108 protein-coding genes and 2 tRNA genes (2 of these 110 only partly in view) are annotated in these 113,214 nt (G+C 61.0%); 30 read left to right on the top strand and 80 right to left on the bottom strand.

Annotation, left to right across the window (positions count from 1 at the left end; translation table 11 throughout):
* The 4 genes from QA637_RS01880 to QA637_RS01865 form a co-directional block, all read left to right on the top strand.
* A protein-coding gene (locus QA637_RS01880) for an inorganic phosphate transporter (RefSeq protein ID WP_184108439.1) crosses the window boundary here: on the top strand, positions 1-885 show its 3' portion. Its footprint begins 612 nt before the window's first position; the window shows 885 of its 1,497 coding nt (coding positions 613-1,497); its start codon lies off the left edge, out of view; its stop codon occupies positions 883-885.
* 11 nt (positions 886-896) lie between these two features.
* The gene (locus tag QA637_RS01875; protein ID WP_153438262.1) at positions 897-1,634 is read left to right on the top strand and encodes a 16S rRNA (uracil(1498)-N(3))-methyltransferase; all 738 of its coding nucleotides are present in this window, start codon (positions 897-899) and stop codon (positions 1,632-1,634) included.
* A 244-nt stretch (positions 1,635-1,878) separates the two neighbouring features.
* Complete coding sequence (locus QA637_RS01870; protein WP_153438264.1) at positions 1,879-3,252, top strand: glutamate--cysteine ligase; 1,374 nt, start codon at positions 1,879-1,881, stop codon at positions 3,250-3,252.
* 98 nt (positions 3,253-3,350) lie between these two features.
* Positions 3,351-4,169: a DUF937 domain-containing protein gene (locus QA637_RS01865; RefSeq protein WP_153438266.1), complete on the top strand. Its 819-nt coding sequence runs from the start codon at positions 3,351-3,353 to the stop codon at positions 4,167-4,169.
* A gap of 247 nt (positions 4,170-4,416) precedes the next feature.
* Here the strand turns inward: QA637_RS01865 and QA637_RS01860 are convergent, their stop codons facing one another.
* Positions 4,417-4,713: a DUF1127 domain-containing protein gene (locus QA637_RS01860; RefSeq protein ID WP_153438268.1), complete on the bottom strand. Its 297-nt coding sequence runs from the start codon at positions 4,711-4,713 to the stop codon at positions 4,417-4,419.
* A 207-nt stretch (positions 4,714-4,920) separates the two neighbouring features.
* Between QA637_RS01860 and QA637_RS01855 the strand changes: the two genes are divergently transcribed.
* Complete coding sequence (locus tag QA637_RS01855; RefSeq protein WP_283063084.1) at positions 4,921-5,871, top strand: LysR substrate-binding domain-containing protein; 951 nt, start codon at positions 4,921-4,923, stop codon at positions 5,869-5,871.
* Positions 5,872-5,944: 73 nt separating this feature from the next.
* Here the strand turns inward: QA637_RS01855 and QA637_RS01850 are convergent, their stop codons facing one another.
* The 3 genes from QA637_RS01850 to QA637_RS01840 form a co-directional block, all read right to left on the bottom strand.
* Positions 5,945-6,820: a dienelactone hydrolase family protein gene (locus QA637_RS01850; RefSeq protein ID WP_153438270.1), complete on the bottom strand. Its 876-nt coding sequence runs from the start codon at positions 6,818-6,820 to the stop codon at positions 5,945-5,947.
* A gap of 200 nt (positions 6,821-7,020) precedes the next feature.
* Positions 7,021-8,523, bottom strand: coding sequence for an IMP dehydrogenase (gene guaB, locus QA637_RS01845; RefSeq protein WP_153438272.1), 1,503 nt, complete (start codon positions 8,521-8,523; stop codon positions 7,021-7,023).
* A gap of 188 nt (positions 8,524-8,711) precedes the next feature.
* Positions 8,712-9,695 (bottom strand): MBL fold metallo-hydrolase, encoded by a 984-nt coding sequence (locus tag QA637_RS01840; protein WP_153438274.1) that lies wholly within the window; start codon positions 9,693-9,695, stop codon positions 8,712-8,714.
* A gap of 282 nt (positions 9,696-9,977) precedes the next feature.
* Here QA637_RS01840 and QA637_RS01835 point away from each other — a divergent pair, with 282 nt between their 5' ends.
* Complete coding sequence (locus tag QA637_RS01835; RefSeq protein ID WP_153438276.1) at positions 9,978-11,387, top strand: DHA2 family efflux MFS transporter permease subunit; 1,410 nt, start codon at positions 9,978-9,980, stop codon at positions 11,385-11,387.
* Between the two features lie 122 nt (positions 11,388-11,509).
* Here QA637_RS01835 and QA637_RS01830 read toward each other — a convergent pair whose 3' ends face one another.
* The 3 genes from QA637_RS01830 to QA637_RS01820 are packed head-to-tail and all read right to left on the bottom strand — an operon-like array spanning position 11,510 to position 14,247.
* A complete protein-coding gene (locus QA637_RS01830; protein WP_153438280.1) occupies positions 11,510-11,893 on the bottom strand; it encodes a VOC family protein in 384 nt (127 codons plus the stop codon).
* Between the two features lie 3 nt (positions 11,894-11,896).
* The gene (locus QA637_RS01825; RefSeq protein WP_153438282.1) at positions 11,897-12,634 is read right to left on the bottom strand and encodes an RlmE family RNA methyltransferase; all 738 of its coding nucleotides are present in this window, start codon (positions 12,632-12,634) and stop codon (positions 11,897-11,899) included.
* Positions 12,631-14,247, bottom strand: coding sequence for a Ppx/GppA phosphatase family protein (locus QA637_RS01820; protein ID WP_184108452.1), 1,617 nt, complete (start codon positions 14,245-14,247; stop codon positions 12,631-12,633). Before QA637_RS01820 ends, QA637_RS01825 begins: the two co-directional genes overlap by 4 nt.
* 433 nt (positions 14,248-14,680) lie before the next feature.
* Between QA637_RS01820 and QA637_RS01815 the strand changes: the two genes are divergently transcribed.
* Positions 14,681-14,754 (top strand) — tRNA-Gln (locus tag QA637_RS01815).
* 71 nt (positions 14,755-14,825) lie between these two features.
* Here QA637_RS01815 and QA637_RS01810 read toward each other — a convergent pair.
* The gene (locus tag QA637_RS01810; RefSeq protein ID WP_153438286.1) at positions 14,826-15,191 is read right to left on the bottom strand and encodes a hypothetical protein; all 366 of its coding nucleotides are present in this window, start codon (positions 15,189-15,191) and stop codon (positions 14,826-14,828) included.
* Positions 15,192-15,690: 499 nt separating this feature from the next.
* Here QA637_RS01810 and QA637_RS01805 point away from each other — a divergent pair, with 499 nt between their 5' ends.
* Entirely contained in the window at positions 15,691-16,008 is a 318-nt protein-coding gene (locus QA637_RS01805; protein WP_184108451.1) for a hypothetical protein, read from the top strand.
* A 142-nt stretch (positions 16,009-16,150) separates the two neighbouring features.
* The gene (locus QA637_RS01800) at positions 16,151-16,672 is read left to right on the top strand and encodes an MgtC/SapB family protein (protein ID WP_153438290.1); all 522 of its coding nucleotides are present in this window, start codon (positions 16,151-16,153) and stop codon (positions 16,670-16,672) included.
* Between the two features lie 112 nt (positions 16,673-16,784).
* On the opposite strand, the gene QA637_RS01795 is transcribed toward QA637_RS01800, so the two are convergent.
* The 4 genes from QA637_RS01795 to QA637_RS01780 form a co-directional block, all read right to left on the bottom strand.
* Positions 16,785-17,069: a hypothetical protein gene (locus QA637_RS01795; protein WP_234886833.1), complete on the bottom strand. Its 285-nt coding sequence runs from the start codon at positions 17,067-17,069 to the stop codon at positions 16,785-16,787.
* Between the two features lie 315 nt (positions 17,070-17,384).
* Entirely contained in the window at positions 17,385-18,638 is a 1,254-nt protein-coding gene (locus QA637_RS01790) for an NAD(P)/FAD-dependent oxidoreductase (RefSeq protein ID WP_153438292.1), read from the bottom strand.
* A 68-nt stretch (positions 18,639-18,706) separates the two neighbouring features.
* Positions 18,707-19,207, bottom strand: a complete 501-nt coding sequence (locus QA637_RS01785; protein ID WP_153438294.1) for a TIGR00645 family protein — start codon at positions 19,205-19,207, stop codon at positions 18,707-18,709.
* Between the two features lie 152 nt (positions 19,208-19,359).
* Positions 19,360-19,524 carry a DUF1328 domain-containing protein gene (locus QA637_RS01780; RefSeq protein ID WP_153438296.1) on the bottom strand — a complete coding sequence of 55 codons (165 nt, stop codon included), beginning with the start codon at positions 19,522-19,524 and terminating at the stop codon, positions 19,360-19,362.
* Between the two features lie 230 nt (positions 19,525-19,754).
* On the opposite strand from QA637_RS01780, the gene QA637_RS01775 reads away from it, so the two are divergent.
* On the top strand, positions 19,755-19,946 hold the full coding sequence (locus QA637_RS01775) for a hypothetical protein (protein ID WP_184108438.1): 192 nt from the start codon (positions 19,755-19,757) through the stop codon (positions 19,944-19,946).
* Positions 19,947-20,112: 166 nt separating this feature from the next.
* On the opposite strand, the gene QA637_RS01770 is transcribed toward QA637_RS01775, so the two are convergent.
* Together QA637_RS01770 and QA637_RS01765 are read right to left on the bottom strand one after the other, a co-directional pair.
* Positions 20,113-20,310 carry a CsbD family protein gene (locus tag QA637_RS01770; RefSeq protein ID WP_153438298.1) on the bottom strand — a complete coding sequence of 66 codons (198 nt, stop codon included), beginning with the start codon at positions 20,308-20,310 and terminating at the stop codon, positions 20,113-20,115.
* Positions 20,311-20,343: 33 nt separating this feature from the next.
* Entirely contained in the window at positions 20,344-20,664 is a 321-nt protein-coding gene (locus tag QA637_RS01765) for a hypothetical protein (RefSeq protein WP_153438300.1), read from the bottom strand.
* Positions 20,665-21,062: 398 nt separating this feature from the next.
* Here QA637_RS01765 and QA637_RS01760 point away from each other — a divergent pair, with 398 nt between their 5' ends.
* Positions 21,063-21,311 carry a YMGG-like glycine zipper-containing protein gene (locus QA637_RS01760; RefSeq protein ID WP_153438302.1) on the top strand — a complete coding sequence of 83 codons (249 nt, stop codon included), beginning with the start codon at positions 21,063-21,065 and terminating at the stop codon, positions 21,309-21,311.
* Between the two features lie 231 nt (positions 21,312-21,542).
* Here the strand turns inward: QA637_RS01760 and QA637_RS01755 are convergent, their stop codons facing one another.
* Positions 21,543-21,680: a NepR family anti-sigma factor gene (locus QA637_RS01755; RefSeq protein WP_167528197.1), complete on the bottom strand. Its 138-nt coding sequence runs from the start codon at positions 21,678-21,680 to the stop codon at positions 21,543-21,545.
* 233 nt (positions 21,681-21,913) lie between these two features.
* Between QA637_RS01755 and QA637_RS01750 the strand changes: the two genes are divergently transcribed.
* A complete protein-coding gene (locus tag QA637_RS01750; RefSeq protein ID WP_153438305.1) occupies positions 21,914-22,711 on the top strand; it encodes a response regulator in 798 nt (265 codons plus the stop codon).
* A gap of 145 nt (positions 22,712-22,856) precedes the next feature.
* Here QA637_RS01750 and QA637_RS01745 read toward each other — a convergent pair whose 3' ends face one another.
* From QA637_RS01745 to QA637_RS01710, 8 genes are all read right to left on the bottom strand, one after another.
* Positions 22,857-23,975, bottom strand: a complete 1,119-nt coding sequence (locus QA637_RS01745) for an AI-2E family transporter (RefSeq protein WP_153438306.1) — start codon at positions 23,973-23,975, stop codon at positions 22,857-22,859.
* An 84-nt stretch (positions 23,976-24,059) separates the two neighbouring features.
* The gene (locus QA637_RS01740; RefSeq protein ID WP_167528198.1) at positions 24,060-24,230 is read right to left on the bottom strand and encodes a hypothetical protein; all 171 of its coding nucleotides are present in this window, start codon (positions 24,228-24,230) and stop codon (positions 24,060-24,062) included.
* A gap of 245 nt (positions 24,231-24,475) precedes the next feature.
* On the bottom strand, positions 24,476-24,820 hold the full coding sequence (locus QA637_RS01735) for a RidA family protein (RefSeq protein ID WP_153438308.1): 345 nt from the start codon (positions 24,818-24,820) through the stop codon (positions 24,476-24,478).
* Between the two features lie 190 nt (positions 24,821-25,010).
* A complete protein-coding gene (locus QA637_RS01730; protein ID WP_153438311.1) occupies positions 25,011-25,835 on the bottom strand; it encodes an ABC transporter ATP-binding protein in 825 nt (274 codons plus the stop codon).
* A complete protein-coding gene (locus QA637_RS01725; RefSeq protein WP_153438313.1) occupies positions 25,832-26,686 on the bottom strand; it encodes an ABC transporter ATP-binding protein in 855 nt (284 codons plus the stop codon). The genes QA637_RS01730 and QA637_RS01725 overlap by 4 nt, the downstream gene beginning before the upstream one ends.
* Before the next feature lies 1 nt (position 26,687).
* Positions 26,688-27,596 carry an ABC transporter permease subunit gene (locus tag QA637_RS01720; protein ID WP_153438315.1) on the bottom strand — a complete coding sequence of 303 codons (909 nt, stop codon included), beginning with the start codon at positions 27,594-27,596 and terminating at the stop codon, positions 26,688-26,690.
* A gap of 10 nt (positions 27,597-27,606) precedes the next feature.
* Positions 27,607-28,611 carry an ABC transporter permease subunit gene (locus QA637_RS01715; RefSeq protein ID WP_153438317.1) on the bottom strand — a complete coding sequence of 335 codons (1,005 nt, stop codon included), beginning with the start codon at positions 28,609-28,611 and terminating at the stop codon, positions 27,607-27,609.
* A gap of 110 nt (positions 28,612-28,721) precedes the next feature.
* Positions 28,722-30,317 (bottom strand): ABC transporter substrate-binding protein, encoded by a 1,596-nt coding sequence (locus tag QA637_RS01710; protein WP_153438319.1) that lies wholly within the window; start codon positions 30,315-30,317, stop codon positions 28,722-28,724.
* A 523-nt stretch (positions 30,318-30,840) separates the two neighbouring features.
* Here QA637_RS01710 and QA637_RS01705 point away from each other — a divergent pair.
* Positions 30,841-31,551: a helix-turn-helix transcriptional regulator gene (locus tag QA637_RS01705; RefSeq protein WP_153438321.1), complete on the top strand. Its 711-nt coding sequence runs from the start codon at positions 30,841-30,843 to the stop codon at positions 31,549-31,551.
* A gap of 81 nt (positions 31,552-31,632) precedes the next feature.
* Entirely contained in the window at positions 31,633-32,022 is a 390-nt protein-coding gene (locus QA637_RS01700; RefSeq protein WP_283063071.1) for a response regulator, read from the top strand.
* Between the two features lie 40 nt (positions 32,023-32,062).
* Here the strand turns inward: QA637_RS01700 and rirA are convergent, their stop codons facing one another.
* Complete coding sequence (gene rirA, locus QA637_RS01695; protein WP_153438325.1) at positions 32,063-32,527, bottom strand: iron-responsive transcriptional regulator RirA; 465 nt, start codon at positions 32,525-32,527, stop codon at positions 32,063-32,065.
* A gap of 209 nt (positions 32,528-32,736) precedes the next feature.
* Here rirA and QA637_RS01690 point away from each other — a divergent pair, with 209 nt between their 5' ends.
* On the top strand, positions 32,737-33,762 hold the full coding sequence (locus tag QA637_RS01690; RefSeq protein ID WP_428843138.1) for a Fe(3+) ABC transporter substrate-binding protein: 1,026 nt from the start codon (positions 32,737-32,739) through the stop codon (positions 33,760-33,762).
* 65 nt (positions 33,763-33,827) lie between these two features.
* Here QA637_RS01690 and QA637_RS01685 read toward each other — a convergent pair whose 3' ends face one another.
* The 3 genes from QA637_RS01685 to QA637_RS01675 all read right to left on the bottom strand — a co-directional run bounded on the left by QA637_RS01685 (position 33,828) and on the right by QA637_RS01675 (position 37,716).
* Positions 33,828-34,886 (bottom strand): M48 family metallopeptidase, encoded by a 1,059-nt coding sequence (locus tag QA637_RS01685; protein ID WP_283063066.1) that lies wholly within the window; start codon positions 34,884-34,886, stop codon positions 33,828-33,830.
* Positions 34,876-35,976: a YjgN family protein gene (locus QA637_RS01680; protein ID WP_380785569.1), complete on the bottom strand. Its 1,101-nt coding sequence runs from the start codon at positions 35,974-35,976 to the stop codon at positions 34,876-34,878. The genes QA637_RS01685 and QA637_RS01680 overlap by 11 nt, the downstream gene beginning before the upstream one ends.
* A gap of 243 nt (positions 35,977-36,219) precedes the next feature.
* Entirely contained in the window at positions 36,220-37,716 is a 1,497-nt protein-coding gene (locus tag QA637_RS01675) for a CoA-acylating methylmalonate-semialdehyde dehydrogenase (RefSeq protein WP_153438333.1), read from the bottom strand.
* Between the two features lie 114 nt (positions 37,717-37,830).
* On the opposite strand from QA637_RS01675, the gene QA637_RS01670 reads away from it, so the two are divergent.
* Positions 37,831-38,712: a LysR family transcriptional regulator gene (locus tag QA637_RS01670; protein WP_184108437.1), complete on the top strand. Its 882-nt coding sequence runs from the start codon at positions 37,831-37,833 to the stop codon at positions 38,710-38,712.
* Between the two features lie 84 nt (positions 38,713-38,796).
* Here the strand turns inward: QA637_RS01670 and QA637_RS01665 are convergent.
* Positions 38,797-38,873: transfer RNA gene (locus tag QA637_RS01665), tRNA-His, on the bottom strand.
* Positions 38,874-39,022: 149 nt separating this feature from the next.
* Positions 39,023-39,472, bottom strand: coding sequence for a phasin (locus QA637_RS01660; protein ID WP_153438335.1), 450 nt, complete (start codon positions 39,470-39,472; stop codon positions 39,023-39,025).
* Between the two features lie 230 nt (positions 39,473-39,702).
* Between QA637_RS01660 and QA637_RS01655 the strand changes: the two genes are divergently transcribed.
* Together QA637_RS01655 and QA637_RS01650 are read left to right on the top strand one after the other, a co-directional pair.
* Positions 39,703-43,101 carry an ATP-binding protein gene (locus QA637_RS01655; protein WP_153438337.1) on the top strand — a complete coding sequence of 1,133 codons (3,399 nt, stop codon included), beginning with the start codon at positions 39,703-39,705 and terminating at the stop codon, positions 43,099-43,101.
* Positions 43,102-43,193: 92 nt separating this feature from the next.
* A complete protein-coding gene (locus tag QA637_RS01650; protein ID WP_153438339.1) occupies positions 43,194-44,876 on the top strand; it encodes an ABC transporter permease in 1,683 nt (560 codons plus the stop codon).
* Between the two features lie 355 nt (positions 44,877-45,231).
* Here the strand turns inward: QA637_RS01650 and QA637_RS01645 are convergent, their stop codons facing one another.
* Positions 45,232-47,184 (bottom strand): acetoacetate--CoA ligase, encoded by a 1,953-nt coding sequence (locus QA637_RS01645; RefSeq protein ID WP_153438341.1) that lies wholly within the window; start codon positions 47,182-47,184, stop codon positions 45,232-45,234.
* A gap of 175 nt (positions 47,185-47,359) precedes the next feature.
* Here QA637_RS01645 and QA637_RS01640 point away from each other — a divergent pair, with 175 nt between their 5' ends.
* Positions 47,360-49,183 carry an AsmA family protein gene (locus QA637_RS01640; protein WP_283063061.1) on the top strand — a complete coding sequence of 608 codons (1,824 nt, stop codon included), beginning with the start codon at positions 47,360-47,362 and terminating at the stop codon, positions 49,181-49,183.
* Between the two features lie 139 nt (positions 49,184-49,322).
* Here the strand turns inward: QA637_RS01640 and QA637_RS01635 are convergent, their stop codons facing one another.
* The 4 genes from QA637_RS01635 to QA637_RS01620 form a co-directional block, all read right to left on the bottom strand.
* A complete protein-coding gene (locus tag QA637_RS01635) occupies positions 49,323-50,144 on the bottom strand; it encodes an ABC transporter permease subunit (RefSeq protein WP_153438344.1) in 822 nt (273 codons plus the stop codon).
* Between the two features lie 3 nt (positions 50,145-50,147).
* The gene (locus QA637_RS01630; RefSeq protein ID WP_153438346.1) at positions 50,148-51,059 is read right to left on the bottom strand and encodes an ABC transporter permease subunit; all 912 of its coding nucleotides are present in this window, start codon (positions 51,057-51,059) and stop codon (positions 50,148-50,150) included.
* Positions 51,060-51,063: 4 nt separating this feature from the next.
* Positions 51,064-52,206 (bottom strand): ABC transporter ATP-binding protein, encoded by a 1,143-nt coding sequence (locus QA637_RS01625; protein ID WP_153438348.1) that lies wholly within the window; start codon positions 52,204-52,206, stop codon positions 51,064-51,066.
* A gap of 239 nt (positions 52,207-52,445) precedes the next feature.
* Positions 52,446-53,540, bottom strand: a complete 1,095-nt coding sequence (locus tag QA637_RS01620; RefSeq protein ID WP_153438350.1) for a polyamine ABC transporter substrate-binding protein — start codon at positions 53,538-53,540, stop codon at positions 52,446-52,448.
* 339 nt (positions 53,541-53,879) lie between these two features.
* On the opposite strand from QA637_RS01620, the gene QA637_RS01615 reads away from it, so the two are divergent.
* Complete coding sequence (locus QA637_RS01615; RefSeq protein WP_153438352.1) at positions 53,880-54,833, top strand: fatty acid desaturase family protein; 954 nt, start codon at positions 53,880-53,882, stop codon at positions 54,831-54,833.
* Between the two features lie 7 nt (positions 54,834-54,840).
* Here the strand turns inward: QA637_RS01615 and QA637_RS01610 are convergent, their stop codons facing one another.
* On the bottom strand, positions 54,841-56,250 hold the full coding sequence (locus QA637_RS01610; RefSeq protein WP_153438354.1) for a helix-turn-helix domain-containing protein: 1,410 nt from the start codon (positions 56,248-56,250) through the stop codon (positions 54,841-54,843).
* 229 nt (positions 56,251-56,479) lie between these two features.
* Between QA637_RS01610 and aceA the strand changes: the two genes are divergently transcribed.
* Positions 56,480-57,769 carry an isocitrate lyase gene (gene aceA, locus QA637_RS01605; protein WP_283063058.1) on the top strand — a complete coding sequence of 430 codons (1,290 nt, stop codon included), beginning with the start codon at positions 56,480-56,482 and terminating at the stop codon, positions 57,767-57,769.
* 121 nt (positions 57,770-57,890) lie between these two features.
* Positions 57,891-58,130 carry an SMc00767 family acetate metabolism repressor gene (locus QA637_RS01600; protein WP_136506038.1) on the top strand — a complete coding sequence of 80 codons (240 nt, stop codon included), beginning with the start codon at positions 57,891-57,893 and terminating at the stop codon, positions 58,128-58,130.
* Positions 58,131-58,308: 178 nt separating this feature from the next.
* On the opposite strand, the gene QA637_RS01595 is transcribed toward QA637_RS01600, so the two are convergent.
* The 4 genes from QA637_RS01595 to QA637_RS01580 form a co-directional block, all read right to left on the bottom strand.
* Positions 58,309-59,190 (bottom strand): LysR family transcriptional regulator, encoded by an 882-nt coding sequence (locus QA637_RS01595; RefSeq protein ID WP_153438358.1) that lies wholly within the window; start codon positions 59,188-59,190, stop codon positions 58,309-58,311.
* 377 nt (positions 59,191-59,567) lie between these two features.
* Complete coding sequence (locus tag QA637_RS01590) at positions 59,568-62,093, bottom strand: methyl-accepting chemotaxis protein (RefSeq protein WP_283063055.1); 2,526 nt, start codon at positions 62,091-62,093, stop codon at positions 59,568-59,570.
* 503 nt (positions 62,094-62,596) lie between these two features.
* On the bottom strand, positions 62,597-62,737 hold the full coding sequence (locus QA637_RS01585; protein ID WP_167528199.1) for a hypothetical protein: 141 nt from the start codon (positions 62,735-62,737) through the stop codon (positions 62,597-62,599).
* A gap of 266 nt (positions 62,738-63,003) precedes the next feature.
* Positions 63,004-64,188 (bottom strand): BaiN/RdsA family NAD(P)/FAD-dependent oxidoreductase, encoded by a 1,185-nt coding sequence (locus tag QA637_RS01580; protein ID WP_184108436.1) that lies wholly within the window; start codon positions 64,186-64,188, stop codon positions 63,004-63,006.
* Between the two features lie 135 nt (positions 64,189-64,323).
* On the opposite strand from QA637_RS01580, the gene QA637_RS01575 reads away from it, so the two are divergent.
* The 5 genes from QA637_RS01575 (at position 64,324) to edd (ending at position 71,402) form a co-directional block, all read left to right on the top strand.
* Positions 64,324-65,760: a glutamine synthetase family protein gene (locus tag QA637_RS01575; protein WP_153438362.1), complete on the top strand. Its 1,437-nt coding sequence runs from the start codon at positions 64,324-64,326 to the stop codon at positions 65,758-65,760.
* A gap of 15 nt (positions 65,761-65,775) precedes the next feature.
* Positions 65,776-67,062, top strand: coding sequence for an NAD(P)/FAD-dependent oxidoreductase (locus QA637_RS01570; protein ID WP_153438364.1), 1,287 nt, complete (start codon positions 65,776-65,778; stop codon positions 67,060-67,062).
* 98 nt (positions 67,063-67,160) lie between these two features.
* Positions 67,161-68,636 carry a glucose-6-phosphate dehydrogenase gene (zwf, locus tag QA637_RS01565; protein WP_153438366.1) on the top strand — a complete coding sequence of 492 codons (1,476 nt, stop codon included), beginning with the start codon at positions 67,161-67,163 and terminating at the stop codon, positions 68,634-68,636.
* Positions 68,637-68,645: 9 nt separating this feature from the next.
* Positions 68,646-69,344 (top strand): 6-phosphogluconolactonase, encoded by a 699-nt coding sequence (pgl, locus tag QA637_RS01560; protein ID WP_153438367.1) that lies wholly within the window; start codon positions 68,646-68,648, stop codon positions 69,342-69,344.
* Between the two features lie 240 nt (positions 69,345-69,584).
* Positions 69,585-71,402 carry a phosphogluconate dehydratase gene (edd, locus tag QA637_RS01555; RefSeq protein WP_153438369.1) on the top strand — a complete coding sequence of 606 codons (1,818 nt, stop codon included), beginning with the start codon at positions 69,585-69,587 and terminating at the stop codon, positions 71,400-71,402.
* A gap of 246 nt (positions 71,403-71,648) precedes the next feature.
* On the opposite strand, the gene QA637_RS01550 is transcribed toward edd, so the two are convergent.
* The 7 genes from QA637_RS01550 to QA637_RS01520 all read right to left on the bottom strand — a co-directional run bounded on the left by QA637_RS01550 (position 71,649) and on the right by QA637_RS01520 (position 79,305).
* Entirely contained in the window at positions 71,649-72,014 is a 366-nt protein-coding gene (locus tag QA637_RS01550) for a GFA family protein (RefSeq protein WP_283063054.1), read from the bottom strand.
* 118 nt (positions 72,015-72,132) lie between these two features.
* On the bottom strand, positions 72,133-72,549 hold the full coding sequence (locus QA637_RS01545) for a hypothetical protein (RefSeq protein WP_380785571.1): 417 nt from the start codon (positions 72,547-72,549) through the stop codon (positions 72,133-72,135).
* Between the two features lie 227 nt (positions 72,550-72,776).
* Positions 72,777-73,865 carry an ABC transporter ATP-binding protein gene (locus QA637_RS01540; RefSeq protein WP_153438372.1) on the bottom strand — a complete coding sequence of 363 codons (1,089 nt, stop codon included), beginning with the start codon at positions 73,863-73,865 and terminating at the stop codon, positions 72,777-72,779.
* Between the two features lie 74 nt (positions 73,866-73,939).
* A complete protein-coding gene (bglA, locus tag QA637_RS01535) occupies positions 73,940-75,595 on the bottom strand; it encodes a beta-galactosidase BglA (RefSeq protein ID WP_153438373.1) in 1,656 nt (551 codons plus the stop codon).
* A gap of 30 nt (positions 75,596-75,625) precedes the next feature.
* Positions 75,626-76,771 carry a carbohydrate ABC transporter permease gene (locus tag QA637_RS01530; RefSeq protein ID WP_153438374.1) on the bottom strand — a complete coding sequence of 382 codons (1,146 nt, stop codon included), beginning with the start codon at positions 76,769-76,771 and terminating at the stop codon, positions 75,626-75,628.
* Position 76,772: 1 nt separating this feature from the next.
* Positions 76,773-77,783 (bottom strand): carbohydrate ABC transporter permease, encoded by a 1,011-nt coding sequence (locus tag QA637_RS01525; protein WP_153438376.1) that lies wholly within the window; start codon positions 77,781-77,783, stop codon positions 76,773-76,775.
* A gap of 163 nt (positions 77,784-77,946) precedes the next feature.
* Positions 77,947-79,305: an ABC transporter substrate-binding protein gene (locus QA637_RS01520; RefSeq protein WP_184108435.1), complete on the bottom strand. Its 1,359-nt coding sequence runs from the start codon at positions 79,303-79,305 to the stop codon at positions 77,947-77,949.
* A gap of 289 nt (positions 79,306-79,594) precedes the next feature.
* Here QA637_RS01520 and QA637_RS01515 point away from each other — a divergent pair, with 289 nt between their 5' ends.
* The gene (locus tag QA637_RS01515; protein WP_153438379.1) at positions 79,595-80,626 is read left to right on the top strand and encodes a substrate-binding domain-containing protein; all 1,032 of its coding nucleotides are present in this window, start codon (positions 79,595-79,597) and stop codon (positions 80,624-80,626) included.
* Between the two features lie 84 nt (positions 80,627-80,710).
* Here the strand turns inward: QA637_RS01515 and folD are convergent, their stop codons facing one another.
* Both folD and QA637_RS01505 read right to left on the bottom strand, forming a co-directional pair.
* Positions 80,711-81,610 (bottom strand): bifunctional methylenetetrahydrofolate dehydrogenase/methenyltetrahydrofolate cyclohydrolase FolD, encoded by a 900-nt coding sequence (gene folD / locus QA637_RS01510; RefSeq protein WP_184108434.1) that lies wholly within the window; start codon positions 81,608-81,610, stop codon positions 80,711-80,713.
* A gap of 260 nt (positions 81,611-81,870) precedes the next feature.
* The gene (locus tag QA637_RS01505) at positions 81,871-82,542 is read right to left on the bottom strand and encodes a WecB/TagA/CpsF family glycosyltransferase (RefSeq protein ID WP_167528200.1); all 672 of its coding nucleotides are present in this window, start codon (positions 82,540-82,542) and stop codon (positions 81,871-81,873) included.
* 283 nt (positions 82,543-82,825) lie between these two features.
* Here QA637_RS01505 and QA637_RS01500 point away from each other — a divergent pair, with 283 nt between their 5' ends.
* Positions 82,826-83,812 (top strand): glycosyltransferase family 2 protein, encoded by a 987-nt coding sequence (locus tag QA637_RS01500; protein WP_153438382.1) that lies wholly within the window; start codon positions 82,826-82,828, stop codon positions 83,810-83,812.
* A 149-nt stretch (positions 83,813-83,961) separates the two neighbouring features.
* Here the strand turns inward: QA637_RS01500 and QA637_RS01495 are convergent, their stop codons facing one another.
* The 22 genes from QA637_RS01495 to QA637_RS01390 form a co-directional block, all read right to left on the bottom strand.
* Positions 83,962-84,531, bottom strand: a complete 570-nt coding sequence (locus QA637_RS01495) for a hypothetical protein (RefSeq protein ID WP_153438383.1) — start codon at positions 84,529-84,531, stop codon at positions 83,962-83,964.
* Positions 84,531-84,899, bottom strand: coding sequence for a hypothetical protein (locus QA637_RS01490; protein WP_153438385.1), 369 nt, complete (start codon positions 84,897-84,899; stop codon positions 84,531-84,533). The genes QA637_RS01495 and QA637_RS01490 overlap by 1 nt, the downstream gene beginning before the upstream one ends.
* Before the next feature lie 168 nt (positions 84,900-85,067).
* Positions 85,068-85,619 carry a rod-binding protein gene (locus QA637_RS01485; protein WP_153438387.1) on the bottom strand — a complete coding sequence of 184 codons (552 nt, stop codon included), beginning with the start codon at positions 85,617-85,619 and terminating at the stop codon, positions 85,068-85,070.
* A gap of 96 nt (positions 85,620-85,715) precedes the next feature.
* The gene (locus QA637_RS01480; protein ID WP_184108433.1) at positions 85,716-86,123 is read right to left on the bottom strand and encodes a hypothetical protein; all 408 of its coding nucleotides are present in this window, start codon (positions 86,121-86,123) and stop codon (positions 85,716-85,718) included.
* A gap of 2 nt (positions 86,124-86,125) precedes the next feature.
* A complete protein-coding gene (gene fliR, locus QA637_RS01475) occupies positions 86,126-86,878 on the bottom strand; it encodes a flagellar biosynthetic protein FliR (protein WP_283063049.1) in 753 nt (250 codons plus the stop codon).
* Positions 86,875-88,962, bottom strand: coding sequence for a flagellar biosynthesis protein FlhA (gene flhA, locus QA637_RS01470; protein ID WP_153438391.1), 2,088 nt, complete (start codon positions 88,960-88,962; stop codon positions 86,875-86,877). Before flhA ends, fliR begins: the two co-directional genes overlap by 4 nt.
* Before the next feature lie 231 nt (positions 88,963-89,193).
* A complete protein-coding gene (gene fliQ, locus QA637_RS01465) occupies positions 89,194-89,460 on the bottom strand; it encodes a flagellar biosynthesis protein FliQ (protein WP_136506065.1) in 267 nt (88 codons plus the stop codon).
* A 7-nt stretch (positions 89,461-89,467) separates the two neighbouring features.
* Positions 89,468-89,884 carry a flagellar hook assembly protein FlgD gene (gene flgD / locus QA637_RS01460; RefSeq protein WP_153438393.1) on the bottom strand — a complete coding sequence of 139 codons (417 nt, stop codon included), beginning with the start codon at positions 89,882-89,884 and terminating at the stop codon, positions 89,468-89,470.
* A complete protein-coding gene (flbT, locus tag QA637_RS01455) occupies positions 89,875-90,324 on the bottom strand; it encodes a flagellar biosynthesis repressor FlbT (protein ID WP_153438395.1) in 450 nt (149 codons plus the stop codon). Before flbT ends, flgD begins: the two co-directional genes overlap by 10 nt.
* Entirely contained in the window at positions 90,321-90,668 is a 348-nt protein-coding gene (gene flaF, locus QA637_RS01450; RefSeq protein ID WP_153438396.1) for a flagellar biosynthesis regulator FlaF, read from the bottom strand. The genes flbT and flaF overlap by 4 nt, the downstream gene beginning before the upstream one ends.
* Positions 90,669-90,703: 35 nt before the next feature.
* Entirely contained in the window at positions 90,704-91,762 is a 1,059-nt protein-coding gene (locus tag QA637_RS01445) for a flagellar hook-associated family protein (protein WP_153438398.1), read from the bottom strand.
* Positions 91,763-91,764: 2 nt separating this feature from the next.
* Positions 91,765-93,222, bottom strand: a complete 1,458-nt coding sequence (gene flgK / locus QA637_RS01440) for a flagellar hook-associated protein FlgK (protein ID WP_153438400.1) — start codon at positions 93,220-93,222, stop codon at positions 91,765-91,767.
* A gap of 24 nt (positions 93,223-93,246) precedes the next feature.
* A complete protein-coding gene (locus tag QA637_RS01435) occupies positions 93,247-94,476 on the bottom strand; it encodes a flagellar hook protein FlgE (RefSeq protein WP_153438402.1) in 1,230 nt (409 codons plus the stop codon).
* A gap of 87 nt (positions 94,477-94,563) precedes the next feature.
* Positions 94,564-95,235, bottom strand: coding sequence for a transcriptional activator Rem (rem, locus tag QA637_RS01430; protein WP_136506072.1), 672 nt, complete (start codon positions 95,233-95,235; stop codon positions 94,564-94,566).
* Between the two features lie 272 nt (positions 95,236-95,507).
* Positions 95,508-96,074, bottom strand: a complete 567-nt coding sequence (locus QA637_RS01425; RefSeq protein WP_380784988.1) for a transglycosylase SLT domain-containing protein — start codon at positions 96,072-96,074, stop codon at positions 95,508-95,510.
* Positions 96,010-97,185, bottom strand: coding sequence for a flagellar hook-length control protein FliK (gene fliK / locus QA637_RS01420; RefSeq protein ID WP_380784990.1), 1,176 nt, complete (start codon positions 97,183-97,185; stop codon positions 96,010-96,012). The genes QA637_RS01425 and fliK overlap by 65 nt, the downstream gene beginning before the upstream one ends.
* Positions 97,186-97,514: 329 nt before the next feature.
* Positions 97,515-98,819 (bottom strand): chemotaxis protein MotC, encoded by a 1,305-nt coding sequence (gene motC, locus QA637_RS01415; RefSeq protein WP_153438406.1) that lies wholly within the window; start codon positions 98,817-98,819, stop codon positions 97,515-97,517.
* A gap of 4 nt (positions 98,820-98,823) precedes the next feature.
* Positions 98,824-100,032 (bottom strand): MotB family protein, encoded by a 1,209-nt coding sequence (locus QA637_RS01410; protein ID WP_153438408.1) that lies wholly within the window; start codon positions 100,030-100,032, stop codon positions 98,824-98,826.
* Complete coding sequence (locus QA637_RS01405; protein WP_153438410.1) at positions 100,029-100,682, bottom strand: hypothetical protein; 654 nt, start codon at positions 100,680-100,682, stop codon at positions 100,029-100,031. The genes QA637_RS01410 and QA637_RS01405 overlap by 4 nt, the downstream gene beginning before the upstream one ends.
* A gap of 432 nt (positions 100,683-101,114) precedes the next feature.
* Complete coding sequence (locus tag QA637_RS01400) at positions 101,115-102,086, bottom strand: flagellin N-terminal helical domain-containing protein (RefSeq protein WP_153438411.1); 972 nt, start codon at positions 102,084-102,086, stop codon at positions 101,115-101,117.
* A gap of 357 nt (positions 102,087-102,443) precedes the next feature.
* Complete coding sequence (locus QA637_RS01395) at positions 102,444-103,388, bottom strand: flagellin N-terminal helical domain-containing protein (protein WP_153438412.1); 945 nt, start codon at positions 103,386-103,388, stop codon at positions 102,444-102,446.
* Positions 103,389-103,669: 281 nt separating this feature from the next.
* Positions 103,670-104,614: a flagellin N-terminal helical domain-containing protein gene (locus tag QA637_RS01390; RefSeq protein ID WP_153438414.1), complete on the bottom strand. Its 945-nt coding sequence runs from the start codon at positions 104,612-104,614 to the stop codon at positions 103,670-103,672.
* Between the two features lie 335 nt (positions 104,615-104,949).
* Between QA637_RS01390 and QA637_RS01385 the strand changes: the two genes are divergently transcribed.
* Complete coding sequence (locus QA637_RS01385; protein WP_283063026.1) at positions 104,950-106,929, top strand: O-linked N-acetylglucosamine transferase, SPINDLY family protein; 1,980 nt, start codon at positions 104,950-104,952, stop codon at positions 106,927-106,929.
* Positions 106,930-107,092: 163 nt separating this feature from the next.
* Here QA637_RS01385 and fliP read toward each other — a convergent pair whose 3' ends face one another.
* The 10 genes from fliP to flgB all read right to left on the bottom strand — a co-directional run.
* On the bottom strand, positions 107,093-107,830 hold the full coding sequence (gene fliP, locus QA637_RS01380; RefSeq protein WP_153438418.1) for a flagellar type III secretion system pore protein FliP: 738 nt from the start codon (positions 107,828-107,830) through the stop codon (positions 107,093-107,095).
* Between the two features lie 48 nt (positions 107,831-107,878).
* Positions 107,879-108,370 (bottom strand): flagellar basal body-associated FliL family protein, encoded by a 492-nt coding sequence (locus QA637_RS01375; protein ID WP_153438420.1) that lies wholly within the window; start codon positions 108,368-108,370, stop codon positions 107,879-107,881.
* A gap of 90 nt (positions 108,371-108,460) precedes the next feature.
* Entirely contained in the window at positions 108,461-109,171 is a 711-nt protein-coding gene (gene flgH / locus QA637_RS01370; RefSeq protein WP_153438422.1) for a flagellar basal body L-ring protein FlgH, read from the bottom strand.
* The gene (locus QA637_RS01365; RefSeq protein WP_153438424.1) at positions 109,168-109,707 is read right to left on the bottom strand and encodes a MotE family protein; all 540 of its coding nucleotides are present in this window, start codon (positions 109,705-109,707) and stop codon (positions 109,168-109,170) included. The genes flgH and QA637_RS01365 overlap by 4 nt, the downstream gene beginning before the upstream one ends.
* A complete protein-coding gene (locus tag QA637_RS01360) occupies positions 109,704-110,819 on the bottom strand; it encodes a flagellar basal body P-ring protein FlgI (RefSeq protein WP_153438425.1) in 1,116 nt (371 codons plus the stop codon). The genes QA637_RS01365 and QA637_RS01360 overlap by 4 nt, the downstream gene beginning before the upstream one ends.
* Positions 110,816-111,322: a flagellar basal body P-ring formation chaperone FlgA gene (flgA, locus tag QA637_RS01355; RefSeq protein WP_153438427.1), complete on the bottom strand. Its 507-nt coding sequence runs from the start codon at positions 111,320-111,322 to the stop codon at positions 110,816-110,818. The genes QA637_RS01360 and flgA overlap by 4 nt, the downstream gene beginning before the upstream one ends.
* A gap of 18 nt (positions 111,323-111,340) precedes the next feature.
* On the bottom strand, positions 111,341-112,129 hold the full coding sequence (gene flgG / locus QA637_RS01350) for a flagellar basal-body rod protein FlgG (protein WP_136506087.1): 789 nt from the start codon (positions 112,127-112,129) through the stop codon (positions 111,341-111,343).
* 11 nt (positions 112,130-112,140) lie between these two features.
* On the bottom strand, positions 112,141-112,476 hold the full coding sequence (fliE, locus tag QA637_RS01345) for a flagellar hook-basal body complex protein FliE (protein ID WP_153438429.1): 336 nt from the start codon (positions 112,474-112,476) through the stop codon (positions 112,141-112,143).
* A complete protein-coding gene (gene flgC, locus QA637_RS01340; RefSeq protein WP_153438431.1) occupies positions 112,476-112,895 on the bottom strand; it encodes a flagellar basal body rod protein FlgC in 420 nt (139 codons plus the stop codon). Before flgC ends, fliE begins: the two co-directional genes overlap by 1 nt.
* Positions 112,896-112,900: 5 nt before the next feature.
* Positions 112,901-113,214 carry the 3' portion of a flagellar basal body rod protein FlgB gene (gene flgB, locus QA637_RS01335; protein ID WP_136506090.1) on the bottom strand. 67 nt of this gene lie beyond the right edge of the window, so 314 of the gene's 381 nt are visible here — the last part of the coding sequence; its start codon lies off the right edge, out of view — the gene reads right to left on this strand; its stop codon occupies positions 112,901-112,903.

Raw genomic sequence — 113,214 nt, 5'->3', positions numbered from 1 at the left:
GGCGCCATCGCAGCGATCTTCCTGGCCGTTCTCAAGGAATTCATCATCTATCGCGAGGACAAGATCGAGGCCGCGCGGCGCTGGATGCCGATCGTCCTGGCTGTGACGGCGGGCGCCTTCACCGCCTATGTGGCGGTTTTTGCGCTCGTTCATGTGGCCATCATTTCCCCTTCGACCGGTCTCCTGGTCGGCCTGTTCATGGGCATCGTCTGTTATGTGGCGAGCAAGCCGTGGATCCACCGCCAGTCGGAGGGGCTCGACAACCGCAACCAGTCGCTGCGCAAGCTGTTCCGCATGCCGCTGATATTCTCAGCGGCGCTGCTTTCCTTTGCCCACGGTGCAAATGACGTTTCCAATGCGATTGGTCCACTGTCGGCGATCGTTTCCGCAGTCAATGGCGCCGTATCGACGGAAAGCGCGAGGGCACCGTTCTGGGTGCTGCTGATCGGCGCGCTCGGCATCTCCATCGGCCTGCTGCTTTACGGGCCGCTCCTGATCCGGGTCGTCGGTGAAGAGATCACGCGCCTCAATCCCATGCGCGCCTTCTGCGTTGCACTTGCGACGGCAGTCACCGTGCTGCTTGCCTCCGCGCTTGGTCTGCCGATCAGTTCCACGCACACGGCGGTCGGTGCGGTCTTCGGCGTCGGCTTCTTCCGCGAATGGTACACGCGCCACTCCAGGCGCCGGCTGGAATATGTGCGCCGAAAGACCGGGCAGGAAGATTTCATGAGCAAGGCGGAAGCCAATTTTGCCGAGGTGCGTCGACGCCGGCTGGTGCGCCGCTCCCATTTCCTGACGATCGTTGCGGCCTGGGTCATCACCGTGCCGGCGTCTGCCCTGCTCTCGGCGTTCGTCTATCTCATCCTTTCCGGCCTTTTCCTCTGAAGGTGACCGAATTGCGTGCCAATTTCCGTATGCAGCGCCTGTTTTTGGAAAGCCCGCTTCATGCTGGGTCGACACACGAGGCCAGCAAGGAGCACTACAATTATCTCGTCAACGTGCTGCGCCTCGACGAGGGTGCGTCGCTGCTGGTCTTCAACGGCCGCGACGGCGAGTGGCGGGCGGAACTCTCGCTTCCGTCCAGGAAACGCCTCCTTCTCACCGCGGTCGAACGGACGCGTCCGCAACCTGCACCGTCAGACCTCGTCTACCTCTTCGCGCCGCTCAAGGTGGGCCGCCTCGATTATCTCGTCCAGAAGGCCGTCGAAATGGGGGCCGGACGACTGCAACCGGTAATTACACAGCATGTTCAGGGCAAGATCGGCAGCCTCGACCGGGTGCGCGCGAATGTGATCGAAGCGGCCGAACAATGCGGCGTGCTCGGCATTCCTCCCGTAGACACCCCGAGAAAACTCGAAGACCTTCTTCAGAGCTGGCCGCGGGACCGCCGTATCATCTTCTGCGACGAGGGCAACGAAAGCCAGAATCCGCTGCCGATCCTGCAAGCAATTGCCGAGCGCAAGCTCGCCCTGCTGATCGGCCCCGAAGGCGGCTTTTCGGAAGCCGAGCGAACGCTGCTGCGCGGCCTGGACTTTGTGACCGCGATCCCGCTCGGACCCCGGATCCTGCGCGCGGATACGGCGGCGGTCGCGGCGATGGCGGTCATCCAGGCGGCAATTGGCGACTGGCGATGATCCGTCGCGCTCGCAAGCGCCCTTGAATGTCCCGCGCCGTATCTGACGCTCAAAGATCGCTGTAGCGCGTTGAATTGCTGCACGATTCGCCCTTAAGTCGGCACTGATTTAGGGAATCCTGGAGCCCGGAGTTTTTTTGAGGAGATCTTGAAAGAAATTCACTTGCACCGCACGTAATTACGGTTCAAGCACCCATCATCGCTCCTGCTGCCCGGCGGGCGCCGCTCAAACAAAGAAGACGCATATGGCCCGAGATACCACCGACCAGACGCCGGTTACCTCTGTCGCTGACCTGACCGCCTATCTGGAGTCGGGATCGAAGCCGAAGGAGAAGTTTCGTATCGGGACGGAGCATGAGAAATTCGCCTTCTTTAAGGCGGACAACAGTCCCGTGCCCTATTTCGGCGAAGCCAGCATTCAGGCGCTTCTGAACGGGATGGCCGAGAAAAGCGGCTGGGAACCGATTCTCGACGAGGGCAATATCATCGGGCTCGCCGAGCATTCCGGCAATGGCGCGATTTCACTGGAGCCGGGCGGACAGTTCGAGCTCTCCGGCGCGCCGCTCGAAAACCTGCATCAGACCTGCAAGGAGTCCAACCAGCACCTGGCCGTTCTTCGGGAAATTGCCGAACCGCTCGGCATTCGTTTCCTCGGCATCGGCGGCAGTCCGAAATGGACATTTTCCGAGACACCGCGCATGCCGAAGTCGCGATACGGCATCATGACGCGCTACATGCCGAAGGTTGGCACCCAAGGCCTCGACATGATGTATCGCACCTGCACCATCCAGGTGAATCTCGACTTTTCCTCCGAAGAGGATATGCGGCGCAAGATGCAGGTGTCGATGAAATTGCAGCCGCTCGCCACCGCTCTCTTCGCAAGCTCTCCCTTTACCGATGGCAAGCCCAATGGACTGCTTTCCTGGCGGGGCGACATCTGGCGCGATACCGATAATCAGCGCGCCGGTCTGCTGCCGGCTGCGTTCAAGCCGGAATTCGGCTTTGCCGATTATGTCGAATGGGCGCTCGATGTGCCGATGTATTTCGTCGTGCGCGATGGGCATTACCATGACTGTACGCATGTCACATTCCGGCAATTCATGGCCGGTGCGCTCAAGGGCGAGATCGCCGAATGGCAGCCCAACATGGGCGACTGGGCCAATCACCTGTCGACGCTCTTTCCCGATGTCCGGCTGAAGCGTTTCCTCGAGATGCGCGGCGCCGATGGCGGCCCCTGGCGCCGGATCTGCGCACTGCCGGCCTTCTGGGTCGGCCTGCTCTACGATGACGAGGCGCTCGCGGCAGCCGAGGCGCTGACCCGCGACTGGAGCTACGAGGCCGTGCAGGCGCTGCGCGATGCGGTGCCCGCCCAGGCACTTTCCGCAAAGCTCGGCACGACGTCGCTCTTTGACATCGCGCGCGAAGTTCTGACTATTTCACGCGCAGGCCTGAAGCGGCGCGATCGACTGAACGGCGATGGCGTGGACGAAAGCCAGTTCCTGGCACCGCTCGACGAAGTGCTGGCGAAGAAGGCGACGCTCGCCGAGGACCTGCTGGCGCTCTACAACGGCCGCTGGAACGGTTCTGTCGAGCCGGTCTTCGCCGAATACCAGTATTAAGCGGCGAGACATTCGCTCGCTTAAAAAGGCGGTTTGCAGTCCCCCAATTCCCGTTATAGTGCAGCGAGATGCGTCGTTCGTCCGGGAAGGAAATGGGGATGGCACCGCTTTTTGATATGTTCGCGCAGGCGCAGAACGGCAAGGCCATCGAGTTGATGGCAAAGCAATTCGGCCTCGCCCAGGAACAGATGACGAAGGCGACGGCGGCGCTTTTGCCCGCCTTCTCAACGGCCTTCAAACGCAACACCGCCAATCCCTATGATTTCGGTGCGTTGCTGGGAGCGCTTTCGACCGGCAACTACGCAAAGTATTTCGAGGACATGAGCCAGGCCTTCACGCCGCAGGGCATGGCCGATGGCAACGGTATCCTCGGTCAGCTCTTCGGCTCCAAGGAGATGTCGCGCGCAATCGCCGCACAGGCCGCGCAGATGACGGGCATTGGCCAGGAGATCTACAAGCAAATGCTGCCGGTCATGGCGAGCACGCTGATGGGGGGTCTCTTCAAACAAACGACCGGCCCGTCCGGAGATGCCTTCGCCAACAATCCCATGATGGCGATGATGCAGCAATGGATGGAGGCGACGGGGCTCGCCAAAAGGCCCGAACCCGCCCCGACCACCTTCGACAATCCCTTCGTTCAGGCGATGCAGGGATTCTTCGGCATGACAAAGACGGAAGAGACGCCGAAGACGCCGGATATCTTCGCCGACAATCCCTTCTTCAAGGCGTTTCAGGACATGATGCAGCGAGGTGCGAGCACACCCGAAAAGGCGCCCGCAGCGAACCGGGCCTTCAAGCAATTTACCGAAATGATGAACACGATGTTCGACAGCGGGCTCGAGATGCAGAAGGAATACCAGAAGAACATCGACGCCCTGTTCGACAGCTACAAGAAAAGTTCGGGCGACAAGGCCTAACCATCGCTTTCAAACGGATTCATCCGACGACAGCACCTTGCAGAAACTGCACATAAAAAAGCCCGGTGCATGTCTTGGTCATGCACCGGGCAAGCGGCAGGGTCTATTGGCTCATACCCTGCGGGGAACGTTTCAGTGCGGGTCGGCGCACCGTGAACCGGATTTCGACGGCATGATCCGCGAAGGCGGCAACCGATCGCGGATCATGCCGTATGGCGCATCCAAGGCGGCGGGATGCGCCAAGGGCTTAGTCGTGGCGAATCCCCCGGTAGAAGAGGTTCGCCCGGTTTCTGGACGCGCGCGTCAGATAGCTGCCCGGATTGTCGAAGAACGAGGAGGTCAAAGCCTCGTGCAGGTCTTCGCGTTTCAATCCCATGTCGAGCAATTGCCGATCATCAAGATCTTGCAGGCGCGCGATCTGGCAGCGGTTGCGGAACAGGCGCCAGACAGCCGTCAGCACGCCGGTCACGCCTGCGGTACGGGATGCAACCGTCTGCTTTCCCGCAACGAGGTCGATATCGAAGGCCTGTTGGGTCGTGCGCATGGCGTTACTCCTTTTTCAGGCACGAAGAAGCCCACACCCTGCGGGGAGGTCATACGCAGGGGCAGGCAGTAATTTTTCGAGGTCAGCGACGAATTTCGCGGACAGGACTTGATGTGAATTGCAGGCTATTAGTCGCAAATGCTTATTGATCAGTCCAACGAATGTTTTTAATGATATTCATCAAACAATCTTATGGGTATTACGGCCATGTCAGCACCGCTCGATATTGACCAGTTGCAAACATTCGTTGCCATCGCAGACACGGGCAGCTTCACCAAGGCCGCCGATCGTGTATTCAAGACCCAGTCCGCTGTCTCGATGCAGATGCGGCGTCTGGAAGAGCGCATCGGCAAGCCGCTTTTCATGAAAGACGGGCGCGGCAACCGGCTGACGGTCGAAGGCGACAGGCTTCTGAATTTCGCCCGCCGGATGATCCGCCTCAACAATGAGGCGATTGCATCCTTCGACGACAACCGCCTTGAGGGCACGCTCAGGATCGGCACGCCGGACGATTACGCCGATCGCTACATGCCGGAAATCATCGTCCGTTTCGCCAAGACCCACCCGAACGTCGAGCTCTACATCGTCTGCGAACCCTCGGTCGACCTTGCCGAGAAGATGGCAAAGGGCGACCTGGACATCGCGCTCGTCACGCACAATCCAAGGGCGCGGGCCTCCGACGTTGTGCGGACGGAGCCGCTTTGCTGGGTGAGCTCGATCAACCATCCGCTGCCGGAAAACGCGCCGATTCCGCTTGCCGTCGGCCGGCGGGATTGTCAGTGGCGGCAGGCCGCCTGCGCGGCGCTCGATGCGACGGGCAAGGAATATCAGATCCTGTTCACAAGCTGGTCGTCGACCGTCGTTGCCGCCGCCGTGCTCGCCGGCATGGCGGTTTCAGTGCTGCCGGAATCGGCGCTGAGACCTGGCATGACGGTGCTGACGCTGGCCGACGGCTTCCCGGCGCTGGCGCCGGTGCAGATCGGCATCATGAAGCGCCCCGGCCTTTCGCCGTCGCTCTCGAACGCGATCACCAACCATATCACGGCCTGCCTCGACAACATCACGCCGATCACGGTCAACGACGACCTCGACGGAGACTTGAAGGGGTATCCGCGTTACCCGCGGCTGAGGCAGAGCCACATGCTGCCCGGCTGGTAAAACACGGGTCAATTCATCGAAGAGAAGGCCACGCTTCCAGACGGAGGCGTGGCCTTCTCGATTGATGCGGTTGTCAGGCGAGCTTCGCCTTCAGGAACTCGACCGTCCGACCCCAGGCGAGATCGGCGGCCGCCTTGTCGTAGCGGGCGGCAGACGTGTCATTGTTGAAGGCGTGGTTGACGCCGTCGTAGACGTAGATCGTGAAGTCCTTGCCGTTGGCGGTCAGCGCCTTGCGATAGTCTTCGATGCCGGCATTGATACGCTCGTCGAGGCCGGCATAGTGCAGCAACATTGCGGCCTTGATCTTCGGAACGTCCTCGGCCTTCGGTTGAGCACCGTAATAGGCGACCCCTGCCTTGAGGTCCGGAGAGTTAACGGCGAGGCGATTGACGAGCCCGCCGCCCCAGCAAAATCCGATGGCACCGACGTTGCCAGTGCTTTCTTCGTGACCCTTCAGGAAGGTGACGGTCGCAACCGCGTTGTCAGCGGTCGCGCCGGCATCAAGCGCACCGATCATCTCGCGGGCCTTGTCCTCGTCGCTCGGCGTTCCGCCGTCGGGAGAAAGGAAATCGGGCGCAAGGGCGACAAAACCCTCCAGCGCCATACGGCGCGCGACGTCGCGAATATGCGGATTGAGACCGCGGTTTTCATGGATGACAATCACCGCAGGCAGCTTGCCGGAGGCATTGGCAGGCCTGACGAGATATCCTTTCATGTCGCCGTCGGCGCCCGGATAGGTGATGTCCTCGCCCTTGATGCGCGAATCGGTATCGGCAATCATCTCCGCCTTGGCGCTGTTTGCGGCCAGCATCGGGGCGATTGCCGCAGCGGCCGCGGCGGAACCGGCCAGCGTCGTCAGCGTCTCCATGAAACGGCGGCGATCCAGGGTCAGATGCGTATACTCGTCATAGGCATCGATCATCGCTTGGGTGATGACGGGTTCGTTCATGGCGCCCTCCTTCGGCTGTCCTCTCCGTAGGCGGTACCGGAAGGAAAGCCGCCCGGAGACAAGATAGGTCAACCGGCGCGCGCATGCGTACAAAACTGCGTTACCGGCAGAACTGGATCGGGCGGCGCGGAGCGAAGAACCGCCCCGCCCCGTTTCACTGCCTAGTCTAGCCGTTGAGATCGATGACGCAGGCGAGGCCGTCAGACGGCGCCTGGATAGTTCGGGCTCTCGCGGGTGATCGTCACGTCGTGCGCGTGGCTCTCGCGCAGGCCGGCACCAGAGATGCGCACGAAGGTCGCGCGTTCCTGATACTCCTTGATCGTCGCGCCGCCGACATAGCCCATGGAGGCCTTGAGGCCACCGGCGAGCTGATGCAGCACGCCCGCGACCGGCCCCTTGTAGGGGACCTGACCCTCGATGCCTTCCGGAACGAGTTTCAGCGTGTCGCGCACTTCCGCCTGGAAGTAGCGATCAGCCGAGCCGCGCGCCATGGCGCCGACGGACCCCATGCCGCGATAGGCCTTGAAGGAACGGCCTTGATAAAGGAACACTTCACCCGGGCTCTCGTCGGTACCGGCCAGCAGCGAGCCGATCATGACAGCGGAGGCGCCGGCCGCGATGGCCTTCGCCATGTCACCGGAAAATTTGATGCCGCCGTCGGCGATCACCGGGATCCCTGACGCCTGGGCCGCCTCGACAGCCGCCATGATCGCCGCAAGCTGCGGCACGCCGACGCCGGCGACGATACGTGTCGTGCAGATCGAGCCGGGACCGATGCCGACCTTGACGGCATCGGCGCCAGCATCGATCAGCGCCTTGGTGCCATCGGCAGTAGCCACGTTGCCCGCCATGATGCGAACGGAGTTCGTCAGTTTCTTGATCCGCCCGACCGCATCAAGCACGCGCTGCGAATGGCCGTGCGCGGTGTCGACGACGATCAGGTCGACGCCGGCGTCGATCAGCCGCTCGGCGCGCTCGAAACCGTCGTCACCGACGCTGACGGCGGCGGCGGCGCGAAGCCGGCCCTGCGCGTCCTTCGACGCGTTGGGATTGAGCTGCGACTTCTCGATGTCCTTGACCGTAATCAGGCCGACGCAGCGGCCGTCCGGGTCCACCACCAGGAGCTTCTCGATCCGGTGCTTATGGAGGAGACGCTTGGCTTCCTGCTGGTCGACGTTTTCCTTGACCGTGATCAGGTTTTCCCGGGTCATCAGTTCGTAGATCTTTTGAGCCGGGTCGGAGGCAAAGCGTACGTCGCGATTGGTGAGGATGCCGACAAGGCGTCCCTGCTTCTGCCCGCCGGCGCCACCGTTTTCAACGACCGGGATACCGGAAATGCCATGCACCTTCATCAGGCTCAGCGCATCGGCGAGCGTCGCATCCGGACCGATCGTGACCGGGTTGACGACCATGCCGCTCTCGAACTTCTTGACCTGGCGAACCTCTTCGGCCTGTTCGGCCGGGGTCAGGTTGCGGTGAATGACGCCGATGCCGCCGGCCTGAGCCATGGCGATCGCCAGGCGGCCTTCGGTGACGGTATCCATTGCGGAAGACAAAATGGGAAGGTTGAGATCGATATCCTGCGCGATGCGGGTCGAGATGTTGGTCTGGCCCGGCATGACCTCGGAATGTCCCGGCTGAAGCAGAACGTCGTCGAAGGTCAAAGCCTCCAGACCGGTTGCCGTTTCGATGATACGCGCCATGGCCAGTTCCTCTTCAATAAACGAAAATCCCCGGGGACGGTCAGCGATTTGTCCACCGGGTGACTTCAAAGCTTGTCTTGGAAGTTGGCGAGGGCTCGTAACACGGATATGTCGGAATGGGAATAGTCAGGGCCCGGAAATCTCCCGGACCCAGGAAATTGTTGTTGCACAGCAACATTTCTCTGCGCTCAAATATCGAACTGGTAGGTCGCCGGCACGAAGCGGTAGCCGAGATCGCTGCGTTCGACGAAACCGACCGCCGGGAACGGCATGTGATAACCGATGAACGGCAGGCGATCCGTGGCGATCATGTCGAAGACCTTGCGGCGCGTGGCGATCGCAGCCACCTTGTCCATGTCGAAGCGAACCTCCCAATCTGGCCGTTGCAGCGACAGGACATAATGATTGGCCGTGTCGGCCGTCAGCATCAGCGCCTTGTTGCCGGAATCAAGCCGGAACACCATGTGTCCCGGAGAATGGCCGAAGGCCGCGAGCGCCGTGATCCCCGGCACAACTTCGGCGCCATCGGCGATGAAAGTGGTCTTTTCGGCAAGTGGAACGACCTTTTCGAGCACGGCCTTGTGGCCGTTTTCGGCCGGCGTGCCGACTCTCGCCTCGTCCTTCCAGAAGTCGTACTCGACCTGGCCGGCAACATAGCGCGCATTCGAAAAGGTCGGCTTTCCGGCGGTCATGAGACCGCCGATATGGTCGCCATGCATGTGGGTGATCACCACCACCGAGACCTGATCGGGCGTGTAGCCGGCGGCTTGCAGCCCATCGACAAGCTTGCCGGTTCCCATTTCCCGGCCGGCCTCGCCAAAGCCGGTATCGAAAAGTACGACATCGTTTCCGGTGTCGACCAGGGCCGGTGAGAAGCCGTTGACGAAGCCGCCGGCGGGCAGGAAGTTATCCGTCAGCAGCTTCGAAACCGCATCGGCCGGCTGATTGAGCCCGTAGATCTCGTGCGGGTTTCCCATCATGCGCGTGCCGTCGCTGATCACCGTGATCTTGGCTGCGCCGAGTTTGAGCGTTTTGAAAGTCGTGCCGTTCGTCATTCCATGTGGTTCCGTCGCGTCTTGAGCGCTGGCGAAGTCCGTCAACAAAGCCGGAGCCGCCAAGGCGCCCGCTGCTCCCGTTCCGAACAGAGTTCGGCGCGTCAGCGAAAATGCCATTTCCGTCCCTCCTCCACTGCAAGCAAGCCGGCGTCACCGCAAGCGATGAGAGGCAGGAGTTAGGGCTCCGAAGGGAAAGGACAGGCGGGATCACAGGCTTTTGATCTGCAATCGCTGGTTTGGTTTGCGCTTCGACGACTTTCGTGTTTTTAGACGCCCAAAAGTTTGCGGTAGCACTTAGCCGACTCGTGATTCCTGAAATCGAGTCCGCTTTTACGCGAACTATGCTATAGGCCATCACCGTCGCGCCGCCCGCGCCACTCACGCCCAGGGCATTTCAGCATGAATCGTATCGTCCCGTTGATCCTTGCCATAGCTCTCTTCATGGAGCAGATGGATTCCACGGTTATTTCGACTTCACTGCCAGCAATCGCCCACGACATCGGTGTCGGGCCGATCACCCTGAAACTGGCGCTGACGTCCTATATGGTGGCGCTCGCGATCTTCATACCGCTGAGCGGCTGGATGGCCGACCGCTTCGGCGCAAAGCGCATTTTTCGCGCGGCGATCCTCGTCTTCATCGTCGGCTCGGTGCTCTGCGCCATCTCGAACAGCCTCATTGCCTTCGTCCTCTCGCGCTTCCTGCAGGGTATGGGCGGCGCAATGATGACGCCGGTCGCGCGCCTCGTTCTCGTCCGCGGCGCGCCGCGCAGCGAGCTCGTCTCGGCCATGGCGTTGCTGACCATTCCGGCGCTCGTCGGACCGCTCGCCGGCCCGCCGCTCGGCGGCTTCATCACCACCTATTTCTCCTGGCACTGGATCTTCCTGATCAACGTGCCGGTCGGCATTGCCGGTTACGTGCTTTCCGGCATCTACCTGCCCGAGATGGAGCGGCGAAACCCGCCGCCGGTCGACATTCTCGGCTTCCTGCTTGGCGGCATCGCCGCCTCGGGCATCGTCTTCGGCCTGTCGGTCATCAGCCTGCCAGCGCTGCCGACGTCGGTCGGCATTGCATCCGTTTCAGCCGGCATCGCCGCGACGTTCCTCTATATCGTCCATGCCCGGCGGCATCCGGCACCGGTGCTCGATCTGAAGCTATTCAGAAATAGCGCCTTCCGCGCGGCCACGATCGGCGGCACGATCTTCCGCATCTCGGTCGGCGCGATCCCCTTCCTGATGCCGCTGATGCTGCAGATCGGGTTCGGCCTCAATCCGTTCGAGTCCGGCCTCATCACCTTCGTCGGCGCGATTGGGGCGATCACCACGAAATTCCTCGCGCGCCGCGTTCTCGCCTTTGCCGGCTTTCGCACTACGCTGATCGCAGCGGCCGTCGTCGGCGGGGTGATGACCTTCGCCAATAGCTTCTTCACGCCAGCGACCCCCTACCTGTTGATGATCTCCATCCTGCTGATTGCAGGCTTCGCCCGGTCTTTCTTCTTCACCAGCATCAACGCTCTTTCCTTCGCCGAGATCGACGATGCGGACGCCAGCAAGGCGACCTCGATGAGCGCCGTGCTGCAGCAGATCAGCCTCGCGCTTGGGGTTGCCGTCGCCGGCGCTATCCTCGAAATCCAAACGTCGATCAGCGGCGGCCCGCTGAATCTGGAAGACTTCCACATCGCCTTCATGATCATTGCCGGCGCCAACCTGCTGGCAGCGATCCCCTTCCTGACGATGGCGAAGAATGCCGGCGCTTCCGTTTCCGGTCACCGCCTGCAGATGCGCGAAGTCGAAACGACGGCTGGCAAGTAAGGAGGGCCCTGCAGCGCCGCGCGTCTTATCAGACGCGCAAAGGACGCTGTAGTACTTTGAATTGCTGCATGTTTTTATCCTTAGATCGGATACGATTTAAGGAAACATGCAGTAGAGCCCGTTTATTCCGGCCGCTCGCAGACGGCCGACAGCTTGTTGCCGTCCGGATCGCGGACGTAAGCCGCATAGAAATTCGGATGGAACGGCCTTAGGCCGGGTGCGCCCTCGTCCGTGCCGCCATTGGCGAGAGCGGCAGCGTAGAAGGCGTCGACGGCAGCACGGTTTTCGGCCTCGAGCGCGACCATCGAACCGTTACCGATCGTCGCCGCCTTGCGGTTGAAGGGCGTAACCACCCAGAGGCGGCAGCGGACATCGCTTTCGGCGCCGTAGCCGATCTCGACTTCGTCCTGCTTGCGGCGCTTCAGCCCAAGCGTCGCGAGCGTCCTGTCATAAAAGATGCCTGCGCGATCGAGGTCGTTCGTGCCGAGCGTCACGTAAAGCAGCATGTTCTACTCCGTTGCGGCGTCTTCCGCCGGCGCTCCTGGCTCTGTCGCCCGCCGTCCCTTGAAGCCCTTGGCGAGCAGGAACATCTCGACCGATTCGGCGCGAGACGAGGCCGGCTTGACATGGATCACCTGGCGGAAATTCTGCTTCAGCATGTTGAGGAGCTCACGTTCCGTGCCGCCCTGGAACGTCTTTGCCAGGAAATGGCCGCCCTCGGCGAGCACATCGACGGCAAAGTGAGCCGCGACCTCGCAAAGATGCATCGTGCGCAGATGGTCGGTCTGGCGATGGCCGGTCGTCGGCGCCGCCATGTCGGAGATCACGAGATCGGGCGTTCCACCGATCGCTTCCTTCAGCCTGTCGGGCGCCTCAGGATCGAGAAAATCCATCTGCAGGAAGCGGACGCCGGGGATCGGGTCCATCTCAAGAAAGTCGATTGCGGCCACACGCGGGTCGGCATCGGTCGAATTCGTCACCTTGGCGGCGATCTGCGACCAGCTTCCGGGCGCGGCGCCAAGGTCGATGATGCGCCGGGCACCGGCAAGGATCTTGTGCTTTTCGTCGATTTCGAGAAGTTTGAAGGCCGCGCGGGCGCGATAGCCCTCAAGCTGAGCCCGCTGGACGTAGGGATCGTTGATGTGGCGCTCCAGCCAGCGGCGCGAAGAAGCCTTGAGCTTGCCCTTCTTCACCTTCTGGCCGAGCTTACGGCCGCTGCGGTTGCCGCCGATCGGCGATTTCGTCATATCTTGTTCCCCTCGTGGGCCTTGTTCCCCTCGTGGGTCCTGTTCCCTTCGTGGGCCTTGTTTCCTTCCAGGTTCGCCGATCCGCCATTGAAGCTGCGCTGGTGCCGGCGCGGGCGCGCACGGCGCCAGGCGCCGTCGTCAGCCATCATATCGGTCAACAGGCCCTCGCGCAGGCCGCGGTCGGCCACGCGCATGCGCGTCGACGGCCAGCGACGGCGGATCGCCTCGAGGATCGCGCAGCCGGCGAGCACCAGATCGGCGCGGTCCGGACCGATGCAGGGATTTGCGGCGCGAGCCGCGAAATCCCAGGAAAGCAGGCGAGATTGCATCGCCGAAACTTCGTCGTCGGACAGCCACAACCCATCGACCTTGCGCCGGTCGTAACGCGGCAGATCGAGATGGACGCCGGCAAGCGTCGTCACCGTTCCCGAGGTTCCGATCAGGTGAAAGCCGTCGCCGCCATTCGCAAGGGCTTCGACCGGAGGGCTGTCGAAGCGGGCAAGCATGCCCTCGACCTCGCGCACCATCGCCTCGAAGCTCTGTGGCGTCACGTGCTCGCCGCCATGGCGTTCCGAAAGGGTGACGACCCCGACGGGGAGCGACGTCCAATGGGTGATGTGGTTGGCAAGCCGGCTCGACCGGTTGTCGCCGATGCGGATGATGGCGATCTCGGACGAGCCGCCGCCTATATCGAAGAGGACGACGGATCTCGTCTCGCGATCGACCAGCGACGAGCAGCCGGAAACCGCCAGCCGCGCCTCGGTCTCGCGATCGATGATCTCGAGCTCCAGCCCGGTTTCCTCCGCCACGCGCTTCAGAAAGGTTTCGCCGTTGGCGGCCGAACGCGCCGCCTCCGTCGCGATCAGCCGGCGGCGGCGGATCGAACGGGCATTGAGTTTCGCGGCACAAATCTTGAGTGCCTCGACGGACCGCTCCATCGCGTCGTCGGACAGGCGCCCGCTCGCGCCGAGCCCCTCGCCGAGCCGAACGATGCGCGAGAACGCGTCGACCACGCGAAACTGGCCTGGCCGGGTCGGCTGCGCAACCAAGAGGCGGCAATTGTTGGTGCCGAGGTCGAGCGCCGCATAAAGCGGTGCCGGTGCCTCGCTCGCCGCAACAAAGGGTGCGCGCAGATTTTGCGGCCGAGGTGCCTGTGCCGGCTGCGCAGCCGCGGCGGCTTCGGCCCCGCGTGGATCGCCCGGCCGGTCGGCAGCATGCGATTTGCCGTTCGACGCAAGCGGCCGTCCCTGAAGCCCGCGCCGATGGCGCGCCTTCTTGCTGCGTTTGTGGCCCTTCTTGTCGGTGATCGCCGCTTCGAAAAGCTCGACGTTTCCGCCGGAAACGGCGGCTACGACCTGGCCCTGCGGTTTGGCTACTTTCGTGCGCCGGCGCCGTTTGCGCTTGCGCGCTGGCTCCGCCACATCTACTCCTGCGGGACGCCCTGCTTCTCCGGCCTGGCCGAATTGGCTGGCAACTGCAGACGGCGAGCCGGACGGTCTGCGCCGCCTCCGCTTGCCCTTTCCGCCGCGCGGCACGACCTTGCGCGCCTCGCCACGACCTGCTGCCGACGCCCCGGATTCAGACGGCTTTTCGCCGTGATCGGGGTCTCTCACTTGTCTCAACCATGGCGCCGCGCGAAGCCTGACGGCCGCTCAAGGCGCTCTCTCGATTTTGCGTTGGCGCGACTGTACCAGCGCCGCCCCTTTTCGCCAAACTTTTTTTGACGTCGCGGCTGCTGCATGGCTCGTTCAATCGAAATCGCCTTAAGGATAAAAACATGCAGCGATTTCAAGTGCTACGGCGTCCTTTGCGCGACTGATGAGAAGCACGGCGCTGTGGGCCGGCGAGCCGAGCCACTACCAGGCTTACCGGCGGACAGCTCACCGCCGGTTCCCTTTTTCGCCTCCTGCCCGTCGTCGGCGCGTCGAAAAGAGTGGCTGGCCACAGGCCAGTCGCATTTTTTTGCCAAAAGGTATTTGCATCGGCCGTTCTTTTGTTTATAAGCCCGCCACACCGACGCGGCGGCCACGCTCCGCCAGCGAGCCTTGGGGAATAGGTTAACGGTAGACCAGCGGACTCTGACTCCGTTAGTCCTGGTTCGAATCCAGGTTCCCCAGCCAATCTCCAAGATCACCGTTTGACGACAATCTGCAACTCACAACGCAGTTTGCGGCATTGCGTGACAGCCCCGCTACTCCGCCGACCTGAACTGCAGCGTGAACACGTTCCCGGCGATCTCGTCGGCGAGTGCCTTTGAAAACTCCAGCGGCATGCAGCCCTGCAGCGCCTCGGTCGCTGCTGCCACGAAGGCTTTGCGTTGCGTTTCATCTCCGGTGACGCGGATCGCGGTCGGTTGCGGGGGGCCCATCAGCGTTCCGTTGCCCTTGAAGCCGAACTTCAAGGTGACGAAGGAATCCTTGATGCCGGATGGCGGGGTCCAGCATTTGCCAAGCGCGTTGCCCACATCCTCGACGGTCTGCAGCGGCTCCGCCCAGGACGGACCCCTCGCGGTGACGAGGAATAAGCTCGCCAGAATCCACACGGCAGCGACTTTCATTGCGATCCCAACCCCACTTCGAACGAACCGATCATTCGGCACGCGCAAGATTGCGCGTAACCGGGCGCTCACGCAAGCCGCCCGGCATCTTCGCAAACAGCGAATGTTTTCCGTGCCTCCAGCAATCTGCGTTTCGACAGATTGCTGATCAGCGCCGTTGTGTGGAATGCCATGGCGGGCATTCGATTGATATGCAGCAGCCACTTCCCAGCTCCCGATGCATGCAGCGTTTTCGCGGCATTCAAACGAGCCTTTCGCAGTTACACCACGTATCGGTAAAGCACCTTTGCGAGGCAAATTGTAGCTCTGGCCGCCGGTATCGGAACTTAGCAAGATCTGGAACGTTTTAATATTTTACCGTGGCTCTGACCGGCCGAGGCGAAGTCGCGATTATACTTGCGATGGTACGGAGTCACTCCTTAGGTCTCTGCAGATTTAGGGAGCACATGCCTGCAACTGCTTTGCTTGGCGCCGGCAATGAATGACGTCCAGAAAGGATGTGAATGCGATGAATCAGCATGAAGAACTGAAGGACAAGCCACTCATCGATCCCGTGACCGGCCAGCCGACGCCCCGGGAACCCGAGATGCGCGGCAAAACGTCAGGCCGCAGCAGTTGGCCCTTGCTGATCATTCTGCTCGCGGGGCTGGTGCTGGCGCTGATCGCCTGGCTGCCCGCAGAATTGACCAGGGACACGGAAGAGGCGACGCCGCCACCGGCAACGGGCCAGGCAACGCCTCCGGCCGGACAAACGACGCCGCCAACGGCACCACAGCCGCAGACCACGCCGGCGCAACCGGCACAACCGGCACAATAAGATCTGGCTAAGGATTATCATAAACGAGGAGGACCGGTTCTCCTCGTCGCGGGGACCGGGTTAGGAGAGGGGCAAATATTGACTGCAGCGCCGTGCGTCTAATCAGACGCGCAAGGGACACTGGAGCACTGAATCGCTGCTCATGGAACAGATCCTCGCCGATATGCTTGCTCCGACGCAGGTTCCCTATCCGGTGATATTTGCGCGGCTCTGCGGCGCCATCCTGTTTGGTGCGCTGATCGGCGTCGAGCGGGAAAGGCGGCAGAGGCCAGCCGGCCTGAGGACGCACATTCTGGTCAGCCTCGCCTCCGCGATCTTCGCCGTGATCGCAGTTGAAAGCGTGCATATGGCGAGCCTCTCGGGACCTGAAGTGCGGATCGACCCGATACGCGTCGTCGAAGCCGTCACCGCGGGCGTGGCCTTTCTCGCGGCCGGCTTGATCGTGTTTTCCAAGGGCGAGGTCAAAGGGCTGACCACGGGGGCCGGGATGTGGCTCGCGGGCGCGGCAGGCCTAGCCGTCGGCTTCGGATTCTGGCCTATCGCCGCATTTGCTTCCTGCGCCAGCCTCGCCGTGCTTTTCATCCTCTGGCGGTTGGAGGTCGCTCTCCACTGGAAGTCGCCGGAGCCGTCCGAAGGCGGACAGCGCGTTTCGAAGCAGAACTAGATCACGATGACTCCAGGTCTAATCGACCTCAACGTGACCCAGAACGCGGGCGGAAAACCGCACACACCTCATGCTGCTCCAGCTCTTCCCCCGAAAAGCCGTTGCGCGCTACTCATGGCGTTTGGCCTACAGCGCCGGGAAAGGCATATGGAACTTCCGGCTCGGGACGGCCGGCAACGGGTGCTGGGCCTGCGCGCGGATTCCTCCGCACGGCCGGCCCTCTCTGTCGGTGTGCCTGCAGCATGGCGACCGCCCGGCGGGCATCTTCGGGCGTTTGGAATACCTGGCCGTCCAGCGGCCACACACTGTATTTGACAGCGACAAAACGCAATTGTCCGTTGTCAGGCATCAGTGCGCCGACCGCCTCGCCAGCGAATTCTATCGTCTGCTTACTCATAGGTGTGAAACTCCCTCCCGGCGGCTCGTGGAGCGACGGGTAAATTTTCGCTGGGCAGGCGCCAACGAACCGAACCCTCGCCTTCAGCCACCGATGAAACACCTGAGCGGCCGTTTGGTTCCACATCGCGAGAATAAATCGGCACGACGATGCCGCCATCGGCGAGGAAAATTATCGTCGGCGGCAGGGAGGCGCGCTTCCCCTGGAATTGCCTCATGCATGTCGCCCAAAAGTGTGCAGCGGTTTGGGACAACGACATGCAAAAAGGCAAGGACCTGAAGCGCGTCGCATGAGTGCGATTGAACGCGCCCCGCTTTAGGCGAGGAAGCGCTCAGGCCGATAGGGAGCGATGTCGATTACGGTCTTTTCGCCGGTCATCGCCTCGGCCAGCGCCCGGCCGGTGACCGGGCCGAGGGTCATGCCGTGATGCGCATGGCCGAAGGCGAACCAGAGGCCCTCGTGCCGCGGTGCCTTGCCGATGATCGGCATCATATCGGGCGTGCAGGGCCGCGCCCCCATCCAGGGCTCCTCGTCGCGCCGTTCAGCCAGCGGGAAGAACTCGCGCGCGACCCTTTCGGCCCGGGTCAACTGTACCGGCGTTTTCGGCGCATCGCGCAGTGCGAATTCTGCGCCTGTCGTCAAGCGGATCCCACGCAGCATCGGCGCCAGGAAATAGCCCTTTTCGGCGTCGAGCACCCAGTTGTTGAGCATTGCCCCTTCCTGGGCGCCATAATGCATATGGTAGCCGCGCTTGACCGCGAGCGGAAAATGATAGCCGAGCTTGCGCGTCACCGTATCCGCCCAGGGGCCGAGCGCCACCACCACCTCGCGGGTTTCGAGCGGACCTTCCGGTGTCGCGACCCGCCAGCCGGCGCCCTCCAGAATGTGCTCCAATGTCGCGGCATCGCCCGAGACGAGCCGGCCGCCCAGCGATTGGAAATAGGTAAGATAGGCCTTGTTGAGGCTGTGCGGATCGCGGATCGACCAGGGGTCGGTCCAGCGCAGCCCGCCGGCGAGTTCGACGCGGATGGATGGTTCGATGGTCTTGAGTTCGCTCGTCGAAAGCTTCTGGTGGTTGACGCCAAAACCGGCGGAGAGTTTTTCCGCATCCTTGTAGGCGGAGTCGCGCTCCTTTTCCGTGCGAAACACCTTCATCCAGCCGTCCTTGCGGATGAGGTCCCCGGCACCGGAGGCCTCGATCAGGTCCTGGTGCTCGGCGATCGAGTTTTCGATCAGCGGCGCATAGAGATGCGCGATCCTCTGGTGCTGGGTGAAGCCGGAGTGCCACCAATAGCGCGCCAAAAACGGCACCAGCCCCGGCAGCGCGCGAAAGTGATAGCTGGCGTCGATGGTGTTGTTCAGCGCGTAGCGGAAGAGCGCGCCGAAATCATGCGGAAAGCCGTAGGGAAAGACGCCTTCGCGCTGGATAAGGCCGGCGTTGCCGTAGGAGGTCTCTTCCCCGGGACCGCGCCGATCGAGAAGCACCACCGACTTCCCGCGCCGCGCCAGGTGGATGGCGGCGGAAATGCCGACAATGCCGGCGCCCAGAACCACTACGTCAGTCTTCATGTGCCACTGCCCCTACTCGCTCACAAATCCGCCGCAGGTGCCGGAGGCTCGCTGCAGCAGTTGCGCCTTTACTTTTTCAACTTGCTCATGATCTGCTCCAGCGAACCGAGGAGCACGGCGGAAACGACAAAAGCCAGATGCATGATCGTCGCCCACATCAGCTTCTCGCTGGTGAACTGCTGGGCATTAAGGAAGATCTGCAGAAGATGGATCGACGAGATCGCCACGATGGAGGAGGCGACCTTGATCTTCAGGCTGCCGGAATCAAGCTTGCCCAGGAATGAGACCTCGCCTTCCCCCTCGTCGAAGCGGCTGACGAAATTTTCGTATCCGGAAATCATCACCATGACGATCAGGCTTGCGACGAGCGCGGCGTCGATCAGCCCGAGCATTGCCAAGATCATCTGGGCATCGTCGTAAACGAAGACCAAGCCCGCAACCTTCAGGAACTTGTAGATGAAGGAAATGCCGTAGAGAGCAAGCGCCGCAACCAGCCCGAGATAAAAGAGAACCAATAGCCAACGGCTCGACAGGATGATGCGCTCGACGATGAGTTCCAGGGACTTCATGAGTTTGTTCTGTTCCTGACCAGTGGCGGGTACCCGCATGAATAGCCAAGCGCATTGGCCAGAGCAAGGGAACTGAACACGGCTTACAACGGAAAGGGGCGAAGCATCGCGCTTCGCCCCTTTTTCGTTCATGAGCCCACGGACTTGTCGCGTCAGGTCCTGCGCATGAGTCCGGCAATAAGAGAAATCACCAAGAATACGAGGAACAGGAAGAACAAGACCTGGGCAATGCCCGCCGAAGCTCCGGCAATACCACCAAAGCCGAGAATGCCGGCGATGATGGCAACGATCAGAAAGACGAGTGCATAGTAGAGCATGGATATCTCCAATGTCTGCGTTGGTGAAATTGTAACGCGCGGCTCGTCGCCTTTGTTCCGGGCTCCATATTGCTCACGCCGAGACCGCGAAAGACCTGTGAGGCGAAAGAAAACCTTTCGTTAACCAAGAAACGGCAAACGCACCAGGATCGGCACGAGGGGACAAAATTCGCCAGGAACCTTCGATAGGGCTTGGCGTTGTTCCGGTAACGAACGCTCTTGGGAACGCGATGAAGATTCCGTCTCGACATATATGGAAATCGGTAACGGAGGTCGCCCGGCACAACGCAGCCGTGCGCAGCCATAATCTGCATATTGGCAGGACGATCCGCGATCTTCACATCCACACGGAAGAGAAGCGCAACCAACGTCTCCAGGCTCTTCTCGAGGCTCTGGAAAAAGCCGAACGCGATATCCACTGATGACGGGCGACGTCCGTCGTCACCAGACGCACGTGCGTCGCGTTAGACGCGTTTCGCCAGCCCGGTAGAGCATTCTGCAGTCAGGTGGAATCACCTGACGCCGCACAAATGCGGCAAAAACAAACAGATAGAGCAGCGGCGCGAACGCACGTAAACGCATCCCGCTCTAATGGCGTGATGCCCATTCGTCGATCTGGCGCTCCGCCTCGTCCTTGGCAATTCCGTAGCGCGCCTGAATGCGCCCGGCGAGCTCCTTCCGATTGCCGTTGATGATGTCGAGATCATCCTTGGTAAGCTTTCCCCACTGCACCTGGGCCTTGCCCTTGAATTCTTTCCACCGGCCTTCGATGATGTCCCAGTTCATGAATGCGCTCCTTTCAATTCTTGATGCGGAAAGTCACTCATCGCCAGCCGAAGGACGGGCACGGCCTGCAACCGCATAAGGTTCTTCATCGGGCGTCACGCTCACTTCAAGCTTGCCCGCTGGTGTGATCGCCCATTCGATCACCGCACTTTCGACGATGAGCGCAGGATCAACCTCGGCGCACTTGCCGTATGCCGACTTGAAAACCTTGCCCACTTCCCCCATCGCGGGAGGAAGCAAGGCCTGGCATTCCTCCATGGTTTCGAAGGCAACGACCGGCGACGGCACCTCCCGGCACGCTGTCGTATTCTGCATGCAACCGACAAGAACCATGATGGCGGCAACATGTTCCATTTTCCGCGCTCCTTCGACACGCAGAACAAACGGCGGAGGCCCCTAGGCGGTTCCATGGCTGGGCCATCGCCTTCCGCCGACCGGCATCAATCTTGAGCGCAGAGCAACCATCACGCGCGTTGGCGGTGCATAGGCGGAACAAAAAGGCGGCAATCAGCGTTTGCGCAACAACTAACGAGCGTCGTGGCAGTGGCGATATTTTAGGAGATACGAATGAGAGGGCCGACAGTGATTGGTGTGACCAGCCCCAAGACGGCCGAAACGCCCGGTGATCGCCGGCATCCCGAGAGGTTGGGACGAGAGCCCTTCTCATGACATCTTAAAGGCTGTGTCCGGTCGCACGACACGGCTTGCTTCATCCCGCAGTTCAGCAACCAAACCTCGGATAGGAACGCATCATGAAGAAGATACTTCTCGTCGCCAGCCTGATCCTTCCCCTTGCAGCCTGCACGGCAACGGAAAGGGGCGCCGGCATCGGTGCCGCATCTGGCGCGATCATCGGCGGGGCAGCCACTGGAAATGTTCGCGGAGCAGCCGTTGGCGCCGGCATCGGTGGTGTGGCCGGCGCCCTTATCGGTCGTGCGAACGAGCCCGGCTATTGTTACTATCGCGACCAATACGGCCGCCGCTACACTGCGCGTTGCTGATCGGGGTAGCCAGCGCGAAACCCGGCCGGCTGCCGCATGATCCGTTAAATCGGAATCGATTCAAGGTAAGATCATGCAGCAATTCGGAGTGCTACAGCGACCTTGCGCGTCCGATTGGACGCGCAGCGCTGGAGTTATGCCGCCGAGTTGGCACGCAATTGGCACGCACGCTCCCTGCAAGCTCGCGCCTATCTGACGTTCCCGTGCGAAGCCCTCAATCGAACGGCGGGATCAGCGCCGTGACTGCGCGCTCTCGGCCGCGTCAAGCCGCTCAAGCAAATCAATAAACTGCCGCGGAATTGGTTCGTTTTCCAAGGCTTGGTAAAGCGCCTTCAATTTCGATGCGATCTGTGCGCTCGGATCGTTCATCGAGGCAGCGCCCGGCGCCTTGCGCCGTCCGGAAGGCCCGTTCATTTTCCGCTTCCGCGCGCCGAAGGCCGTATCCCCCTGTTCCGGCCATTCCTGTCCCATATGCCCGTCATCTGTCTACTCTAGGCTTTCCATTATCCGAAAGACGTGCTCAAAACATTGACGTATCCTGCTGCACGCCCATTGTCCGCAAGACCGGGACCATACCGGCACAATAGTTTAGGAAACCCTAAATGTCACTTTCGACCAGGATTGCGCCACATCTTCCCTATCTGCGACGCTATGCCCGCGCCGTCACGGGCTCGCAAGCCGCAGGAGACGCCTATGTTGCCGCCGTGCTCGAGGCGCTGATCGAGGACGTCAGCCTGTTTCCGACCGCCTCCGACGACCGAATCGCTCTCTACAAGCTGTTCTGCAGCCTGTTCGACAGGCTCGAAATCGATCGCACGCAATTGACATCACCCTTCGCCTGGGAGCGCCAGGCCGCAGCCAATCTGTCGCTGATCGCACCGGCACCGCGCCAGGCATTCCTGCTGATCGCGGTCGAAGGCTTTTCCACGAGCGAGGCGGCCGAAATCATGAACCTTGACCCGGGCGCCTTGACCACTCTGCTCGCCGGGGCGTCACAGGACATTTCCCGTCAGGTGGCGACCGAGGTCATGATTATCGAAGACGAACCGCTGATCGCCATGGATATCGAGGACATGGTGACAAGCCTCGGACATCGCGTCACCGGGATTGCTCGAACGTATCGCGAGGCGCTCGAACTCTATCGGACGACTTCGCCGAAAATGGTTCTTGCCGATATCCAGCTCGCCGACGGCAGTTCGGGTATCGACGCCGTCAACGATATCCTGGCGGAAACCACCGTGCCGGTGATCTTCATTACGGCCTTCCCCGAGCGGCTCCTGACAGGCAAGAAGCCTGAGCCGGCTTTTCTGGTAACGAAGCCCTTCAATCCGGAAATGGTGAAGGCGCTGATCAGCCAAGCCCTGTTCTTCGACGAGCAGGCGCGCACCGGGCGCCCCTAAGCCACTGCATGCTTGCTTAAATCGCAGCCGATTCAAGGGTAAAGGCATGCGGCAATTCAAAGTGCCACAGCGAGCTTTGCGCGTCTGAAAGACGCGCGGTGCCGTAGCGGCCCGCGCCGCCAGCTACCCGGTATCGGATCCGACCTCACTCCGGCAACTGCCGCTCGGCAGGCGGTTCGCGCACCTGCTCGAAAACGGTCATGGCGATAAGTGACAGGGGTAGCGCCAGAAGCGCGCCAACGGCGCCCCACATCCAGGTCCAGAAAATGATCGCGATGAAAATCAGGAATGGATTGACCGCGAAGCGGTGCCCCACGACCGCTGGGACGACGAGATTTTCCATGAGCAGATGCACGACGAAGAAGGCAACAGCGGGCGCAATCCCGAGCAGCAGCGCGTCGTGCGTCATCAATCCGCCGACGAGAAGCGACAGCGTCATGAAAGTCACACCCAGATAGGGGATGAAACTCGAGACGAAGGCAAACAACCCCCACAGCGGCGCCATGGTCAACCCGCCGACAAACGCGATCACCATCGTCATCACGCCGAGCACCAGATAGATGAGGCTCGCAGTCGAAAAATACTGGGCGAGGGCATCCTCGGTTGCGTTCATGATCCGGATCGCGTTCAAGCGACGATCCCTGCTGGCAAAGGCAAGGATAATGCTGTTGCGCAGTTGTAGGCGGCCGAGAAGGAAAAGCACAAGGGCTGCCAGAAAGATCAGTGTCTGGATGAGTGCCGGCGTCAAGCCTGCTGCAACGGTTCCAAGCATGGGGCCGGCGTTCTTTACGAGCGCGTCGGCAAGTGCATTCGGGTCGGCATTGCGTATCAGTGCCATTCTCAACCAGGTGAACCGCTCGATGAACGGCAATATCCGATCCACGACGCCCTCGGCCAGCCGGGGTGCCTCACGCGCGATGTCGGTGATGGGGCCGAGAAGTGCATTCACCAGCGAAGACAGCCCGAGCACGAAGACAAGCGCCAGCAAAAGGCCGCCGAAGATCGGCGGCAGGCCGAATCTCTCCAATTCGTCGGCCGCCCTGCCAAGCACGATGCCAACGATAATCGCCAGCGTGATCGGCATGAGGATTGCTTCCATGGAATAGACGGCCGCCGAGCAGGCGATGACGAAGAGGCCCACCGTGCTTAGCGCGACCAAAGCCTCAATCCCGTTGCGCTTTCGCACGACGACCGTCGGCGATTCGGCCAGGGCGATATTCTTGCCCACGCTGCGTTCCGGTTTGCGGTCAGTCGTAATTTGCATCGCATCCTTCTTTTCAGACTGCAATCCGGAACATTCCGCCCCCGCTCCCGCACCCGACACATTCGCATTTCACAAAGGCGTCGCTCAGCGTTGTCCGGGTGGGAATAGATGGAGCGTCAGGGAGAGCAGGCCCAACCCCAGAACGATTATCAGCAGCATGCGCGCCACTTCATCCGTTGTCTGCGGGAGGAGGCCGAAACCGATTACGATCCCTGCGAGCGCCAGCACGAAAAAGCGGGGCAGCCAGTAGAGCATTGGTCATTTCCTTCCGTTAGGAATGACCGATAAACGCCCGAGCGAGTGCTTGGTTCCTACTACAGGTTCCCTTAAATCGTCGCCGATTCAGGGATAAAACATGTAAAAATTCAAAGTGCTACAGTGTCCTTTGCGCCCGATAGGACGCGCGCCCCCGTAAGGCGGTAAGTCCGCCCGGCCGAAGCGAAACGCCGCCGTGCACAAGGCACGACGGCGCGCATTCATTCAGCCGAAAAAGGAAGGACTTACGCGGCAGCAGTGACAATGACTTCGACGAGGTATTCCGGTGTTGCGAGCTTGGCTTCGCCTGTCGCACGGGCGGGCGTATGGCCCTGCGGCACCCAGGCGTCCCAAACGGAATTCATCTTGGCGAAGTCGGCCATGTCCGCGAGCCAGATCGTTGCCGACAGGATGCGCGTCTTGTCCGTGCCTGCGAGGGCGAGAAGACGATCGACTTCGGCGAGCGCCTGCTTCGTCTGGGTGACGACGTCGTCACCGGCGTTGCCGACCTGGCCGGCCAGGTAAACCGTGTTGTTATAGACCACGGCCTGGCTCATACGCGGGCCGGTTTCAAAGCGCTTGATTTCCATTGTCATCATCCTGAAGTTTGGGCCGGCGCTCTTCCGGCCGGCCGATAGCGTCCGCCCGCCGCCTGAAGGCGAGTCGGTGGCGGCGCAGAAGCTCTACACCAAAGGCAGATCGAGGCCAAGGAGCCGCCCTTGTCCCCCACATCGAATATCCCTGATCGAACGGCAGATTCCGTCCTGACCCGAGCAGGCTTCAAGCCGCTTTCTTTGCAAGACGCGCCTTGATGCTGGCAATGTCTGCGCGCGGTGTGGCGGCAAACAGGGTCTTGGTATAGCTGTGCTTGGGATCCGCGAAGACCTCGTCGCGGCCGCCGTATTCCACCGCTTCGCCGTAATACATCACCATCACGTCGTCGGCGATGTAGCGCACCACCGAGAGATCATGGCTGATGAAGACATAGGTTAAGTGGAACTCGTCCTGCAGGTCCGCGAGCAGGTTGAGCACCTGCGCCTGAACCGACAGATCGAGCGCGGAGACCGGCTCATCCAACACGAGCAGGCTGGGATTGAGCATCAAGGCGCGCGCAATGGCGATGCGCTGGCGCTGGCCGCCCGAGAACATGTGCGGATAGCGATTATAGTGTTTCTCGTCGAGACCCACTTTTTTCAGCATCGTCATGGCACGGTCACGGCGCTCGTCGGCCGGCGCCTTGGTGTTGATGACGAGCGGCTCCGCCAGGATGTCGCCGATCTTCTGGCGAGGATTGAGCGAGCCATAAGGATTCTGGAAAACGATCTGCACCTTGCGGCGCATTTCCGATGTCAGGCCGTCTCTCGCGATGTCGACCTTCTTTCCGTCGATCAGCAACTCGCCCGATGTCGCGGGATCGATCAGCGTGATGATGCGGCCAAGCGTTGACTTTCCGCAGCCGCTTTCGCCAACGATCGCCAGCGTCTTTCCCTCGTCCACGGTGAAGCTTACGCCTTTGAGCGCATGGACAGTGCGCGCCTTACGCAGCAGGTTGCCGGGAATGTGATAGTCGCGCACCAGGTTGCGGGCTTCGAGAACATGGGTCATCGAGTGGCTCCCTCCAGCATCTGCTGGTCGTTGAAGAGTTCGGAGATCGTCGGCAGGCGGTCGCCCGTCGCGTTCTCCGGCAGGGCAGCAAGAAGCGCGCGCGTGTAGTTGCTCTTCGGCGACTCGAACAGCGACAGCACATCTGCCTCCTCGATCTTGCGACCCTTGTATTGAACGACGACACGATCCGCCGTTTCCGCCACCACGCCCATGTTGTGGGTGATCATGATGAGGCCCATGCGGTATTCCTGCTGCAGTCTCATCAGAAGATCGAGGATCTGCTTCTGGATCGTCACGTCGAGAGCGGTCGTCGGCTCATCCGCGATGAGGAGCTTCGGGTTGCAGGCAAGTGCAATCGCGATCATGACGCGCTGGCACTGTCCGCCCGACATCTGATGCGGAAAATGGCCGAGGCGCTCGGCCGGTTCAGGAATACCGACGGCCTCGAAAAGTTCGATCGCGCGCTTGCGTCGCGCCTTGCGGTCGAGCCCCATATGGATGCGCAGCACTTCCTCGATCTGGAAGCCGACCGTGAAGCACGGATTGAGGCTGGCGATCGGCTCCTGGAAGATCATGGCGATGTCCTTGCCGACAATCTTGCGACGGTCAGCCGCGGACATCTTCAGAAGGTCCCGTCCATTGAAGGCAAGCTTGTTCGCCGTCACCTTCGCGGTCCAAGGCAAAAGCCCCATCGCGGCAAGCATCGACACCGACTTGCCTGAGCCCGATTCCCCGACGATCGCCAGGACCTCGCCCTCATGCACCTTGAGCGAAACGCCGTCGACGGCCCGAAAAGGCCCGGAGGACGTCTGGAATTCAACGACGAGATTTTCAATTTCGAGAAGCGCCATGTCAGGACCTCTTCAGCTTGGGGTCGAGAGCATCACGCAGGCCATCGCCCATGAGATTGATTGCGAGAACGGTCGCGAGAATCGCAAGGCCGGGAAGCGTCACGACCCACCAGGCACGCAGAATGAATTCGCGCGCTTCAGCAAGCATCGTTCCCCATTCCGGCGTTGGCGGCTGCGCACCCATGCCGAGAAAGCCGAGCGCCGCCGCATCGAGGATCGCACTCGAAAAGGAGAGCGTCGCCTGAACGATAAGGGGCGCCATGCAGTTCGGCAGGATGGTCTTGAACATCAGCCTCAGGTGGCCCGCGCCAGCGACCTTGGCCGCCACGACATAGTCCCGGGTCTTCTCCGTCATCACCGCTGCCCTGGTCAGCCGCACGAAATGCGGCTGGAACACCAGCGCGATCGCGATCATCGCATTGGTAAGACCGGGACCGAGCACGGCGACCAGAACCAGCGCCAACAGCAGCGACGGAAACGCCAGGATAATGTCCATGATCCGCATGATGACAGTATCGACCCATCCCCGGAAATAGCCGGCAATGACGCCGATGAGGATGCCGCCGATCAGCGACAATGTGGTCACGATGACGCCGACGAACAGCGAAAACCGCGTACCGTAGATCAGGCGGGAGAGCATGTCGCGGCCGACGGCATCGGTTCCGAGAAGGAATGCCGCGCGACCGCCCTCCTCCCAGAACGGCGGAAGCAGGACGGCTTCGCGGTACTGAATGGTCGGGTCATGCGGCGCAATAAGCGGAGCGCATACGGCAAGCAGTACCAGGAACAGGAAGAAGACCAAACCGATGACGGCGCCACGGTTCTCCGAAAAATAGTACCAGAATTCGGCGAGCCTCGCCCGGCGGGACGGATCGGTCGATATGGGGCTTGTTGCGGTAACTTCGGTCATATCGCCCTCCTCAATGCCGGATACGGGGGTTGATCAATCCGTAGAGCAAGTCTACGGCGAGGTTCACCAGCATGATGACGCCGGCGATGATGAGGAGTCCGCCCTGAATAACGGCGTAGTCCCGGCGGAAAACCGAATCGACCATCCATTTGCCGATGCCCGGCCAGGAGAAGATTGTCTCTGTCAGAATGGCGCCCGCCAGCATGACACCGATCTGGAGACCGATGGTGGTCACGACCGGAATCATCGCGTTGCGCAAGGCGTGGATACCGACAACGCGGAACGTCGGAAGCCCCTTTGCACGGGCCGTGCGCACATAATCCTCCGACAGCACCTCGAGCATCGCCGAGCGGGTCTGCCGCGCGATGACGGCAAGCGGAATGGTGCCGAGCACGATCGTCGGCAGAATGAGATGACTGAACGCGGACTGGAACGCCCCCTCCTGCCCCGACAACAGCGAATCGACCAGCATGAAGCCGGTGACGGACGGAAAGAAGAACATCAGCGAGATACGTCCGGACACCGGCGTCCACTGCAACATGCCGGAGACGACGATGATCAAAAGCAGGCCCCACCAGAAAATCGGCATCGAGAAGCCGACGAGCGCTGTGCCCATGATGATCTGGTCGAAGATGGAGCCGCGCTTGATTGCCGCAACGACACCCGCGGGGATGCCGACAACGACGGCGAAGATGATCGCGCAAAGCGAGAGTTCGACCGTCGCCGGGAAGAGCTCCAGGAATTGATCGATCACGGGCCTCTTGGTGACGATCGACAGCCCGAAATCACCGTGAAGAACGCCCCAGAGATAATCGAGGTACTGCACGACAATCGGGCGATCGAAGCCCAACTGGTGTGAAATTTCCGCGTGGCGCTCCGGCGACATCACCCGTTCGCCGGAAAGCAGCGCGACAGGGTCACCAGGAAGCAGGCGGATGAAGGAAAAGGCGATGATCGAAACCCCGATGAAAGTCGGGATCAGCACCGCCAAGCGCCCCAGAAGAAATCGAAACATAGTCAAACCTCATGCCGTCGGCGCCGCGAATTGGTGAGCGGCAGCACTGGCAAAAAGGAAGAGGGGCGCTCGCCCAACGGCAAACGCCCCCTTCGGGTCAGTCGGTAAGATTACTCTACAATGTCAACGCCGTCGAAAGCAAAGTCGCCGAGCGGGCTCTGCACGAAGCCTTCGACGTTCTTGCGCATCGGGACGATGGAGAGCGAGTGGTCGAGCGTTGCCCACGGCGCTTCCCTCTTGAAGACGGCCTGAGCCTGCTGGTAGAGCTTTGTGCGCTCCGCAACGTCAGTCGCCTCCTTGGCCTTGGTCACCAGATCGTCGAACTCCTTGTTGCACCACTGGGCGCGGTTGTTGCCGCCGACAGCATCGCAACCAAGCAGCGTGTCGAGGAAGTTGTCCGGATCACCGTTGTCACCCGTCCATCCGAGGATCACGGCACCGTCGCGATCCTTCGCCTTCGACTTTTCGAGATACTCGGCCCACTCATAGGAGACGATCTCGACCTTGACGCCGATCTTGGCGAAGTCGGCCTGCATCAGTTCGGCAGTGCGACGTGCGTTCAGCATGTACGGCCGCGCAACCGGCATCGCCCAGATCTTCATCGAGAGATCCTTGACGCCGGCATCCTCGAGCATCTTCTTGGCGACTTCCGGCTCGTAGGTATCGTCCGCGATGGTGTCGTCATAGGACCACATCGTCGGCGGAATCGGGTTCGACGCCGTGGTAGCCTGGCCCTGGAAGACGGCATCGACGATTGCCTGCTTGTTGATCGCCTTGTTCAGCGCCTTGCGAACTTCGAGCTTGTCGAAGGGGGGCTGCGTCGTATTGTAGGCCAGATAGGCAACATTGAGACCGGCCTGCTCCATCACCTTGAGGTTCGGATCCGCCTTCATGGCTTCGACGTCGGCCGCATTCGGATAGGGCATCAGGTGGCATTCGCCGGCTTGCAGCTTCTGGTAACGGACGGCGGCGTCAGTGGTGATCGAGAAGACCAGATCGTCGATTTTCTGTTTTCCACCCCAATAGTCCGGGTTGGCCTTGTAACGAATGACCGCGTCCTGCTGGTAGCCGACAAAGGCGAACGGACCGGTGCCGAGCGGCATCTGGTTGAGCTGGTTCATCTTGCCGTCTGCCTGCAGCTTATCGGCATATTCTTTCGACATGATCGATGCGAAGGGCATGGCAAGGTTGGCGAGGAACGGTGCTTCCTTGCGCTTCAGCTTGATCTTCACCGTCATGTCGTCGACCTTCTCGATCGACTCGAGCACATCCGGCAAACCCATGCCGGCGAAGTATTCCCAGGAACCACCCGTCACGTAACCATGCCACGGATGGTCGGGCTTCCACTGCCGCTCGAGCGAGAAGATCACGTCGTCGGCGTTCAGCTCACGGGTCGGGGTGAAGAACTCGGTCGTCTGGAATTTGACACCCGGACGGAGCTTGAAGGTGTATTCGAGGCCATCGTCAGAGATCGTCCAGCTTTCAGCAAGCCCCGGCTCGGTCTCGGTCGTGCCCTTCTTGAATTCGAGCAGGCGGTTGTAAACGGTGTGCGCGGAAGCGTCGAAGGTCGTACCGGCCGTGTAGAGGCCCGGATCAAAGCCCTCCGGCGAACCTTCAGAGCAGTAGACGAACGTCTTCGACCAGGCAGAGCCGGCCATCAGCGTGGCAAGCGCCGTCGCTGCAAAGAGAGTAGTTAGCTTTTTCATGAGCTTGCTTCCCAGATTTGTTTTTTGTTCTCGCATTTTTCCTGACGCGGAATGACGTTTACACCCGGTCAAGGGCGGATGGAACGACATTTGGCGTCGCAATGCAATAAGTCACTGCAGAAATTTGTCTATGCGAAAAATTCTTCCTTAAGTAGAGCTTGCGCGAGTATCCACGATTTCCAACAGGAACCCGGTACATCCGTTTCGGCGGATGTCCGTCTTCAAGGGCGCGTTTACCGCCTGGACAACGAAATTGACAGCGCTTTCGCGCCTGACGCGCCAGAAAGACGCATCATGGGCGAGTCAAATCGTGCGAGTTGGGTCGCTTGGCCATCCCGTGAAATCCCCCAAATAGTGCAGTAGAAACACAACGTCTGTCGTGCAATAGAATGCATACGGATTTCGGGGGGAACATTCGGCGTGGGTGATATCCATGTGAAGGATCTGGCCGGCGACGTGGAGCTCGTGTCCATGTCAGGTTGGCCGGCAAACTGCCGCGCGGATATAGGGAGATAGCCGCGGCGTGGCAGTCTTGCAGGAAAATCACAGGCGCTACGACCTTCACGAGGAGCTGGAGAAGGCGCTCAACCGCGTGGATTTCTTCCGCATCTTTCACACATTGGCGCTGCGTTTCGGCTTCGGGCATTTCGGCATCCTGCAACTCGGCAACGAGAATGACGCCTGCATGCTTTCCAGTCGTCTGGTCCTCCACGACCTCCCCTCCGGCCTCACCGAGGAATACGACAAGCGTCACCGTTTCGGCGACTCCATCGTCTACAAGGCATTGCATGCCTCGAACATCTCGTCGGTATGGCGCGCGAATGATCCGGCGCTGAGAGGTCAGAGCCTCGTTTCCCAACTCGGCTTCGAGCTCTTGCTTTGCGTGCCAGTCAACGCGGCAACGACGGGAGCGCGCTATGCCGTGCTCTTTCTCGGCGATGGCGAGGACATCGAACAGGGCGAGCACTACGAGCTGTGCTACAGCGCGGCATCGGCCTTCGATTATTTCTATCGGGCAATGCTCGCCAACAAGGCTGGCATGGGGCTGACGCCGAGGGAAACCGAAATACTCAAGTGGATTTCGCACGGAAAGACAGCCAGTGAGATCGCCCTGATCGTCTCAGTCTCGGAACACACCGTGAATTCCCATACCGCAACGATCCTCAAGAAGCTCGATGTGGTCAACCGGACGCAAATGGTCGCGAAAGCGATACGAGAACAGATTATCGAGTGAAGTTGCCGGAGCGGCCGGCAAAGCCACGCGAGCGGCATGCTTCCCGCATGGGCCGCCGATCAATCAGGGATGTGAACGGTCATGACACGGAAAGCCCACATCTTGCTCGTTGACGACAACCCGGCGGAAAACCTGATCCTCAGCGGGCTGATCAGGAAAGTGGACAGCATCGACATAGAATTGCACTACTGCCGGACGATGGACAGCGCGATCGCCTTTCTTCTTTCCGGCAAACCGGTCTCGATGGTCCTGCTGGACAATCTCGTACATCCTCTCGGCGATTTTCGCGAGACCGTTCCCGCACTGAGGCATCAGGGCTTCATTGGCCCGATCGGCGTCATATCGTCCTCGCCGGGCGACCCCTATTTCCAGAACCTGGAAGCATACGGCGCCGATTTTCGCATCGACAAATCGGAAATCGACCCGACGGCGATCGAATTCATCCTGAGGGAATATTTGCCGGAGGAGTAACGGCGGCCGAAACAGTACGGCCGCCACGAGGGGCGGACAATCAAGCCGCCGAGGTGCGCACCTGTGCCGTTCCGTCAAGGCCGAGAAGGAAGTTGATCTGCGGCCGGGCCTTGACCAGATCGTCGATCGAATAACCCTGAAGCACTTCGAAGAAGGCATTCAACGCCTTCCGCAAGGCCGCGTTGAGGCCGCAGCTATCCACCAGCGGACAGTCGATCTCACCAGCCTCAAAGCATTCCGCCATGGCAAAACTGTCTTCGGTGACCTTCACGACGTCGAAGAGGCTGATCTCCGACGCCGGCTTCGGCAATCGTACACCGCCATTGCGGCCGCGGACGGTTTCCACCAGGCCCGCTTTGGTCAGCGGCTGCAATATCTTGAAAAGAAACAACTCGGAGACGCCGTAGGCCTTGGCGATCTCAGGGATGCGGCTGAGCTTCTCGCCGTTCGCTGCACAGTACATCAGCATGCGAACCGCGTAGTTCGTTTGCTTCGTCAGACGCATAATTCACTCCGGAATCGAGAAATTCATGTTTTCATCATATAGGACGGATCGCAGTTTGGAACAATTCCAAAAAACAGCAAAAATCACTTCTGATGGATGGCCACCTATTTCGCAGTTGACTGTCCGTGCGCGCGGCGTCAAAAGATGACTGATTTTGTTAAGTTACAAGCAAAGCGAAAATGGAGGGCACCATGCGCATGTCAACGACGATGATCGGGGCGCTGTCGATCACCGCGACGCTGTTTGCTTCGACGGCACCGGTCTGGGCGGACGGCGAGGTCAACATCTATTCCTATCGCCAGCCGGATCTGATTCAGCCGCTGCTGGACGCCTTTACCAAGAAGACCGGCATCACCACCAATGTGCTCTTCCTTGACAAGGGTCTCGTCGAGCGTATCCAGGCGGAAGGCGCAAACTCCCCTGCCGACGTCATCCTGACCGTCGATATCAGCCGCCTCACGGAGGCGAAGGACGCCGGCGTCACGCAGCCGGTCGCCAACGAGACGATCAACAAGGATATCCCGGCGCATTTCCGCGATCCTGACGGCAACTGGTTCGGCCTGACCACGCGCGGCCGTGTCGTCTACGCCTCGAAGGAGCGCGTGGCCGAGAACGACATCACCTATGAAAAGCTCGCTGACCCGAAGTGGAAGGGCAAGATCTGCACGCGCGACGGCCAGCACTCCTACAATATCGGTCTCTTCGCCTCGATGGTTGCCCATCATGGCGAAGCCGAAACGGAGAAGTGGCTGACGGGTCTCAGAAACAACCTCGCCAAGAAGCCCGACGGCGGCGACCGCGACCAGGCGAAGGCCATTCTTGCCGGTGAATGCGACCTCGCCCTTGGCAACACCTATTACGTCGGCCTCATGATGACCAATGAAAGGGAGCCGGAGCAGAAGGAATGGGCGGCGGCCATCAAGGTCCTCTTCCCGAACAGCAAGGACCGCGGCACCCATGTCAACATCTCCGGCATGGCGCTCGCCAAGAACGCGCCGAACAAGGACAACGCCATCAAGCTGATGGAGTTCCTGTCCGAAGGCGAAGCGCAGAAGATCTATGCCGAGCAGGTTTTCGAATACCCGGTACTTCCGGGCGCCGAGCCTTCCGAAATCGTCAAGTCCTTCGGCACGATCAAGCCGGATACGCTGCCGCTTGCCGATATCGCGGCCAACCGCAAGAAGGCTTCGGAACTGGTCGACAAGGTCGGTTTCAACGACGGCCCGCAGGATTAGGCGGAGTAATTATGGACGATAGAAGCAGCGGGCCCGAACGCCCGCTGTTTTCATTTGCGCGACGATCACGGCTGCGCCCGCAGTTCGGCTGCCAGATCCAGGATCGCCTTACGCCGCTCGGGCGTACCGGGATGCGTTGAAAATAGGCTTGTCTCGGAGTGATCCTCGAGCTTCATCTCGATAAGTTGGAAGAAGCGCGCGATCGCGGTCGGATCTCGGCCGGCTTTCGACATCAGCTCGACCGAATGCCGGTCAGCCGCCGCCTCTGCCGAGCGTGAGTAGGAAAGCGACAGGAGACCGCCGCCCTGGACAAGCACGTCCTCAGCGCCGGAGCCGATGTCACCGGCGATCAGCATGATGAGCGCGGCAACGCCGGCGGCGCGATAGATCTGCCGGAGACTGTGCTTAAGTTCGACATGCCCTATTTCATGGGCGAGCACGCCGACGATCATCTCCGTATCGTTGCCGGCCAGTTCGACCAGCTCATCGGTTAGGATCAGGGTGCCGTCCGGCAGGGCAAAGGCGTTGGGACCGATCGCGCCACCCTTGCGGAAGTTGAGCGTAAAGTCCTCCTTCCCTCGGCCTGAGAACGCCGCGATGGCCCGGAAGCCCTCGAGAACCCTGCCGCGCCGCGCCTCGTCGAGCTCGGAGTCGCCGAGCACTGTCCGGTCCAGGGCCTCGAGCGTGCTCGACGACATGATCCGCGGCACGACGGGCGGGGTCACGGCAACGGCGACTTCGACGAGGGCGGGCAAGGCCAGGCGATAGATCAGAGTGCCCAAAAGGATGGCAGCGGCGACAAAGGCGATAAGGCGCGGATGAAATCGCTCCATCCGGTGGATGATCCCTTCCCTGCCCCGGCCTTTTCGCGTGAGGAACCGATCGATCGCGGCGTTGTCGCTTGTCTCGAAAAGCGATCCATCGGGGAAAGTGATCCGACGTGGGACAGCGCCGACTCGCGGCGAAATCTCGACAGCCGACAGCTTGCCGTTGCTGAGTTCAGCGCCTGCATCGTCGTGTACCGTCAGGCGCTCTCCGGCCTCGGCGAGGCGCGAGGGCACCGAGCGGCTCGAACCGGCCGGATGCCACTCCCCAAGCGCAATGATCGGATTGTCAGAAGCCAAAGTCGAAACCTTCAATATCCATGAACTCCGCCCCGACAGCAGACCCCTCCTGCTCGATCGCCGAGAAGATCTCTCCGACTTCGCCCTCGAAACGGACAGCCGTGTGCTCGTTGACGTAAGTGGCCATGCGAACCGCCGCCCATGGCCGCATCAGGCCGAGGGTGACCAGTGTGACGACGAAGTTCGACACGGCAATCCATGTGTAGCGAAACCGGGAGAGATCACTCAACAAGCGATGCTTGCCGTCGAAGGTCGTGGCGGACCAGGCGACGTTCCGCACCCCCGCACGGTAAAACAGGGATGCTGTCCCGAAGACGGCGAAGATCAGAACATAGATGAACACCGTCAGCACCCCGATCGAGGCTTGAAGCTCGTCCGAAATTGCGTCGGGGTCGTCCATCAATGGCGCCATTGCGGTAATATTGATCGCGATGATAACTCCGATGATCAGCAATCCAAGAAGGATCATCGCCGCTGACGGCAGCCAGGTCTTGTAGATCGCGCCAAGGGATGGATCGGTTGCGAAGGGCTTGCGCCCGTAGCGGAGGTTGTTGCCGATGTAGCGGTACGACCAGCGACTGGCCAGTGGCGCAAGGATGCCGAGCGTCAGCGCTGCAAGCACCGGACCGACGATGAACGCCAAGAACGCGCCACCGGTCCGCCCGACAAAGTCGAAGCGCACGTTGCGGTAGCTTGTGACCCGGGCGCTGAAACGCAAGCCACGGGTAAGGAGCCACGGCACGAAGAAGAAGAACAACAGGCCGATTACCAAGCCGGCGAGCGGCATGACGGTGAGCACGACGTTGTAGAAGATCAGATAGGCGAACACGATCAGCCGGCCGATGAGGATCTGGCCACCCTTGGCGTGATACTCGAAGCCACGGCCAAGCAGCACGGTGTTGCCGTAGAAGTAGCGGTTGCGGCGAACCTTCGCCCATGCCGAATAAATGCCGAACGTGACAATCGTCAGCAGGATATTGACGATCCAGATCCCGAAATATTCAGTGGCGCTGCCGGCAAAGGACAAGCGCTGGAAGCCGCCTGCCGGCGAGCGGCCGAAATTGTTGCGACGATCAAGATATGCCGGCATCGCTGCCGGCTCGCTCAATGCCATGATTTCCCCCTCGCGCTGAGTTCCAAACGCCAGGCGAAGAGATGTCCGCCCGGCGCACTCGAAATGCATCCATGCGGAAACCGCCGCTATCCCCCGATATCGCGAATCTCCGATCGATGCAGCGACGTTAGTTGTACCGCCACACCCGATGCAACAAAAAAGGGCCTCCCGAAGGAGGCCCAGATGGGAGGACCCGAGATTGGGCGATCTTTGTGTTCCTCACCTCATCGTCGGGATGGAGAACTCGGCGCCATCCTTGATACCGGACGGCCAACGGGACGTGATGGTTTTCGTCTTGGTCCAGAACTTGAACGAGTCCGTTCCGTGCTGGTTGAGATCGCCGAAGGAAGAGGACTTCCAGCCACCGAAGGAGTGGTAGGCGAGCGGAACCGGGATCGGCACGTTGACGCCGACCATGCCGATGTTGATACGAGAGGCGAAGTCGCGCGCTGCATCGCCGTCTCGAGTGTAGATAGCGACACCGTTGCCGTACTCGTGCTTCATCGGCAGCGACAGCGCTTCCTCGTAGTTCTTTGCACGCACGACCGAGAGAACCGGTCCGAAGATCTCCGTCTTGTAGATGTCCATGTCCGGGGTCACGTGGTCGAACAGGCAGCCGCCGATGAAATGGCCGTTCTCATAGCCCTGCAGCTTGAAGTCGCGGCCGTCGACGACGAGCTTCGCGCCCTGCTCGATGCCGCTGTCGATCAGGCTCCTGATACGCTGTTCGGCCTCCTTGGTGACGACCGGCCCCATATCGGCCTTCTCGTCGGTATAGGGGCCGATGCGCAGGCTCTCGACCATCGGCACCAGCTTGTCGATCAGCCGGTTTGCGGTTTCTTCGCCCACCGGGACGGCGACCGAGATCGCCATGCAGCGCTCGCCGGCGGAGCCGTAACCGGCGCCGATCAGCGCATTGGCAGCCTGGTCGAGATCGGCGTCCGGCATGATGACCATGTGGTTCTTGGCGCCGCCGAAGCACTGGGCGCGCTTGCCGTTCATCGCCGCGGTGCCGTAGACATAACGGGCAATCGGGGTCGAGCCGACGAAGGAAACGGCGGAAATATCCGGATGCGTCAGGATCGCGTCGACCGCGCCCTTGTCGCCATTGACCACGTTGAGCACACCGGCAGGCAGACCAGCCTCGATCATCAGTTCGGCAAGGCGGATCGGCACGGACGGGTCACGCTCCGACGGCTTCAGGATGAAGGCGTTGCCGCAGGCGATCGCCGGGGCGAACATCCACATCGGGATCATCGCCGGGAAGTTGAACGGGGTAATGCCGGCACCGATGCCGACAGCCTGGCGGATCGAATACATGTCGATGCCCGGGCCGGCGCCCTCGGTGAACTCGCTCTTCTGGAGATGCGGAACGCCGATGACGAATTCGCAAACCTCAAGACCGCGAACGATGTCGCCCTTGGCATCTTCGATCGTCTTGCCATGCTCGCGCGAGAGCGTCTCGGCCAGCTCGTTCATGTTTTCGTTGAGGAGCTGGACGAACTTCATGAAAACGCGAGCGCGGCGCTGCGGATTGGTGGCAGCCCACTTCGGCTGCGCGGCCTTCGCGCTTTCGACCGCCGCGGCAAGCTCCGCGTCGCTTGCAAGCGCCACGGTCCCCTGAACCTCACCGGTCGCGGGGTTGAAGATGTTGCTTACGCGACCGCTTTTGCCGGCAACACGCTCGCCGTTAATGAAATGTCCGATTTCGTACATTGAGTGCTCCTCCTGATCTTGATTGTGGTCCCATGATCGCACTACGATTTGAACAATTCAATTTCCGATATTCAGGAACCGTTGTGCAAAAATTAAAGCCCATGGAGCTGCAGCGTGGATTGGGACGATGTCAGAGTGTTTCTCGCGGTGGCGCGAACGGGCCAAATTCTCGCTGCCTCGAAGCGGCTCGGCATCAATCACGCCACCCTCAGCCGCCGGGTGACGGCGCTTGAGGAAACACTGAAGACGAGGCTTCTCGTCCGGCGTCCGAACGGCTGCGAACTGACGGCCGAGGGGGAAGTCTTCCTTGCCGCCGCCGAACGCATGGAAACCGAAATGCTCGCGGCTCAATCGCAGATCGGCCGGATCGACACGGCGATTGCCGGCACCGTGCGCATCGGCGCACCGGACGGTTTCGGCGTCTCCTTCCTGGCGCCACGCCTCGGGCGGCTTACGGCGCGCTATCCGGAACTCAAGCTGCAGCTCGTTCCCGTTCCGCGCTCCTTCTCGCTGTCGCAGCGCGAGGCCGATATCGCGATCACCATCGAGCGCCCGGAACAGGGACGTCTCGTTTCATCCAAGCTGACCGATTATACACTGGGGCTTTACGCATCGGCAGATTATCTTGCCCTCTATGGTACACCTCGAACGATCGACGATCTCAAGGACCATCGCCGGATCGGCTATGTCGAGGACCTGATCTTCACGCCCTCACTCAATTTCTCCGCCGAGATCATGCGCAGTTGGGACGCTTCCTTCGAGATTTCGAGCGCCACGGGACAGACGGAAGCGGTCCGCTCCAGTGCCGGGATCGGCATTCTGCACAACTACATTGCCCGCCAGGTCCCCGAGCTCAAACGCATCCTGCCGGAAACAACCATCCGGCGCGCCTATTGGACGACCTATCACGAAAGCGCACGCGATCTCGTGCGCGTGCGCACCGTCGTCTCGTTTCTGCAGGAACTGGTGGCGGCGGAGCATCAGATTTTCATCTGATCTCTACGCCAGGTGCCGTATTGAAGTTCGCCGGCAGCGTGGCCGGGGCGGGCGCATAATCTTCGAAATGCAAGGAAGGAGAAATGGTACGGTTGGGTGGTCTCGAACCACCGACCTCAGGTGCCACAAACCTGCGCTCTAACCAACTGAGCTACAACCGCACTCGGGCAAGCGACATGTGTCGCTTGGCGGCTCACATACGGGCACTGCCGCTGATTTGCAAGCCTTAACTTCAGATTATTCAGCAAAAAGACCGGATGGCAAGCCACCCGGTCTCTGCATCGATTCCGATGGATACGGCGCGGCCGGATCAGGCCTTCTTGAAGTTCGACATTGCCTTTTCGGCAGCGTCCTTGCCAGGCTTGGCAACGTTTTCGGCGACCTTCTTCGTCGCTTCCTGCATGGTCTTCGCCTGCTCGACGGCAAGCTCGGCCTGCTTGCGGATGAAGGTCGTCTGGAGCTCGACCAGCTCCGAAAGCGACTTCACGCCGAGCAGAGCTTCCATGTGCGAAAGGGAATTTTCGGCATTTGTGCGGAGCGCATCGATGGCCTTGAGACCGAGTTCGACGGTGCCGGTCTGAGCGCTTTCAAGCGTCGCTTCCACGGTCTTGGTCGCTTCTTCGGCAGCGGTCTTCATCTTGGCATAAGCGTCCTTCGACTGCGCGGCGCCCTTTTCGGCGAACTCGCGGAAGCTGTCGGCAAACTTGGACGGATCGAAGGAAGAAAGGGAAAATGCGTCGTCGGTCTTCTTGGTAGCCATGATATGCGCTCCTTGGTGTGGCCCTCTTCAGAGGCGCCGGTTGGTTGCTGCCCATCATATAAGCGATTTCGTTGTGCATTGCAATATAAATTGTGCAATGCACAAATCCAGAGCTATTAACCTTGCGCCGCAAAAGGCGTTGCCGATGCCGTGCCCTTGCTGGACCCCCGCAGATCGGCCGGGTATTAATAGACTGTTAACGCGCAAGCGATCCGTCAATAGGCCTGCCCATGCCCGAGAGACAGTATCCCTTCATCGACATTGCCGTGCATGCACGGGTGCGCGATCATTTTGCCAAGGGGGACGCGTCTGTCCTGTTTTCCAGGGATCTCGGGCGCGTATTGTGGGCCAACGACCAGGGCGCGAGCCTGTTTGGCATCGCATCCGTCTACGATTTCATCGATGCCGCGCTCGATCCAAACGATCTCTCGCTTCGCCAGTTGCGTGCGGCAGCAACGCAGCTCTCGGCCGTCGGCGACCGCCGGCAATTGCTGGTTCGTATAGCCTCCGGCTTCCGGCGCTTACCCTTGAATGCGTCCGTGGAACTGATCCGCATCCGCCCGGGCGAGGACGCGGTGCTGTTCACCACGCCTCATAACGGGAAGGCTTTGACGACCGAGGAGCGGGCCGCCCGGATGATCGCAGGGCTCGACGGACCGGACACGCATATGGCCGTGCTCGACGGCGACGGCGTGATTCTTGCGCAGTCTTCCGGCTTCGATGAACTGGGTCTGTCAGAGGACGTTCGCCGCACTCTCGTCTCGGATGTCGCGCGCGATAGAGATCGGCTGATCAAGCGCCCGGTCGCGACGCAGAAAGGCGAACTCCCCGCCGCCATCGGCAAAATATCCGACCACCCGGCCCTGCACCTTCTGTTCGCCGTGGAAGCCCTCTTTGAGGATGTCGATTCCGAAGCTGCACCGGAAGGGGCAGACGTCGATCTGCCGACGCCGACAGAAAACGTCGACCAACCTGCCGACGACCACCTGCCCGCGCTGGAAGAACTCCCTCATTCAGAACTGCCGGACACCGCGTCAGCGGATAGAGAGCTGGATGCTACCGACGGTGCGGGCGCGCCGGATGATCAAGGTGAACTGGCGCTTGAGCCCGACGAAATGACATCGACGCCCGCGGCGGCCACCAATCCCGATGAGCCTGCCCTAGCAGCCGAGCCAGCTGTGACAGCCGCAAACCAAAGCGATGCTGGTGAGACCGGTGACCGCGGCTTTGCCTTTATGCCCGGCGGCCGTGCCGTCCGCTTCGTGTGGAAAATAGACGCGGAGGGGCGTTTCAGCGAGATTTCGGAGGAGTTTGCCGCGGCCGTCGGTCCCAAGGCTGCCGATGTGATCGGCGAGACATTTGCCGATCTAGCCCAGCGCTACGGTCTCGACCCCGACAATCGGATCAGCGAGCTCCTGCGTCGGCGCGACACCTGGTCGGGCAAGACGATTCTTTGGCCGGTCGAGGGGACGAGCCTGAAGGTGCCCGTCGATCTCGCCGCGCTTCCCACCTATTCGCGGTCTCGAGAATTCGATGGCTTTCGCGGCTTCGGGATCGTTCGGGTCGCAGACGCGGTCATCGACGAGAAGGCCAGCGGAATGCAGCTCGGCCGCACCGCCGAATCTCGGCCGACTGCCATCCCCTCCGAGGGCGAGAACGAGACCACCACTCACGGAGAGCGGACGGAGACCGGAGCAGAACCTGGTTCCGACGTCGCGGCCGCAGAACAGTCGCCCGATCGCGACAGGGAATGGGTGGACTTTGACGCGGCGCCAGAGGAGCCGGCCGAGCCAGAGGATGTCTTCCACGGCGAGCGTCCGGCACTGCGCGTCGCCGAGACCGCCGAGCGCCCATCCTCCGGCAAAATTGTGGAACTCGATCAGCGCAGGCCGGGGACGGCCGGGACGCTGACGCGGGGCGAACAGGCCGCCTTTCGCGAAATTGCGAGACAACTCGGCGAACATTTCGGAACACGCGCGGAAGACGAAGACATCGAGGAACCGGCCTCCGCATCCACACCGACCACGGAGACACCCCCGAGGGTATCCGATGCCGAAGAGGCCGACGAAGCGACGGCAACCGTCGAGCAGGGTAAAGCGGCGCCTTCAGGCGACGATGAAGCGCTGCCTGCCTCGCGCCCGGCCATCGGCATGAGCAGCGAGATCCTCGACCGCCTGCCTGTCGGTCTTCTCGTCCATTACGGCGACGAGCTGCTGCATGCCAATCCGGAATTCCTGCGACTGACGGGGTATCGCGATCTCGAGAGTTTCTCGCGGGAAGGCGGCCTTGACGCGCTCTTCGCCCATGCCGATGACACCGTCGACGAGCGGCCGGACGGAACGATGACGCTGATCCGCCAGAACGGCCAGCTTGCATCGGTAAACGCGCATCTTCACTCGATCCGATGGGAGGGAAAAAGCGCGCTCATGCTCGCGCTCGCCCCGGTAGGCGGCAACGACGGCGCGCAAGCGGCACGTGACGGCGATGGAACGGCGGGCGAGGCAAGCCGCCTGCGGATGGAGATCGCAGAACTTCGCTCCATTCTGGAGACTGCGACCGACGGGGTCGTCATCCTTGGACAAGAAGGCGACGTGCGGACGATGAACGGCTCGGCAAGCGCGCTCTTCAACTACGACGAGGACGAGATCCGCGGGAAGCCCTTCGCGGCACTCTTTGCGCATGAGAGCCAGAGGGCGGTGCTCGACTATCTGCAGGGTCTTTCCGGCCATGGCGTCGCGAGCGTGCTGAACGACGGCCGCGAAGTGATCGGCCGAGAGGCGAACGGAGGCTTCATCCCGCTGTTCATGACCATCGGGCGGCTTTCCTCATCCAACGGCTACTGTGCCGTCATCCGCGACATCACCCAGTGGAAGAGGACGGAGGAGGAACTGCGGAATGCCAAGCGCGCCGCGGAAACCGCCAACGCCCACAAGACGGAGTTCCTGGCGAGGGTGAGCCACGAGATCCGCACGCCGCTGAACGCCATCATCGGCTTTTCCGACATGATGGCGAGCGAGCATTTCGGTCCGGTCGGGCACCCCCGTTATATCGAATATGCCGGGGATATCGGCCGCTCGGGCAGGCACGTGCTCGACATCGTCAACGATCTGCTCGACATCTCGAAGATCGAAGCCGGCGAGATGGACCTCGATTTCAGTGCCGTCGATATCAACGACGCGGTTTCCGAGGCGGTGTCGCTGGTGCAGCCGCAGGCCAACAGCCAGCGCGTGATCATCCGCACCTCGCTCTCGGCATCCGTTCCGGCGGTCGTCGCGGACGGCCGGTCCATCAAGCAGATCGCGCTCAATATTCTCGCGAACGCCATCCGCTTCACTCCATCCGGCGGCCAGATCGTCGTGTCGACGTCCTACGAGGCAAACGGAGGCGTCATCCTGCGGATCCGCGACACCGGGATCGGCATGACACGCGGCGAGCTCGATCAGGCGATGAAGCCCTTCCGCCAGGTCACGACCGGCGGGCGCAAGCGAGGCGACGGTACCGGCCTCGGCCTGCCGCTGACCAAGGCCATGACCGAGGCGAACCGCGCGCAGTTCTCGATCACCTCCACGCCGAACGAAGGCACGCTCGTCGAAATCTCCTTCCCGTCGCAACGCGTCTTGGCGAACTGAGGACGAATGCTGTAAGGAAATGTTGACCCGCGGGAACCAGTTTGTTGGTTCCGGCCAGTCGTTACTTGCCGCTTCGCCTCGGAACCGATCGCTTGCAGTCCACATCCAAAAGCCTCAGAAGACGCTATGTCCGTTCCGGGACGGGCCTTGCTCATCCGTTGCTCGCGATCTGGGCTGTGCTCGCCTCGGCTATCGTGCTTATGCCGATGCTCGCCATCGGCTGGCTTGCCGTTTCCGGCGGCAGCGCCGATTGGCCGCATCTCATTGAGAACGTCATCCCGCGCGCTACGGGACGAACGCTGCTGCTCGTCGCGCTCACGGGTGCGGTAACAGCTTTTGTCGGGATCCTGACCGCATGGCTGGTGGCGAGTTGCGAATTTCCGTTGCGTCGTTTTCTTTCTGCCGCACTCGTGCTGCCGCTTGCGATACCCGCCTACCTCGCGGCCTATGCCTTCGGCGAACTCCTCACCTTTACCGGGCCGGTCCAGGGGCTGATCCGGCTCATCTTCGGATTCCAGACGAGCCGGGACTACTGGTTCCCGGACGTACGCTCGCTCGGCGGCGCGGTGCTTGTGCTGAGCTCGGTGCTTTATCCTTATATCTATCTCGCCTGCCGCTCGATGTTCCTGATGCAGGGCCGCGCGGCCGCGGATGTGGCGCGCACGCTCGGCGCCGGCCCCCTCAAGGTGTTTTTCCGGATCCAGATCCCGATGGCGCGGCCTGCGATCATGATCGGCCTGACGCTTGTCGCCATGGAAACGCTGAACGACATCGGTGCGGTCGAGTTCCTGGGCGTCCAGACTCTGACCTTCTCGATTTTTGACACTTGGCTCAACCGCGGCAGCCTGGCCGGCGCCGCCCAGATTGCCTGTATCATGCTGCTCTTCGTCGTCGCCCTGATGATGGTCGAGCGCGCCGCCCGCCGCAGGCAGCGTTTCTCCAGCCAGAAGACGACGGCAGCCGTCCACGATCTTGCCAGACTTACTCTGTCGGGCTGGAAAAAATGGGCGGCAACGATCGCCTGCCTGCTGCCGGTGCTCTCCGGGTTCGGCGTTCCATTCTTCATTCTCGGTAATTACGCGCTGAAACGCCTGGATCAATTTCTGGCGCCGCGCCTCCTGAATGCGCTTTTGCACAGCATCCTGGTTTCCGGCCTGACAGCGCTCGTCGCGGTGCTCCTGGGATTTGTGCTTGCCTATGCGGCGCGCACCGGACGTTCGCGGACCACGGAAGCGGCGGGCCGATTGGCCTCCTTCGGCTATGGCGTGCCCGGTACCGTCCTTGCGATCGGCGTGCTCTTTCCGCTGGCAGCGCTCGACAACGCCGTCGATGCGCAGATGAGAGATACGCTCGGAATTTCGACCGGCCTCCTGATGAGCGGCACGGGCTTTGCCATCGTTTATGCCTGCACGGTCCGCTTCCTGACGATGGCGGAAGGCACGCTCGAAGCCGGTTTCCAGAAGCTGTCGCCGCATCTCGACATGGCGGCGCGCGCGCTCGGACGCACGAGCGGCCAGACGCTGCGCACGGTCCTGCTGCCGATGATGCGACCGGCCGTGCTGACGGCGGCACTGCTCGTTTTCATCGAGACGATGAAGGAACTCTCGGCAACCATCATGCTGAGACCCTTCAACTTCAACACGCTCGCTACGCTCGTCTACGAGGACGCCTCGCGCGCCAAGGTCGAAGACGCCTCCGTCGCGGCGATGATCATCGTCATTGCCGGCATGGTTCCGGTGATCCTGGTGTCGAGATCGCTGGAACGCCGTCCCTGACGTTCACCAAACAAGGCGGCCCACAAACACAGCAAAAGTAAACACAAAAAAAGAGGCAGCCGAAAGCCGCCTCTGAAGTCAATGCTAACCAACAAATGCTCGAGAAAAGGTGACATCATGTCTGCGGCAACATCGCTGCTGCGGCACCGGCCCTTGACTGGTCGGCCTCAAGTTGGCTCGACCATGCACCCTCAAATGTAAACAAGATCTTGCTTTTTGATCCAACAATCTTACGCAGTCGCGCGCAACTCCGACGATTTGGTTAATTCACGGCGCCCGAACTGGTTAACGCGACGGCGGATTGGAACAGCAAGGAGGGCGGCGGGATGGCGAGGAAGCCGTCCCGCCCGAATAGTCAGCTTTTCAATGCATCGAGACCGGCAAATAGGTCGAGCGCTTCCGGGTTCGCTAGCGCCTCCTTGTTCTTGACCGGCCGGCCATGCACGACGTCGCGAACCGCAAGCTCGACGATCTTGCCCGATTTGGTTCGCGGAATATCGGCAACGGCAATGACCTTCGCCGGCACGTGACGCGGCGAAGCGCCGGTGCGGATGCGGTTCTTGATGGCTTTCGTCAGGTCGTCGGTCAATTCGACACCCGGCGCCAGCCGGACGAAGAGGATTACCCGGACGTCATCCTCCCAATCCTGGCCGATGCACAGCGCCTCGGCAACCTCTTCCATCTGCTCGACCTGATTATAGATCTCCGCCGTGCCGATCCGCACTCCACCTGGATTGAGCGTCGCGTCGGAACGGCCGTGAATGATGATGCCGCCATGCGGCGTCCATTCGGCAAAATCGCCATGGCACCAAACGTTGTCGAAACGCTCGAAATAAGCCGCGCGGTATTTGGCACCCTCGGGATCGTTCCAGAACATGATCGGCATCGACGGAAAGGCCTTGGTGCAAACGAGCTCGCCTTTCTCACCGTGCACGGATTGGCCCTCGTCGTTCCAGACGTCCATGGCAAGCCCGAGGCCGGGCCCCTGGATTTCGCCGCGCCAGACCGGCTTCAGCGGATTGCCGAGCACGAAGCAGGACACGATGTCGGTGCCGCCGGAGATCGAGGCGAGTTGCACGTCCGATTTGATGCCCTCGTAGACGAACGAAAAACCTTCCGGAGAAAGCGGCGAACCGGTCGACGTCAACAGACGGAGCGTGGAGAGGTCATGCGTGCTGATCGGCGTGAAGCCACCCTTGCGCACGGCGTCGATATATTTTGCCGACGTGCCGAAAATCGCGAACCGTTCCTCTGCCGCATAGTCGAAGAGGACATTACCGTCCGGATAGAAGGGCGAGCCATCGAAAAGGCAAAGCGTGGCACCTGCGGCAAGACCCGATGCCAGCCAGTTCCACATCATCCAGCCGCAGGTGGTGAAGTAAAAGAGCTTCTCGCCTTCCTTCAGGCCGCAGTGGAAACGGTGTTCCTTCAGATGCTGCAGCAAGGTCCCGCCTGCCGAATGCACGATGCATTTCGGCACGCCGGTGGTACCGGAGGAAAACAGAATGTAGAGCGGATGGCTGAACGGCAGCCGCTCGAACACCAGCGGTCTCACCTCGAAGGGGGCAATGAAATCGGCCAGGGTGACGCCGCCGTCGACCGCCGCTGCCAGCGAACCGCTGTCGCCCGCATAAGGAATAATGACGGTCGGCACAGCCAGCGTGGCGGCGACCGTGCGCACCTTGCCGGCGACGTCCTGCCGCTTGCCGTTGTACCAATAGCCGTCGCAGACGATAAACAGCTTCGGGCCGATCTGGCCGAAGCGGTCGAGAACACCCTGCTCGCCGAAATCGGGCGAGCAGGACGACCAGATGGCCCCGATCGAAGCGGTCGCCAGCATCAGCGCTACCGTCTCGGGCATGTTCGGCATCATCGCGGCGACGCGGTCACCCTTGCCGATACTCTTGGCCCTCATTGCCTGCTGCAGGCGCGACACGAGGGCGCGCAAATCGTCCCAGGAAAGCCGGTAGCCGGCCTTGTCCTCACCGCGAAAGACCAGCGCGTCGTCGCCGCCGCTCTTGCGCAGCAGGTTCTCGGCGAAATTCAGCGTTGCATCAGGAAAGAAGCGGGCGTCAAGCATCCGCTCTCCATTGATGAGCGCCCGCTCCCCACGGTCGCCGACGACACCGCAATACTCCCAGACCGCGGTCCAGAAATCGCCCCGCTCGGCCACGGACCAATCATGGAAAGCGTCGTAGTCGGCAAAATCCCGGTCGAAACGTTGCCCGCACCACGCCATGAATTGCGCCATCGGGCTTCGCTCGAGAATCTCGGAACCAGGAACCCACAAAGGTCGATCTGCTTGCATGCTCTCCTCCCACTCCTCTGCGAGTTTCTATACCATGCTGCAACGCAAAATAAACAGCATGCAGCCTGGTTCGGCATCGCGATGACGACATTTCCATGCCAGTCGCATTTGCTTTCTCCAACCCGAAGGCCTATCCAGACGGCTTGACCCGAGAGGCAACCGCAATCCGACCGAAATGACGAGACAATTCCTGCAGATATTGCGCAGTTCCGGCCTCCGGTCGCGGATCGGCCGCCGCCACCTCGTCTGGTCCGCCGCAATCGGCGTCGGCCTCGCCGTCGCCTACAACGCCGCGTTGCCGCTGGTCATTTCGACGAGCGATGCCCGCGCAACGATGGAACGAATGCTCGATGCCTGGTCAGGCGGCAAGAGCAGGATTGACGGCGAACCCCAAGTCCGGTTCTGGCCGGAGCCGGAACTGATTCTGCCCTCGGCAACGATCGAGACGAGCGAGGCAAACCCGCGCCCGCTTGCGCATGTTGGCCGTATTACCGCATCCTTCAGTTTGCTTGCCGCCCTTCGCGGCGAGCCGGCGCTGGACGATATCCGCTTCGTCGATCCGGTCGTCACCATCGAGCGCGCCGCCGACGGAACGGTCAACTGGAAACGGCCGCACTGGCTGAGCCTCGCCGAAACGACGACCGAGGGGGATACACCCTTCGGCGACATAACGATCGAAAACGGGCGGCTTCGGATCCTCGACCGAACGGCGGGCGGCGGCCTGGACCTCGACATTCCGGCCATTTCCGGAACCGTCAAATGGCCGTCCTTCGCCGAGCGCATCAGCGCACAGCTTTCGACGACGATCGGCGGCGAGGCGATCGACTGGGCGTTGATCTGCGACCAACCGCTGGCCCTCTTTGCCGGCGGCAATGCGTCGCTTCGGACGTCACTGACATCTACCCCGTTGACCTTCTCCTTCGAAGGCATCGGTAATTTCTCAATGTATCCCTTTGCCTCCGGCCATCTGCAGGCATCCGCCCCTTCGCTGTCAGCGCTTCTTGCCTGGTATCGGGGCGGCTCGTCGGGAATGCTACCTGCAGGCGCTTTCAGCATCGATGCCATGGTGGCGACTGGCGAAAAGACGCTCAAACTCGATGAACTGCAACTTGCGGTGGGCGGCGCCACCGCAACCGGTGTCCTGGACGTCGCGTTTCCCACCAGCGACACGCCGCGTGTCGAAGGAACACTTGCCTTCGACAGTATCGATCTCAACGGCCTCAACTTCCCGACAGTGAAGCCAGCGGAAGCAAGCGATCCTTTATGGCGGATGGTGGAAAACCTGACCGGCGCCTGGCGGGCAGATGTGCGGCTTTCTTCGCAGGAGGTGTTCGTCGGTCCGCTGCACCTCACCGACGTCGCGGCCGGTGTCATGGTCAATGGCAACCGGGCATCGCTCGATATCGGCGACAGTACCTATGCAAACGGTGTTCTCAGCGGCCGCGTCGTGCTCTCGGACAAGGGGCTGGAACATGGCGGCAGGCTGCAGATGAGCCTGAAGGATGCTGACTTTGCCGCCGTACTCAACAGTTTTGGCTTGAATGGGCCGACGCCGAGCGGCAAGGGCACGCTCAATCTCGATCTTGCGACGGACCGTGCCGTCTGGGCGACCAGCGCCGCCGATCTTTCGGGCGGCCTGACCTTCTCGCTGGCAAACGGCCGCCTTTCCGGATTCGATGCGAACGCCTTCGTCGACCTCATCCAAAGAGGGGAATTCTTTTCTCTCTCGCAGGCGAGTGCCGGGTCATTCGACTTCCAGACGGCAGAGATCGACGCCATCTTCGGCGGCGGCGTAGCCCGGCTGAACCGGGCGAATTTTGCCGGACCATCGGGCAGCCTGTCGGTTACCGGCGTCATCCCCAACCGCACGGGAAGCCTTGCGCTTGCCGGCATGCTGGAAAACACGGAGACGATCAACCAACCGCTGCGTTTCTTCGTCGGCGGGTCCTGGCCGAATGCGGTCATCTCGCCGCTCTCCGTCCTCGTCGAGCCGCAATAAGCCCCTACAGCGTCGCGCGTCTTATCAGACGCGTAAAGGACGCTGCAGCACTTTGAGTTGCTGCATGTGTTTATCCTCAAATCGGCGACGATTTGAGGATAAACACATGCAGTAGCGTTCAGACCGCTTCCCTCGGCGGTCAGCCTATCGCGGCAAATGCAGCGCGCTCGTCCCTCTCGCGCTGCACCTCCCGACGCTTCGTCACGATCGAGGCGATGAGCACGCCGAGCGCGACGACGCCGATCAGGATCGTGCAGATCGCGTTGATTTCCGGAGTCACGCCGAGGCGCACCTGGCTATAGATCTTCATCGGCAGGGTGGTTGCACCGGGCCCCGTCGTGAAGCTCGAAATCACCAGATCGTCGAGCGACAGGGTGAAGGCAAGCACCCAGCCGGAAAACACTGCGGGCGAAATCACCGGCAGCGTAATTGCAAAGAACGTTCTGACCGGCGTCGCGCCGAGATCAAGCGCCGCCTCCTCGATCGACTGGTCGAAGCTCAGGAGGCGCGACTGAACCACGACCGCGACGAAGCACATCGTGAAGGTGATGTGGGCGAGCGTGATCGTCCAGAAGCCGCGATCGAGTCCAACGGCGACGAAGAGCAACAGCAGCGACAGGCCGGTGATCACCTCAGGCATGACTAGCGGCGCGTAGACCATGCCGGAGAACAGCACCCGGCCGCGAAACCGCGTGTAGCGCACGAGTGCCAGCGCCGCCAGAGTCCCAAGCACCGTCGCGCAGGTCGCCGACAGAAGCCCGACGCGAATGGTGACCCAGGCCGCATCGAGCAGGGCCTGGTTGTGCCAGAGCTGGCCATACCATCGCGTCGAAAAGCCGGCCCAGACGGTCACGAGTTTCGACTCGTTGAACGAAAAGATCACCAGAAGCACGATCGGCAGGTAGAGGAAGCCGAAGCCGAGGACGACGGAGACGATGTTAAAGCGGGACCATTTTGCCATAGTCTATCTCCCCTCGCTGTCGGCTTTCGCCTGCATATTCTGGAAATAGACGATCGGGAGCACCAGGATGAGCAGGAGGACCGTGGCGACCGCCGAAGAGACGGGCCAGTCGCGGTTGGAATTGAATTCGTTCCACAGCGTCTTGCCGATCATGAGGGTTTCCGATCCGCCGAGCAGGTCCGGGATGACGAACTCGCCAACCGCCGGAATGAAGACCAGCAGGCAGCCGGCCACGACACCGGCGAACGACAGCGGGAACGTCACGCGCCAGAACGCGGTGATCGGCGTGCAGCCGAGGTCCTGGGCCGCCTCGGTCAGCGTGTGATCCATCTTCTCGAGTGCCGAATAGATCGGCAATACCATGAAGGGCAGATAGGAATAGACGATGCCTATGTAGATCGCCCAGTTTGTGTTGAGGATGATGAGTGGCTGATCGATGACGCCGATGGCAATCAGGAACTGATTGAGCAGGCCTTCCGGCTTCAGGATCGCGATCCAGGCGTAGACGCGGATGAGGAAGCTCGTCCAGAAGGGCAGGATCACCAGCATCAACAGTGTCGGACGGATGGAACGCGGCGCCTGCGCCATTCCGTAGGCGATCGGATAGCCGATCAAGAGCGTCAGGAAGGTGGAAACGGCCGCGATAACCAAGCTCGAAACATAGGCGTTGAAATAGAGCACGTCCTCGGTCAGCCAGACATAGTTGTCGAGGGAAAACTCGCGCACTCCCTCGAGGATGCCCGAAAGGCCGCCGACCAGATCGAAGACCGGCGTGTAGGGCGGCATGGCAATCGCTGTCTGCGAAAGCGAGATGCGGAAGACGATGAAAAAGGGAATGAGAAAGAAGAAGAGCAGCCAGGCATAGGGAATGATGATGACCAGGCGGCTGACGAAGGCTGACGCAATTCTTGCCATGACTTCAATCCTTCAACACCACGCCCGCGTCTTCGCTGAACGAGACCCAGACCTGCTGGTCATAGCCAAGCGGATCCTCGACGGCGCGCACGGCATTCAGCGACGATGCCTTGATGACCTTGCCGTCCTTCAGGCGAATGTGGAAGACCGTCATGTCACCCAGATAGCCGATGTCCCAGATCTCGCCTTCGGCTGCGTTGAGCGGCGCGTGTTGCGGCGCCCGCCGGGTGACCCGGATCTTTTCCGGCCGAATGGCAACGGCGGCCCTAGCCCCCGTCGGCAGCTTGTCGGGCGAGGCCATCCGGATCGGAACGCCGCCCGCTGTCTCGACACGGACGCGGCCGTCGTCCGCAGCGGCGACCGTGCCGTCGAAAATGTTCACGTCGCCGATGAAGTCCGCGACGAAGCGCGAATTCGGCGCCTCGTAGATTTCCGCCGGCGTCGCCACCTGAATGACCTTGCCATGGCTCATGACGGCGATGCGGTCGGCCATGGTCATGGCTTCTTCCTGGTCATGGGTGACGACGACGAAGGTCAGGCCCAATTGCTGCTGCAGGTCCATCAGCTCGAACTGGGTTTCCTCGCGCAGCTTCTTGTCGAGCGCGCCGAGCGGCTCGTCGAGCAACAGCACCTTGGGGCGCTTGGCGAGCGAACGGGCAAGCGCCACGCGCTGGCGTTGACCGCCGGAAAGCTGGTGCGGCTTGCGCTTGGCGAATTTCTCGAGCTTGACGAGCTTCAGCATCTGCGCGACGCGCTCGGCAATGTCCTGCTTCGGCATGCCGTCCTGCTTCAGCCCGAAGGCAACGTTGCTCTCGACGGTCATATGCGGAAACAGCGCGTAGGACTGAAACATCATGTTGACGGGTCGCCGATACGGCGGGATGCCGGCGAGATTCTGGCCATCGAGAATGATCTCGCCCGACGTCGGCTGCTCGAAGCCGGCAAGCATGCGCAGCAAGGTCGATTTCCCACAGCCGGAGGCACCCAGGAGGGCGAAGAACTCCCGGGTGTAGATGTTTAACGAAAGGTCGTCGACGGCGGTGAAGTCTCCGAACTTCTTGGTGACGTTCTTGAAGGAAATGAATGGTTTGGAGGCCGGGTCCGCCCATGGCGCGAAGGACCGCCGGATACTGCCGAAAGACTTCATTATCTATCCCCAAATGACACAGCCGATGGGCGCCCCATCCTGACGCTGCAGCGCCGCGCGTCCTGTCAGACGCGCAAAGGACGCTGTAGCTCTTCGGATTGCTGCATGTCTTATCCTTAAAGCGCCCATTGCAATCTTACGGTGACCGGAAAGACAGGCGAAAAATAACGTCGCGTCTTTCCTCGTCCCGCTCCAAAAAAATTGCCCGGATTTCGGGGCCGGGCAATTCGCTTCCGCTCTTACTGGCCGGTCACGACCTTGGTCCAGAGCCGGGTCAAGGCCCGCTGCTCCTTGGGCTCGAACGGCGTGACGGTGAACAGCTTCTGCATCACCTCGTCTGACGGATAGATAGCCGTGTCTTCCAAGACTTCCTTGTCCAGGAACTGCTGGGAAGCTTTGTTGCCATTGGCGTAGAAGACATAGTTCGAGGCCTTGGCAATGACCTCCGGCTTCATCATGTAGTTGATGAACTCATGCGCTTCGGCGACATGCGGCGCGTCGGCGGGAATTGCGAGCATGTCGAACCACATCTGCGCGCCTTGCGCCGGGATCGAATAATCGACCGTGACACCGGCTTTCGCCTCCGCAGCCCGGTCCCGCGCCTGGAAGATATCGCCGGAGAAGCCGACGGCCAGGCAGATGTCGCCGTTTGCGAGCGCGTTGATGTATTCCGACGAATGGAACTTGCGGACATAGGGGCGGATGGTCGTCAGCAGTTCGCCCGCCTTTTCAAGGTCGGCCGTGTCGTGGCTGTCGGGATTGAGGCCCAGATAAGCAAGTGCGGAAGGAACGATGTCGGTCGGAGAATCGAGGATATGGATGCCGCAATCCTTAAACTTCGCGGCCAGTTCGGGCTTGAAGATGACGTCCCAGTTCGGCTTCTCGTCGGTGCCCAGGATCTCCTTCATCTTGTCGACATTGTAGCCGATGCCGGTCGTACCCCACATGTAGTCGACGGCATATTCGTTGCCGGGATCGTACTGCGCCGTACGCTCCATGATGACGTTCCACATGTTCGACAGGTTCGGGAGCTTCGACTTGTCGAGCTTCTGGAAGACCCCAGCCGCGATCTGGCGCTGCAGGAAATAAGCCGTCGGCACCACGACGTCGTAGCCGGAGCCGCCGGCAAGCAGTTTGGTCTCCAGGATTTCGTTGGAATCGAAGACGTCGTAGACCACCTTGATGCCGGTCTCTTTGGTGAAGTCCTCGAGGATGCTGCTGTCGATATAGTCGGACCAGTTGTAGACGTTGACGACGCGCTCCTGCGCGGAGGCGAGCATGGTCGATCCCGCAAGTGTCGCGGCTGCAAGTGTTGCGATTATGATTTTGGACATCAGTTCCCTCATTATTATCGGTTTCGGCCGGAGCCGCTAACCCGTGCGGTCAAGCCCGATCCCAGTCGACCCGACGGCGAGGTTAGGCATCTTTCTCACCAACCTCAAGCGCTTTCGCTCGGGTTTCAGGCACGATCCCGTGTCCGATCGCATTTTGGCAAGCGTAAGCAAAAACCGGTACTTATGGCGCGTTGATCAGGGCCCCTGTATCAAGCGGAAACAGCCACCCTTGTTAACCATGGCGCAAACATGCCGACTAACGGGCCGCGTTTACGATTGATTAACCTTAGTGGAAATGCGAGTTTGCCGGCGGTTGTGTAGAAGCGTCCGGACCACGTCATGAGCGAGCGAAACCGCAGGATCGATCCGAGGGAACTGAAACGCCTCTCGGTTCTGCAGCCGAGAAAATCACTAACGGCAATCGCCACGGACTGGGCAACCATAGCGGCAGCGATCGCCGTCAGTGAATATGCCGACAATATCCTGGTCTACGTGATCGCCATCGCCGTGATCGCCGGGCGAATGCACGCCTTCGGCTGCATGGTGCATGAGGCTGCCCATTACCGCATCATCCGCGACCGCAAGCTCAGCGACTGGATGAGCGACATTCTGCTAGCCTGGCCCGTGCTGGCAACCGTCGACGGCTATCGCCAGAACCATCTTGCCCATCACCAGCACGCCAATACCGATGACGACCCGGACTGGATCGCAAAGCGTGGCCTGGCACAGTTTACCTTCCCGCAGAAACTGGCGCGCGGCATAACGCAACTGCTCGGCTATCTCGTTGCGGTGAATTCGATCCGCGACCTCATCCACATGGCCAAGAGGATCTCGAAGACCGATCGCTCGACTTCGGCCTACAAGGCGCTGCGGCTTGGCTTCTACCTATCGGCAGCAGTCCTTTTCACGGTCCTCGGCATCTGGCGCGAATTCGTTCTCTACTGGCTCGTGCCCTTTTTCACCTTCTTCTGCCTGTTTCTTTACGTGCGCAGCGTCGCCGAACATTTCGGCAGCATGGATTACAGCGACGAGCTGACGAGCTCACGCACTGTCTATCCTCATGCCTGGGAGAAGCTTTTCTTCGCGCCCCACAACATCAACTACCACCTCGAGCACCACCTCTATCCCGGTGTGCCCTACTATAACCTGCCGGAACTGCACGCGATCCTGATGCGAAACAAGGCCTATGCGGAGAAGGCCCACATCACCCGCGGCTATACCACCGGTCTCACTGCGGAGTGCTTTGCGCCCGAGGCGCCGCTGTTGCCCAATCAGCACCCGGCCAGCTACTGAAACCTGACTACTGAAAATCGAAAACACTGAGGCCCGTCGCCATCTCATCAAGGCCGAGCGGGCGGGTGACGGGCGGTTCGGCGCGCGCCAGACAGCCTTGCCGCTCGCAGAGGCGGCAGGCCGCACCGACGGGTACTGCCACCATCTTCGAAGCACCATAGACGACTTCCTCCGCGAATCCGGCGTCACAGCCGATGAGCAGCGCCGTACGTCTCACCCTTTCCTCAAAGCCCGCTTGCGGTCCGTCGAGTGTCCGCGAAACGACAAGGAATTCACTACCTTCCGGCATTTCGACGCGGTCGACGAGAACCTGGCCCGGCACGGCGAAGGCGGCATGGATATTGAGCTTGGGACAGGCGCCGCCGAAGCGCGCAGCAGGAAAGCCAAGCGCGCCTGCACGGCGCAGCCGGTGGCCGGCATTATCGATCTCCATGAGGAAAAACGGGATGCCCGTTGCACCGGGACGCTGCAGCATCGTCAGTCGATTGGCTGCCTGTTCGAAGGACACCTGAAAGCGGGATCGCAATAGATCGATGTCGTATTTCGCGCGCTGTGCGGCGGCGAGAAACGTTTGATAGGGCATCATCAAGGCGTGAGCGGCATATCGTGCGAGTTCGAAGCGACCGATGCGGCGCGCCTCGGCAGTCGAGAAGCGGATTTGCTCCAGCTCTGCGTCGATCGCCTCGTGACAGGCGATCGACGCCACTTCCATGGCGATTTCCCGCGTCTGGTCGAAGGGTGACAGGCGTTCGGAAATAAAGAGCCGCATCGAGTGCCGGTCGAAACGCCGGCGCAGGTTCGGCATGGCGTGCACCGGCAGCGTTCTGACGACGAGGCCATGCTCCTTCTTGAGCCAGGCCTTCAGCGCTCCGGAGAGATCGTCGCCGGGGGAAAGCGCCGCATGGAACGCCTCCATGGCCTCCTCGATCCGCGCGAAATGATTGGGCCGCGCCTCGAACGCCTCGCGCACCTCGTCGATCGGCAGCCGCGTGCCCGAAAGCGCCGCCATGTGCCCCTGTCCCGCAAGGAGATCGGCAAGATCCTTGAGGCGTGACGCCTGCTCGCGATAGGCGCGATAAAGCTTGACGATGCCGCCGGAGGCATTGGGCGCCGCTTCGGCGATTTCGATCAGTTCCTGGTCGCCCGGGAGTTCCCCGGCTAGAAGCGGGTCCGCGAAAACCTCGCGCAGCTGCGCCAGACCGCCGCCGGTTTCTCCCTGCAACTCGTCGAGGTCCACCTTGTAGACCGAGGAAAGCTTGAGGAGAAGCTGCACCGTCAGCGGCCGCTGATTGCGCTCGATAAGGTTCAGGTAGGAGGGGGAGATGCCGAGCGCCTCCGCCATCGCCGTCTGCGTCAACTGAAGGCCGTTGCGGATGCGTCTGACGCGCGGCCCGGCGAAGATCTTGTTTTCAGCCATTTGTAACTCCCTTTACAAAATCGGCGCCGCGGCAGCTTTGACATCTTTTACAGATTTACAGATTCCCACTGTCAAACACAAGACAAGATAACCCTTTTGAATCGGCTATTCCTGCGATTTCCATGGCGCTCACGTGCACTGCAATGTAAAAAATGTCACATGAGCTTGCGGCCAAGAATGGGCGTAAGACCAAAGTCAAAGAGCTATCGGTTTTTACAAGGAGGCAAGAATGACTGATTTTTACAACCTCGTTCCCAGCGCGCCGCAGGGACGTTTCGACGGTGTCCAGCGACCCTATACCGCCGAAGACGTGAAGCGGCTGCGGGGATCGGTGGAAATCCGTTATTCTCTTGCCGAGATGGGTGCCAATCGTCTGTGGAAGCTCATCCACGACGAAGATTTCGTCAACGCGCTCGGCGCGCTCTCGGGCAACCAGGCCATGCAGATGGTCCGCGCCGGCCTGAAGGCGATCTATCTCTCCGGCTGGCAGGTTGCCGCGGACGCCAACACGGCTTCGGCGATGTATCCGGACCAGTCGCTCTATCCGGCCAATGCGGCGCCGGAACTGGCGAAGCGCATCAACCGCACGCTGCAGCGTGCCGATCAGATCGAAACCGCGGAGGGCAAAGGGCTTTCCGTCGAGACCTGGTTTGCGCCGATCGTTGCCGACGCGGAAGCGGGTTTCGGCGGGCCATTGAACGCCTTCGAGATCATGAAGGCCTTCATTGAGGCGGGCGCCGCCGGTGTCCACTATGAGGATCAGCTCGCGTCGGAAAAGAAATGCGGCCATCTCGGCGGCAAGGTGCTGATCCCGACCGCGGCGCACATCCGTAACCTGAACGCCGCGCGGCTCGCCGCCGACGTCATGGGAACGCCGACGCTCGTCATCGCCCGCACCGATGCGGAAGCGGCGAAGCTGCTCACCTCGGACATCGATGAGCGCGACCGGCCCTTTGTCGACTACGATGCCGGCCGCACCGTGGAGGGTTTCTATCAGGTAAGGAACGGCATCGAGCCCTGCATCGCCCGCGCGGTCGCCTATGCGCCGCATTGCGACCTTATCTGGTGCGAAACCTCGAAGCCGGACCTGGAGCAGGCGCGCAAATTTGCCGAAGGCGTGCACAAGGTTCATCCGGGCAAGCTGCTCGCCTATAATTGCTCGCCGTCGTTCAACTGGAAGAAGAACCTCGACGACGCGACGGTCGCCAAGTTCCAGCGCGAGTTGGGCGCGATGGGCTACAAGTTCCAGTTCATCACGCTCGCCGGCTTCCATCAGCTGAACTATGGCATGTTCGAGCTGGCGCGCGGCTACAAGGATCGGCAGATGGCCGCCTATTCGGAACTGCAGGAAGCGGAATTCGCAGCCGAGGCCAACGGCTACACCGCGACCAAGCACCAGCGCGAAGTCGGCACCGGCTATTTCGATGCGGTGTCGCTGGCAATCACCGGCGGCCAGTCGTCTACCACCGCCATGAAGGAATCGACCGAGCACGACCAGTTCCGCCCGGCGGCAGAATGAACGAAAGGCCGGGGCGCGCGGCATCCCTGCCCGTCGCGCGCCTCGGAAAACAACAGAACCTCGAACGGAAAGCGGAACCAATATCCCGCATCCGGCTCTTACCTTTGAAGGAGCAACACCAATGACAGTACAGACACGCGTCAAGGAACGGGCCGAGGAACAGTCGTCGGCCATGACCCCGGAACAGCAGGCAGCGATCCGCATGGTCGCGAACGACCTGCATCGCCTCAACCAGTCGGTCATGAAGGCCGTCGACGCCGGCGTTTCGGTCGAGCTCGTGCGCTCGGCGCGCCATCATGGCGGCGAAGGCAACTGGGGCGACCTGCTCATTCCGGTCATCGTCACACAAGGGCGGTCGTGATGTTCGGTCTCGCGGCTGTCGTGCTCGTCCTAACGCTCTCTGGCATGTACTGGCGCGACACCCTGTCACGCAAGCGTCGGATTCCCGTGGCCGTCACTCGCGACAGGGGCTGAAAGATAGCCTTCCATCCAGAGGAGGTCATCGGCCGACCGCAAATCGGCCGGTGACCGTTTCGGTCCTATGCAGAGGAGGTCCGCCGCGGGCGCTTGCCGGCAAATACATCCACGTGGCTGCGCAGCAGCCGTGTCATTCGGTCAACGACGGTGCGGATTTCCCGCCTGTGGCGGTCATCGTTGTTCATGACGATCCATTGCCGATGTCGAAGCGGTTCGATTTCCTCGCCGGCGCGCTCGAGCAGCGGATCGAGGTCGCCGACGAAGCAGGGCAATACCGCCCTTCCCGCCCCGGCGCGCGCGAGATCGAGCAAGGAGCGCGGGCGACCAACCGTCGCAACAATGCGGCCGGCCGCCTGCTCGTGCGGCCAGCGCAGATAGGCCGAGATCGCCTCTTCCTCGGCAACCGCAACCCAGCGATCCGGCCCACCGTCCGGCGCATTTTTCCGCCGGTAGGCGGCATAGGCCACTTCGCCGATCAACCGCGAGGCCAGATAGGCCTCTTCCGGCTCGAAGGCGCGGATGCCGATATCGCTCTCCCGATAGGCAAGATTCGCCCGCGCCTCCCCGATCGAAAGCGATATGGCAAAGGCATCGCGCTCGGTGCAGATCGCCGGAAAATTTTCCGCGATCAGCCATGCGTTCCACGTTCCGGCCGCGATGCGCACGACCGGCATCCCCTCGCCTTCCTTTTGCCAGTTCTCAACCTTGCGAGCCGCCGCCTCCATTTCCTGCAATTGCTCGAACAGGAGACGTCCGTCGGCGGTGAGCACGTATCCGGTCTGGCTGCGCACGAAGAGCGAGCGCCCGGTACGCTCCTCGATCTCCAGCATCCGGCGGCCGATGGTTGCCGGACTAAGGCCAGTTACCTGCGCCGCACCAGTCAGGCCGCCGGCGCGCGCCACGGTCATGAAACAGCGGTAGATGTCCCAGTCCATGTTTTTCATGGGTGAAAGACATATGGGGAAATGGGATGTATGTAAAACAGTTTTGAATGCATAAAAAGGAGATGCCCAAAAACGAGGAGCATCACCATGGACATGATGGCAATGGCCGTTCTATTCGATATGGCCTCAAGAAATCGCCGCTGGGACGAACCGTTCGAGCCCCGACGGCCAAGCCGCACGAAGGACTTCACGAAGGAGCTATTTGCGGCGTTCTTCCGCAGGCGACGGCCCGCCGAGACGCACGAGGACACGGCCGACACCTGTCCGGCCCTTTGCGCAAGCAGCATGAAATGAGAACGCCGCGCATCCCTGATGCGCGGCGTTCAGTTCTTCGGCGCCACGCGGCGTGCCCGCAGGACCTTTAACGTTGGCGTCCGCTACGCTGCGCGATAGACCTGACCGGAACCGGTCTCCGGCTCCAGCCGGAATTGCTCGACGAGCATCATCAGCGTATCTGCCTGGCTTGCGAGTGCGCGGCTGGTGGCCGTCGCTTCCTCGACCATCGAGGCATTCTGCTGGGTCATCTGATCCATCTGGTTGACGGAGCCGTTGACCTCGTTCAGCGCCGCCGCCTGGTCGCGGCTGGCCGTCGCGATCATGTCCACATGCTGGCTGACGGAAACGATCTGAGCGCTGATCGAAGCGAGCACCGCGCCGGTCTCCTTGACGAGATGCGAGCCGGAATTGACCTCCTCGGTCGACTTGTTGATGAGCCCCTTGATTTCCCGAGCCGCCTCGGCGGAACGCTGCGCCAGTTCCCGGACCTCCTGCGCGACGACGGCAAAGCCCTTGCCCGCCTCACCGGCTCGTGCAGCCTCAATGCCGGCGTTCAAGGCCAGCAGATTGGTCTGGAAGGCGATGTCGTCGATGACCTCGATGATCTGCTCGATCTGGCGTGAAGCCTCTTCGATGCGTCCCATCGCGGCGATGGCATTGGTAACGACGGTCGCAGAGCTGTCGGCGCTCTTCTTGGTCTGCGAAACGGCGAGGTTCGCCTCGTGCGCACGCTCGGCCGAGGAACGCACGGTCACCGTGATCTGGTCGACCGCGGCCGCGGTCTCCTCGAGCGAAGCCGCCTGGGCTTCGGTGCGCTTGGAGAGCGAGTCGGCCGAATGATGCATGTCCGCACCGCTCTGCTGGATTGCCTGGGCGTTCGTTCGGATCTGAGCGAGCGTATCCTGAAGCCGGATGAGCGACCCATTGAAATCCGTCCGCAACTGCTCGAGCCGGCCGTGGAAGGGCACCTCGATCTGGCGCGATAGGTCGCCTTGCGCCAGACGTCCTAGGCCAGCGGCGAGTTCGCTGACGGCAAGATCGATCTGCCGGTCGAGTTCACGCTTCTCGGCGTCGTTGCGGCTGCGCTCCGCTTCGGCACGAGACCGCTGCTCTTCGCTTTCTGCCTCGATGCGCACCTTGGAAAGGGCGTTTTCCTTGAACACGCCGAGGGCACGCGCCATGTCGCCGATTTCGTCGCGCCGTGCGTCGCCGTCGATCGCCGTATCGAGCGCACCGTCGGCAAGGCGGCGCATCGCGGCGGTAATCTGCCCGATCGGTTTCTTCAGCGTCAGCGTCAGCGCGATTCCGGCGAGCAACGCGATGATGACGCCGGCGACGGTCGCAGCAACGGAGATCTGGTTCGCTTCGTCGCGTTCGGTACCGGCGGCGACTTTCTGCTGCTCGGCGAACTCGGTCAGATCGCCCCAGATCTGATTGATCGATTCACCCGCCGCATTGAACTCGGAATTGCGCTTATCGGAACTCGCGACCAGCGCAACACCATCCTTCTTCATGACGTCGATGATCGGAAGGAGCGTGTCCGACGTGGTGCCGAAGAAGCTCATCCCGTTCGCGACTCCGCGCAGCGTCGTCAAATTTGCCTGAACGGCAAGGAACTTATCCAGGAGCTTTTTGCGATTTTCCTCGGTCGTGCTGCCAAGGAAGGCGGCTGCGGCGATCTGGATGTCGGTGATCGACGTGGATAGCCGGCGCGTCGCCGTCAGCACCGATTCGGTGCTCGCGATCTTTTCATCGAGTTCACTGAAGATCTGCGTGGCTTCGCGCATCTTGCCAACGGAGGCGGCTTCGAGGCGGAAGCTCGCCGTGCGGAAGCTATCGACATACTTCGAAATGCTGCCGAGTGTTTCGGGTCCGACCGGTGCCTTGATCAGCGAGCCGATCTCGCTCGAGGCTGAATTCACGGTGTCGGCAAGGGACTTTTCGCCCTTCGGCAACAAGGTAAAGATCTCGCGCTGCGTGCGGCCGATCATCGGGAAGCGGTCCCTGACCTGCTTCAGCTTCTCCTCGACAGTGGTCGCCTTGGCGACCTCGGTGCCGAACTCAGCGAAGAAGCGGCTGGCGCGCAGGAGCTTTTCGGCGTTCCGGAGCATCGTCTTGGCCGCGTTCTCGTCCTTGCGCACGGCATATTGCAGCCGGTTCGTCTCTTCATTGATCTTCGACTGCTCGGCCACCAGACGTTCCAGATTGGCCGTCGTGGCCGCACGCAGTTCCTGCTCGCCGACATGCAGCGTCCAAAGTCCCTCGATACGCGCCTCGATATCGCTGGTCGCAGCGATCGCAGCGGTCAGCTCTTCCTGTCCATTCTGGCCGGCAACCTGTTCGGCGGTTTCAGCGAGGATGTCCTTCTGGGCGGCGATCGTAGAGCGAACGGCATCGCGGCTTTCCTCGGTCGTCTTGTAGAGGAAGTTGTTCATGCCCGCATAGACGTCCTTGAAGCCGCTCAGCGTTTGCAGGACGCTATTTGAAATCTCCATGCGCCCCTGCAGCAGACCCGATGCGTAGAGGCCAGTGATGCCGACAGCCGAGATGCTGACGACAAACGGCAGGATGAAGAAAAGAACCTTCGTCTGAATCTTGAAACGGGCAAGAATTCTATCGATGAACATTGAAAACACCTTGGCTCGCAGCTCGCGTTTCGCTTCCCCCGATGGCCCTCACGCCCCAAGCAATTGCTGGGGGAGAAACAGGCCACCCGATGCGCAAACAGGCTGATGTTTTTCGGGAGATCATGCGGCGCACGCCGCCAGTTCGCCGGCAATCATTGCGGGGCCAAGCTGCCTCTTACTGCCTGGTTTCTTAAATCGCAGCCGACTTAAGGACAAAAACATGCAGCAATTCAAAGTGCTACAGCGTCCCTTGCGCGTCGGGTAGGACGCGCGGCGCTGCAAGGCAGCGAGGCCCTGACGGAACTCACTTGGGCGCAATAGTCGATTTGAACGATTAAGATTTGTATAAGCGGCCGGCGGTTTTTAAGGCGGCGATAGCGGCCCGGATGACTTTGTGACAACGGCCACGCGGTTTCGGCCGTATCACAGGCACCGCAAATGTAGATCAGGTGAGCTTGGCTTCACCTGGAAGGCGCTTCCGCCTTCCTGACTTGCACTCAGATTCAGAAAGTGGCGAACGTCGCGACGGTCACAACGAGAAAGAGAGCGATAACCGCACCGAAAGCAATCAGCTCATGGTGCGAGCGGCTCTGCTCAGTGCGGGCAATCGCAACAGCGCGGGGACGGCGGCGTGAGTGAATCATGGCATCCTATCCTTGTCCTACAGCGCCGCGCGTTTTTCCGACGCGCACAGGACGCTGTAACCTTGAATCGCTGGCAGCCAACCTCGCTACCATGCCCATCATGGTGCCTTCATCCTGCGGCCGAGGAAAGTCCATGAAATGGAAACAGTGTGGTTTCCGTTTAGGGACCGCCCCCAGTCCTGTGCAGGCCGTGCAGCCATAAGTTCAGGTTGAGCCATTTCCATTAACAATGGCTGAAAAGGCAAATCACCAATTCTTCCGCATGGTCACACCTCTTGACCGGCGGCGAAGCCGGAAGCCCAGGCCCATTGAAAATTATAGCCGCCGAGCCAGCCGGTGACATCGATACATTCACCGATGAAATAAAGCCCTGGATTTTGCCTCGCCTGCATCGTGCGGGAATCGAGCGCACGGGTGTCGACGCCGCCGAGCGTAACCTCTGCGGTCCTGTAACCCTCCGACCCGGCGGGCTTCAGCGTCCAGTTCTGGATGGAAGCCGACAGCGCATCGATGGCCTTGTCGGAGAGGTCGGCGAGCATCCGCCCGGCCAGTTTTGCTTCGTCGGTAAAGAACTGCGCCAGCCGTCGCGGCAGGATGTCGGCCAGGGCCGTGTGCGCAGCCTGCCGGCCGTTTGTCCGGCGCATCCCCTTGAGAATGGATGCGATATCGATATCGGGCATGAGCCGCAGGACGACCTCCGCGCCTTCCCGCCAATAGGAGGAAATCTGCAGAATGGCGGGGCCGCTCAGGCCGCGATGAGTGAGTAACAGCGCTTCGCGGAAGGCGGCCTTGCCGCAGCGCGCTTCGACATCGGCCGCAACGCCTGCCAGTTGCCCTATCTTTTCAAGTTGTGCCGGATCGAGGGTCAACGGCACGAGCGCCGGCCGCGTTTCGACGATCGGCAGACCAAACTGTTCCGCGATCCTGTAGGCAAAGCCCGTCGCGCCCATTTTCGGGGTCGACTTGCCACCGCTCGCAACCACCAGTGACGCAGCCTCGACAGGACCATCATCGGTCGTCACACGGAATCCGGATGCGGCTTTCTCGATCGCCGAGATCGCCGTTGCGAGCCGGAGCACGACGCCCGCCTGCTGCATCTCGGCGAGCAGCATGCGGATGATGTCCTTCGCCGAATGATCGCAGAAGAGCTGGCCAAGCGTCTTCTCGTGCCATGTGATGCCGTGCCGCTCGACGAGCGCGACGAAGTCCTGCGGCCGGTAGCGTGCCAGCGCCGACTTGCAGAAATGCGGATTCTCGGAGAGGAAGTTCTTCGGGCCGGCATGAATATTGGTGAAGTTACAGCGGCCGCCGCCGGAGATGCGGATCTTTTCGCCCGGTGCCTTGGCGTGGTCGAGCACGAGCACGCGGCGTCCGCGTTTTCCCGCCTCGATCGCGCACATCATGCCGGCCGCACCTGCACCAATGATCACCACATCGTGTTTTTCTGCCACGGAAGACCCTTTTTCACGTTTCAGCCTTCCTTTCCGATGGCCGAACCAAAAGTCAATCGCGATCCGCTGAAGCCGCTCTAGCCAATCGCCAAACTCCGGCTATGATGCGCTATCCGAAGCCAAACCCGGTGATTTATGCCCTCCAAGAGAAGTGTCGCCCAGCAAGCAGCAAAGATCAGCAAGAGTTCGAAAATTCCCGCCGCCCTGCACTCGTCCCGAGGCGTGAAGACTTGGAAGGAGGCAGTCGACTGGCTCAAGATTCGCGGTATCGAAGATATCGAATGCATCACGCCTGACCTTGCCGGCGTACCGCGCGGCAAGATGATGCCGACCTCCAAGTTCACATCGAACACCTCGCTTGCCCTTCCTTCGGCGATCTACCGTCACACGATTTCCGGCGAATATCCCGACGAAACCGACCAGTTCCGCTATGACTCGCGCGACAGCGACATCAAGCTGCTGCCCGATCTTTCGACCCTTTCGATCGTTCCCTGGGAGACCGACCCGACGGCGCAGGTGATCTGCGACATCGTCGGCTCGCAAGGCGAGCAGATCAATTACACGCCGCGCAACGTCTTGAAGCGCGTGGTCGACCTCTATCGCCAGAAGGGATGGAAGCCGGTCGTAGCACCCGAGATCGAGTTCTATCTGGTCGCCCAGAATGATGATCCGGACTATCCGCTGCGTCCGCCGAAGGGCCGCTCCGGCCGCTCGATTCTCGGCGGCCAAGGCTATTCCATCGCCGGCATCAACGAGTTCGACGAACTGATCGACGACATCTACCACTTCTCCGAAAAACAGGGCTTGGAGATCGACACCCTCATTCACGAAGAGGGGCCGGCGCAACTCGAAATCAACCTCAGGCACGGCGACCCGATCGAGCTTGCCGATCAGGTTTTCCTGTTCAAGCGCACGATTCGTGAAGCGGCGCTGAAGCACGGCATCTATGCGACCTTCATGGCGAAGCCGATGCAGGGCCAGCCCGGCTCGGCGATGCACATTCACCAGTCGGTCGTCGAGATCAATACCGGCCGCAACCTCTTCTCGAATGTGGACGGGTCGCCATCGAAGGAATTCTTCTCCTTCATCGGCGGGATGCAGCATTACGTGCCGAGGACGCTGGCGATGATGGCGCCTTATGTGAACTCCTACCGGCGGCTGACACCCGACATGTCTGCACCGGTGAACACCGCCTGGGGTTACGACAACCGGACGACGGCGTTCCGCATCCCCGTCTCGGACGCGGCGGCTCGGCGCATCGAGAACCGCCTGCCGAGTTCGGATGCCAATCCCTATCTGGCGCTTGCGGCCTCGCTCGGCTGCGGCTATCTCGGCATCATCGAGGGCTTGCAGCCTACACCGCCGACCGAGGACACCGCCAACGAAGGCGAAATCGATCTGCCGCGCGGCCTGCTCGAGGCCGTTTCGCTGCTCGAATCGGCACCTTCGCTCGCCGACGTCTTCACGCCCGAGTTCATCGCCATCTATGCCGGCGTGAAGCGTGGTGAATTCGAGACCTTCATGCAGGTCATCAGTCCGTGGGAACGGGAATTCCTGCTTCTGAACGTCTGACCGAAAGGCGCCCTCATGCCCTGGCAAAGCCCGATCTCGCCCGGAATTTCCTGGTATGAGGCGACGATCCCGAAGCGTCCGGCCTATCCGGTGCTGACAGGCGCGCGGAAAACCGACGTTGCTATCATCGGCGGCGGCTACACGGGCCTTCAAGCCGCCTACAATCTCGCGAAAAGCGGAACAGACGTCACCTTGATCGACGCCTGCCGTTTCGGCGATGGCGCCTCGGGCCGCAACGGCGGCCAGTTCGGCACCGGGCAGCGCGCCTGGGCGGAGGATACGGAGGAAGTGCTCGGCCACGAGCGTGCCAAGCTCCTGTTCGAGATGGCGGAGAATGCCAAGCGCTATCTGCTGGACTTCGCCGCCGAACACGGAATCGACATCGAGTTCGTGCCCGGGCAGCTTTCTGTCGGACACAAGAACAGTCTTGAGAAAGACTACCGCCGTCATGTCGAGGCGATGGTGGAGCGTTTCGGATATCCGCACCTTACCTTCATGGAACGGGACGAGACGGCAAGCCGACTTGGATCGCATCATTATCAGTTCGGCATACGCGACACCGGCACCGGGCACATCCACCCGATGAAACTGCTCGTCGGTCTTGCAGAGCAAGCGGCCCGTGCCGGCGCCAGCCTGCACGAACAGACGAAGGCGCTGAAGATCGACAAAAAGGGCGCCGCGATCGTCATCGACACCGATCGCGGCACGATCACCGCCGACCGGGTGCTGATCGCATGCAACGCCCATATCGGCAACCTTGAGCCTGTAACCGCCAGCCACGTCATGCCGATCCGCTCGTTCATCGGCGCGACGGAGATCCTGTCCGACCATCCGGATGTACTGCCCGGCGGCGAATCGGTCGATGATTCGCGCTTCGTCGTGCGCTATTTCCGCAAATCGAAAGACGGACGGCTGCTCTTCGGCGGGCGCGAAGCCTATACGGCCGACAATCCACGCGACATTTCCAGCCACATCCGCCGCCAGATCAGCGAAATCTATCCGGCACTCGCCAATGTCGAGATCACCCACGCCTGGGGCGGTTCGGTCGGCATCACCATGCCGCGCCAGCCTTTCTGCCGCGAGGTCATGCCGGGAGTCACGAGCATCGGTGGCTATTCCGGTCACGGCGTCATGCTGTCCAACTATTGCGGCAAGCTCTATGCTGACTTGGTCTTGGGCAAACAGACGGAGCTGGATCTTCTCAAGGCCTTGAAAATACCGGCTTTCCCAGGCGGAATGCGATTCCGCTCGGCACTCCTGTTCCTCGCGCTCAGCTGGTATGCTTTGCGCGACCGGCTCTAAAAAGCCGCGCGCAGACGCATTTTGTTGCGTCGCACCCTAGCGTAATTAAATCGATTAGATTATACGTGCCCCTGACCTGAACGAGATCGAGATATCCCATGAGCAGCCAGATCATTCCCGTCGACCCGTTTGATTATGTGGTGTTCGGGGGCACCGGCGATCTTGCGGAGCGCAAGCTTCTGCCCGCGCTCTATCACCGGCAGATCGAAGGTCAATTCAGCGAACCGACGCGGATCATCGGCGCATCACGTGCGGCACTGACCCATGAAGAATACCGCACGTTCGCGACCGACGCCTTGAGAGAGCATCTGAAACAGGGCGAATTCAACGAAGCGGAAGTGGCGAAATTCACAGCCCGACTCTACTACGTCTCGGTCGACGCCAAGTCCGACCAGGGCTGGGACGATCTGAAGAAGATCCTCGAAGAAGGAAAGGATCGCATCCGCGCCTTCTATCTCGCCGTGGGCCCGGCGATCTTCGGCGACATTTCGGAAAAGATCCGCGACAACAAGCTCATCACCAAGAACACCCGGATCGTCGTCGAAAAACCGATCGGCCGCGACCTCGCCACGGCGACGGAACTCAACGACACGATCGGCAAGGTGTTCCGCGAAGAGCAGATCTTCCGTATCGATCACTACCTCGGCAAGGAGACGGTGCAGAACCTCATGGCCCTGCGCTTTGCCAACGCGCTTTACGAGCCGCTGTGGAACTCGGCGCATATCGACCACGTGCAGATCACCGTTTCGGAGTCCGTCGGCCTCGAAAATCGCGCAGGCTACTACGACAAGGCGGGTGCGCTGCGCGACATGGTGCAGAACCACATTCTGCAACTCGTCTGTTTCGTCGCCATGGAAGCGCCGACCTCCATGGACGCGGAGGCCGTGCGCGACGAAAAGCTCAAGGTGCTTCGCGCGCTGAAGCCGATCACCGCCGCCAATGTCGAGCAGGTGACGGTTCGCGGCCAGTATCGTGCCGGCGCATCCGCCGGCGGTCCGGTCAAGGGCTATCTCGAGGAACTGGAAGGCGGCGTTTCCAACACCGAAACCTTCGTCGCGATCAAGGCCGAGGTCAGCAACTGGCGCTGGGCTGGCGTGCCCTTCTATATTCGCACCGGCAAGCGCATGGCGGGCCGCATGTCGGAGATCGTCATTACCTTCAAGCAGATCCCGCACTCGATCTTCGATCACAGTGCCGGACGCATTTCGGCCAACCAGTTGATGATCCGTCTGCAGCCGAACGAAGGCGTCAAGCAGTCGCTGATGATCAAGGACCCGGGACCGGGCGGGATGCGGTTGCGCAATGTTTCGCTCGACATGAGCTTCGCGGAGGCCTTCGCCGTGCGCAACGCCGATGCTTATGAACGGCTACTGCTCGATGTCGTCCGCAACAACCAGACGCTGTTCGTGCGCCGCGACGAGGTGGAAGCCGCATGGCAATGGATCGATCCGATCCTGAAGGCATGGGAAACGACCGGGCAGCAGGTGCAGGGCTACACGGCCGGCACCTGGGGGCCGAGCCAGTCCATCGCGCTCATTGAGCGCGATGGACGCACCTGGAATGATACGATCTAGGATCGACCGATGAGCGCTTCCCTGCACATATTCGAAAACGGAACGGCATTGGCGGAGGGCCTTGCGGATGCGGTCAGCGCCAAGCTCGCCGCGGCGATTGAGGCCCGCGGCGCTGCGAGCATCGCGGTCTCCGGCGGAACGACGCCGAAGGCATTCTTCCAGGCACTGTCGCGGCGCGAGATCGACTGGACCAAGGTGACCGTCACCCTTGTCGACGAGCGGTTGGTGCCGCCGGAAAACGAGCGCTCCAACCATGGGCTGGTCGCCGCCAACCTGCTGCAGAACAAGGCGGCAGCAGCAAGATTCCTGCCGCTTTACCACGCAGCAGCCACGGCCGAGGACGCCGCAGCGACGGCAAGCCGTTCGATGGCGGCGATCGGCACGCCCTTCGATGTGGTTATCCTCGGGATGGGAACGGATGGACACACCGCCTCGTTCTTTCCGGGAGGTACGCGTCTCAAAGAGGCGATCGATCCGGCGACGCCACGCGGCGTGATCACGATGGAAGCGGACGGCGCGGGCGAGACGCGCCTGACATTCACCTTTTCCAGTCTTGAGGATGCCGGGCTACTCGTCCTGCATATCGAAGGCGACGGCAAGAAGGAGGTTCTTGCCCGAGCGGAGGCGCCCGGCGACGAGGCAGAGATGCCGATCCGCGCGATGTTGCGGCGCGCAACATCGCCGCTGCAGATCTACTGGGCGCCGTAACAGGGGCGAGTGCCCTTCGGGGAACCGCCGAGGTAGATGCGCCCAGAACCAGAGCTTTCCTTGCGCGTTCTCCCGAGTGCGCAGGTCGTGTTGAGTGATTTATCCTCGCGATCGAACTGAGGCTAGATTACACAACAATTCAAACTGTTACAGCCGCCGATGCGGTGTCGCACGGCCGCTGTAGACCGATGACAGGATGAAGACAGGGGCCCTCCTCACGGCTCCGGAACAGGATGTATCATGTCCGCCGATTCCCGCGTTGCCGCCATCACCGCCCGCATTGTCGAGCGTTCCAAACCCCAGCGCGAAGCCTATCTCGATCGCATCCGTAGTGCTGCGGCAAACGGGCCACATCGCAGCGTTCTCGGCTGCGGCAACCTTGCACATGGCTTTGCTGTCTGTTCGCCCGCCGAGAAGACGGCGCTCGCGGGTGACCGTGTCCCGAATCTCGGCATCATCACCTCCTACAACGACATGCTCTCGGCGCATCAGCCCTTTGAGACCTATCCGGCGCTGATCCGCGAGGCCGCCCGCGAGGCTGGCGGCGTGGCGCAAGTTGCCGGCGGCGTGCCGGCGATGTGCGACGGCGTCACCCAAGGCCAGCCCGGCATGGAGCTGTCGCTTTTCTCACGCGACCTCATCGCGATGGCCGCGGGCGTCGGGCTGTCGCACAACATGTTCGACGCCGCTGTCTATCTCGGCGTCTGCGACAAGATCGTGCCTGGCCTCGTGATCGCCGCATTGACATTCGGCCACCTGCCCGCGGTCTTCGTCCCCGCCGGGCCGATGACCTCGGGCCTGCCGAATGACGAGAAGGCCAAGGTCCGCCAGCTCTTTGCCGAGGGCAAGGTCGGTCGCGACGAATTGCTCGAGGCTGAATCCAAGTCGTATCACGGCCCCGGCACCTGTACCTTCTACGGCACCGCCAACTCCAACCAGATGCTGATGGAGATCATGGGCTTCCACCTGCCTGGCGCCTCCTTCATCAATCCCGGCACGCCGCTGCGCGACGCGCTGACGAAGGAAGCAGCCAAACGGGCGCTCGCCATCACCGCCATGGGTAACGAATTCACCCCCGCCGGCGAGATGATCGATGAACGATCGATCGTCAACGGCGTCGTTGGCCTGCACGCTACGGGCGGCTCGACCAACCACACCATGCACCTCGTTGCCATGGCGCGGGCTGCGGGCATCCTGCTCACCTGGCAGGACATTTCCGAACTTTCCGACATCGTGCCGCTTCTGGCCCGCGTCTATCCGAACGGGCTCGCGGACGTGAACCATTTCCACGCCGCCGGCGGCATGGGCTTCCTGATCGGCCAGTTGCTCAAGAACGGATTGCTGCACGACGACGTCCGGACGGTGTTCGGCCAGGGTCTCGACGCCTATGCCATCGACGTCAAGCTCGGCGCCAACGGCGGCGTTCACCGCGAGCCGGCGCCGCAACAGAGCGCCGATCCGAAGGTGCTGGCGACGATCGATCAACCGTTCCAGCACACCGGCGGGCTCAAGATGCTCGCCGGCAATCTCGGCAAGGCGGTCATCAAGATTTCGGCCGTCAAGCCGGATCGCCATGTCATCGAAGCGCCCGCGAAGATCTTCCACGACCAGGCGGAGCTCAACGCCGCCTTCAAGGCGGGCAAGCTTGAGGGCGATTTTGTCGCCGTGGTCCGCTTTCAGGGTCCGAAGGCCAATGGCATGCCGGAACTGCACAAGCTGACGACCGTGCTCGGCATCCTGCAGGACCGTGGCCAGAAGGTGGCCATCCTGACCGACGGCCGCATGTCAGGCGCGTCCGGCAAGGTCCCGGCCGCCATCCATGTCACCCCGGAAGCAAAGGACGGCGGACCGATCGCGCGCATTCAGGAAGGTGACATCATCCGTATCGACGCGATTGCCGGAACGATCGAGGTACTGGTCGAAGACATTGCGCTGAAGACGCGCGTGCCGGCCCATATCGACCTCTCCGACAACGAATTCGGCATGGGCCGCGAGCTTTTCGCGCCGTTCCGCCGCATCGCTGGCGCGGCCGATCATGGGGCTAGCGTCCTCTTCTAGAGCGCCGTGCGTTCAAATGAACGCACCAAGGACGCTCTAGCACTTTGATTCGAGAGCATCTTATCCGCTTTCCATTTGAAAGCGGGATGCTCTACTGCATGATTCCCTAAATCGGAATCGATTTAAGGATAAAATCATGCAGCAATTCAACGTGCTACAGCGACCTTTGCGCGTCCAATTGGACGCGCGGCGCTGTAGTGACTCGGCGAACGTCCGGACTTGCCCACCAAATAATGGCCGCCCTCGCTACGGGAGCGGCACGGGAGGCATGTCGTTTTGGCCGTCGTAACGCTCGATCTCGAGTGTGAACACGTCCACCCCCTCGATGCAGCGGGCGTTGAGCGAAACGCGGTCGCCCGGATAGCCGCTTCGCATGATCGCGGTGCCACAGGTGGGGCAGAAGTGATGGCCTCCGTTGACATCGCGCCAGATGTAGCTCGACAGGCGGCGCTTTTCGGTGATCAGCCTGACAGCGGCGGCATCCACCTTCCAATGAAGGAAACCGGAACGCCGGCACGTCGAGCAGTTGCATTCGACCAATCGCGATAACTCAGCGTCGACCTCGAGAGAGATGTCGCCGCAATGACAGGAAAGGCGATAGGGTCGCTGCATGGCGGTTCTCTGACCTGATCTACAGTCGTCACAGCTTGAGTCTCGACGACGCAGGCAACCCCGTCAAGACGGAGCGCAAATGCAGGCAAGAACGCCGGACGTGGCGCGCTTTCACTTTTCAGCGGTAGATATCGAGCGTGCGGTTGCGGTGGTTCGGATGCGTGCTGTAGACGAAAATCCGGTTCAGGTCGCGATCGGTCAAAAGCCGCAGGAAGCGGGCTTCAATGATATTGTTGGCATGCACGCGCTTGAGCAGGCAGCCGATCAAGGGGATGCGTGCGCTCGGGATATCGAGATAGAAGTTCCGCGGCAGCTGGAACTGCGTCATGATGCCTATGAGGGCGCTGCTTTTGGAAAGCTTGATGATCTCGCAGCGGCGAGACGAGAGGTGCTGCATTCCTTTCTCGGTGAATTCGATGCGCGCCTCGTTGCGAGTGTCCTCCATTGGGAAGTTCGCTTCCCGATCATACATAAAGGATTCTTCCTTGTTGAGGAAGTGCTGGGCCGCGCCGCTCATAGAATTCGCCTTTCGCATTTCAATCTGCGGCGACGCTAGCCCATGAAATTTAACAGAGAGTTTGACTTGCCAAACACCTGTGGAAAACTCGCCCGGCAACGCCGGAGCGGTGCAATATGGTTAAATCCATCTAACCGAAGCGGAGGAGAAAGCGCAGCCATTTGTCCGCTTGCGCCGATCGCCGGTGACTCCTTGAACTTGCGCATTCCGGACGGAAAACCGCGCACACTTTTCCTCATCCCGCTCTAGGCGCGATAGCTGCGTCCTTCGGCATCGAAGAGGTGAAGCTTTGCCTTGTCGGCGGTAAAGCGCACCTTGTCTCCACGTTTGACCTGCGGGATGCCGGGCATCTTCGCGATGAGCGGCTCGTTCTCGACCAGTCCCTCGATATAGAGCAGCGTCACTTCACCGAGCGCCTCGACGATCGAAACCGTTCCTTCGAACAGGAAATCTTCGGACTGCGTCGCCTGCAGGTCTTCCGGACGCACGCCGAAACTCGCCGTCTTTCCTTTCTCGGATGCGTCCGTGGCCATGTCGAGCGTCACCGACTTGCCGCCCGCGAGCGTCACGGTCGTCTGCGCGCCGGTGGCCGAGATCGTCGAAGGGATGATGTTCATCGCCGGCGAGCCGATGAAGCGGGCGACGAAGAGGTTCGCCGGGCGCTCATAAAGTTCGAGCGGCGCACCGACCTGCTCGATATGGCCTGCCGAAAGCACGACGATGCGGTCAGCAAGCGTCATCGCCTCCACCTGGTCGTGCGTGACATAGATCATTGTTGTATCGGCCATCTGCTCATTGAGCTTGGCGATCTCGATCCGCGTGGCGACGCGCAGGGCCGCATCGAGGTTGGAAAGCGGCTCGTCGAAGAGGAAGACCTTGGGATTTCGGCAAATCGCCCGTCCGATCGCCACGCGCTGACGCTGCCCGCCGGAGAGCGCCTTTGGCAGGCGGTCGAGATATTGGGTTAGTTGGAGGATTTCCGCCGCCGAGCGCACGCGGCGGTCGATCTCCTCCTTCGACTCCTTGGCGATCCGCATGCCGAAAGCCATGTTGTCGTAGACCGTCATGTGCGGATAGAGCGCGTAGGACTGGAACACCATGGCGATGCCGCGCTTCGATGGCGGCACGTCGTTGACCCGGTCGCCATCGATGAACATGTCACCGCCGGTTATCTGCTCAAGGCCGGCGATCATCCTGAGCAGCGTCGATTTCCCGCAGCCCGATGGCCCGACGAAGACGATGAACTCACCCTGTTTGATGTCGAGGTTGATGCCATGAATGACATCAACGGCCCCATAGGACTTGCGGATATCTTTAAGCAGCAGGCCTGTCATCGCACCCTCCCCTCGCTGTTTCTTCATCATCCATTTTCTTCAAACGAACCGGCGTCCGCTTCGCTTGAAGATGCTCAGACCACACGCGCGAAGAACGCGCCCCAGGCCGGAAGATTGATTGTATTGCCTTTTATCTCTGCGACGAAACCGTGTCCTTCGAGCGGCTCCAGCGGTTCGGTCGGCAAGTTCGCCGTCGCCACCCCTTCGCTCATGTTGAACAGGCAAAGCAGTTTCTCATTGCCATGAGTGCGAAGGAAACCAAGAAGCGGCGCCTCAGTCTCGAAAAATTCGATCTCGCCCTTTGCAAAGGCGGGATACGCCTTCCTGAACTGCAGGAAGCGGCGGTAATGCTGCATGACAGAGGCCGGGTCGGCCTCCTGAACAGAGACGGCCTGAGCCAGATGGTTCTCGGGGACTGGCAGCCACGGTGTGTTGTCGCTGAACCCGCCGTCGGGCATGCTCTCCCATACCATGGGCGTGCGGCAGCCGTCGCGGCCCTTGAAGTCGGGCCAGAACTGGATGCCGTAAGGATCCTGGAGATCCTCGTAGGCGAGCTCCGCTTCGGGCAGCGCCAGTTCCTCGCCCTGATAGATGCAGACCGAACCTCTGATCGACATCAAAAGGCTTGCCAGCAACTTGGCGTGAGCGCCGTAATCGCTGACGCCGTCGGCCCAGCGGCTGGCGTGGCGGACGACGTCATGATTGGAGAAGGCCCAGCAGGCCCAGCCTTCGGGCGCCGCCCTCTGGAAATCACGCAGTACGTCGGCCACGCGGCCCGGCGTCAAGGGATCCGGCGCCAGAAACTCGAAGGCATAGCACATATGCATCTTGTCGCCGCCGGAGGTGTATTCACCGGCGATCTCAAGGCCGCGCTGGCTGTCGCCAACCTCGCCAACGGCGGCGATCGCCGGATACTCGTCCATCACCGCCCGGAAGCGCCTGAGGAATTCGAGGTTTTCCGGCTGGTTCTTGTCGTAGAGGTGCTCCTGGTAATTGTACGGATTGACGGCCGGCGCCGTCGAAGCATTGCGCCGCTCCGGCACCAATGCCGGGTTGTCGCGCAACTGCTTGTCGTGGAAATAGAAGTTGATGGTGTCGAGGCGGAAGCCGTCGACGCCGCGCTCGAGCCAGAAGCGCTCGACGGCAAGCAGGGCCTCCTGAACCTCAGGATTATGCAGGTTGAGGTCCGGCTGCGAGGTCAGAAAGTTGTGCAGGTAATATTGCAGCCGCGTCGGATCCCAGGCCCAGGCGGAGCCGCCGAAGATCGACAGCCAGTTGTTGGGCGGGGTTCCGTCGGGCTTGGAATCTGCCCAGACATACCAGTCCGCCTTGGCGTTGCTGCGGCTCGACCGGCTTTCGACGAACCATGGATGCCGATCAGACGTGTGCGACAGGACCAGATCGATCATGACCCGCAGGCCGAGGCGGTGCGCCTCAGCGATCAGCGCATCGAAATCCTCGAGCTTGCCGAAGATCGGATCGACATCCCTGTAGTTGGAGACGTCATAACCGAAGTCCCTCATCGGCGAGGTGAAGAAGGGCGAAATCCAGATCGCATCGACGCCGAGCGCCGCGACATGCGGCAGCCGGGCGGTGATACCATTCAGGTCGCCGATGCCATCGCCGTTCGTGTCCTGAAAGGAGCGCGGATAGATCTGGTAGATCACCGCCCCACGCCACCAATCCCTGTCGGGCTTGAGAATGGAGCCGGTTATTTCGGTCTGGTTCATTCGTGTAAAAGGTCCTTGTCCTGAAATCTGTCAGCCGCCCTTGACCGATCCAGCGAGCAGACCGCGCACGAGATAGCGCTGCAGGGCGAAGAAGACGATCAGGGGAACGACGATGGTGATGAAGGCGGAGGCAGTCAGGATTTCCCAGTTGCCGCCGCGAGAGCCGAGCAGGTTGACCAGCCGCCCCGTCAGCACGAGTTGGTCCTGGCCGGTGCCGAGGAAGACGATCGCGACCAGGAGATCGTTCCAGGTCCACAGGAACTGGAAGATCGCGAAGGAGGCGAGCGCCGGGAAAGACAATGGCAGGATGATCTTGACGAAAATGTCAAAATCGCTAGCGCCGTCGACGCGCGCGGATTCCATGATCTCGCGCGGCAGGCCCGCCATGTAATTGCGCAAGAGATAGATCGCGAGCGGCAGGCCGAAGCCGGTGTGCGCAAGCCAGATGCCCATATAGGTCTTGGCCGGGACGCCGAAAAATGCGCCGACGCCGTTGTAGAGCTTCAGGAGCGGAATGAGCGACATCTGCAGCGGCACGACCAGCAGCCCGACGACCACGGCGATCAGGATCGCACGCCCCGGAAAGGGCATCCAGGCCAGGGCATAGGCTGCAAAGGCCGCGATCAGAATCGGGATGACCGTCGATGGAACGGCAACCGTCAGCGAGTTGATGAAGGACGCACCGATGCCCTCCGCACCCAGCACCTCCCGATAGTTATCGAGGGTGAAGCGCGGTGGTGCTGCGGCGGTGAAGAAGATGCGCTGGCCGCGCGAGCCTTCCATCTTCGTATCGGAAACGATCTCGAAGCTGCCGTCTGCCTGCACGGTCAGCTTCTCGCCGTCGTTCAGTTCCGCGGTTTCTCCGGCCTTGAACGCTGCCGGTTCGCGGCTGGAGAAGCCGAAGGCCGAAATCTGTCCGGCCTGACCGTCAAGAATGTTACCGGAGATGACGAACTTGCCGTCCCGTTCAACCTGGCTGTCGGCCGCCGGAGCACGCGCGACGTCATTGCGCGACGAAGTGGCAAGGGCGGTCCACCATCCGGAAACGGCGAGTTGATCCTTGTCGCGCAGCGACGAGATCAACAGGCCCGCGGTCGGCATCGTCCAGAGAGCGACGATGAGAAGCACCGAGAGATGGACGGCCCACATCAGCGGGGAGCGCGTGGCTGGGGTCATCTCAGTGGCTCCTCATTTCCTTGGCCGCATTGCGGATGTTCCATATCATGATCGGGACGACGAGAATCATGATCACCACTGCGATCGATGCGCCGCGGCCAAAGTCCCCGCCGCCGCGGAACATCCAGTCGAACATGAGGTTGGCGAGCACCTGGCTCTGCCATTGCCCGTTCGTCATCGCCAGAACGATGTCGAAAACCTTGAGCACCAGGATCGTGATGGTGGTCCAGACGACGGCGATCGTGCCCCAGATCTGCGGCACCATGATCTTGAAGAAGATCTGCCAGCCATTGGCGCCGTCGATCACCGCGGCCTCGATGGTCTCCTCCGGTATGCCGCGCAGCGCCGCGGAGAGAATGACCATCGCAAATCCTGTCTGGATCCAGATGAGGATGACCATGAGGAAGAAATTGTTCCAGAAGGGCAGCGTGATCCAGGCCTGCGGTACGCCGCCGAGGGCGACGACGATGGCGTTCAAGAGCCCGATCTGTTCGGCCCCCTCCGCACGGTAATCGTAGATGAACTTCCAGATGACGGCGGCGCCGACGAAGGAGATCGCCATCGGCATGAAGATCAGCGTTTTGGCGATGTTGCCCCACCAGATACGGTCCGTCAGCGCCGCGATGACGAGCCCGAAGAAGGTCGACAGTGCCGGAACGACCAGCAGCCAGAGGAAATTGTTGAAGATCGACTGCCGGAATTCACCGTCATTGATCATCCAGCCGTAATTGCGTGCGCCGACGAAATTCTGACCGCCGCGATCATGAAAGCTCAGCCACACGGACTCGATGACCGGGTAAATGAGATAGATCGACAGGGCGAACAATGCCGGCGCCAGAAACAGCCAAGGCCGGATGGCGTTGGTGATACGCAGGTTGCGGGAGGCCGCCTTACCGGAGAGGCCCTTCGATGGGAAAATCCGATCGAGAATGAAATTCGTGCCCCAGAAATAGGCTGCGCAAGCCAGGACACCGGCAATCATGGTCACAATGGCAGTAAGTAGCTGCTGCATGACACATCCCTCCCCTTAAACGCCCTCTGGAGCAGGGATGCTCCGAGCGCATCGTGTGATTGCGGCTGCCGCTCTTGATTGGGACTGCCCCGATTGCTGAGGCGATCCGGAAATGAAGGAGTGGCGGACGAGATTAGCATCGTCCGCCGTCATTATTTGAGTCTTACTTGATGGCGTCCCACGCCTTCTGCACGCCGGCCGCGACGTCGGCAGACGATTTACCGCCTACGAAATCGACCATGCCTGTCCAGAAGGCGCCTGCGCCGATCTTGCCCGGCATCAGGTCGGACCCGTCAAAACGGAAAGTGGTCGCGTTGAGCAGGATCTCGCCCTGTTTCTTCAGCGGCGGATTGCCATAGGTCTCCACGTTGACGCTCTTGTAGGGCGTCAGGAAACTCGTCTGGGCCATCCAGACCTCATGCGCAATCGGCGTCTTCAGGAACTCGATGAAGGCGCGCGCGGCTGGCGTGTCCTTGGTGATCAACGCGAGCGTGCCTGCGCCGAGCACCGGATTGCCAAGCTCCTTCTTGCTCTCATAGGGAGGCATGTAGAAGAAATCGGCATCTTCGCCGATCACCGTGCCTTCCGGGAAGAAGGACGGAATGAACGACGCCTGATGGTGCAGGTAGCACTTCGGCGGCGAGGCGAAGAGGCCCTTCGGGCTGTCGCGGAAGTCGGTTGAGGCGACGGCCGCAGCCCCGCCGTCGACGAACTTGTCGTTGCGCGCAAACCAACCGAACTCGTCCAATGCGCCGGTGACCGCCGGATCGGTGAACGGGATCTCGTTCTTGACCCACTTGTCGTAGACGTCGGCTGACTGCGTGCGCAGCATCAGGTCCTCGACCCAGTCGGTTGCCGGCCAGCCGGTCGCGCCACCCGAACCGAGGCCGATGCACCACGGCTTTTCACCATCGGCAGCGATCTTTTCGGTCAGCGCCTTCAGCTCTTCCATGGTCTTCGGCACTTCGTAGCCGGCGTCCTCGAAGTTTTCCGGCACGTACCAGACCAGCGACTTCACGTCGATCTTGTAGGGGAATGCATAAAGCGCCGCCTTGCCGTCCTTGCCGGTGTAGGTGGAAAGATCGACCCAGGATTGACCGGCGGCGTAGTTGTCGAGCAGCCACTGTTTGGTTTCATCGCCGAGCGGCGTCAGGTAGCCCTTCGAGGCAAGGTCTGCGATGAGGCCCGGCTGCGGCAGGATCGCGACGTCCGGCGGGCTCCCGGCTTGCGTGTCGATGACGATCTGCTGTTCGTAGTTCTCGGAGGACGAGTACTTGAGGTCAACGCCGGTCGCTTCGACGAAGTAAGCATAGACGCTCTTGAAGAGCGCCTCGTCCTCGCCGCGCCAGGGGCCGAAGATCGTCAGCGTCTGGCCCTTGAGGTCGTGGCCTTTCTTGAACTCTTCGAAGCTCGCCCAGTTGAACTTGGAGTCTTCGCCGGGCTTGAACTTCAGCTCGGCAGCATCGGCAGTCCCCACTACCAGTGCGAGCGCAGCCACGCCCATCAGGAATGATCTCTTCACGTCATCGTCCTCCCAACATGAACCCGGACGTTGCGTCGCGGGCGGATCATAAATGCGCATTCAAAGCGCTTTGAGTTCGCTAAGAAATCATCGCGGCAGACGAAGAGTCAAGGGCTTTCCTTCCGACCGTCTCAATGGAACGTGGATATTGCCATGCATCAACATTTTGCGGCGCGAAAACGCGGTTTTCCGCTTTTTCCGATGCGGAACGGGTGGTAGAGGACAGTGGGGGCGCTGACCGGAACATCCTAAATGAAAGGAGCATCCAAAGCGCTTTGGGAGGAGGCCAATGCCGGTCAAACTTAAGCAGCTAGCGGAGCTGCTCGGCCTGTCGCAGACGACGGTCAGCCGAGCGCTCAACGGCTACCCGGAAGTAAACGCCAAGACGCGACAGCGGGTCCTGAAAGCGGTACGCGAGACCGGCTACAGGCCGAACCGCGCAGCGCAGCGGCTCGCAACAGGCAAGGCCTACTCCATCGGCCTCGTGATGCCGATCGCCTCCGGCATCGTATCGGACATTCATTTCGGCGAATTCCTCGCAGGTCTCGCCGAAGAGGCGGTCAAGCATGACTTTCACTTCGTGCTGAACCCCAGCGCACCGGATGACGAGGAAGCGACGTTCCGGCGGCTGGCGGCAAGCGGCAATGTCGACGCGGTCTTTCTTGCCCATATGCGCGCCAACGACCCGCGCATCGCCATGCTGAAGTCTCTGTCTATCCCCTTTGTCGTGCATGGCCGATCGATCGGCGGCCCGAAAGACTATCCGTTCGTCGACATAGACAACACCGCCGCCTTCTATGAGGCGACGCGGCTTCTCATCCAGCTCGGCCACCGGCGGATCGCGCTAATCAACGGACAGGAACATCTCGCCTTCGCCATTCGCCGGAAAAAGGGCGCGACGCGCGCACTCAAGGAGTGGGGTCTCGATCTCGACGAAACATTGGTCCACCACTCGGTCATGACCGATGAATTCGGCTATCGCAGCATGCAGCGCTTCCTGACGCAGCCGGATCCGCCAACCGCCGTTCTCTGCTCGAGTACGGTTCTGGCGCTCGGCGCCGTGCGCGCCATCAATCAGGCCGGCCTCACGGTCGGCACGGATATTTCGATCATCGCCCACGACGATGTGTTGCCTATGCTGAAGCCGGAAAATTTCAGCGTACCGCTGACGACGACGCGCTCGTCCTTGAGGGCGGCCGGCGCACGCGTCGCCAGCCGGCTGATTGGCGGCATTCTGGAACGCGGCACCTACCCCGATCAGGAACTATGGCACCCGGAGCTGATCGTTCGTGCCTCGACGGGACCGGCACGGGACAAATAGCAACTGACGCGTGCGACGGTTTTCCGTCCGAACACTCACGAAACGGCGAAGCGGACGGCAGAAAGCCGCCCCCCCAATATTGTCTCAGAACTTCGGCGGCTTGCGACCGGCCTTGCGGCAGGCGGCAATGATCGTGTTCGCCATGAGCATGGCGATGGTCATCGGCCCGACACCGCCGGGGACCGGCGTGATGACGCTTGCGAGCTTTGCGCATTCCTCGAAGGCAACGTCGCCGACGAGCTTTGTCTTGCCGTCGCCACGTTCCGGCGCCGGGACGCGATTGATACCGACGTCGATCACCGTCGCACCGGGCTTCACCCAATCGGCCTTGACCATCTCCGGACGACCCACGGCGGCAACCAGAATGTCGGCATTTCGGCAGACGGCAGGCAGATCCTTCGTGCGCGAATGCGCCGTCGTTACCGTCGCATTGGCGGCCAGAAGCAACGCCGACATCGGCTTGCCAAAAAGGTTGGAACGGCCGATGACGACGGCGTTTAATCCAGAAAGATCCTCGCCATGCGTGCGGCGCACGAACACCATGGCCCCGGCGGGCGTGCACGACACGAGCCCGCCATCGAGATCCCCGGTCGCGACCTTGCCGGCATTGACGACGTGCAGCCCGTCGACATCCTTCTCAGGGAGGATGGACTGAATGATCGGCTCCGACCGAAGATGCTTCGGCAGCGGCAGCTGCACGAGAATGCCGTGGATGGACGTATCCGCGTTGAGTTCGGCGATGAGCGCCGCGAGCTCCTCCTGCGATGTCTCCTGCGGCAGCGTGTGCTGGACCGAAAGGAAACCGCATTCCTTGGCCATCTTGCTCTTTGCCGATACATAGGTATGGCTTGCCGGATCGTCTCCGACGATCACCACCGCGAGTCCGGCGCGCACGCCGGTTTCCGCCTCCAGCGCCTTTGTGGCGGATTTCACGGTTTCGATGACCGAAGCGGCAACGGCCTTGCCATCAATCACAGTCGTCACGGCGTTTCTCCCGGTTTGTCCTTCTCGCGGCACACTCTAGTGGGCAGGGTATCAAGCGATTGCCTGCATGCGCCCTATGCTGTTCCAAATGCATAAATGCAAGAGCTGACACGCCCGGAAGCAGCAATGCGGCGAAGGACTACCGCATTTTCCTTGCATCGCTGAAAGATCGGATCCGCCCGCCTGCAAAGTCTTGAGGGAGCAAACCGCACCGCGAGAGCAATTTTCGGCAAGCGTCGATCATCCGGCAGTGCTCGAAATCATTCGCCCGAGATGCGGCGGCTGCCGCGAAACGCCTCCGGTGAGTGTCCGAAATGTTTCGGCCGGGAAGCACTGGCAAGATCACGCTCCATCGGTCTCCACCGAAAGGCATGATAGCTGCGCTGCCGGCCGGCCTCGGCCACGAGCCGATAGAGCCGCTCGAGCCAGCGCAAGAGAACGGGCGTGCGGGAAAATTCCCGTACGACAAAATCGCCAACGGTGACGACGAGCCGCCCATGCTCGGGAGCAATATTCCGGTCGACCCATTTCTCCTGATCGAAACTCTCGATCGCCACGAGAAGAATATCGGGCCGGAGGGCACGCACTTCATCGAGGGCCTTCGTCTCGTCGGAAAAGCCCCCGATAGCGATGAACTGGTGCCAGGGCGCGTGGCTGCGGAAATTCTCGGCAGCCTGCTCCGCCGCGTGACGGTGCGATCCGATCAGCGCGACACGCATCGGCTTTTCGATATAGGTCAGGAGCGCGGGCACGAACGCCACCGCATCCCGACTGGTCGGAAACATGCGGTCGGTCACGATCGCGTGCCATTTGGGCCGGGAGACGACCGTGTCGGCGAAAGCCAAGGCATCGGCCCAGCCGAAATCGGGAGGCGGCGCGCTGGCTGCGATCCGCCTGGATGCCACTGCCGCAATCCGCGAAACGGCGCTCATCGTGATTTGCCTCCGATCGTGCCGATCGAAGCTGCGGCGAACCATTGCCATATGCGCTCCGCCATATCGAATCCCGAGGCCGAATTTGGCATCAGCGCGATAGGAAGGACCGGTATCGAAAACATGTTGCCACACGGGGATGAGAGACTATTCTTTTCACTTTAGCCGCTTGCAGTGAAAGGGCGTTTAAGGCTCTCATTCAAAAGCCGTTTGCCGGATTCAACATCTGTTTAGGAAGTTTTGCTGTAGTGCTTGCCAGCTATCTGCGCGCACGGGTCTCAAGATGACGCCGAACGGTCAGGACATCACCGTCTATTTCCAGACCGAGCGGGAAGATGCGGCGGATATCGAACTTGTGGTCGTCGTGCCGACCTTCCGCCGGCCCGATCACATCGTCAAAACGCTGAAAACCATTGTTTCGCAACGGCCTGACGTGCCTTTGGCGACGGTCGTCGTCGAGAGCGACGCGGAGGGGCTGGCTGGGGCCGAGGCGGCGAAAAGCTTCTTTGTCGGGCACCCGTCCGATTCCGCCATTGTCGTCGTTCGCCACCGCGGACACGCTCATGCGTGCAATGCCGGATGGGCGACGGCACTCGATCTCTATCCCAACCTCCGCGCGCTCGCCGTCATTTATGATGATGAAGTTGCCGCTCCGGAATGGCTCGATTGCCTCGTCGCCGTCCAGGAAACCCATGGGGCGGATATCGTCGGTGGGCCGCAGCTTCCCGTCTTCCAGGATCCACATGAACAGAAGTGGAAGCGACACCCCGTTTTCACGCCTCCTTACAGCGAGAGCGGACCGGTACCGATGCTCTATTCGGCAGGCAACGTCCTTGTAACCCGGCCGGCGCTCGACGGGATGGGCCGGCCATTTCTGGATCCGACGCTCAACGTCGTCGGCGTCGGCGACGCGGACTTCTTCGATCGCTGCAAGGCGAAGGGATTCACGTTTGCCTGGGCAACGGAAGCCTGGGTCGCGGAAACGGTTCCGTTCTATCACACCACGAGGTCGTGGATCCGCGCCCGCAGTCTCGAGAACGGTGCGATCTCGGCACTCCTGGAGCATCAGCGCGATCCGACATTCTCCAGTCGGTTGAGAGCGCTCGGCAAGTCCCTTGCGCTCATCGCCACCTCTCTGCCGGTAGGCCTCAAGCTTTGGGCGGAGACCGGGCTTGCTGCTGCAAGCCTCTATCCGCTCTATGTCGCTGTCGGAAGGCTGACGGCGAAGATCGGCTCCGCCGAGGCGCAAGACCGGACGCCCGCTGCATGATTCCTTAAATCGGAGTCCGATTACAGCGCCGCGCGTCCAATCGGACGCGCAAAGGTCGCTGTAGCACTTTGAATTGCTGCATGATTTTGTCCATAAATCGATTCCGATTTAAGGAATCACGCAGTAGGCGCGCGGCGCTGTAGGACCGGTCAATGGCCGCTGGAAGTGGCCTTCACGGCGCCTTCGGGAATCTTGTCCGCAGCGACGTTTCCGTTTCTGTCGACCACGGGAACCGGCTTTTGATATGGCCTGTTCTGGCTGTTGGCGACCCGCTCGACATCGTCCTTGGTGAGATATTCGAGCTGTTCCACCAGCACCTCGGTGATCACCTCATTGCCGAGCTTCTTGTTCAGCCTCTCCTTTACCGCGACCTTGAAGCTCGGCAGATCGAACGATCCGGTATCGGCAAGATCGACGAACTTCGAGCCGACGAGCATGTCATAAAGCTCGTCCGTCACGAGCTGCCGAAGCGGAGCATGCAGCTTCGCAATGCCTTCCTTGGTGGCCGAGAAGGACAGCTTGGCGAGGAAATATCCCTGCACGCCCCCTTCCTTGATGACCGGGACCGTGATGATTTCCCCCGGTATGTATTCCTCGGATGCGCGTCTGTCCGCGTCGGCCTCCGACACGACGGGCGCGGAAGCATATTGCATCGAGAAATAGACGGATCCGAGCGTAACGGCACAGACCCAGACCCCGGTGAGAACGAGCTTCAGCATCAGAAATCGCTGTAGCGGAACTGCGCTTCGGTGTAGATGCCGTCCGCATCGGCATCCTGGGCAGCCGTTTTGAGAAGATCGACCACGGAACGCACCGCCTCCAGATGCGCCTCGACCTTCTGGGAGTTGATCCGCAGCTTGTTGCGCAGATGGCGCGTCTGCGAAACGAAGGCCGGCGAGATTTCGCCGGGAATGGCATCGCGATGGAGCATCGTCAGTTCGTAGAGGCAGCGGCTCTTGTGTGCGTTCGACGTCTTGATATCGAAATCGGGGTCCACGCCGATTCGGCTGTTCTCGTTGTCGATGATCATTTCCAGGCGGCCGAGAACATTGCGAATCCGTACATCATTCGATGCCACAGCTTCCATAACTAAACTCCCAAAATAATCTAAAGCGCGATGCAGGCGAAAACCGCCGGATATGCTCGTCCGCTCCAGAGCAATTCCAGGAAAAGTGCGTAGCGGTTTTCCGTCCGGAATTGCGTAGTTTCAAAGGATTAGAGCATTTCACTGTTTCAATGAAAAACAGCGAATGCTCTAGGCTTGCTTCTTCTTTTCATCGTTGGTCAAAAAGCCGGAGAGAGCCTTGCGCTCGTATTCCTGGACCATGCTCGTCGCGAGGTTGTGGCTGTTGCCGTCGACCGAAGCATTCACCCGATCGGTCGCATCGCCCCCGACCATCCGGTCGGCAATGCCGATACCGCCGCCTGCGGCAAGTACGTCGCCGATCTGCTCGGCCATCATGCTCTTCCAGACGTCGCCGGATGTGCCCTTGCCGTAGACGTTTTCGCTTTCGCTGGGCAGCATGGATTTCACGAAATTCTGCAGCACCATCGCCTCGAATTTCCGATAGGTCTCGGGAATCTTCTTCTGCTCGACGCGGTTGTTGATGTCGCCCAGTCCGGTCGATCCCTCGGAGGGGTCGACAACGGAAACTGCCGCGGCAAAACCGTTGCCGTTCTCCGCAAGGCTCCTTGCCTGGAAAGCGGCGCGATTGGCCTTGAGCCTTGCCTGAGCCTCCTGAATTTCCGCCGGATCGGCCGCACGGACGACGTCCATCACAAGGTCGCTGGGCGGGGAAATAGCCATGTCAGATCCTCTCGAACCGAAGCGCCCGCAATCCTGCGCGGCCGCAAATGTCCCGAACCGGCTTGCCCATCGTTGGCAGGCCAACCCGATGGCCCACTATCGCCCTTCAACCTTACCGGAAGCTGGCGGAGCGAGGTGCTGGTCGATCAGATCGAGGATCGCATTGTCGGCCGCCTCGCGGTCCTCGACGAGGCGGGCATCTTTCATGTGCTCTTCGAAGCGGTCGCCTTTTGCGCGTTCCCTCAGCATGCGCGCCTCGTGAACCTGCTGGATGCCGAGCAGCATCTGATCCTTCTGTACCAGGCGCCCGAGCTGGGAGGCGTAATGGCCCGAGAAGACACGATGCATCGGGTGAGCCGAACCCATTGCATCGACGACCACGTCGATCGTTTCGGCAAGAACGGCCCGCTGACGCGTGGTCTCGGTGAACTCGCTTTCCGCCATCCGCTCGAGGTGCCGCTGGACGGCGACCAGGCGCTTCAACTTTTCCGACCGCGCCTTCACGCCTAGCCTCCCTGCATTACCGGCGCGAAGCCGTCAGCAAAGAGGCGCAGCATTGCTGCGATCCCGAGATACAGCAGGAACATGCCGCCCATGATGAGATAGGGCTGGGAGATGAAATAGACGGGAATCTGCGGGGCGAGCTTGTTCACCATGCCGATCGCGACGTTGAAGAGGAGGCCATAGATCAGGAAGGGGCTCGCGAGCCTCAACATGATCATGAAGGTCTGCCCCAGCGAATTGGCGAGCGTGATCAGCACACCTTGCGGGTCAAAGCCGCTGCCGATCGGCATCACACGATAGGATTGCGCGACCGCCTCGATGATCACGTGGTGAAAGTCCAGCATGAACAGGATCATCAGCCCGGCGAAGCTGATGAGGCTGGTGAGCTGGTTTTCGGCCGTATCTTCAAGCACGTCCGCCGTTGGCGGCGGACTGAATCCGATCAGCATGGTCGCGGCCGTGCCGGCGAACTGGAGGCCAAGCACATAATAACGGGCGACGAGGCCAATGACGGCGCCGACGATCGTCTCGGTCGTGATGAGATAGATGTAAGTGTGGCCCTTTCCGGTGACCTGCGGGTAGATGTCATCCCACATGATCGGCAGGATTGCCATCGAGATCGCCACGGCGATGAACAGCCGGACCTGGACCGGAATCCGCGCGGCTGAAAATCCCGGCATGATCATGACGCAGGCGCCGATCCGGCAGAAGGCCGCAAACAGCGCCAGTACCGTGCCCTCCGGGTCGGTAATCATGAAATCGAGCCGATGATCTTGATCTCAAGGCCCTTGGCAAGCTCGACGTGGGAGAGCACGGGCAGCGTGGCGAAGAGGCGTTCGATGATCATGCGCACATAAGAGCGGGATTCGGGCGAACTTACCAGCACGAAGGGCATGCCGCGATCGAGATGTTCACGGATAACTTTGGTCGCCTGTTCGCTGAATTCCTCCAGGTGACGGGGATCGATGTCGAACTCGACGATTTCGCCCTTAGCATCGCGCTTGAGTGCCTGATGGAAGACCATGTCCCATTTGTTGCCGAGCCGGAGAACGCGGAGAACGCCGTTGTCGGCAAGGTCGCCGCAGAGCTGTTGCGACATGCGCACGCGCACATGCTCGACAATCTGCTCGGTCTTGCGCACATGCGGCGCAAGCTCCGCTACGGCTTCGAGGATTAGGTGCAGGTTGCGGATCGACACTCGCTCCGCGAGCAGCAGCTTCAACACCGCCTGCAGGCCCGAATAGGACATGTGCGACGTGCAGATCTCGTCGGCGAGCTTTCGGTATTCCGGATCGAGCCGCTCGATCAGCACTTTCACATCCTTGTAGGAAAGGAGATGCGGAAGATTGTTGCGGATGACCTCGCTCAAATGGGTCAGCACGACCGAGACGTTGTCGATCGGATGGAAACCCTCGCGCTTCAAGTCTTCCGTGAAGGTCTCCAGGATGGAGACGGCTGGCATGCCGAAGGCCGGTTCCCTGATCTCGTCGCCCGGCACGCTGGGTCGGCGGCCGCCGCCGGTCACGACCAGCACTTCGCCGACCCGCACCGTGTTGGACGCGATCGTCGTGCCGTGAATGCGGATATGATAGGCCTTGTCCGGGATCGAGATATCGTCGGAGACCTTGATTTCCGGAACAACGAGGCCGTACTGGCCAGCAAATTTGCGGCGCATCTTGCCAACGCGAAAAGCGAGTTCCTGATGTGCGCCGAGCAGTCGCGTGGAAACCTGCTTGCCGAGCAGTAGTTCGATCTCCGCCGTCTTCAACACTGACTTGACGGAATCCTTGTCGCTCTCCGTCGCCTGCTGTGCCTTCATGGCCTCCTCAGCCCGCTTCTCCGCATTGGCGGCCTCGAGCTGCTTCGGAATGAGCCAGCCGAGGAAGGCCATGCCGCCGCCGAGCGCGGCAAAGGGCAGGAAGGGCAGCCCCGGCATGACCGAAAGCAGGATGATAAGGCCGGCGGCGACCGTCAGTGCCCGCGGATAACCGCTGAGCTGGCCGACGACGGCCTGATCGGTGGAGCCGGCGGTTCCGCCTCGCGAGACGAGCAGGCCGGCGGCGAGCGAGACGATCAGCGCCGGGATCTGCGAGACCAGACCGTCGCCGACGGAGAGCTTGACGAAAACGTCGGCCGCCTCACCGATCGGCATGTCGTGGCGGAGATAGCCGATGATGATGCCGCCGAAGATGTTGATCGCGGTAATGATCAGGCCGGCGATCGCGTCACCGCGGACGAATTTCGACGCGCCGTCCATGGCGCCGTAGAAAGAGCTTTCCTCTTCCAGCTCGCGGCGGCGGCGTTGCGCCTCCTTCTCGTCGATCAGACCGGCCGAAAGGTCGGCGTCGATCGACATCTGCTTGCCGGGGATCGCGTCGAGGGTAAAGCGGGCGCCGACTTCGGCGATACGGGTCGCACCCTTGGTAATGACGATGAAGTTCACCGTGATCAGGATCAGGAAGACGATCAGACCGATGACGAAATCGCCGGACATGACGAGGCTGGCGAAGCCGGAAATGACCCCACCCGCAGCGTCATGGCCTTCATGCCCGTGCGAAAGGATGACACGCGTCGTCGCGATATTCAGCGACAGGCGCGTCATCGTGGAAATCAGCAGGATGGTCGGAAAGGACGAGAACTCCAACGGCCGCTGGATCCACAGCGCGACCATCAGGATCAGCACAGAGAAGGCGATCGAGAACGCCAAGCCGAGGTCGATCAGGAACGGGGGGATCGGCAGGAAGAGAACCGACAGGATCGTCACGATCCCGAGCGCAAAGCCGATGTCCCGGCTCTTGGGTGCGAGTTTCGGGATGGTCAGCGTCGCCTGTTGTGCCATGTCTCTTCCGTCTCTTCATGAGAGGCGGGCAGCGGTCGCAGGCGCTGCCCAAGCTATAACGGAAGACCTAAAGGCCCAAGCTTGCGCGAGGGTGGTATAGAAAATGGTGCTGATGTTGATACCCCTTGTGGGGGAGATGCCCGACAGGGCGGAGGGGGGTGCTTCGCCAAGCGCTCGAAGTGAAAGCGCGCGGGGCAAAGCCGCAGCGACTAACTCGGAGCGATCCTTGCTCTAGAATCCGGACTGGATCCGGGAGAAGATGATGTCGGTGAAGATGGATATCTGCGCACCGACGAAGGGTGCGGAAACGGCGACGGTGATCATGACGGCCAGGATCTTCGGCACGAAGGTCAGCGTCATTTCCTGGACTTGGGTCAGGGCCTGAATGAACGCGATGACGACGCCGACCACCATGGCGGCGAGGACGGCGGGACCGGAGGCCACGATCACCGTCCAGATCGCAGCCTGCACAATATCAAGGGCGTCCGCCTCGTTCATACGGAAATCACTTCACTTTGACGCCGGGACCGATGACAAGCTCCTTGCCCGTATCCAAAACGGCGATGATTCCATCGGAGTATAGTTTCACCTCCTTGACGACGCCAGTCGTCTTGCCGTCGGCGCTGGTAACGGTCCTGCCGATCACGGCGTCCGCTTCGCTGAGCGAGGTACGCTGAAGCAGGCTTTCAAGATTCTTGTTGGTCTTGATCGTCTGCTCGACCTGCGAGAAGGTCGCGAGCTGCGCAATTTGCTGCGTCGCGTCCATCGGCTCGGTCGGATCCTGGTTCTTCATCTGCGCCACGAGCAGCTTCAGGAAACTCTCGTAGTTCAGCGTCGCGGCGCTCGCGTCGCCCGTCGAATCCGTGGCCGAGACCGTCGGCGTATAGCCTGTCGAAGTCGAGCCGACGCCACTTACCGCCATGGTGCAATCTCCTTGCGAATCTGCTCGACCGTTGCCGGCGTGATTTCCTGCGCGTTGAGAATACGATCTTCGATCGGATAGAGTGCCCGGATCGCCTTCAGCGCCTCGAAGGCGCGCCCTTGAGTGACGAGACCGTCGATGCGCTTAAGCTCGGCCAGAACCTCTTCGTTCTTGAAGCAGTTGAGCAGCATGACGATCGATTTGCGGAACATCGCTGTCGACTGTTCGGCGCCTTCCGGGTTGATCAGGATCATCTGGGCAATGAAGTAGAGCTGCTTCAGCGGCGTCGTCGCGTCTTCCGGCTGCAGCACGTGGTTTTCCAGCAGGAAGGTGACGTCGTTCAGGAACTCGACCGCGACCTTGCGGTCAACGCGAAGCACCGCGCCGTTTACAAAAATCCTTTCGCCCGATTTCAGCGAGATACGCAGTGTGCTCTTCATTTCAGTCCATCCCTGATGATGGTGGTAATGTCTATGATGCCCTGGAAGTTGGAAGACTCGCGTTTGCGGATCTTCTCCGTCTCGTTCAAGATCCAGATGGCGATCGAAATCAGATTGGCGCGCAGCTCTTCGTTGAGCTGGTTATCCGGCGTGCGCAAATCCTCGATGAAGCGGATCCAGACGCGCCGGGTAAAATAGATCGCCTCGATTGCCTCCCTCGAATACCCTTTCTGCTGTTTCGCCGCCTCCAAGAGCGCGATCGAGCGATCGAGTACCTGCCGTTCGCGATCCTTGGAATCGGCGACGCCGTCCTCCATGATCTCGGCATACGAAAATTGATACATTCAGACATCCTTCATGTTTGTCCGGTTCCTCCCGATCAGAGGAAATTGAGCAAGCTCAACTGCTGAATCCGCGATGTGAGCGTGTAAGATGTCTCAAGTTGCGTTTTCAGAAGGTTTATCCGCGTCGACGCCGCCTCCTCGTCGATGCCTTCGATGTCGCCGATATGCGTGGTGACGAGTTTGATCTGCGCCGCAAGCGAGTCGTTTGCCTTCTTCACGCGAGCCTCGGCGACGCCAAGTGCGCTGCGCTCGGCGTCGATGCCGGTGATCCCCTTTTCGACGTAATCAAGGGCCGCTTCGCCGATTGCGCTGCGGACTTCCGAAGTGACGCCCTTGTCCATCAGCTCCGAGGCGAGAACGCTTGCAATCGCGAACATCCGGACCCCGGTCGTGTTGACGTTCGTCGAGCTTTCGATCACCTCGGACGTGCTGATGCGGCTCGTCATATTCTGGTTCGATGCATCGGACCAATCGGCGTCCCATTGGGCGCCGGTATACATCGGCTCCACGACCGTCGTGATGAAATCCTGCATCTGCGTGACAGAGAACTGGTCCATCGACGTCAGAGGCGGAACCTGGGCGGCCATATATGTCGACAGCGCCGTGTTGAACGCAGTCTTGGCGGCCGAGGTCACCGTCGAATTGTAGTCCGCGAGCGGCTTCGCGTCGGAATTGATGCCGGAAAACAGAAACTCGCCATTGAACGAGGTATTCGCCGCTGCCGTGAACAGCGAAAGCGCGCTGTCGATTTCGGTCTTCTGAATAGCCAATTTGTCGGCGGAATCGTTGCCTTTGAAGGTCACCAGCGTATCGCGGACCTTTTGTGCCGCGCTCGCCATCGTCTCGAGCGCCTCCTGGGAGGCAGAGAGCCGCTGGTTGACGATCGAATTCGTGCTTGTCAGCGCGTTCATGCGCGCCAGCTCGCGTTGCAGGTTGAGCGAGCGCGAGGTCGTTGCTCCGAGCGTGAGCCCGACATCGGCGTGGCGGCCCGTCGTCAGTTCCTTTTGAAGGTTGAGCATCTCCGCCTGTTGCTGCTGAATCGTCAGCCGCATGGCGTTTTGCACCGCCAGGTTCGAAACGAAGGACGTCTTCATAATTACCTCACAGCTTCGAGAAGGGCCGCCATCATGGCGTCCACGGTGCTGACCAGCTTGGCCGATGCTTTGTAGGATTGCTCCAGGTCGAGCAGCAGGGACAATTCCTCATCGATGCTGACACCCGTTTCCTTGCTGAGCGCCTCCTGCGTGCGGGCGAGAAGCGCCGATTTGTTGTCGCTAGCGGTTGAAGCGGTGCTGCGCAGCTGCTCCAGCCAGCCGATCGACGATGTCGCGAAATCGAGGATCGAGCTGCTTCCGTCGAGGCCCGTTGCGGGATCGAAGGCCATGTCCTTACCCATGGCATCGATGAAGCCTTCGAGCAGGGCGGTGTAGCCCGCATCGGGCGTTGCAGCGCCGCCCGGATTGGACACGACGCCGTTGAAGCCACCGTCGCGCAGCAGCATCGGATTGGCTTTCGCCAAGGGATTGACGGCAAGCGTCGCCGCAAGACCGGGAACGACCGTGCCCGCCGGCGGGACCGTACCGCCTGCCCAGGTGAAGAGCCCGGGTGCATAGGGCATCGGCGGCACGCCGGACGGATTGCCCTCCTGGAAGAGGGTCACCAGACCACGGGCAATTTCGTCGAGCTGCGACTGAAATTTTGGCGCGACGTCGTCGCGCAATTGAAGCAGGCTCGCCAGCTTGCCTTCGGCCGTCGTGTTGGCACCGGAACCCGCGGCAACCGGTACACCGTCGACATAGATCTTGTTGCCGGTGATCGTCGCATCATAGGCTGCCTTCGGAGCAAAGGTGACGGACCGCGGCATGGTCTCGAAGAGCACCGTGCCATCTGCCGTGTAGATCACCGTGTCGTTATTGGCTCTCGTCACGGTCGAGATGCCGATGATCTCAGACACCTGCTTCAAGATCTTGTCGCGTTGGTCGAGGGCTTCGCTCGCGTCCTGCCCCTGAGCCGTCGCCGATTTCACCGCATTGTTCGCCTTTTCAAAATCGGCAAGCAGGCTGTTCAGCTTCTCGACCTCGATCGCGATCTCCTTGTCGGCGTCGGCGCGCAGGCTCTGAACGGCATTCGCCGTCGTGCTGATCGCGTTGGCCAAATCGCCAGCGTCCGACACCGCGGAAGCGGCCATCGAGGGGTTTCCGGGCGTCGACGCGAAAGTCTGCAGGCTGTCCCGGAACGTCGCCAGGTATGTCGCCGGCGACGTTTCGTAGTCGTTGCCGCCGAGTGACGATTTCAGGAGCTCCAAACCGGAAAGCAGACGAGCCTGGCCGGACGACTGGCCGATGCTCGATATGGTCTGCTTAAGCAGTGCCTCGTTCTGCGCCCGATAGATCGAGACGACCTGCGCTCCGTTCGGCGTCGAGCCCAGCAGCGCCATGCGGCGCGAATAATCCGCGTTGCCCGCGTTCGCGACGTTCTTCGATACGATGGCCGTCTGAGCCGCCGTGTTGTTGAAAGCCGATTGCGCGATTGTGATTGCGGTGGACAGCGACATAACGCGGACCGTCTCTCTTTTCGATTACCGTTTCAGGTTGACCAGCACGTCGAGCAGTTCGGAGCCAGTCTGGAAGACCTTGGAGTTAGCCGTGTAGTTGCGCTGGGATTCGATCATCGCCGTCAGTTCTTCAGCGATGTCGACATTGGAGCTTTCGAGCGCCCCGGAAAGGATTTCGCCGAAGTTACCGGCACCGGCGAAGCCGGTGATGATGACGCCGGAGTCGACGCCCTGCGAATAGACGTTGCCGGACTCAGGCAGCAGCTTGTCTGGGCTCTGCACGTTGGCAAGAGCGATGCGATAACGTGGGTCGAGCTTGCCGTTTTCGTACTTGACGTAGACGATGCCGTCGGAGTCGATCTGGAAACCGGCGACCTTGCTCGGCGCGTTGCCGTCGATCGTACCGCCATCGGAGTTGAAGGCGTAGCCAAGTTGGGTGGTCTTGGTGAGGTCGATGGTGATCGCGGCAAGGTTCGCGCCAGTGCCGGGCAGACCGGTCATCGCCGTGGTCGTGAGCGTTGCCGGAGAGGTTGTGAGCGCCCCGCTTGCATCAAAGGCCAAGGCCGCGGTGCCGAGTACACCGGTGGCCGGCGGACCGGCGGTATAGGTCGCACGATCGCGGATTTCGACTGACCAATTGTTTGCTGCGGTTTTCGTGTACACAAAATCGAGAATGCGTGTGTTGCCCTGGCTGTCATAGACGACGAGCGACGTGGTGGACGCATCGCCTACGGCGGCGCCTGAAGGAAGATTGGCGCCCATCGACCCCTTCGTCGACCCCTGCGCGACCAAGCCTTCCGAGCTGAGATTCACCTTAGTCAGACCGTCGAAGCCGTTGACGACAACCGTCGGATCCGCGCCAGCCTGGTACTCGTAGCCCATCAGCGTGAAGCCGGCGGCGTTGACGAGATTGCCTTCCTTGTCCGGGACGAAGGCGCCGGCGCGCGTCAGATATTCCTGACCGTTTGCGCCTTCAACGATGAAGAAGCCACCGCCGTCGATGGCGAGATCGCTGCCGGACGTGGTGTAGGTCGTCGCACCCTGCTCGGAGATGCTGTAACGGACCTGGGTCTGCACGCCGCCGGAATTGTAGGCACCGTTGCTCGACGGCAGGATCATCGACGAGAATTCCGTCGACGCCCGCTTATAGCCGGTCGTATTGGCGTTCGCGATGTTCTCTGCGACCGTGCTGAGCCGGTTCGATTGGGCGTTCATACCTGAAACGCCGGTTCTCATGGTACCGTAGAGACTCATGTCGGATCCTCAATTCCTCGTTGCGGCGACACTAGGAGCCGGGCCTTGCGTGAACCTGTCTTGAGCTGCCCGGCTCGGTGCCGGCACTCAATTCCAGTCGATGCAGTAGCCAAGGAAACGCTTGGAATCGATCGGGTCGAAACCGAGCTTCTTGCGCAGCTTCTTGCGCAGTTTGCTGATGTGGCTTTCGACGACGTTCTCCTCGACGTCCTCGTCGAAGATGCCGTAGATCGCGTTGAAGATCTGCGACTTCGACACGCGGCGGCCGCGGTTCGCGACCAAGTATTCGAGAATGCGCCGCTCGCGCCGCGGCAGGGCGAAGACCTCGCCGTTGATTTCCGGATCGCGGCCGTCGGCGAAAACGCGGATCGGGCCGATATCGGTGTAGTTGGTGATGGCCTTGAGGCGCCGGCGGATCGCGGCAACCCGAGCGAGGATCTCGCGCGGGTGCACCGGCTTGCGCACGACGTCGTCGACCCCGCAGTCGAACAGCGCCAGGGTGTTTTCGAGCGAAGGTGTGTCGCTCATCGCGATGACCGGTGCCATGGAGCGGTCACGGATCGCGCGCGGCAGGCTGAATGCGCTGTCGCCCTGCCCGATCAGAAACGCTTCGACCGCGTCGATATCCGAGTCCGCAGCCGTGTTTACCCACTCGCCGAATTCCCTCGGATCAAACCCCGTCGAGGGAATACCTTCGCGCCCGAACAAGGACGTGTAGCCATCCTTTACGAGCTCTCTATCATCAACCACCACGATCATTCGTCCGCCTCCGAATCAATATGGGTGCCTCGTTGGATAAAGAGGTACGAATCGAGGGATTCATGAACAACTAGAGGAAGTTAATGGGAGATTTTAATAATTGATTAGGGATTGCGTGCCGATTTGATCTATATCTAGTAGGTGGTTGTTAATCATGACACTAAAATCGTGTGGAAAAGTTAACGGCGTGCAACAAATCCACTTGCCATCACAATCCGCCCGCATTGTCGCCACAATGCGGCAGCGGCTCTAAAATTACAACCTCAGATTGATTATTGACAGAACTGCGTGGCGTTCGGCGTCCACTTGCCGTAGCCGGTCGCGACGAGATTCGCGATCACCCGGCAAACGTATTTCTTCTGCGCCGGATCGTTATTTGGACCGGCATGATAACGCGCGACAGCCATCGTCCAGCTCTCGTGCTTGGCGCGCAGATTGGAGAGGAAGCGGGCGGCATATTCGACATTCTTGCGCGGATCAAGCATTTCCTCCGGCGAACGGAAATTCTCGCCGTGGAAGTAGTAGTTGATCTGCATGCAGCCGAGATCGATCAGCTTGGCCCCTTGCGCGCGGGCCGTACCGAAGCGTGCCAAAACGTCTTGCACGCTGGTGCCGAAATAGGCCTGGCCCTCGATGTTCATCGCGTAAGGCTGGAGGGATCCCTTGCGGCCGGTCTCGGTCAAGCCGACGGAATAGAGAATTCCCGTCGGAATGCCGTATTTCGAGGCGGCTGAAACTATCTCGCGTTCGCAGACCCCGGCGCTTGCCCAAGCGCTACATGTAGACGTAGCCAGCACGATTGCGCTCAGCGTCAACCGGCGCATCATCCAGTCCGTCATTGCCCGTCCACCTTTCCGCCATGGGTGCTTGCGCACCGTCCTGTCTCTGGCGTCCCTGCCCGCCCCCCTCGCCGGCGTGCTCGCGCCCCTGCTGACCGGGGGCGGTTTGCGCCTGCTGCTGCGCACTGCCGCCGGAAGCAGCATCACCGCCGGCATTGAACACGATATTGACCTGGTCGACCGCGAAGCCCTGCGCGCGCAAGGCTTTCACCATCTCACCCTGATCGTCACGCAACTGGCGGAACGCCTCGCCGGACTCGACCTTCAGATCGACCTGCAGTTCGTCGTCCTTCAACCGCAAGGTCGCCGTCACGGTGCCGAGCTCGATCGGATGCATCTGGATCTTGAGGGTGTTGAGCGTCTTGCCGACTTGGCCTGAGGGGTCGGATTGCGCCAAGGCTGCGCTCGATTGCATCAACTGCGCCCATCCGCTATCGCCCGCAATCGCACCGGCCACCGACGCGGTGTTGGTGTTCATGGCCAAGCCGAGATAACGGCGCGCCTCCAGGACAGTGACGTTTTCCACTTTGGATATGGTGGCCGGCTTGCCGTTATCGACGACCGTCTTCTCTCCGTCCTTCGAAATGTTCATCGTCACTGCCTGACCCTTGCCATCGGCACGTGCAAACCGGAACAAGTGGTCGGGTTCGGACACGTCCTTCTCGCCATGCAGGCCCTCATCCGGACCAATGTCGGTCACGCCTTCGCCTTTAATTCGGACCGTATTGCCCGCAACGTCGCGCTCGCCGGATACGCGGTCCGGCTTGCCTTCCGGCTGCTGCAGAGCGGCGGTTACCGCGGCGGCCGTACCGAGCATCGTCAGCAAGTCGTCAACGCTTCCTTTCGGGGACTCGGCCGAACCGGAAGCATCCTTCTCACCGGCGCCTGCCTGCGGCTCGGCCAAGGCCGCGCCTTCCGCCACCACCTGCCCATGTGTAAGGGCAGCAATTTTTTGCGCGAGCGCATCGGTGTCCTTCTCGCCCCCAGCGGCCCGATGACTGCCCAATGACGCGCGTTCCCTCCCCGCGAGGCCCAGGCGCTGGAGCCTTTTCATGGCGTGCTCGCGAACGGAGAGGGAGTCGGATGGCGCTCGGTTGCCTGCCGGAATCATATCTTCCGATCCACCGTTGCCGGGATCCTGCAACGACCCCGCGCGCCAGTTATCCCCTAACCCGTTGTGCCCGGTCGTGGCGCGACCTTCGCGGCCGCCTGCTGCTCTGATTTCATCGGACGACCGCTGCGGACCGTTCGACCCGTCTGTCGACTGCTTGGCATCGCCGGGGCCGGCGCTTTGTCCCTGCGCCTTCTGACGACCGGCGTCGGCAACGGCGTCTTCGAAAGCGCGCGGCGCGTCGCCGACCTGCTCTCTTCCGCCCTGCCGCGATCCTGCCTTGCCTGTTGCTGCCGGGACTGCGCTACGCAAGTTCTCTTCGAGAGGCCTCATAGTCCTTCCTCCTTCAGGAGCGCATCGATCTCAGCGATCTTCGAGCGACCGTTGGTGACGAACCCTTCAAACGCCGGATCCGCAGATGGGGCCGCTCCGACGCTGGTCTGGCCACCGTCCCTCGGCTGACCCGGTGCCTCAGCCGCCTCGCCGAACGGGCTCATCCCGCTTCCCGTCTCCTCGGGCACAAGCTGGCCCTCTACCGCGGCGATTCCGTCTTGTGTAGGCGCTGACGCTTGTGTGAAGCTTTCATCCTGCGGCAGTTGCACCACCGCGTCCGCAACCGTCTTGGCCGCATCGCGGAGCGCACGGTCGCGCGGAGACAGCTTTTCATCAGGGATTGCATTGATGGTCTCGGTGGCGGCGAACACGTCCGCAGAGGGCACTGCGGCGAGCCCCTCGTAGAAGCTCGCGAGTACCTGCGACTGCGAAGCGCCTCCGTCGGCGAGACCTTCGGCCCGCTGCGAGGCAAGCCGCGCGAGCGCCTGGTTGCCGCCGATCGCCGCACGCCGGGCGACGCGAAGATAGACCTCGCGCTGGCGCGGTTGATCCATGAAGGCCAGGATTTCGGAGATCTTCTGCTCGGCGGCTTCGTCGAAATGTGCAACCGCGAGTTCGACGAACACGTCCGCGAACTGACTTGCGTAAGGCGACGTCAGGTAGCGGCGCGCATAACTTAAAGCGTAACGAAACCCTTTGTCGGGTTCGTTCGCCTTCAGTGCAAGAAAGACGGAACGGCGCAGCGCCGCCTCCTCGATGATCGTGCCCGGCGCAGTCAGACGGGCCCAGTCATAGTATTTCATCGCAGCCAGGGGGTTCTGCTGCGAGGTCGCGTTGCCGAGGATCAGAAAAAGATAGGGGCCGATGCGGGCGTTCTTGTATTCCGGCGCCGCCTTCGAAAGCGTCTCGACGGTGAGCGCGCCCTTGCCGCTCAGATATTGCCGCAGCGCGTCCGTTATCCGGCTATCGAAATTGCCTTCGATATCGCGGTCGGCCAGATAGTCGAGTGTGTCAGGGTTACCGCCGCTCATGACATAGACCAGCGCCGCGTCGACGTTGCGCGGATCGCGGAAGGCCGATTGCTCGACGACCCTCAGCCGCTTGTCGATCGCGCCCAGCATGAAGCGCTGCATCTCGATTGCGGAATGATCGCCGAGCACGACCGAATCCTGAACATATTGCAGCGACCTTATCATCTTGAAGGGCGCGAGCTCTTCAGCCTCTCGCGCCCGGGCAAGCCCGACGGCAAGCGGGAAGGCCAGAACCGACGTCAGGAGGATGGCGTGCAGCCGCTTCAGCATCCGATCAACCCTGTCCCGACTGCAACAGGATTTCGATGCGCCGGTTGCCGGGCGCGTAGGGATCGCTCGGAACCTGGAGGCGGCGATCCGCGAAGCCACTGATCTGGCTGACACGGTCCTCCGTCAGGCCGCCGCGGACGAGCATGTAGTAGGCGCTCTGCGCGCGCGCCGCCGAGAGGCGCCAGTTGTCATAGGTTCCGTCCTTGAACGGCCGTCCGTCCGTGTGGCCGCGGATAGCGACGGCACCCTTGCGCGCTGCAAGCAGCCGGCCGATTTTTGCCATGGCGAGCACGAGTTCCTTCTGCGGCACGGCGGAGCCGACCGCGAACATCGGCGCATCCGTCTGCTCGCTGATGGTCACCAGAAGGCCGCCCTCGGCTGGGGTTACCATCAGCCCCTCGATGAGGCGCCCGGCATTTCCGCCGAGTTCCTTCTGGATTTCGGCTTTGAGCGCGTCTGCCTCTTTCTGCTGATCTTTTGCGGCGGCCTCCGTCTTGGACGCGTCCACGCTCGCCGCCGCTTGGCCTTCGGCCTTGGCCGGCAGCGTGCCGTTGGCGGCCGGCTTTTGTTCGGCCGCTCCCTGCTGCGCAGGGTTAGTCGCGGCCGCCACGTCGTCTACCGCGGTATTGCCGGCGTCCTTGATCTCGACCTGCTTGGTCCAGAAGTCCGGATCGAAGGGATCGCGGTAGGCCTCGCCGCCCTCGGCACCCGTCGCCGGACCTGACCGCGCGGCGCCACCATCGCCCTTGACACTGATATTGGCCTGCTGGCCGACTTCCTTGGCGATCTCCGAAAGGACCGAATAGGGATTCTCGAAGAAATCGGCGTCGGAATACTTCGTTTCCTCGCCGGAGGTCGCGGTCAGCTGATCGCCTTTTTTGGCGGTACCGCCGGTTTTCGCTTGCTCGCCGTCGGTCTTCGACCGCTGCTGCGTCTGCTCGCCCTGGGCGTCCTTGGCGGGATCCTTGAGCCCCTTCTCCGAGGGCTTCTGATCGGTGAGTTGCACCGGATTGAAATAGGATGCGATGGCAGCCTTCGTCTCTTCGTTCGCGGCGTTGATCAGCCACATCACCAGAAAGAAGGCCATCATCGCCGTCATGAAGTCGGCATAGGCAATCTTCCACGAGCCGCCATGATGATCGCCATGGCCGTCCGCGGGACGCTTGACTATGATGATTTCGTTCTTGCCGTTATGATGGCTTTCGTCACTCATGCCAGAACTTTCCGGACGGTATCGGACCAGGCGGCCATTCTGGTCACCAGTACGGCATCACCCATTTCGACCGCGAGATCCATGTCGTTGGTTTCGATATGACGGAAAAGCATCGTGTCATCCGGCATATGCCGCTTCAGCGCCTCGAAAAGAGTGAGCGGCCCCTTGACCGTGATCGCGCATCCCTCGCCGGCGCCAAGTCCCTGTCTGACCATCCGCGCCAGATCTTCGATGGCGCGCTTCAGCAGCGCCTCTTCCATGACGGGCGCAAGTACGCGCGCCGTCTGGTCACCAAGGCCAAGGGCCAATCGCTCGGTCATTTCCGCGACCTTGCTTGCCAGCCTGCCCGCAACTTCCTCTTCGAGGCGCTGCGCCAACGCTTCCATTTCCTCGACGTGACGCGCCTTAAGTTCGGCGATCTCTCTTTCATGCTCGAAGACAAGTTCGGCGCTGGCTTCGGCCCGACCTTGGGCGAAGGCATCGCGCCGCTCGGCATCGATGTCGATCTCCGGCATGGCTGGCCTCGCACTAGGACGATCCGCGCCTGGAAAGTCGGCGTCGATATCCGGGAAATATTTCGGCGGCATCCTCGACAACTCGATCTTCGGTGCGCTGAAATCCTTGAGGTACCGGGAAAGCTGGGCGCTCATCGGCACGCCTCCGATGGTCGCGCGGCGGACGTCGGCATGATCCGCCCGTCCCTCGCACGCGGCCTCACGGCCCGGAAATCCAAAGAGCCTGACACGTTTTCAATGTCTCCCTCGGGTCCCCCCGCCCGAGACAGCGACAGGACCCAACATTCTCGATGTGCAACGGCTCCTTGCGAAAGCGGAGCTGGCAAGACCGATGCAAGCGGCGGCGCAAAACTCATTTTGGCCGACAGTCCGAAAAGACTGCGATGGGAGGCTATTCGGTCAAACTTGCGCGAAAATGGTTGGACCGCGCCAGGGCAAGCAGCGCGGTCCAACTGTCTCCGCCCGATGCCGATGACCGGCGGCACGGCGGAAGGCGACGCCGCTTGCTTTCGCGCAAGCGGACGGAAAGCGACGGCAGCTGCGCCGTCGCGCGAGGCATACCAGCGCTCACTGCTGGAAGAGGCGCAGGATGTTCTCGGAGTTGGTGTTGGCGATCGAAAGGGCCTGGATGCCGAGTTGCTGCTGCGTCTGCAGAGCCTTGAGCCGCGTCGATTCCTCGTTCATGTCCGCATCGACGAGACGTCCGACGCCTTTGTCGATCACGTCCATCAGGTTCGCGACAAAGCTTTCCTGCATGTCGATGCGGGTGGTGATCGCTCCGAGCGTTGAGGCGGAATCGGTGAGCTTGCTCAACATTTTGTCGACAACGCGGATCATGTCGTCCAGCTGCGCGCTCGTCGTCGCAGCGGTGAGCTTGATCTCGGTGCTGCCGGCGACAGGCGTGGCCGGGGGCGCGACGATGAGGTGAAACAGGCGCGCCGTGCCCGATGGCGTCGCCTGCAACTGATCAGCGTCATAGCTGTTGGTCAGCAGCCCACGCGTGGCATCGGCCGAATCGATCAGCATCGACTGAGCCGTGTCGAAGTCGAGCGTCGTCACGGAAACATTGCCGTTACCGCTGCGGTTGAAGGACGCGACGATCGACTTGGTCCCGACCGCCGCGGTGTTGGAATTGTAAAGCCAGTTCTCGCCGGAGAAAGACGCGGACTGCGCTGCGGAAAGCAGCTGATTCTTGAGCTCGGTGATTTCCTTGTCAATTTTCAGCTTGTCGACGCCCGGCTCGCGCGCGGCAACGAGCTTCGCCTTGATCTCGCTGATCACGTCGATCGACGTCTCCATCGCGGCATAGGCCGTATCGACCTTGGCGGCGCCAAGGCCAAGTGCGTCCTGGACGGTGGAAAGCGCCGCGTTGTCGGACCGCATGGTCGTTGCGATCGACCAGTAGGCCGCGTTGTCGCCGGCGGTCTGGACGCGGTAGCCGGACGAAATCCGGTTCTGCACCTCGGCCATGTTGCTGTTGATCGAGCGCAATGTCTGGAGCGCCGCCATCGCGGCGGCATTGGTCATGATGCTGGTCATAGATCGTTTGCCCTGAATGATTTTTTCAAGAACATTCCGGAGTGCACCGGCAGCGATGGGACCAGCGTCATGCGAACCGCCTCTAATTTGCCCTGAGAGACGGCCCCTCGCTCTTAACGAAGATGTAACGATTTGATGGTTAACAAATAGTTAACGGGCTTTACGAGGCAGTAATAAAAATAAACGAAAATAAACAAAGATTGAGGAATACCTAAATACAGCGCCGCGCGTCTTAACGGACGCGGCAGGGACACTGCAACCCTTTGTATTGCTGCTGGACAGGCAAGAAAGCGGAAAGCCGCGCTGCTCGTCGAGCAGCGCGGCTTTCTTGTGCGATTAAGCTGTAATCGGCTCCGATTAACGGAACAGCGACAGGATGTTCTGCGAGTTGGTGTTGGCGATCGAGAGCGACTGGATGCCGAGCTGCTGTTGCGTCTGCAGGGCCTTGAGGCGCGTCGATTCCTCGTTCATGTCGGCATCGACCAGGCGCCCGACACCCTTCTCGATCGAGTCCATCAGATCGGCAACGAAGTCGTTCTGCATGGTGACGCGGCTGTTGAGTGCGCCGAGGTCCGAAGCGGCATCGGTCATGGTCAGCAGCGCTGCGTCGACGCCGGAGATGGCTTCCGCCAGATCGCCAACAGTCATGCTGGTGATGTCCATCTCGAGCAGGTTGTAGCTCAAGGTGACCGTCGTCGTGCCGTCCGTGTCGGTGTATTCGAGGTCGCTCGAGAGCAGGCCAGAGCCGTTGGTGACATAATCGCCAGACGCATCGACTTCGATGAGCGAGCTCTTGGTCGTGTCGAACTGCAGCGTGGTCAGGCTGACATTGCCATTGGCATCGCGGTTGAACGAGCCGACGATCGACTTGGTGCCGGCGGCATTGTTCGGGTCGTTGTAGACCCAGTTTTCGCCGGAGAACGAAGCGGACTTCGCGATGCTGATCAGCTGGTTCTGAAGCTCGGTGATTTCCTTCTGGATCTTGCCCTTGTCGACGCCCGGCTCAGAGGCAGCAACGAGCTTCGCCTTGATTTCGTCGACGACGTCGATCGAGGATTCCATCGCGGTGTAGGCGACGTCGGTCTTGGCGGCGCCGAGGCCGAGGGCATCCTGAACGGTCGAAAGCGCCTTGTTGTCCGAACGCATCGTGGTCGCGATCGACCAGTAAGCGGCGTTGTCCTGCGCGGCACCGACGCGGTAGCCGGAGGAGACCCGGTCCTGAGTCGTTTCCATCGAGGAATTGATCGAGCGCAGGGTTGCGAGCGCCGTCATTGCGGCGGTGTTCGTCATGATGCTTGTCATTGGCTGAGTGCCCCTTGGTGACAGTTGAAAGAAAAAGGGACATTCCGGGATTACCGGGAAACGGCGGTCAGCTTCATGCCTGCTAACGCGTTAATCTTGTTGGTTAACCCGCCGTCTCGATGGCCACAGCAAACACCAACATAGTTAACGAAGGCTGAAGCGAATTCCCGATTCCGTCAGATTTTTGAGAAGCCATCGACCAGAAAGGCAGAAGGCCGCGTTCTTGCGAAACGCGGCCTCGATTTGCTGAAGTCAGGTACGGGTAATCACCCGCCCATTGCTTAGCGGAACAGCGACAGGATGTTCTGCGAGTTGCTGTTGGCGATCGACAGCGACTGGATGCCGAGCTGCTGCTGCGTCTGCAGGGCCTTGAGGCGTGTCGATTCCTCGTTCATGTCGGCATCGACGAGCTTGCCGACACCCTTCTCGATCGAGTCCATCAGATCGGCCACGAAGTCCTTCTGCATGTCGACGCGGCTATTGAGCGCACCGAGATCGGAGGCTGCATCGGTCATCGTCTGCAGGGCGGCATCGACACCGGAGATGGCCTCGGCCAGGTCACCAGTGGTCATGCTGCTGATGTCCATCTCGAGCAGGTTGTAGCTCAAGGTGACCGTCGTCGTGCCATCCGTGTCGGTGTATTCGAGGTCACTCGAAAGCAGGCCCGAACCATTGGTGACGTAGGCACCGGCCGAGTCGACTTCGATGAGCGAGCTCTTGGTCGTATCGAACTGCAGCGTGGTCAGGCTGACATTGCCGCTAGCGTCGCGGTTGAACGAACCGACGATCGACTTGGTGCCGGCAGCATTGTTGTTGTCGTTGTAGACCCAGTTTTCGCCCGAGAACGAAGCGGACTTCGCGATGCTGACGAGCTGGTTCTGCAGTTCCTTGATTTCCTTCTGGATCTTGCCCTTGTCGACGCCCGGCTCAGAGGCAGCAACGAGCTTTGCCTTGATTTCGTCGACGACGTCGATCGAGGACTTCATCGCGGTGTAGGCAACGTCCGTCTTGGCGGCGCCGAGGCCGAGTGCGTCCTGAACGGTCGAAAGCGCCTTGTTGTCCGAACGCATCGTGGTCGCGATCGACCAATAGGCGGCGTTGTCAGAGGCCGAACCAACGCGATAGCCGGAGGAAATGCGGTCCTGGGTCGTTTCCATCGAGGAATTGATCGAGCGCAGGGTCGCAATTGCGGCCATTGCCGAAGAGTTCGTCATGATGCTGGTCATGTGAGTTGTCCCTTTTTTACTGAATACGGTTGGGGGACATACCGGACTGCGTACACTACCGGTGATGACGGACCGGCTTCATGCCTCTCGGTTCCAACAAACATCCTTTGGAAGAAACCAAACCCGTCATGTGGAGACGAATATCGAGACCAATGCTTGCAAATTCATTAAATGCGGGTGCCTGTTCCGGATGGCTCGAATCATGCTTAACGCACAATTAAATGACTGACCTCATGTAGTTTTTTCGTCGCAGCACATCTCCTTGACAGGTGTAAGCCAACAATCTTGGAGTCACGCCTGAGGCAAGGTCCGGCAGCGACAATGTCCCCTGAAACATGTCGATCGAATCAGGACTGGAGCGGCAGGACGCCGACCGCTGTCCGCCCTATGCGACGGAGCCGCACTTGAACGCGCATGCCCTCTTCACGACCGCCTCCCGGCAATATCAGAAAGGCCAGTACACCGAGGCGCTCAACCAGCTTAACCACCTGATGAACATCAGCCGGGAGGCCAAGACATTCGTCCTCCTGGCGAAGGTCCTCTTGAAACTTGGCTTCAAGACCGATGCGGCGCGCGCCTATCAATTGGCCGGAGAGGAGAAGGGTTCGCGTTCGGAACATTATTTGACCGAAGCGATGAAGCTGCACTTTGCGTGCGGCAACGAGGACGAGGCGCTCAGCATCGGTCTTCCCCTTCTCGAAAAGGCGAAGACCGACCCGGACATCGCATTCATCATCGCATCCATCTTCTTGAAGCGGGACCAGAAGGAAATTCTCGGCCTGTTCAAGGCGCCGCTTTCCACCAGCGCAAATATCCAGCACCAGTCTCTCGCCTTCAAGCTTCTGACGGCCGATATCGACGATGCGCAGGATCGCGATGCAGTCGTCAATCTCTTCCGGAAAAATCCGAAGAGCACGGTGTTGCGGGCGGCCTATCTCGTCTTCGCCCGCGAGGCTAACGACTACGTAGAGATCGAGAAGTACTATCCGGACGTCCAGAAAGCCCTGGATGCGGGGAAATACCAGATCCTAGCTGCCGAGTCCCCTTACTATCACGTTACGTGGTGCGGCGATGAAAAGCTTAACCGATGGGCCGGCGCAAGGAGCCAACCTTTTGCTTCCGCAATTACCGAGGCGCGACGCAACATGCCGCATCAATGGGCGAAGAAGATCCGCATCGGATATCTTTCGGCGGACTTCTGGGATCAGCATGCAACGATGAAGTTGCTTCAGGCAGTATTGGAACTACACGATCCGGAAAGATTCGAGGTCACGCTCTTTTGCCATACGAAGGAGAGCAACCTGGCCCGCGATCGCGGCAACCGCGGCAACTGGGGACGAATTGTCCGCATCAACGATATGTCCGATGAGGAGGCGGCGGCTGTCATCCGTTCAGAAGGCATCGATATCCTGGTCGACCTCAAGGGCCATACGCTCGACAACCGGCTGAAGATCCTTAACCATCAGGCTGCACCGGTTCAGGTTTCCTGGCTCGGCTTTCCCGGAACCGCGACAAACATCGATGTCGACTATGTTATCGGTGACCCGTATGTGCTGCCTGAGGGAAGCCAGGATCATTACTACGAAAAGTTCTGCCGACTGCCGGAAACCTATCAGCCGAACGATCCCTATCACCGCCCACGCGCGTACGGCATTGCGCGAAAGGACCTCGGCCTTCCGGACGACGCGTTCGTCTTTGCGTCGTTTAACGCCAGCAGAAAGATCTCTCTGCAGACGATCAATCTCTGGATCGAAATCCTTCGCCGAACACCGGACAGCGTTTTGTGGCTCATGTGCAAGAGGGACGCGCAGGCCAACATTCTGCGCAAGTTCCAGAGCGGCGGTATCGCTTCGAAACGCATCATCCTGTGCAGCAAGACGGCCTATACAGAGCATATCAACCGTCTGCCCGCGGCCGATCTCGGCCTCGACACCTATCCTTATAACGGCCACACGACCACGTCGGAACAGCTCTGGGCAGGCTTGCCGGTGCTGACCTTCAAGGGTACCAACTTCGCCTCGCGCGTAAGCGAAAGCCTGCTCAACGCGATCGGGCTTCCAGAACTCGTGACCGCCGGCGCCGAAGCCTATGTCGCCGAAGCGGTCGCACTCTATGAGAACCGCGAGAAAATCGCCGAATACAGGAAGACGCTCGAGGAGAACCGCTTCCGCATGCCGCTGTTCGACGCGGAGCGCTTCTGCCGACACCTGGAGCGCGGCTATGAGATGATGGTGGATCGCGCCAAGCAGAAGCTGCCACCGGATCACATCGATGTTCCCGCACTTCCGCCGCGCGAGGGTTCCTTCGAGCGATAGATCGCCCGCATCACAGAAAAGGTTGAAAGAGGCAGTGGATCCACTGCCTCCTTGCTGTTTGGCTTCGATCAGGCCGCATTTTCGCAGAACTCACAGTGTCCGCCAGGATGCCGCGGCGACAGTTTTGGATTGCTGGATTGTCGAAAGGCTGCCCGACTGCAGATCAGGTGAACGACCGCACCAGGCTGCCGACCAGCAGGTTCCAGCCGTCGATCAGCACGAAGAAGAGGATCTTGAACGGCAGCGAGATAGCCGTCGGCGGCAGCATCATCATGCCCATCGCCATGGTGATGGTCGCGACTATTAGGTCGATCACCAGGAACGGTAGCATGATCAGGAAGCCGATTTCGAAGCCGCGGCGGATCTCCGAGATCATGAAGGCCGGCACCACGGCCCTGAGATCGACCTTGTCTTCGACCACGACGGTCTGGCCCTTTTCCTTGGCGATATCGATGAAGAGTTGCAGATCCTTGTCGCGCGTATTGGCAAGCATGAACTCGCGGAATGGCTCTGCTACGCGCGGCATGGCTTCGGTTTCCGAGATTTCATTCTTGAGGAGCGGATCTATCCCCTCGCGCCAGGCGCGATCGAAGGTCGGCGCCATCACATAGAAGGTCATGAACAGGGCAAGCGACACCATGATCATGTTGGACGGCGTGGTTGCTAGTCCCATGCCCGACCGCAGGATCGCGAAGGCGATGACGAAGCGCGGGAAGCTCGTCACCATAATCAGAATGCCCGGTGCCACCGATAGAACGGTGATGAGACCGAAGGTGCGGATGATCCACGATGCAACGGAACCGTCGACCGGCGTGTTCAGAATGTCGGCGGGAAAACTCTGCGCCCCGGCAATTCCCGACATCGCCAGCATGGCGATTATGAAGGCAGCAATCCGGAGCATTGAGGGGCCTGACAGAATGGATGAATTCCTAGTCCCGACCCTGCCGAATCATTGGATGACGAAGGTTCGGAACATCACATTCGTTACGCGTCCGTCGGAGCGCAGGTCAACCCGCTCCTGAATGTCATCCCGGAGATATTGAAAGCCTCGCGGCCCTTGAATTTGCTGCAGGGACACGGTCTTGAGATAGGCTGCAATGTCCTGGTGTATCTGCTCGGCCAAGGCAACGTCCGGGATGCCATTGAACTGCAGCGCGACTTCCAGGCGGACCCAGTTTTCGGCGGGATAAGCGAGGTTGGTCGTGATCGGCTCCAGCTGCACGACACCATTGGCCTCGGTGGCGATCTTGGGAACACCTTCGGTACCGGTGGCGTTCGGCGCGACTTCGGCAACGGCCTCGGTCTTCTCCGCTGGTGGAGGCGGCGCCAACAACTGACCGACGAGCCATCCGCCGCCGCCGGCGACGACGGTCACCACGGCCAGGGCGGCAATCGTCATCACCTTGGATTTGGAGGACTGCGCGCTATCGATTTCTTCCATGGTGCCAATCCGTGCCGGTTGGCCACGGCGCGGCGCCTTGTCGGGGAGACAGGCGACGCCGTGGCACTTCGATTTGCAATCCGCCCCCGATCAGATCGGCGAGAGCAGGTCTACGACTTGCTGGCCCCAAGGCGGCTGCTGCACTTCGGTCAGGCGGCCACGGCCGCCGTAGGAGATGCGGGCCTCGGCGATACGGTCGTAGGAGATGATGTTGTCGGCGTCGACATCCCTCGGCCGGACGATGCCTGCGACATTGAGGATGCGCAGTTCATGGTTGACCCGAACTTCCTGCGAACCGCTGATCAACAGGTTGCCGTTCTCGAGCACTCCGGTCACGACGGCGGCGACAAGCAAGCGCAGCTTTTCGGACCGCTCTGTCTTGCCATCGCCCTCGGTCTTGGTGTTGGAGCCGTATTTGAGATCACCCGACCAATCGAAATCGCTGGTCTGCGATGCCCCGCTGGCCCCGATGTTGAAGCCGCTTGAATTCTTGCGGCTGCGATCCGTCTTGTTGTCGAAGGACGCCTTGTCGTCGATCCTGATATCGACCGTCAGGATGTCGCCGACATTGATCGCGCGCGCATCCTTGAAGAGAGCGGCCTGCTGATCGTTCCAGAGCGAATACCCGTTCGTGATCTGGTGCGGCTGCTTTGGATATGCGGCGAGCTGCGGCGCCTGCGTATATTGCAGGCCACTGCCGATCGGGCTCATTGACGGGGCCTGGCCGATCTCCCGCAGAGCCTGGTTCTGACATCCCGCAAGGAGGCCCGCGGCCAGGACGGCCGTAAAATGCTTTCTCATGATGGCTCCTTGGAGGTGTTGGGATCGCTCGCGCTCGAAATGATGTTGGTCAGCACCGCTGCCTTGTCGTCGCTCATCTCGCTGAGGATCAGCGACGACTGACGCGGCGGCAGCTTCATGACGATGGCCGCGGCGATCTCCGGGCGCACCATCTCGAGCTTACCGGCGGCCGCATCGGGTTTCATCGTCTTGTAGATATCGACGAGCCCGAGTTCCGCCTGTTTGAGGAAATCGTTGCGGCGTTTCAGCCAGTCCTCGTATTCGGCGCGCCGCTTCTCGAGCGTCGCGATGCGCTCGTCGACGTTGGCCTGAAGATTTTCCAGTTCCTTGCGTTGCAGGAGATAGCGCTGGTCACGCGCGGCATCGGCGATGTTCGTGCAAAACTGCTGGATCTCGTTGGCACTGCCGCTTTCCGCCGGTGGCGCCGTTACGTCCTGCGCAAAGGCCCCCGGCAGCGCCAGCATCAAGGCGCCGGCGGCCGAGATCACCAGCATGCGCAGCGAATTTCCGAGAAGTTCGTCCAAATGTCCGGTCATTGCAGAACAAGCTCCGCCTGAAGGGCTCCCGCCGTTTTGATGCTTTGCAGGATGGCGATGATGCCATCCGGCTTGACGCCGATATTGTTGAGACCGGCGACGAGCGAGCGGAGACTCGAGCCATTCAGGATCGCGACCGTTCCGCCATCCGATTGTGCCTCGATAATGGTGTTCGGTTCGAGCGCCGTCTCGCCGCGCGAGAACGGCGCCGGCTGCACGACGGTCGGCGCCTCGGTCACCTGTACGGTGAGCGTGCCGTAACTGACCGCGACCTCGGCGACGCGCACGTCCTGGCCAATGACGATCGTGCCGGTTCTTTCATTGATGACGACGCGCGCCGGCACATCGGTTTCGATCACCAGGTTTTCAACATCGGCCATCAGGCGTGCGAGATCGGCCATCTTGGGCTTTTCGACCAGCACCGACTGCGAATCCTTGGCTTCGGCGATGCGGCCGCCAAACTGCGCGGCGGCATATTTGTTGATTGCCGCGGCCATGCCGACAGCCGTCGAAAAATCCGGGTTGCGCAGTTGCAGCACCAGATTGACGCCGTCCTTGAACCGCGCCGGCAGTTCCCGCTCGATGATGGCACCGTTCGGCACGCGCCCGGCCGTAGTCACGCCCTGATTGAGGGTGGCGGCATCGCCTTGCGCGCTGAAGCCGGTCACGACGACCGAGCCTTGCGCCACCGCGTAAATCTGCCCATCGGCGCCGGAGAGCGAGGTCATGACCAGCGTACCGCCGCGCAGCGACGTCGCATCGCCGAGAGAGCCGACCGTCACGTCGACGCGGCTGCCCGGGCTTGCGAAGGGCGGCAGTGTTGCCGTGACCAGCACCGCCGCGACGTTGCGCGTGCGCGACTCGCCGCCCTGGGTCGAGATCCCGAGGTTCTGCAGCATGGCGCGGATCGACTGGTCAGTGAAGGGCGAAGAGCGCAGGCTGTCGCCGGTTCCCTGCAGGCCGACGACGAGACCATAGCCGATAAGCTGGTTGTCTCGCCCTGCCTGCAGCGAGGCCACGTCCTTGATGCGGGAGGCGCCATGGGCAAGCGTCAGTGTCGCGGCGAAGGCCGCGATGAGTGTCAGGAACCACTTACAGACATGCCGCTTCATTTCGCCACCACATGGATCGTGCCGTCAGCCATGACCGTGCCGGAAATGATGACGCCGGTATCGATGTTGCGTGCGCGGATCAGTTCGCCAACTGCGGCGTCCTGCAACGGCGAGCCGGCCGCCGTGATCGTCAGGCCGCCATCGTTGAAGACGAGCCGAACCGTCGAACCGCGCTCGACGGCATATTGCTCGCGCAATGCCGAGGCGAGGATCACCCGTCCGGGAAGGAGGGTCCGTTTCGTGACCTTGCCCTCAATCTCCTCGATGGAACGGACATAGCCGTCCGCGAGATTGGGATTGGTCACGTCGACCACCTCGACAAGGCTCTCGTCGAGAGTCTCGCCGGGATAGATGGTCTGCTTGGGGATGACAGCGGTCGGCCGTTCCGCGAAAACAGTAGCCGGCGACAGAAGGGCCGCGACAGCCGCGGCGAAGGCCACGGTTCGTACCCGAAGCGGGGAACCGTTTGTCGATTTGTTTGCGGCGGATCGGCGAAACATCATGTTTGCCCCTGTTTCACGTTACCTGAGGTTCTTGCTGACCGTCGCCGCCATCTCGTCAGCGGCCTGAATGATCTTGGAATTCATCTCATAGGCGCGCTGGGCCGAGATCAGGTCGGTGATTTCCTTGACCGGATCGACGTTCGAGGCCTCGAGATAGTTCTGCTTGATCTGGGCGAAGCCGGGATCGGCCGGCGTGCCGATGATCGGCTCGCCGGAAGCCGGCGTTTGCTTGAAGAGGTTCTCACCCTGCGGCTCAAGGCCGGCCTCGTTGACGAAGTTCGCGATCGTCAGCTGGCCGATTTCCTGCAATTCCGTGTTGTTGCCGATGCGGACCAGCACCTGTCCGGAAGAAGTGAAGGTGATTTCGCTCGCATCCTGCGGCACCGTGATGCCGGGAACGACGGCGTAGCCGTCAATGGTGACGAGCTGGCCGGTGGCATTGGTGTTGAAGGCGCCTGAACGGGTATAGGCCGTCTCTCCGTCCGGCGTTTCGATCTGGAACCAGCCGCGGCCGACGAGCGCCAGGTCGTAGTCGTTGCCGGTGTTGACGAGGCTGCCCTGGATATGAAGGTTGCGCACCGCCGAGGTCTGGACGCCGAGACCGATGATCGCGCCTTCCGGGACGATCGCCTGGTTGGCGCGGTTGGGCACGCCCTGGGCGCGCTCGGTCTGATAGAGCAGGTCGGAAAACTCGGCGCGCGCCCGCTTGTAGCCGGTCGTATTGATGTTCGCGATGTTGTTCGCGATGACTTCCAGGTTGAGCTGCTGGGCGTTCATGCCCGTGGCGGCGATGGAAAGGGCCTTCATGTCTCGTTCCTTCAGATCTGCATGCGCGCGATTTCGAGATAGGCGCTCACCACCTTGTCGCGAATGGCGAGTGCGGTCTGCAGCGACTGTTCCGCATTCATCACCGCGTCGATGACTTCACGGGTATTGGCTTCGCCGCGGACAGCCTGGAGCGATGCCCCTTCGGCGGACTTCATCGAACGGATGGCGTCGGTCGTCATGTTGCCGAGGACTTCGGCAAAGCTCTGCGACTGCGGAACGGAAGCGCCGGCGCTCGGCGCAATGAGCGAGCTGGAGGCGGTCAGGCTCGTGCCTTCCGTCTCCTTCATGGCCGAAAAAGCGCCGACGGACTGGATTGCATCGATCATTATTGCGAAGCCCTCAACAGGTCGATTGTCTGGGAAATGAGATCGCGAGACTGCTTGATGGTCTGCAGGTTGGCCTCATAGGCGCGGTTGGCCTCGCGCATGTCGGCCATTTCGATCAGGACGTTGACGTTCGGCATCTTGACCATGCCCTTTTCGTCGGCTGCCGGATTGCCGGGATCGAACTCGATGTTGAAATTCGAGTCGTCCGTGCCAAGACGCTGGATCTCGACGAGAGATGCGCCGCTCGCCCGGTCGACCTCCGCCGCGAAGCTGATGGTCTTGCGGCGATACGGCTCGGCACCGGGCGTATCGCCCGTCGAGCGGGCATTGGCGATGTTTTCTGAAACGATGCGCAGACGGGTAGATTCCGCCTGCAGGCCGGAGGCCGAAACCTTGAGGGCCGAAGTCAAAGGATCCATGATTCTTATTTCCGTACCGTCATGAGCATCATCCGGTGAAAGGCTTTGACGAGCCCGGCATTGAGCTCGTAGTCGCGCTTGATCTCACCGGTCTTCATCATTTCCTGTTCGATCGCGACCGTGTTGCCGGACTGCTGTACCTGCACGTCGTCGATCATGCTGACTTCGGTGACCTGGGCGGCATCCGGGCTTTCGGTGAAGTGCGCGCGATGCGTCGCCGCCATCTGGATGCCGGTGTTCTGCAGCACGCTTTCAAAGGGCTCGACGTCTTTCGCCCGGTAGTGCGGCGTATTGGCGTTGGCGATGTTCCCCGCCACGA

This window comes from Sinorhizobium terangae (assembly GCF_029714365.1).
GTDB lineage: Bacteria > Pseudomonadota > Alphaproteobacteria > Rhizobiales > Rhizobiaceae > Sinorhizobium > Sinorhizobium terangae.
Note: the sequence above shows the minus strand (reverse complement) of the source record. Positions and strands in the feature narration are given on the sequence as shown.

What these genes read in the sequence shown, in the direction of transcription:
- QA637_RS01540 (WP_153438372.1), bottom strand. Translation starts at nt 73,865, where the DNA reads ATGACAGGCCTGCTGCTTAAAGATATCCGCAAGTCCTATGGGGCCGTT.
- QA637_RS01810 (WP_153438286.1), bottom strand. Translation starts at nt 15,191, where the DNA reads ATGAAAGTCGCTGCCGTGTGGATTCTGGCGAGCTTATTCCTCGTCACC.
- QA637_RS01830 (WP_153438280.1), bottom strand. Translation starts at nt 11,893, where the DNA reads ATGCTGCTTTACGTGACGCTCGGCACGAACGACCTCGATCGCGCAGGC.
- QA637_RS01410 (WP_153438408.1), bottom strand. Translation starts at nt 100,032, where the DNA reads ATGAGTGACGAAAGCCATCATAACGGCAAGAACGAAATCATCATAGTC.
- flgH (WP_153438422.1), bottom strand. Translation starts at nt 109,171, where the DNA reads ATGAGAAAGCATTTTACGGCCGTCCTGGCCGCGGGCCTCCTTGCGGGA.
- flhA (WP_153438391.1), bottom strand. Translation starts at nt 88,962, where the DNA reads ATGGCACAACAGGCGACGCTGACCATCCCGAAACTCGCACCCAAGAGC.
- QA637_RS01360 (WP_153438425.1), bottom strand. Translation starts at nt 110,819, where the DNA reads ATGAAGCGGCATGTCTGTAAGTGGTTCCTGACACTCATCGCGGCCTTC.
- fliQ (WP_136506065.1), bottom strand. Translation starts at nt 89,460, where the DNA reads ATGAACGAGGCGGACGCCCTTGATATTGTGCAGGCTGCGATCTGGACG.
- QA637_RS01870 (WP_153438264.1), top strand. Translation starts at nt 1,879, where the DNA reads ATGGCCCGAGATACCACCGACCAGACGCCGGTTACCTCTGTCGCTGAC.
- QA637_RS01855 (WP_283063084.1), top strand. Translation starts at nt 4,921, where the DNA reads ATGTCAGCACCGCTCGATATTGACCAGTTGCAAACATTCGTTGCCATC.
- QA637_RS01435 (WP_153438402.1), bottom strand. Translation starts at nt 94,476, where the DNA reads ATGAGTCTCTACGGTACCATGAGAACCGGCGTTTCAGGTATGAACGCC.
- rirA (WP_153438325.1), bottom strand. Translation starts at nt 32,527, where the DNA reads ATGCGTCTGACGAAGCAAACGAACTACGCGGTTCGCATGCTGATGTAC.
- QA637_RS01400 (WP_153438411.1), bottom strand. Translation starts at nt 102,086, where the DNA reads ATGACCAGCATCATGACCAATGCCGCCGCGATGGCGGCGCTCCAGACA.
- QA637_RS01645 (WP_153438341.1), bottom strand. Translation starts at nt 47,184, where the DNA reads ATGCAAGCAGATCGACCTTTGTGGGTTCCTGGTTCCGAGATTCTCGAG.
- QA637_RS01490 (WP_153438385.1), bottom strand. Translation starts at nt 84,899, where the DNA reads ATGGAAGCTGTGGCATCGAATGATGTACGGATTCGCAATGTTCTCGGC.
- QA637_RS01425 (WP_380784988.1), bottom strand. Translation starts at nt 96,074, where the DNA reads ATGACGGACTGGATGATGCGCCGGTTGACGCTGAGCGCAATCGTGCTG.
- QA637_RS01485 (WP_153438387.1), bottom strand. Translation starts at nt 85,619, where the DNA reads ATGGCTATTTCCCCGCCCAGCGACCTTGTGATGGACGTCGTCCGTGCG.
- QA637_RS01585 (WP_167528199.1), bottom strand. Translation starts at nt 62,737, where the DNA reads ATGATTCACTCACGCCGCCGTCCCCGCGCTGTTGCGATTGCCCGCACT.
- QA637_RS01690 (WP_428843138.1), top strand. Translation starts at nt 32,737, where the DNA reads ATGATCGGGGCGCTGTCGATCACCGCGACGCTGTTTGCTTCGACGGCA.
- QA637_RS01765 (WP_153438300.1), bottom strand. Translation starts at nt 20,664, where the DNA reads ATGGAACATGTTGCCGCCATCATGGTTCTTGTCGGTTGCATGCAGAAT.
- QA637_RS01835 (WP_153438276.1), top strand. Translation starts at nt 9,978, where the DNA reads ATGAATCGTATCGTCCCGTTGATCCTTGCCATAGCTCTCTTCATGGAG.
- bglA (WP_153438373.1), bottom strand. Translation starts at nt 75,595, where the DNA reads ATGAACCAGACCGAAATAACCGGCTCCATTCTCAAGCCCGACAGGGAT.
- flgC (WP_153438431.1), bottom strand. Translation starts at nt 112,895, where the DNA reads ATGGATCCTTTGACTTCGGCCCTCAAGGTTTCGGCCTCCGGCCTGCAG.
- QA637_RS01735 (WP_153438308.1), bottom strand. Translation starts at nt 24,820, where the DNA reads ATGGAAATCAAGCGCTTTGAAACCGGCCCGCGTATGAGCCAGGCCGTG.
- QA637_RS01770 (WP_153438298.1), bottom strand. Translation starts at nt 20,310, where the DNA reads ATGAACTGGGACATCATCGAAGGCCGGTGGAAAGAATTCAAGGGCAAG.
- QA637_RS01680 (WP_380785569.1), bottom strand. Translation starts at nt 35,976, where the DNA reads ATGCCGGCATATCTTGATCGTCGCAACAATTTCGGCCGCTCGCCGGCA.
- QA637_RS01840 (WP_153438274.1), bottom strand. Translation starts at nt 9,695, where the DNA reads ATGGCATTTTCGCTGACGCGCCGAACTCTGTTCGGAACGGGAGCAGCG.
- QA637_RS01550 (WP_283063054.1), bottom strand. Translation starts at nt 72,014, where the DNA reads ATGCAGCGACCCTATCGCCTTTCCTGTCATTGCGGCGACATCTCTCTC.
- QA637_RS01675 (WP_153438333.1), bottom strand. Translation starts at nt 37,716, where the DNA reads ATGTACGAAATCGGACATTTCATTAACGGCGAGCGTGTTGCCGGCAAA.
- fliK (WP_380784990.1), bottom strand. Translation starts at nt 97,185, where the DNA reads ATGATTCCGGCAGGCAACCGAGCGCCATCCGACTCCCTCTCCGTTCGC.
- QA637_RS01745 (WP_153438306.1), bottom strand. Translation starts at nt 23,975, where the DNA reads ATGCAAATTACGACTGACCGCAAACCGGAACGCAGCGTGGGCAAGAAT.
- QA637_RS01730 (WP_153438311.1), bottom strand. Translation starts at nt 25,835, where the DNA reads ATGACCCATGTTCTCGAAGCCCGCAACCTGGTGCGCGACTATCACATT.
- QA637_RS01545 (WP_380785571.1), bottom strand. Translation starts at nt 72,549, where the DNA reads ATGCGAAAGGCGAATTCTATGAGCGGCGCGGCCCAGCACTTCCTCAAC.
- QA637_RS01570 (WP_153438364.1), top strand. Translation starts at nt 65,776, where the DNA reads ATGCCCTGGCAAAGCCCGATCTCGCCCGGAATTTCCTGGTATGAGGCG.
- QA637_RS01780 (WP_153438296.1), bottom strand. Translation starts at nt 19,524, where the DNA reads ATGCTCTACTATGCACTCGTCTTTCTGATCGTTGCCATCATCGCCGGC.
- aceA (WP_283063058.1), top strand. Translation starts at nt 56,480, where the DNA reads ATGACTGATTTTTACAACCTCGTTCCCAGCGCGCCGCAGGGACGTTTC.
- fliR (WP_283063049.1), bottom strand. Translation starts at nt 86,878, where the DNA reads ATGATTACCGACCCGGAGGGCACGGTACTGGCGCTGTTTGCGGCCTTC.
- QA637_RS01825 (WP_153438282.1), bottom strand. Translation starts at nt 12,634, where the DNA reads ATGACGAAATCGCCGATCGGCGGCAACCGCAGCGGCCGTAAGCTCGGC.
- QA637_RS01725 (WP_153438313.1), bottom strand. Translation starts at nt 26,686, where the DNA reads ATGGCGCTTCTCGAAATTGAAAATCTCGTCGTTGAATTCCAGACGTCC.
- QA637_RS01790 (WP_153438292.1), bottom strand. Translation starts at nt 18,638, where the DNA reads ATGAAGACTGACGTAGTGGTTCTGGGCGCCGGCATTGTCGGCATTTCC.
- QA637_RS01395 (WP_153438412.1), bottom strand. Translation starts at nt 103,388, where the DNA reads ATGACAAGCATCATGACGAACACCGCCGCAATGACGGCGCTCGCAACC.
- QA637_RS01600 (WP_136506038.1), top strand. Translation starts at nt 57,891, where the DNA reads ATGACAGTACAGACACGCGTCAAGGAACGGGCCGAGGAACAGTCGTCG.
- QA637_RS01740 (WP_167528198.1), bottom strand. Translation starts at nt 24,230, where the DNA reads ATGCTCTACTGGCTGCCCCGCTTTTTCGTGCTGGCGCTCGCAGGGATC.
- QA637_RS01850 (WP_153438270.1), bottom strand. Translation starts at nt 6,820, where the DNA reads ATGAACGAACCCGTCATCACCCAAGCGATGATCGATGCCTATGACGAG.
- QA637_RS01525 (WP_153438376.1), bottom strand. Translation starts at nt 77,783, where the DNA reads ATGCAGCAGCTACTTACTGCCATTGTGACCATGATTGCCGGTGTCCTG.
- edd (WP_153438369.1), top strand. Translation starts at nt 69,585, where the DNA reads ATGTCCGCCGATTCCCGCGTTGCCGCCATCACCGCCCGCATTGTCGAG.
- QA637_RS01515 (WP_153438379.1), top strand. Translation starts at nt 79,595, where the DNA reads ATGCCGGTCAAACTTAAGCAGCTAGCGGAGCTGCTCGGCCTGTCGCAG.
- QA637_RS01610 (WP_153438354.1), bottom strand. Translation starts at nt 56,250, where the DNA reads ATGGCTGAAAACAAGATCTTCGCCGGGCCGCGCGTCAGACGCATCCGC.
- fliP (WP_153438418.1), bottom strand. Translation starts at nt 107,830, where the DNA reads ATGCTCCGGATTGCTGCCTTCATAATCGCCATGCTGGCGATGTCGGGA.
- QA637_RS01800 (WP_153438290.1), top strand. Translation starts at nt 16,151, where the DNA reads ATGGAACAGATCCTCGCCGATATGCTTGCTCCGACGCAGGTTCCCTAT.
- QA637_RS01575 (WP_153438362.1), top strand. Translation starts at nt 64,324, where the DNA reads ATGCCCTCCAAGAGAAGTGTCGCCCAGCAAGCAGCAAAGATCAGCAAG.
- pgl (WP_153438367.1), top strand. Translation starts at nt 68,646, where the DNA reads ATGAGCGCTTCCCTGCACATATTCGAAAACGGAACGGCATTGGCGGAG.
- QA637_RS01860 (WP_153438268.1), bottom strand. Translation starts at nt 4,713, where the DNA reads ATGCGCACGACCCAACAGGCCTTCGATATCGACCTCGTTGCGGGAAAG.
- QA637_RS01775 (WP_184108438.1), top strand. Translation starts at nt 19,755, where the DNA reads ATGAAGATTCCGTCTCGACATATATGGAAATCGGTAACGGAGGTCGCC.
- flgA (WP_153438427.1), bottom strand. Translation starts at nt 111,322, where the DNA reads ATGATGTTTCGCCGATCCGCCGCAAACAAATCGACAAACGGTTCCCCG.
- QA637_RS01385 (WP_283063026.1), top strand. Translation starts at nt 104,950, where the DNA reads ATGTCGATCGAATCAGGACTGGAGCGGCAGGACGCCGACCGCTGTCCG.
- QA637_RS01720 (WP_153438315.1), bottom strand. Translation starts at nt 27,596, where the DNA reads ATGACCGAAGTTACCGCAACAAGCCCCATATCGACCGATCCGTCCCGC.
- QA637_RS01405 (WP_153438410.1), bottom strand. Translation starts at nt 100,682, where the DNA reads ATGAGCGCCCAGCTTTCCCGGTACCTCAAGGATTTCAGCGCACCGAAG.
- flaF (WP_153438396.1), bottom strand. Translation starts at nt 90,668, where the DNA reads ATGTATCAATTTTCGTATGCCGAGATCATGGAGGACGGCGTCGCCGAT.
- QA637_RS01655 (WP_153438337.1), top strand. Translation starts at nt 39,703, where the DNA reads ATGCCCGAGAGACAGTATCCCTTCATCGACATTGCCGTGCATGCACGG.
- QA637_RS01795 (WP_234886833.1), bottom strand. Translation starts at nt 17,069, where the DNA reads ATGAGTAAGCAGACGATAGAATTCGCTGGCGAGGCGGTCGGCGCACTG.
- QA637_RS01785 (WP_153438294.1), bottom strand. Translation starts at nt 19,207, where the DNA reads ATGAAGTCCCTGGAACTCATCGTCGAGCGCATCATCCTGTCGAGCCGT.
- QA637_RS01710 (WP_153438319.1), bottom strand. Translation starts at nt 30,317, where the DNA reads ATGAAAAAGCTAACTACTCTCTTTGCAGCGACGGCGCTTGCCACGCTG.
- QA637_RS01595 (WP_153438358.1), bottom strand. Translation starts at nt 59,190, where the DNA reads ATGAAAAACATGGACTGGGACATCTACCGCTGTTTCATGACCGTGGCG.
- QA637_RS01620 (WP_153438350.1), bottom strand. Translation starts at nt 53,540, where the DNA reads ATGTCCAAAATCATAATCGCAACACTTGCAGCCGCGACACTTGCGGGA.
- fliE (WP_153438429.1), bottom strand. Translation starts at nt 112,476, where the DNA reads ATGATCGATGCAATCCAGTCCGTCGGCGCTTTTTCGGCCATGAAGGAG.
- QA637_RS01755 (WP_167528197.1), bottom strand. Translation starts at nt 21,680, where the DNA reads ATGAACGATCCGAGCGCACAGATCGCATCGAAATTGAAGGCGCTTTAC.
- QA637_RS01640 (WP_283063061.1), top strand. Translation starts at nt 47,360, where the DNA reads ATGACGAGACAATTCCTGCAGATATTGCGCAGTTCCGGCCTCCGGTCG.
- QA637_RS01700 (WP_283063071.1), top strand. Translation starts at nt 31,633, where the DNA reads ATGACACGGAAAGCCCACATCTTGCTCGTTGACGACAACCCGGCGGAA.
- QA637_RS01365 (WP_153438424.1), bottom strand. Translation starts at nt 109,707, where the DNA reads ATGACCGGACATTTGGACGAACTTCTCGGAAATTCGCTGCGCATGCTG.
- QA637_RS01660 (WP_153438335.1), bottom strand. Translation starts at nt 39,472, where the DNA reads ATGGCTACCAAGAAGACCGACGACGCATTTTCCCTTTCTTCCTTCGAT.
- flgK (WP_153438400.1), bottom strand. Translation starts at nt 93,222, where the DNA reads ATGTCGCTGTCCACCGCAATCACAATCGCGCAATCGGCTTTCAACAAC.
- QA637_RS01635 (WP_153438344.1), bottom strand. Translation starts at nt 50,144, where the DNA reads ATGGCAAAATGGTCCCGCTTTAACATCGTCTCCGTCGTCCTCGGCTTC.
- QA637_RS01590 (WP_283063055.1), bottom strand. Translation starts at nt 62,093, where the DNA reads ATGTTCATCGATAGAATTCTTGCCCGTTTCAAGATTCAGACGAAGGTT.
- QA637_RS01530 (WP_153438374.1), bottom strand. Translation starts at nt 76,771, where the DNA reads ATGACCCCAGCCACGCGCTCCCCGCTGATGTGGGCCGTCCATCTCTCG.
- QA637_RS01500 (WP_153438382.1), top strand. Translation starts at nt 82,826, where the DNA reads ATGACGCCGAACGGTCAGGACATCACCGTCTATTTCCAGACCGAGCGG.
- flbT (WP_153438395.1), bottom strand. Translation starts at nt 90,324, where the DNA reads ATGAAGAGCACACTGCGTATCTCGCTGAAATCGGGCGAAAGGATTTTT.
- QA637_RS01495 (WP_153438383.1), bottom strand. Translation starts at nt 84,531, where the DNA reads ATGCTGAAGCTCGTTCTCACCGGGGTCTGGGTCTGTGCCGTTACGCTC.
- QA637_RS01625 (WP_153438348.1), bottom strand. Translation starts at nt 52,206, where the DNA reads ATGAAGTCTTTCGGCAGTATCCGGCGGTCCTTCGCGCCATGGGCGGAC.
- QA637_RS01630 (WP_153438346.1), bottom strand. Translation starts at nt 51,059, where the DNA reads ATGGCAAGAATTGCGTCAGCCTTCGTCAGCCGCCTGGTCATCATCATT.
- rem (WP_136506072.1), bottom strand. Translation starts at nt 95,235, where the DNA reads ATGATCGTGGTGGTTGATGATAGAGAGCTCGTAAAGGATGGCTACACG.
- QA637_RS01375 (WP_153438420.1), bottom strand. Translation starts at nt 108,370, where the DNA reads ATGGAAGAAATCGATAGCGCGCAGTCCTCCAAATCCAAGGTGATGACG.
- QA637_RS01750 (WP_153438305.1), top strand. Translation starts at nt 21,914, where the DNA reads ATGTCACTTTCGACCAGGATTGCGCCACATCTTCCCTATCTGCGACGC.
- QA637_RS01760 (WP_153438302.1), top strand. Translation starts at nt 21,063, where the DNA reads ATGAAGAAGATACTTCTCGTCGCCAGCCTGATCCTTCCCCTTGCAGCC.
- motC (WP_153438406.1), bottom strand. Translation starts at nt 98,819, where the DNA reads ATGCTGAAGCGGCTGCACGCCATCCTCCTGACGTCGGTTCTGGCCTTC.
- QA637_RS01390 (WP_153438414.1), bottom strand. Translation starts at nt 104,614, where the DNA reads ATGACCAGCATCATGACGAACTCTTCGGCAATGGCCGCAATTGCGACC.
- QA637_RS01445 (WP_153438398.1), bottom strand. Translation starts at nt 91,762, where the DNA reads ATGAAGACGTCCTTCGTTTCGAACCTGGCGGTGCAAAACGCCATGCGG.
- flgD (WP_153438393.1), bottom strand. Translation starts at nt 89,884, where the DNA reads ATGGCGGTAAGTGGCGTCGGCTCGACTTCGACAGGCTATACGCCGACG.
- QA637_RS01505 (WP_167528200.1), bottom strand. Translation starts at nt 82,542, where the DNA reads ATGAGCGCCGTTTCGCGGATTGCGGCAGTGGCATCCAGGCGGATCGCA.
- zwf (WP_153438366.1), top strand. Translation starts at nt 67,161, where the DNA reads ATGAGCAGCCAGATCATTCCCGTCGACCCGTTTGATTATGTGGTGTTC.
- flgG (WP_136506087.1), bottom strand. Translation starts at nt 112,129, where the DNA reads ATGAAGGCCCTTTCCATCGCCGCCACGGGCATGAACGCCCAGCAGCTC.
- guaB (WP_153438272.1), bottom strand. Translation starts at nt 8,523, where the DNA reads ATGGCGCGTATCATCGAAACGGCAACCGGTCTGGAGGCTTTGACCTTC.
- QA637_RS01715 (WP_153438317.1), bottom strand. Translation starts at nt 28,611, where the DNA reads ATGTTTCGATTTCTTCTGGGGCGCTTGGCGGTGCTGATCCCGACTTTC.
- QA637_RS01615 (WP_153438352.1), top strand. Translation starts at nt 53,880, where the DNA reads ATGAGCGAGCGAAACCGCAGGATCGATCCGAGGGAACTGAAACGCCTC.
- QA637_RS01865 (WP_153438266.1), top strand. Translation starts at nt 3,351, where the DNA reads ATGGCACCGCTTTTTGATATGTTCGCGCAGGCGCAGAACGGCAAGGCC.